This is a genomic window from Pantoea dispersa (genome assembly GCF_014155765.1).
GTDB lineage: Bacteria > Pseudomonadota > Gammaproteobacteria > Enterobacterales > Enterobacteriaceae > Pantoea > Pantoea dispersa.
The window spans coordinates 1140058-1253754 of the sequence record NZ_SCKT01000001.1; the positions used below are offsets into that span (position 1 = coordinate 1140058).

At 58.2% G+C, this 113697-nt stretch carries 110 protein-coding genes, 1 other RNA gene and 1 other annotated feature (2 of these 112 cut by a window edge); of the genes, 53 read left to right on the forward strand and 58 right to left on the reverse strand.

All coding sequences use genetic code 11. From position 1 onward, the window contains the following. Positions 1-1057 carry the 5' portion of a cysteine--tRNA ligase gene (gene cysS / locus H7K56_RS05520; protein WP_104092672.1) on the reverse strand. 329 nt of this gene lie to the left of the window's left edge, so the window shows 1057 of its 1386 coding nt (coding positions 1-1057); its start codon is at positions 1055-1057; its stop codon lies off the left edge, out of view. A gap of 218 nt (positions 1058-1275) precedes the next feature. Between cysS and ppiB the strand changes: the two genes are divergently transcribed. The 4 genes from ppiB (at position 1276) to purK (ending at position 4190) form a co-directional block, all read left to right on the forward strand. Further along, a complete protein-coding gene (ppiB, locus tag H7K56_RS05525) occupies positions 1276-1770 on the forward strand; it encodes a peptidylprolyl isomerase B (protein ID WP_021508631.1) in 495 nt (164 codons plus the stop codon). Beyond that, on the forward strand, positions 1770-2486 hold the full coding sequence (locus tag H7K56_RS05530; RefSeq protein ID WP_150360904.1) for a UDP-2,3-diacylglucosamine diphosphatase: 717 nt from the start codon (positions 1770-1772) through the stop codon (positions 2484-2486). The genes ppiB and H7K56_RS05530 overlap by 1 nt, the downstream gene beginning before the upstream one ends. Before the next feature lie 133 nt (positions 2487-2619). Continuing rightward, positions 2620-3129 carry a 5-(carboxyamino)imidazole ribonucleotide mutase gene (gene purE / locus H7K56_RS05535; RefSeq protein WP_058769411.1) on the forward strand — a complete coding sequence of 170 codons (510 nt, stop codon included), beginning with the start codon at positions 2620-2622 and terminating at the stop codon, positions 3127-3129. Further along, entirely contained in the window at positions 3126-4190 is a 1065-nt protein-coding gene (gene purK / locus H7K56_RS05540) for a 5-(carboxyamino)imidazole ribonucleotide synthase (protein WP_150360903.1), read from the forward strand. Before purE ends, purK begins: the two co-directional genes overlap by 4 nt. Positions 4191-4451: 261 nt before the next feature. On the opposite strand, the gene ybbP is transcribed toward purK, so the two are convergent. Both ybbP and ybbA read right to left on the reverse strand, forming a co-directional pair. After that, positions 4452-6869 carry a putative ABC transporter permease subunit YbbP gene (gene ybbP / locus H7K56_RS05545; protein WP_150360902.1) on the reverse strand — a complete coding sequence of 806 codons (2418 nt, stop codon included), beginning with the start codon at positions 6867-6869 and terminating at the stop codon, positions 4452-4454. Then, positions 6866-7552 (reverse strand): putative ABC transporter ATP-binding protein YbbA, encoded by a 687-nt coding sequence (gene ybbA / locus H7K56_RS05550; protein ID WP_150360901.1) that lies wholly within the window; start codon positions 7550-7552, stop codon positions 6866-6868. Before ybbA ends, ybbP begins: the two co-directional genes overlap by 4 nt. On the opposite strand from ybbA, the gene tesA reads away from it, so the two are divergent. The 5 genes from tesA (at position 7520) to H7K56_RS05575 (ending at position 11322) form a co-directional block, all read left to right on the forward strand. Then, on the forward strand, positions 7520-8146 hold the full coding sequence (gene tesA / locus H7K56_RS05555; protein ID WP_021508637.1) for a multifunctional acyl-CoA thioesterase I/protease I/lysophospholipase L1: 627 nt from the start codon (positions 7520-7522) through the stop codon (positions 8144-8146). The genes ybbA and tesA overlap by 33 nt on opposite strands. 31 nt (positions 8147-8177) lie before the next feature. After that, positions 8178-8951 carry an SDR family oxidoreductase gene (locus H7K56_RS05560; RefSeq protein WP_021508638.1) on the forward strand — a complete coding sequence of 258 codons (774 nt, stop codon included), beginning with the start codon at positions 8178-8180 and terminating at the stop codon, positions 8949-8951. 79 nt (positions 8952-9030) lie between these two features. Next, a complete protein-coding gene (locus tag H7K56_RS05565; RefSeq protein ID WP_150360900.1) occupies positions 9031-9885 on the forward strand; it encodes a thioredoxin family protein in 855 nt (284 codons plus the stop codon). 64 nt (positions 9886-9949) lie between these two features. Then, entirely contained in the window at positions 9950-10864 is a 915-nt protein-coding gene (locus H7K56_RS05570; RefSeq protein ID WP_021508640.1) for an SPFH domain-containing protein, read from the forward strand. Next, a complete protein-coding gene (locus tag H7K56_RS05575) occupies positions 10864-11322 on the forward strand; it encodes an NfeD family protein (RefSeq protein ID WP_021508641.1) in 459 nt (152 codons plus the stop codon). The genes H7K56_RS05570 and H7K56_RS05575 overlap by 1 nt, the downstream gene beginning before the upstream one ends. Here the strand turns inward: H7K56_RS05575 and cueR are convergent. Next, a complete protein-coding gene (gene cueR, locus H7K56_RS05580) occupies positions 11298-11714 on the reverse strand; it encodes a Cu(I)-responsive transcriptional regulator (protein ID WP_021508642.1) in 417 nt (138 codons plus the stop codon). The genes H7K56_RS05575 and cueR overlap by 25 nt on opposite strands. A gap of 95 nt (positions 11715-11809) precedes the next feature. Here cueR and copA point away from each other — a divergent pair, with 95 nt between their 5' ends. The 3 genes from copA to ybaK all read left to right on the forward strand — a co-directional run bounded on the left by copA (position 11810) and on the right by ybaK (position 15832). Beyond that, a complete protein-coding gene (gene copA / locus H7K56_RS05585; RefSeq protein ID WP_150360931.1) occupies positions 11810-14320 on the forward strand; it encodes a copper-exporting P-type ATPase CopA in 2511 nt (836 codons plus the stop codon). A 68-nt stretch (positions 14321-14388) separates the two neighbouring features. Continuing rightward, positions 14389-15189, forward strand: a complete 801-nt coding sequence (locus H7K56_RS05590; RefSeq protein ID WP_021508644.1) for a TraB/GumN family protein — start codon at positions 14389-14391, stop codon at positions 15187-15189. Positions 15190-15352: 163 nt separating this feature from the next. Further along, complete coding sequence (ybaK, locus tag H7K56_RS05595; RefSeq protein WP_150360899.1) at positions 15353-15832, forward strand: Cys-tRNA(Pro)/Cys-tRNA(Cys) deacylase YbaK; 480 nt, start codon at positions 15353-15355, stop codon at positions 15830-15832. Here the strand turns inward: ybaK and H7K56_RS05600 are convergent. Continuing rightward, positions 15829-16698 (reverse strand): LysR family transcriptional regulator, encoded by an 870-nt coding sequence (locus H7K56_RS05600; RefSeq protein ID WP_021508646.1) that lies wholly within the window; start codon positions 16696-16698, stop codon positions 15829-15831. The two genes, ybaK and H7K56_RS05600, sit on opposite strands and share 4 nt — an antisense overlap. Before the next feature lie 90 nt (positions 16699-16788). Between H7K56_RS05600 and H7K56_RS05605 the strand changes: the two genes are divergently transcribed. Then, positions 16789-17220, forward strand: a complete 432-nt coding sequence (locus H7K56_RS05605) for a multidrug/biocide efflux PACE transporter (RefSeq protein ID WP_021508647.1) — start codon at positions 16789-16791, stop codon at positions 17218-17220. A gap of 34 nt (positions 17221-17254) precedes the next feature. Here H7K56_RS05605 and ushA read toward each other — a convergent pair whose 3' ends face one another. Next, complete coding sequence (gene ushA / locus H7K56_RS05610; RefSeq protein WP_150360898.1) at positions 17255-19006, reverse strand: bifunctional UDP-sugar hydrolase/5'-nucleotidase UshA; 1752 nt, start codon at positions 19004-19006, stop codon at positions 17255-17257. Positions 19007-19169: 163 nt separating this feature from the next. On the opposite strand from ushA, the gene H7K56_RS05615 reads away from it, so the two are divergent. After that, complete coding sequence (locus H7K56_RS05615) at positions 19170-20369, forward strand: MFS transporter (RefSeq protein ID WP_058769404.1); 1200 nt, start codon at positions 19170-19172, stop codon at positions 20367-20369. A 219-nt stretch (positions 20370-20588) separates the two neighbouring features. Continuing rightward, positions 20589-22277: a YbaL family putative K(+) efflux transporter gene (gene ybaL / locus H7K56_RS05620; protein ID WP_021508650.1), complete on the forward strand. Its 1689-nt coding sequence runs from the start codon at positions 20589-20591 to the stop codon at positions 22275-22277. Between the two features lie 145 nt (positions 22278-22422). Here ybaL and H7K56_RS05625 read toward each other — a convergent pair whose 3' ends face one another. From H7K56_RS05625 to H7K56_RS05640, 4 genes are all read right to left on the reverse strand, one after another. Then, a complete protein-coding gene (locus H7K56_RS05625; protein ID WP_021507224.1) occupies positions 22423-23724 on the reverse strand; it encodes an inosine/guanosine kinase in 1302 nt (433 codons plus the stop codon). A gap of 58 nt (positions 23725-23782) precedes the next feature. Then, the gene (gene hemH / locus H7K56_RS05630) at positions 23783-24742 is read right to left on the reverse strand and encodes a ferrochelatase (RefSeq protein ID WP_021507223.1); all 960 of its coding nucleotides are present in this window, start codon (positions 24740-24742) and stop codon (positions 23783-23785) included. A 115-nt stretch (positions 24743-24857) separates the two neighbouring features. Continuing rightward, complete coding sequence (gene adk, locus H7K56_RS05635; protein WP_021507222.1) at positions 24858-25502, reverse strand: adenylate kinase; 645 nt, start codon at positions 25500-25502, stop codon at positions 24858-24860. Between the two features lie 151 nt (positions 25503-25653). Next, entirely contained in the window at positions 25654-26481 is an 828-nt protein-coding gene (locus H7K56_RS05640) for a DUF6024 family protein (RefSeq protein WP_150360930.1), read from the reverse strand. A 189-nt stretch (positions 26482-26670) separates the two neighbouring features. Here H7K56_RS05640 and H7K56_RS05645 point away from each other — a divergent pair, with 189 nt between their 5' ends. Then, entirely contained in the window at positions 26671-27540 is an 870-nt protein-coding gene (locus H7K56_RS05645) for a LysR substrate-binding domain-containing protein (RefSeq protein WP_150360897.1), read from the forward strand. Positions 27541-27669: 129 nt separating this feature from the next. On the opposite strand, the gene htpG is transcribed toward H7K56_RS05645, so the two are convergent. The 6 genes from htpG to H7K56_RS05675 all read right to left on the reverse strand — a co-directional run bounded on the left by htpG (position 27670) and on the right by H7K56_RS05675 (position 33941). Further along, complete coding sequence (gene htpG / locus H7K56_RS05650) at positions 27670-29544, reverse strand: molecular chaperone HtpG (RefSeq protein ID WP_059012363.1); 1875 nt, start codon at positions 29542-29544, stop codon at positions 27670-27672. A gap of 100 nt (positions 29545-29644) precedes the next feature. Further along, entirely contained in the window at positions 29645-30250 is a 606-nt protein-coding gene (recR, locus tag H7K56_RS05655) for a recombination mediator RecR (RefSeq protein WP_031279660.1), read from the reverse strand. Continuing rightward, the gene (locus H7K56_RS05660) at positions 30250-30579 is read right to left on the reverse strand and encodes a YbaB/EbfC family nucleoid-associated protein (protein WP_010616869.1); all 330 of its coding nucleotides are present in this window, start codon (positions 30577-30579) and stop codon (positions 30250-30252) included. The genes recR and H7K56_RS05660 overlap by 1 nt, the downstream gene beginning before the upstream one ends. A gap of 49 nt (positions 30580-30628) precedes the next feature. Beyond that, a complete protein-coding gene (dnaX, locus tag H7K56_RS05665) occupies positions 30629-32608 on the reverse strand; it encodes a DNA polymerase III subunit gamma/tau (protein WP_182688963.1) in 1980 nt (659 codons plus the stop codon). Further along, positions 31226-31287: a sequence feature (DnaX frameshifting element), on the reverse strand. (Overlaps the previous gene by 62 nt.) Positions 32609-32855: 247 nt before the next feature. Then, entirely contained in the window at positions 32856-33407 is a 552-nt protein-coding gene (gene apt, locus H7K56_RS05670) for an adenine phosphoribosyltransferase (protein WP_031279659.1), read from the reverse strand. 150 nt (positions 33408-33557) lie between these two features. Continuing rightward, on the reverse strand, positions 33558-33941 hold the full coding sequence (locus tag H7K56_RS05675; RefSeq protein WP_058775241.1) for a DUF454 family protein: 384 nt from the start codon (positions 33939-33941) through the stop codon (positions 33558-33560). A gap of 58 nt (positions 33942-33999) precedes the next feature. Between H7K56_RS05675 and priC the strand changes: the two genes are divergently transcribed. From priC to rsmS, 3 genes are read left to right on the forward strand one after another with little or no spacing between them, the layout of a single operon-like run. Next, positions 34000-34509: a primosomal replication protein PriC gene (gene priC / locus H7K56_RS05680; RefSeq protein ID WP_058769399.1), complete on the forward strand. Its 510-nt coding sequence runs from the start codon at positions 34000-34002 to the stop codon at positions 34507-34509. Positions 34510-34558: 49 nt separating this feature from the next. Then, positions 34559-34804 carry a GlsB/YeaQ/YmgE family stress response membrane protein gene (locus H7K56_RS05685; protein WP_010616865.1) on the forward strand — a complete coding sequence of 82 codons (246 nt, stop codon included), beginning with the start codon at positions 34559-34561 and terminating at the stop codon, positions 34802-34804. Between the two features lie 8 nt (positions 34805-34812). Beyond that, positions 34813-34968 carry a pleiotropic regulatory protein RsmS gene (gene rsmS / locus H7K56_RS05690; protein WP_021507212.1) on the forward strand — a complete coding sequence of 52 codons (156 nt, stop codon included), beginning with the start codon at positions 34813-34815 and terminating at the stop codon, positions 34966-34968. Here rsmS and acrR read toward each other — a convergent pair. Next, complete coding sequence (gene acrR / locus H7K56_RS05695) at positions 34965-35603, reverse strand: multidrug efflux transporter transcriptional repressor AcrR (protein ID WP_031279658.1); 639 nt, start codon at positions 35601-35603, stop codon at positions 34965-34967. The two genes, rsmS and acrR, sit on opposite strands and share 4 nt — an antisense overlap. 142 nt (positions 35604-35745) lie before the next feature. Between acrR and H7K56_RS05700 the strand changes: the two genes are divergently transcribed. The 4 genes from H7K56_RS05700 (at position 35746) to ykgO (ending at position 40676) form a co-directional block, all read left to right on the forward strand. Continuing rightward, the gene (locus H7K56_RS05700; protein WP_058757947.1) at positions 35746-36936 is read left to right on the forward strand and encodes an efflux RND transporter periplasmic adaptor subunit; all 1191 of its coding nucleotides are present in this window, start codon (positions 35746-35748) and stop codon (positions 36934-36936) included. A gap of 17 nt (positions 36937-36953) precedes the next feature. After that, positions 36954-40103: a multidrug efflux RND transporter permease subunit AcrB gene (locus H7K56_RS05705; RefSeq protein WP_021507209.1), complete on the forward strand. Its 3150-nt coding sequence runs from the start codon at positions 36954-36956 to the stop codon at positions 40101-40103. 159 nt (positions 40104-40262) lie between these two features. After that, on the forward strand, positions 40263-40520 hold the full coding sequence (locus H7K56_RS05710) for a type B 50S ribosomal protein L31 (RefSeq protein ID WP_021507208.1): 258 nt from the start codon (positions 40263-40265) through the stop codon (positions 40518-40520). Between the two features lie 15 nt (positions 40521-40535). Further along, positions 40536-40676: a type B 50S ribosomal protein L36 gene (gene ykgO, locus H7K56_RS05715; RefSeq protein ID WP_010616859.1), complete on the forward strand. Its 141-nt coding sequence runs from the start codon at positions 40536-40538 to the stop codon at positions 40674-40676. Between the two features lie 44 nt (positions 40677-40720). Here the strand turns inward: ykgO and H7K56_RS05720 are convergent, their stop codons facing one another. From H7K56_RS05720 to H7K56_RS05730, 3 genes are read right to left on the reverse strand one after another with little or no spacing between them, the layout of a single operon-like run. Further along, positions 40721-41599: a metal ABC transporter substrate-binding protein gene (locus tag H7K56_RS05720; RefSeq protein WP_058769397.1), complete on the reverse strand. Its 879-nt coding sequence runs from the start codon at positions 41597-41599 to the stop codon at positions 40721-40723. 21 nt (positions 41600-41620) lie between these two features. Next, the gene (locus tag H7K56_RS05725) at positions 41621-42460 is read right to left on the reverse strand and encodes a metal ABC transporter permease (protein ID WP_021507206.1); all 840 of its coding nucleotides are present in this window, start codon (positions 42458-42460) and stop codon (positions 41621-41623) included. After that, entirely contained in the window at positions 42457-43113 is a 657-nt protein-coding gene (locus tag H7K56_RS05730; RefSeq protein ID WP_141496706.1) for a metal ABC transporter ATP-binding protein, read from the reverse strand. The genes H7K56_RS05725 and H7K56_RS05730 overlap by 4 nt, the downstream gene beginning before the upstream one ends. Positions 43114-43440: 327 nt before the next feature. On the opposite strand from H7K56_RS05730, the gene H7K56_RS05735 reads away from it, so the two are divergent. From H7K56_RS05735 to H7K56_RS05745, 3 genes are all read left to right on the forward strand, one after another. Beyond that, positions 43441-43794: a hypothetical protein gene (locus tag H7K56_RS05735; protein ID WP_031279656.1), complete on the forward strand. Its 354-nt coding sequence runs from the start codon at positions 43441-43443 to the stop codon at positions 43792-43794. Between the two features lie 145 nt (positions 43795-43939). Beyond that, positions 43940-44317, forward strand: a complete 378-nt coding sequence (tomB, locus tag H7K56_RS05740; protein WP_021313568.1) for an Hha toxicity modulator TomB — start codon at positions 43940-43942, stop codon at positions 44315-44317. Positions 44318-44341: 24 nt separating this feature from the next. Continuing rightward, positions 44342-44560 (forward strand): HHA domain-containing protein, encoded by a 219-nt coding sequence (locus H7K56_RS05745; protein ID WP_021507203.1) that lies wholly within the window; start codon positions 44342-44344, stop codon positions 44558-44560. Positions 44561-44688: 128 nt separating this feature from the next. Here H7K56_RS05745 and ffs read toward each other — a convergent pair. Beyond that, positions 44689-44785: signal recognition particle sRNA small type (gene ffs, locus H7K56_RS05750), an RNA gene on the reverse strand. Between the two features lie 176 nt (positions 44786-44961). On the opposite strand from ffs, the gene H7K56_RS05755 reads away from it, so the two are divergent. Continuing rightward, the gene (locus H7K56_RS05755; protein ID WP_021507202.1) at positions 44962-45273 is read left to right on the forward strand and encodes an MGMT family protein; all 312 of its coding nucleotides are present in this window, start codon (positions 44962-44964) and stop codon (positions 45271-45273) included. A 167-nt stretch (positions 45274-45440) separates the two neighbouring features. Here the strand turns inward: H7K56_RS05755 and H7K56_RS05760 are convergent, their stop codons facing one another. Then, on the reverse strand, positions 45441-45998 hold the full coding sequence (locus H7K56_RS05760; RefSeq protein ID WP_021507201.1) for a YbaY family lipoprotein: 558 nt from the start codon (positions 45996-45998) through the stop codon (positions 45441-45443). A 15-nt stretch (positions 45999-46013) separates the two neighbouring features. On the opposite strand from H7K56_RS05760, the gene H7K56_RS05765 reads away from it, so the two are divergent. Together H7K56_RS05765 and tesB are read left to right on the forward strand one after the other, a co-directional pair. Further along, positions 46014-46205 carry a hypothetical protein gene (locus tag H7K56_RS05765; RefSeq protein ID WP_150361514.1) on the forward strand — a complete coding sequence of 64 codons (192 nt, stop codon included), beginning with the start codon at positions 46014-46016 and terminating at the stop codon, positions 46203-46205. Continuing rightward, on the forward strand, positions 46202-47065 hold the full coding sequence (gene tesB, locus H7K56_RS05770; protein WP_088516247.1) for an acyl-CoA thioesterase II: 864 nt from the start codon (positions 46202-46204) through the stop codon (positions 47063-47065). The genes H7K56_RS05765 and tesB overlap by 4 nt, the downstream gene beginning before the upstream one ends. 72 nt (positions 47066-47137) lie before the next feature. On the opposite strand, the gene amtB is transcribed toward tesB, so the two are convergent. The 5 genes from amtB to H7K56_RS05795 form a co-directional block, all read right to left on the reverse strand. Continuing rightward, the gene (gene amtB / locus H7K56_RS05775) at positions 47138-48427 is read right to left on the reverse strand and encodes an ammonium transporter AmtB (RefSeq protein ID WP_058757951.1); all 1290 of its coding nucleotides are present in this window, start codon (positions 48425-48427) and stop codon (positions 47138-47140) included. A 33-nt stretch (positions 48428-48460) separates the two neighbouring features. Then, positions 48461-48799 carry a P-II family nitrogen regulator gene (gene glnK / locus H7K56_RS05780; RefSeq protein WP_007886947.1) on the reverse strand — a complete coding sequence of 113 codons (339 nt, stop codon included), beginning with the start codon at positions 48797-48799 and terminating at the stop codon, positions 48461-48463. Positions 48800-49058: 259 nt separating this feature from the next. Then, complete coding sequence (locus tag H7K56_RS05785; protein ID WP_150361512.1) at positions 49059-50834, reverse strand: SmdB family multidrug efflux ABC transporter permease/ATP-binding protein; 1776 nt, start codon at positions 50832-50834, stop codon at positions 49059-49061. Next, on the reverse strand, positions 50827-52596 hold the full coding sequence (locus H7K56_RS05790; protein ID WP_031279655.1) for a SmdA family multidrug ABC transporter permease/ATP-binding protein: 1770 nt from the start codon (positions 52594-52596) through the stop codon (positions 50827-50829). The genes H7K56_RS05785 and H7K56_RS05790 overlap by 8 nt, the downstream gene beginning before the upstream one ends. Positions 52597-52620: 24 nt before the next feature. Next, on the reverse strand, positions 52621-53082 hold the full coding sequence (locus H7K56_RS05795) for an Lrp/AsnC family transcriptional regulator (RefSeq protein WP_021507196.1): 462 nt from the start codon (positions 53080-53082) through the stop codon (positions 52621-52623). 115 nt (positions 53083-53197) lie between these two features. On the opposite strand from H7K56_RS05795, the gene H7K56_RS05800 reads away from it, so the two are divergent. After that, positions 53198-54232, forward strand: a complete 1035-nt coding sequence (locus tag H7K56_RS05800; RefSeq protein ID WP_021507195.1) for a PLP-dependent cysteine synthase family protein — start codon at positions 53198-53200, stop codon at positions 54230-54232. A gap of 34 nt (positions 54233-54266) precedes the next feature. Here H7K56_RS05800 and cof read toward each other — a convergent pair whose 3' ends face one another. After that, entirely contained in the window at positions 54267-55088 is an 822-nt protein-coding gene (cof, locus tag H7K56_RS05805) for an HMP-PP phosphatase (RefSeq protein WP_021507194.1), read from the reverse strand. A gap of 93 nt (positions 55089-55181) precedes the next feature. Here cof and H7K56_RS05810 point away from each other — a divergent pair, with 93 nt between their 5' ends. Together H7K56_RS05810 and queC are read left to right on the forward strand one after the other, a co-directional pair. Further along, positions 55182-56897, forward strand: a complete 1716-nt coding sequence (locus H7K56_RS05810) for an SgrR family transcriptional regulator (protein ID WP_150361511.1) — start codon at positions 55182-55184, stop codon at positions 56895-56897. Positions 56898-56923: 26 nt separating this feature from the next. Continuing rightward, positions 56924-57619 (forward strand): 7-cyano-7-deazaguanine synthase QueC, encoded by a 696-nt coding sequence (gene queC / locus H7K56_RS05815; RefSeq protein WP_150361509.1) that lies wholly within the window; start codon positions 56924-56926, stop codon positions 57617-57619. Positions 57620-57663: 44 nt separating this feature from the next. Here queC and H7K56_RS05820 read toward each other — a convergent pair whose 3' ends face one another. The 10 genes from H7K56_RS05820 to H7K56_RS05865 form a co-directional block, all read right to left on the reverse strand. Then, the gene (locus H7K56_RS05820) at positions 57664-58071 is read right to left on the reverse strand and encodes an acyl-CoA thioesterase (protein ID WP_150361508.1); all 408 of its coding nucleotides are present in this window, start codon (positions 58069-58071) and stop codon (positions 57664-57666) included. 101 nt (positions 58072-58172) lie between these two features. Next, positions 58173-58496 carry a ComEA family DNA-binding protein gene (locus H7K56_RS05825; RefSeq protein ID WP_021507189.1) on the reverse strand — a complete coding sequence of 108 codons (324 nt, stop codon included), beginning with the start codon at positions 58494-58496 and terminating at the stop codon, positions 58173-58175. Positions 58497-58635: 139 nt separating this feature from the next. Continuing rightward, positions 58636-60504, reverse strand: a complete 1869-nt coding sequence (gene ppiD / locus H7K56_RS05830) for a peptidylprolyl isomerase (protein WP_150361506.1) — start codon at positions 60502-60504, stop codon at positions 58636-58638. 237 nt (positions 60505-60741) lie between these two features. Beyond that, on the reverse strand, positions 60742-61014 hold the full coding sequence (gene hupB, locus H7K56_RS05835) for a nucleoid-associated protein HU-beta (RefSeq protein WP_014606441.1): 273 nt from the start codon (positions 61012-61014) through the stop codon (positions 60742-60744). A gap of 212 nt (positions 61015-61226) precedes the next feature. Further along, the gene (lon, locus tag H7K56_RS05840; protein WP_150361505.1) at positions 61227-63581 is read right to left on the reverse strand and encodes an endopeptidase La; all 2355 of its coding nucleotides are present in this window, start codon (positions 63579-63581) and stop codon (positions 61227-61229) included. 189 nt (positions 63582-63770) lie between these two features. After that, entirely contained in the window at positions 63771-65042 is a 1272-nt protein-coding gene (gene clpX, locus H7K56_RS05845; RefSeq protein WP_021507186.1) for an ATP-dependent protease ATP-binding subunit ClpX, read from the reverse strand. 127 nt (positions 65043-65169) lie between these two features. Continuing rightward, on the reverse strand, positions 65170-65793 hold the full coding sequence (gene clpP, locus H7K56_RS05850) for an ATP-dependent Clp endopeptidase proteolytic subunit ClpP (RefSeq protein ID WP_010616837.1): 624 nt from the start codon (positions 65791-65793) through the stop codon (positions 65170-65172). 336 nt (positions 65794-66129) lie between these two features. Next, on the reverse strand, positions 66130-67434 hold the full coding sequence (tig, locus tag H7K56_RS05855) for a trigger factor (protein WP_021507185.1): 1305 nt from the start codon (positions 67432-67434) through the stop codon (positions 66130-66132). Between the two features lie 302 nt (positions 67435-67736). Then, complete coding sequence (gene bolA / locus H7K56_RS05860; protein ID WP_058757958.1) at positions 67737-68051, reverse strand: transcriptional regulator BolA; 315 nt, start codon at positions 68049-68051, stop codon at positions 67737-67739. Positions 68052-68732: 681 nt separating this feature from the next. Next, entirely contained in the window at positions 68733-69833 is a 1101-nt protein-coding gene (locus H7K56_RS05865) for an acyltransferase family protein (RefSeq protein ID WP_150361503.1), read from the reverse strand. Between the two features lie 265 nt (positions 69834-70098). Between H7K56_RS05865 and H7K56_RS05870 the strand changes: the two genes are divergently transcribed. From H7K56_RS05870 to H7K56_RS05905, 8 genes are all read left to right on the forward strand, one after another. Next, positions 70099-70677 (forward strand): lipoprotein, encoded by a 579-nt coding sequence (locus H7K56_RS05870; RefSeq protein WP_021507183.1) that lies wholly within the window; start codon positions 70099-70101, stop codon positions 70675-70677. A gap of 55 nt (positions 70678-70732) precedes the next feature. Next, complete coding sequence (ampG, locus tag H7K56_RS05875; RefSeq protein ID WP_150361502.1) at positions 70733-72220, forward strand: muropeptide MFS transporter AmpG; 1488 nt, start codon at positions 70733-70735, stop codon at positions 72218-72220. Positions 72221-72658: 438 nt separating this feature from the next. Next, positions 72659-73582: a cytochrome o ubiquinol oxidase subunit II gene (gene cyoA, locus H7K56_RS05880; protein ID WP_031279652.1), complete on the forward strand. Its 924-nt coding sequence runs from the start codon at positions 72659-72661 to the stop codon at positions 73580-73582. A 4-nt stretch (positions 73583-73586) separates the two neighbouring features. Beyond that, positions 73587-75569, forward strand: a complete 1983-nt coding sequence (cyoB, locus tag H7K56_RS05885) for a cytochrome o ubiquinol oxidase subunit I (RefSeq protein WP_021507180.1) — start codon at positions 73587-73589, stop codon at positions 75567-75569. After that, the gene (locus H7K56_RS05890) at positions 75569-76183 is read left to right on the forward strand and encodes a cytochrome o ubiquinol oxidase subunit III (RefSeq protein WP_021507179.1); all 615 of its coding nucleotides are present in this window, start codon (positions 75569-75571) and stop codon (positions 76181-76183) included. The genes cyoB and H7K56_RS05890 overlap by 1 nt, the downstream gene beginning before the upstream one ends. Continuing rightward, positions 76183-76512 carry a cytochrome o ubiquinol oxidase subunit IV gene (locus H7K56_RS05895; RefSeq protein WP_022549333.1) on the forward strand — a complete coding sequence of 110 codons (330 nt, stop codon included), beginning with the start codon at positions 76183-76185 and terminating at the stop codon, positions 76510-76512. The genes H7K56_RS05890 and H7K56_RS05895 overlap by 1 nt, the downstream gene beginning before the upstream one ends. Before the next feature lie 13 nt (positions 76513-76525). Next, positions 76526-77413 (forward strand): heme o synthase, encoded by an 888-nt coding sequence (gene cyoE / locus H7K56_RS05900; RefSeq protein WP_021507178.1) that lies wholly within the window; start codon positions 76526-76528, stop codon positions 77411-77413. A gap of 203 nt (positions 77414-77616) precedes the next feature. Continuing rightward, positions 77617-78981, forward strand: coding sequence for an MFS transporter (locus tag H7K56_RS05905; protein ID WP_031279651.1), 1365 nt, complete (start codon positions 77617-77619; stop codon positions 78979-78981). Positions 78982-79037: 56 nt separating this feature from the next. Here the strand turns inward: H7K56_RS05905 and adhP are convergent, their stop codons facing one another. Further along, positions 79038-80072: an alcohol dehydrogenase AdhP gene (gene adhP, locus H7K56_RS05910; RefSeq protein WP_182688979.1), complete on the reverse strand. Its 1035-nt coding sequence runs from the start codon at positions 80070-80072 to the stop codon at positions 79038-79040. A 36-nt stretch (positions 80073-80108) separates the two neighbouring features. Next, positions 80109-81629, reverse strand: a complete 1521-nt coding sequence (gene exaC, locus H7K56_RS05915) for an acetaldehyde dehydrogenase ExaC (protein WP_021507175.1) — start codon at positions 81627-81629, stop codon at positions 80109-80111. 261 nt (positions 81630-81890) lie between these two features. Here exaC and H7K56_RS05920 point away from each other — a divergent pair, with 261 nt between their 5' ends. Further along, positions 81891-83657: a sigma-54-dependent Fis family transcriptional regulator gene (locus H7K56_RS05920; RefSeq protein ID WP_150361501.1), complete on the forward strand. Its 1767-nt coding sequence runs from the start codon at positions 81891-81893 to the stop codon at positions 83655-83657. On the opposite strand, the gene H7K56_RS05925 is transcribed toward H7K56_RS05920, so the two are convergent. Further along, positions 83654-84145 (reverse strand): YajQ family cyclic di-GMP-binding protein, encoded by a 492-nt coding sequence (locus H7K56_RS05925; RefSeq protein WP_021507173.1) that lies wholly within the window; start codon positions 84143-84145, stop codon positions 83654-83656. The genes H7K56_RS05920 and H7K56_RS05925 overlap by 4 nt on opposite strands. Positions 84146-84272: 127 nt before the next feature. On the opposite strand from H7K56_RS05925, the gene panE reads away from it, so the two are divergent. Together panE and yajL are read left to right on the forward strand one after the other, a co-directional pair. Continuing rightward, the gene (gene panE / locus H7K56_RS05930) at positions 84273-85193 is read left to right on the forward strand and encodes a 2-dehydropantoate 2-reductase (RefSeq protein ID WP_058757963.1); all 921 of its coding nucleotides are present in this window, start codon (positions 84273-84275) and stop codon (positions 85191-85193) included. Further along, the gene (yajL, locus tag H7K56_RS05935; RefSeq protein WP_150361500.1) at positions 85147-85758 is read left to right on the forward strand and encodes a protein deglycase YajL; all 612 of its coding nucleotides are present in this window, start codon (positions 85147-85149) and stop codon (positions 85756-85758) included. The genes panE and yajL overlap by 47 nt, the downstream gene beginning before the upstream one ends. Positions 85759-85898: 140 nt before the next feature. Here yajL and thiI read toward each other — a convergent pair whose 3' ends face one another. Further along, positions 85899-87347 (reverse strand): tRNA uracil 4-sulfurtransferase ThiI, encoded by a 1449-nt coding sequence (gene thiI, locus H7K56_RS05940; protein ID WP_021507170.1) that lies wholly within the window; start codon positions 87345-87347, stop codon positions 85899-85901. Positions 87348-87581: 234 nt separating this feature from the next. Here thiI and xseB point away from each other — a divergent pair, with 234 nt between their 5' ends. The 4 genes from xseB (at position 87582) to H7K56_RS05960 (ending at position 91650) form a co-directional block, all read left to right on the forward strand. Continuing rightward, positions 87582-87824 (forward strand): exodeoxyribonuclease VII small subunit, encoded by a 243-nt coding sequence (gene xseB, locus H7K56_RS05945; protein WP_021507169.1) that lies wholly within the window; start codon positions 87582-87584, stop codon positions 87822-87824. Continuing rightward, positions 87824-88723 carry a (2E,6E)-farnesyl diphosphate synthase gene (gene ispA, locus H7K56_RS05950; RefSeq protein ID WP_021507168.1) on the forward strand — a complete coding sequence of 300 codons (900 nt, stop codon included), beginning with the start codon at positions 87824-87826 and terminating at the stop codon, positions 88721-88723. The genes xseB and ispA overlap by 1 nt, the downstream gene beginning before the upstream one ends. 19 nt (positions 88724-88742) lie before the next feature. Further along, positions 88743-90608: a 1-deoxy-D-xylulose-5-phosphate synthase gene (dxs, locus tag H7K56_RS05955; RefSeq protein ID WP_058775224.1), complete on the forward strand. Its 1866-nt coding sequence runs from the start codon at positions 88743-88745 to the stop codon at positions 90606-90608. Between the two features lie 67 nt (positions 90609-90675). Continuing rightward, positions 90676-91650, forward strand: coding sequence for an aldo/keto reductase (locus H7K56_RS05960; protein ID WP_150361499.1), 975 nt, complete (start codon positions 90676-90678; stop codon positions 91648-91650). A gap of 155 nt (positions 91651-91805) precedes the next feature. On the opposite strand, the gene pgpA is transcribed toward H7K56_RS05960, so the two are convergent. The 6 genes from pgpA to nrdR form a co-directional block, all read right to left on the reverse strand. Then, positions 91806-92297 carry a phosphatidylglycerophosphatase A gene (gene pgpA / locus H7K56_RS05965; protein WP_021507165.1) on the reverse strand — a complete coding sequence of 164 codons (492 nt, stop codon included), beginning with the start codon at positions 92295-92297 and terminating at the stop codon, positions 91806-91808. Next, positions 92284-93261, reverse strand: coding sequence for a thiamine-phosphate kinase (thiL, locus tag H7K56_RS05970; protein ID WP_021507164.1), 978 nt, complete (start codon positions 93259-93261; stop codon positions 92284-92286). Before thiL ends, pgpA begins: the two co-directional genes overlap by 14 nt. Before the next feature lie 46 nt (positions 93262-93307). Beyond that, complete coding sequence (nusB, locus tag H7K56_RS05975; protein WP_031279648.1) at positions 93308-93727, reverse strand: transcription antitermination factor NusB; 420 nt, start codon at positions 93725-93727, stop codon at positions 93308-93310. A gap of 19 nt (positions 93728-93746) precedes the next feature. Next, positions 93747-94217: a 6,7-dimethyl-8-ribityllumazine synthase gene (gene ribH / locus H7K56_RS05980; protein WP_058769383.1), complete on the reverse strand. Its 471-nt coding sequence runs from the start codon at positions 94215-94217 to the stop codon at positions 93747-93749. A gap of 93 nt (positions 94218-94310) precedes the next feature. After that, positions 94311-95414 (reverse strand): bifunctional diaminohydroxyphosphoribosylaminopyrimidine deaminase/5-amino-6-(5-phosphoribosylamino)uracil reductase RibD, encoded by a 1104-nt coding sequence (ribD, locus tag H7K56_RS05985; RefSeq protein ID WP_150361497.1) that lies wholly within the window; start codon positions 95412-95414, stop codon positions 94311-94313. A 3-nt stretch (positions 95415-95417) separates the two neighbouring features. Beyond that, entirely contained in the window at positions 95418-95867 is a 450-nt protein-coding gene (gene nrdR / locus H7K56_RS05990; RefSeq protein ID WP_031279647.1) for a transcriptional regulator NrdR, read from the reverse strand. 171 nt (positions 95868-96038) lie between these two features. Between nrdR and lysM the strand changes: the two genes are divergently transcribed. Beyond that, positions 96039-96476: a peptidoglycan-binding protein LysM gene (gene lysM, locus H7K56_RS05995; protein WP_058769381.1), complete on the forward strand. Its 438-nt coding sequence runs from the start codon at positions 96039-96041 to the stop codon at positions 96474-96476. Between the two features lie 15 nt (positions 96477-96491). Continuing rightward, positions 96492-97064 (forward strand): SadB/YajI family lipoprotein, encoded by a 573-nt coding sequence (locus H7K56_RS06000; RefSeq protein ID WP_150361496.1) that lies wholly within the window; start codon positions 96492-96494, stop codon positions 97062-97064. 64 nt (positions 97065-97128) lie between these two features. On the opposite strand, the gene secF is transcribed toward H7K56_RS06000, so the two are convergent. Genes secF through queA form a run of 5 tightly spaced genes read right to left on the reverse strand, consistent with a single transcriptional unit; the run spans position 97129 to position 102573 of the window. Continuing rightward, entirely contained in the window at positions 97129-98097 is a 969-nt protein-coding gene (gene secF / locus H7K56_RS06005; protein ID WP_150361494.1) for a protein translocase subunit SecF, read from the reverse strand. A 10-nt stretch (positions 98098-98107) separates the two neighbouring features. Beyond that, positions 98108-99955 carry a protein translocase subunit SecD gene (gene secD / locus H7K56_RS06010; RefSeq protein ID WP_071813591.1) on the reverse strand — a complete coding sequence of 616 codons (1848 nt, stop codon included), beginning with the start codon at positions 99953-99955 and terminating at the stop codon, positions 98108-98110. 25 nt (positions 99956-99980) lie between these two features. Continuing rightward, the gene (gene yajC, locus H7K56_RS06015; RefSeq protein ID WP_021507155.1) at positions 99981-100313 is read right to left on the reverse strand and encodes a preprotein translocase subunit YajC; all 333 of its coding nucleotides are present in this window, start codon (positions 100311-100313) and stop codon (positions 99981-99983) included. A 25-nt stretch (positions 100314-100338) separates the two neighbouring features. Then, positions 100339-101463 (reverse strand): tRNA guanosine(34) transglycosylase Tgt, encoded by a 1125-nt coding sequence (gene tgt, locus H7K56_RS06020; RefSeq protein ID WP_021507154.1) that lies wholly within the window; start codon positions 101461-101463, stop codon positions 100339-100341. A 39-nt stretch (positions 101464-101502) separates the two neighbouring features. Next, complete coding sequence (queA, locus tag H7K56_RS06025) at positions 101503-102573, reverse strand: tRNA preQ1(34) S-adenosylmethionine ribosyltransferase-isomerase QueA (RefSeq protein WP_058769378.1); 1071 nt, start codon at positions 102571-102573, stop codon at positions 101503-101505. A 104-nt stretch (positions 102574-102677) separates the two neighbouring features. Between queA and H7K56_RS06030 the strand changes: the two genes are divergently transcribed. The 4 genes from H7K56_RS06030 to H7K56_RS06045 all read left to right on the forward strand — a co-directional run bounded on the left by H7K56_RS06030 (position 102678) and on the right by H7K56_RS06045 (position 107692). Beyond that, complete coding sequence (locus tag H7K56_RS06030) at positions 102678-103259, forward strand: ACP phosphodiesterase (RefSeq protein WP_058781210.1); 582 nt, start codon at positions 102678-102680, stop codon at positions 103257-103259. A gap of 162 nt (positions 103260-103421) precedes the next feature. Further along, positions 103422-104231, forward strand: coding sequence for an inositol monophosphatase family protein (locus tag H7K56_RS06035; protein ID WP_150361493.1), 810 nt, complete (start codon positions 103422-103424; stop codon positions 104229-104231). Next, a complete protein-coding gene (locus tag H7K56_RS06040) occupies positions 104228-105463 on the forward strand; it encodes a histidine-type phosphatase (RefSeq protein WP_150361491.1) in 1236 nt (411 codons plus the stop codon). The genes H7K56_RS06035 and H7K56_RS06040 overlap by 4 nt, the downstream gene beginning before the upstream one ends. A gap of 276 nt (positions 105464-105739) precedes the next feature. Beyond that, entirely contained in the window at positions 105740-107692 is a 1953-nt protein-coding gene (locus H7K56_RS06045; protein WP_150361489.1) for an acyltransferase family protein, read from the forward strand. Between the two features lie 42 nt (positions 107693-107734). Here H7K56_RS06045 and proY read toward each other — a convergent pair whose 3' ends face one another. The 5 genes from proY to phoR form a co-directional block, all read right to left on the reverse strand. Beyond that, positions 107735-109090, reverse strand: a complete 1356-nt coding sequence (gene proY / locus H7K56_RS06050) for a proline-specific permease ProY (RefSeq protein WP_058775216.1) — start codon at positions 109088-109090, stop codon at positions 107735-107737. A gap of 69 nt (positions 109091-109159) precedes the next feature. After that, positions 109160-110479, reverse strand: coding sequence for a branched-chain amino acid transporter carrier protein BrnQ (gene brnQ, locus H7K56_RS06055; protein WP_021507147.1), 1320 nt, complete (start codon positions 110477-110479; stop codon positions 109160-109162). A 402-nt stretch (positions 110480-110881) separates the two neighbouring features. Next, a complete protein-coding gene (locus tag H7K56_RS06060) occupies positions 110882-111988 on the reverse strand; it encodes a cobalamin-independent methionine synthase II family protein (RefSeq protein WP_150361488.1) in 1107 nt (368 codons plus the stop codon). Positions 111989-112153: 165 nt separating this feature from the next. Beyond that, entirely contained in the window at positions 112154-113080 is a 927-nt protein-coding gene (locus H7K56_RS06065) for a PstS family phosphate ABC transporter substrate-binding protein (protein WP_058781206.1), read from the reverse strand. Positions 113081-113098: 18 nt separating this feature from the next. After that, on the reverse strand, positions 113099-113697 hold the end of the coding sequence (gene phoR / locus H7K56_RS06070) for a phosphate regulon sensor histidine kinase PhoR (RefSeq protein WP_059010574.1). It continues 715 nt past the right edge of the window; only the last 599 of its 1314 coding nucleotides appear in the window; the start codon falls outside the window, past its right edge — the gene reads right to left on this strand; the stop codon is at positions 113099-113101.

The following is a 113697-nucleotide window of genomic DNA, read 5'->3' on the forward strand; positions in this document are numbered from 1 at the left end:
GCGTGTTGAAATCATCGTCCATGGCGCTACGGAAGCGGGCTTCAAACGCCTCACCGCCAGCCGGCGTCGCGCTGGCATCGGTATGGCGCAGCGCGGTGTAAAGGCGCTCCAGCGCCGCGCGTGCCTGATTCAGGTTATCTTCGCCATAGTTAAGCTGGCTGCGATAGTGGCCGGACATCAGGAAGTAGCGCACGGTTTCCGCATCGTAGTGCTGCAGCACATCGCGCACGGTAAAGAAGTTGCCGAGCGATTTCGACATCTTTTCCCGGTCAACCATCACCATGCCGGAGTGCATCCAGTAGTTCACGTAAGGGCCATCATGTGCACAGGTCGACTGCGCCACTTCGTTTTCATGGTGCGGGAACATCAGGTCCGAACCACCGCCGTGGATGTCGAAATGGGTGCCAAGCTGTTTGCAGTTCATCGCCGAGCACTCAATGTGCCAGCCCGGGCGGCCGTTGCCCCACGGTGAGTTCCACGCCGGCTCATCAGCCTTGGACATTTTCCACAGCACAAAGTCCATCGGGTTGCGCTTCACTTCCGCCACTTCCACGCGCGCGCCGGCCTGCAGCTGTTCGAGATCCTGACGCGACAGCGCGCCGTAATCTTTATCGCTCAGCACATCAAACATCACGTCGCCGTTATCCGCCACGTAGGCATGGCCGCGATCGATCAGCTTGCCGACCAGTTCGATGATCTCCGCGATGTGGCGCGTGGCGCGCGGCTCGAGATCCGGCGGCAAAATACCCAGCGCGGCAAAATCTTTGTGCATTTCGGCGATCATCCGGTTGGTCAGCGTTTCGATGCTTTCCCCGTTTTCGTTGGCACGTTTAATGATCTTGTCATCGATATCAGTGATATTACGCACATATTTCAGCTTATAGCCCACGTAACGCAGGTAACGCGCGACCACGTCGAATGCCACAAAGGTACGCCCATGGCCGATATGACAGAGGTCGTAAACCGTGATTCCACACACGTACATACCGATTTCACCGGCATGAATGGGTTTAAATTCCTCTTTCTGGCGACTCAGGGTGTTATAGATCTTTAGCATTGAACGATTCCGTTGTTTACGTGTGCGGGATACGCCTTCTTGATGTAGCCGGTTATTGTGCCGTATTTTTCCGACTTGTGCATCGCTCGCTTCGCAACTGCCGTTGCCTTACTGACGCGTTATTGGAAATTGTGATATAAGAGGCGTCTACAAAAATGCCCCGCCGCCTTGCCGGTGCGGCAGTTGATACTGACGACAACCTCCACAGGACGAATATAATGGTCACTTTCCAGACGAACCATGGCGATATCGTAATCAAAACCTTCGATGACAAAGCGCCGGCTACCGTACAGAACTTCCTGGACTACTGCCGTGAAGGTTTCTACGACAACACCATTTTTCACCGCGTGATCAACGGTTTCATGATTCAGGGCGGCGGTTTCGAGCCGGGCATGAAGCAGAAAGCCACCAAAGCAGACATCCGCAACGAAGCCAATAACGGCCTGAAAAACACCAAAGGCACGCTGGCGATGGCGCGTACCCAGGCACCTCACTCGGCTACCGCACAGTTCTTCATCAACGTTGCCGATAACGACTTCCTGAACTTCCGTGACGAAAGCCTGCAGGGCTGGGGTTACTGCGTGTTTGCTGAAGTGGTTGAAGGCATGGACGTGGTCGAAAAAATCAAAGCAGTGAAAACCGGCCGCAGCGGCATGCACCAGGACGTGCCGGTTGATGACGTGATCATCCAGAAAGTGACCGTCAGCGAGTAATGTCGCGCACGCTGTTTATCGCAGATTTACATCTGTGTCAGGAAGAACCGGCAATCACTGCCGGTTTTCTGCATTTTTTGCAGGGGGAAGCGCAGCAGTGTGATGCGCTTTACATCCTTGGCGATCTGTTTGAAGCCTGGATTGGCGATGACGATCCTAATCCGCTGCATCAGCAGATCGCCGACGCCCTGCGTGCCCTGCCGGTGCCAAAATTCTTTATTCACGGCAATCGCGACTTCCTGTTAGGTCAACAGTTCGCCCGCGCCAGCGGCATGACGCTGCTGCCCGAAGAGCAGGTGCTGGAGCGCTATGGTCAGCGCGTGCTGATGATGCACGGCGACACGCTGTGTACGGACGATCACGGTTATCAGCGTTTTCGCGCCAAAGTCCATCAGCGCTGGCTGCAGCGGCTGTTTCTCGCGCTGCCGTTGCGTCTGCGCATGCGCATTGCTGCGCGGATGCGGGCCGACAGCAAGCAGGCCAACCAGCACAAGTCACTGAGCATCATGGACGTCAATCCGCAGGCGGTAGCCGCGGCGCTGACGCGCCAGCAGGTGCCGATCCTGATTCACGGCCACACCCATCGTCCGGCGATTCATAAGTTCGAGCTCGCCGGCACGCCAGCGCAACGCGCGGTGCTGGGCGCGTGGCATGAGCGCGGATCAATGATTCAGCTGGACGCACAGGGCGTGCAGTTAATCGAATTTCCTTTCTGATTGTTTGCGGCGGAAATGCCGGTTTTCCGCCTACGCAACCGTTTTCCTTGCCGCTGTCTCGTGCTATTCTCTGTGCCCTTCTTTACCTGCCCGCCCGGCCAGGTTCGTTTGATTATTCACAGGAGTTGACCGCATGTCATCCAACGCCGCCCCGGCCCGTATCGCCATCGTCATGGGTTCCAAAAGTGACTGGGCTACCATGCAGTTCGCCGAGGAAATCCTTAACAGCCTGGATGTCCCGTTCCACGTTGAAGTGGTCTCTGCGCACCGCACGCCAGATAAGCTGTTCAGCTTCGCAGAGCGCGCAGCCGACAACGGTTTTCAGGTGATCATCGCCGGTGCCGGCGGTGCGGCGCACCTGCCAGGCATGCTGGCGGCGAAAACCCTGCTGCCGGTGCTGGGCGTACCGGTACAGAGCGCAGCACTGAGCGGCGTGGACAGCCTCTACTCCATCGTACAGATGCCGCGCGGGATTCCGGTCGGTACGCTGGCCATCGGTAAAGCCGGTGCCGCCAACGCCGCACTGCTGGCGGCGCAGATCCTGGCGATTCACGATCGCGAGCTGGCTGCACGCCTGGCCGCCTGGCGTCAGAGCCAGACCGATGAGGTGCTGAATAATCCGGATCCGCGGGAGGACGCATGAAGCCAGTTTGCGTACTCGACAACGGTCAGCTGGGCCGCATGCTGCGCCAGGCCGGCGAGCCGCTGGGCATTGCCGTGTATCCGGTCGGGCTGGACGCGGAGCCATCGGCACTGCCGATCGCGCAAAGCGTAATCACCGCGGAAATCGAGCGCTGGCCGGAAACCGCGCTGACGCGCGAGCTGGCTAACCATCCGGCGTTCGTCAACCGCGATATTTTTCCGCGCCTCGCCGATCGCCTGACGCAAAAGCAGCTGCTCGACCAGCTCAACCTGGCAACCGCGCCGTGGCAGTTGCTGGCTGATAAAAGCGAATGGCCGGCGGTATTCAGCACGCTGGGCGAGCTGGCGATTGTCAAGCGCCGCACCGGCGGCTACGACGGCCGCGGCCAGTGGCGCCTGCGCGCCGACGAAACCGCAACGCTGCCGGATGAGTGCTACGGCGAGTGCATCGTTGAGCAGGGTATTAACTTCAGCGGTGAAGTCTCGCTGGTGGGCGCGCGCGGGCACGATGGCCGCACGGTGTTTTATCCGCTGACGCACAACCTGCATCAGGACGGCATTCTGCGTACCAGCGTTGCCTTCCCGCAGGCTGATGCCGCGCAACAGCAGCAGGCAGAAGCGATGCTGAGCGCGATCATGCATGAGTTGAAGTACGTGGGCGTGATGGCGATGGAGTGTTTCGTCACGCCGCAGGGCTTGCTGATCAATGAGCTGGCACCGCGCGTGCACAACAGCGGCCACTGGACGCAGAATGGCGCCTCTATCAGCCAGTTTGAACTGCACCTGCGTGCGGTGCTCGGTCTGCCGCTGCCGCAGCCGGTGGTGTTTGCGCCGTCGGTGATGGTCAACCTGATTGGCACCGACCTCAATACCGACTGGCTGCAGCAGCCGCTGGTGCATCTGCACTGGTACGACAAAGAAGTCCGCGCCGGACGTAAGGTCGGCCATCTGAATCTGACCGACAGCGATCCGGCACGCCTCACCGCCGCACTCAATGCGCTGGTACCGCTGCTGCCTGACGCCTATGCGAGCGGCATTGCGTGGGCCGTGGCGAAGCTGTAGTTCCGCGGTATTCCCCTCACCCTTGCCCTCTCCCACAGGGAGAGGGGATTATACGGTGCGATCTATAAGTTTGACGCTCACCTGAACGTTCTGAAGTGCAGAATCACTCATACGGGCTCGATCGGCCCCCTCTCCCGTGGGAGAGGGAATCATGCGCTGCGATTTTCTGTTTAACGCTCACCTTAACGTCCTGAAGTGCAAAATCACGCATACGGGCTCGATCGGCTCCCTCTCCCGTGGGAGAGGGCTGGGGTGAGGGCATCAGGCAGCATCAAACCGCCTGAACAGCGCTTTCCCCTTCAGTAAGCGGACACCCAGCCAGCCGCCGCACAGCGACAGCAATGCCGCGCCACACAGCGGCAGCGCCAGCCACAGCGTCCAGTCCGGCTGCCACGGGAAATCAAAAATCTTACGCTGAAGTCCCCACAGTGCCGCTTCCGCCCCCAGCGCCGCCGCGATTCCCGCGACCACGCCAAGCAGCGCAAACTCACACCACAGCGTACCGCGCAGCAGGCGCTGGCTGGCACCGAGCGTGCGATACACCACCAGCTCCTGCCGGCGCTGGCGCATGCCGACCTGGATCTGCGCCAGCAGCAGCAACACACCGCAAACCGTCACCAGGATCACCATGATCTCCAGCGCCTGACTCACCTGCGCCAGCACCTGTCCAATCTGCTTCAGCATGCTGCCGACATCCAGCAGGCTCAGCGTCGGGAACGCGCGGTTAAGCTGCGCCAGAAGCGCGGGATCGTTCGCCATGCGGAAGCTGGTCAGCCAGGTTTGTGGCTGCTGATCGAGCGCGCCCGGCGGGAAGATAAAGAAGAAGTTTGGCCGCAGGCTCTCCCAGTCGACCTTGCGCAGACTGGTGATCGTCGCACTGAACTGCTGCGTATCGCCGCTAAATGTCAGCCTGTCGCCGAGCCTGACGCCCAGACGATCGGCCAGCTCGACCTCCATCGAGACTTCACCGGCTTTCGGCGGCCAGCTGCCGGCCACCAGCGGATTGTGATCCGGACGCTCCGCCTGCCACGTCAGATTAAGCTCGCGGTTCAGCGCGTTATCCAGCCTGGGATCGGCCGGCTTGCCGTTCAGCTCAGTGAGCCTTGCCCGCACGATCGGATAGAAGGTTCCGGCGTTAACCTGATGCTGCCGCAGGAACTCGTCTACCTGCGGCACCTGCTGCTGGGTCAGATTGAGCAGAAAATAGTTAGGCGCATCCGCCGGTAATTGCTGCTGCCAGCGATCAAGCAGATCGCCGCGCATCACCAGCAATAACGCCAGCAGCATAAAGGAGAGCGAAAACGCCGCCAGCTGGCTGAGCGTCATGGCTGGCTGACGCAGCAGACGGTTGATCGCCAGGCGCAGCGCCAGATTACGCACCACCAGTCTGCGCAGCAGCAGGAGCGTGCCCCAGCCGAGCAGCGCCAGCAGCAGTGCCAGCATCACCACGCCAGCCAGCAGCGCCCACAGCATTTTGCTGCCGCCCATCAGCAGCGCAAGGAGCGCTACCACCACCAGCGCCATCACCGGCAGATAAATACGCAGCGGCCACAGCGTGGCTACCGCATCACGACGCAGCACGCGCAGCGGCTGTGTGGCCATCAGCAGACGGTACGGACGCAACCCGACCAGCAGCGAGATCACCACCAGCGCGCCAATCGCCCACAGCCACGGCCAGACGCTGGCAGCCGGTAAAGCGGCGGGCAGCACCGGTTTGAGCATCTGCAGCAGCGCGACTTCAATGCCCTGCCCCAGCGCACTGCCGGCGATAGCCGCCAGCAGCAGCACGGCCAGCCACTGACCGATAATCAGCCGCTGTAGCGATTTACGCGTGGCGCCCAGCGTTTTCAGCACCGCCACCAGATCGTAACGGCTGCGGCAGTAATGACTCATGGCGACCGCCACTGCGGTAATTGCCAGCAGCAGGGTTAATAGCGCCGAGAGCAACAGAAACTGCTGCGCACGCTGCATTGAGCGGCCCAGCGCATCCTCGGAATTCTCCACGCTGATCCAGCGCTCGCCGGCCTGCAACTGCGGCTGAATCCAGCGATCATAGCGCGCCAGCGGTGCCGCCTCGCCGGAAAACTTATAGCGCCAGCTCAGCCGGCTACCGGGCTGGATCGCGCCGGTTTTCTCCACGTCAGCAAGGTTCATCAGCAAACGCGGTGCCGTCTGAAACGGATTGAATCCGCCGTCCGGCTCCTGAATCACTTCGCCGGCAATGCGCAGCGTGGTATCGCCCACGTCAATGCGGTCACCGACCTTCAGGTTAAGCAGCGCCAGCAGACGCGGCGCGGCCAGCACCGTTCCGGCCACCGGACGCAGGCCGGGCGGATCCGTCTGCAGGGTGCCGAACATCGGGTACGCATCATCGACCGCTTTGACATCGGCCAGCTGCGGTGTCTCCTGCGCAAAGGTCATGGTCATAAAGCTGAGCTGCCGGCTGACCGCCAGCCCCTCTTCGCGCGCTTTGTCCAGCCACGCATCCGGTGCCGGTTTACTGCTGCGCAGCGTGCGGTCGCCGGCCATAAAGTCACGGCTCTGCTGGCTCAGCCCTTTCTCCATGCGATCGCTGATGGAGCCCAGCGCCAGCACGCAGGCCACCGCCAGCGTTAGCGCCAGCCAGACAATCAACAGCGAGGGCGAACGCCACTCGCGCCAGAACCAGCGCCAGATCATGCTTCCTCCCACAACTTGCCGTCGCGCAGCCGCAGGCGACGATCGCAGCGTGCAGCCAGCTGCTCATCGTGCGTCACCAGAATCAGCGTGGTGGCGAAGTCGCGGTTAAGGGAAAACAGCAGATCGGCGATGCGATCGCCGGTTTTGCAATCGAGGTTACCGGTCGGCTCATCGGCAAACAGCAGGCCGGGACGGCCGCTGAAGGCGCGTGCCAGCGCCACGCGCTGCTGTTCGCCGCCGGAGAGCTGGGCCGGCAGATGGTGCAGACGATCTTTCAGTCCGAGCTGCGTCAGTAATTCAGTGGCCTGCGCGCGACTGTCGCGATCGCTGTCTCCGCGCAGCAGTGCAGGAAGCTGCACGTTCTCCAGCGCGTTGAGCGTGGGCACCAGCATAAAGGACTGAAACACAAAGCCGACCTCACGCGCGCGCAGCGCGGCGCGCTGCTCTTCGTTCATCTGGTGCAGCGGCTGGCCCAGCAGATGCACTTCGCCGCTGCTGCCATCATCCAGTCCGGCGAGAATCCCCAGCAGGGTGGATTTCCCGGATCCCGACTCGCCGATCAGCGCCAGCGTCTCGGCTGGTTTGACAACCAGCTCAACTCCGGTAAGGATGGTCAGCTGATGCTCTCCCTGACCGACGGACTTAGTAAGATGATGAACTGCAACAATGTTTTCCGCTGGCATTATTCCTTCCTGTTGTTATTGCTGCTGCTGGTGTCGCGCATCGCCGCCGCCGATACCCTGCTGATTCTCGGCGATAGCCTGAGTGCCGGCTATCGCATGTCCGCCACCGCCGCCTGGCCGAGCCTGCTCGACAAAACCTGGCAACAGCAGCCCAAAGTGGTTAACGCCAGCATCAGCGGTGATACCGCCGGTCAGGGGCTGGCGCGGTTGCCGGGCCTATTAAAACAGCATCAGCCGCAGTGGGTGTTAATCGAATTGGGCGGTAACGATGGGCTGCGCGGCTTCCCGCCGCAAAACATCGCGCAGGATCTGAGTAAAATTATCGATCAGGTCAAAGCCGCTAACGCCCAGCCGCTGCTGATGCAAATTCGTCTGCCGGCTAATTATGGCCGACGCTACACCGACGCGTTCAGCGCGCTCTATCCGCGCCTCGCGCAGCAGTATCATATTCCGCTGGTACCGTTCTTTATGGAGCAGGTTTATCTGAAGCCGGAGTGGATGCAGCAGGACGGTATTCACCCCAATCCGGATGCGCAGCCGTTCATCGCCAACCTGATGGCTGAGCAACTGGCTCCGCTAGTTAAGCATGATTAACGCCGCGACGTGCCCAATGACAGGTAAAGATATGCAAAAGTCCGTATTAATTACCGGCTGCTCCAGCGGCATCGGTCTGGTGGCGGCCAACGATCTGCTGGCGCGCGGCTATCGCGTGCTGGCCGCCTGTCGCCGCGCCGACGATGTGGCGCGCATGGATGAGCTCGGCTTCACCGGCATCCTGCTGGATCTTGACGATCCGGCCAGCGTGGATGCCGCCGCCGATCGCGTGCTGGCCCTCACCGATCACTGCCTGCACGGGCTGTTCAATAACGGCGGCTTCGGCCAGTACGGTCCGCTGACCAGCGTGTCGCGTCAGCAGCTGGAGCAGCAATTCTCCACCAACTTTTTCGGCACCCACCAGCTGACGCTGCGCCTGTTGCCGGCGCTGCAAAATAGCGGCGACGGGCGGATTATCAACACCAGCTCGGTGCTCGGCCTGATTTCCACGCCGGGCCGCGGCGCTTATGCCGCCAGTAAATGGGCGCTGGAGGCGTGGAGCGATGCGCTGCGCATGGAAGTGCGCCACAGCGGCGTGCGCGTCAGCCTGATTGAGCCAGGCCCGATTACCACCCGCTTTACCGAAAACGTGCAGCAGGGCGAACGCGACAAGCCCGTGCGCAACCCCGGTATCGCCGCGCGCTTTAGCCTGCCGCCGGAGGCGATTCTGCCGAAACTGCGGCATGCGCTGGAGAGTAAACATCCGCGCCTGCGCTATCCGGTGACGCTGGTCGCCTGGGCGATGAGTCTGCTTAAACGACTGCTGCCGGGCTGGATGCTGGATCGCATTTTACGCAGTAACTAAACTGCAAGCCGGAATTGAACTTGAAGCCGGGGCGTTTGCCCCCATATCCTCAACACACTTTCTGCCAAGAGACGTATTCATGTCACACGCTTTGATTATCGACATCAACGAATCCAACCTGCAGCAGACGCTGGAGCAATCGATGCAGCTGCCGGTACTGTTCTACTTCTGGTCGGAGCGCAGCCAGCACTGCCAGCAGCTGACGCCGGTGCTGGAGCGTCTGGCACAGGAGTACGCCGGCCAGTTTATTCTGGCGAAGCTGGATTGCGATAAAGAGCAGCTGGTGGCATCGCAGTTTGGTCTGCGCTCTCTGCCGACCGTCTACCTGTTCCAGAACGGCCAGCCGGTCGATGGCTTCCAGGGCCCGCAGCCGGAAGAGGCGATTCGCGCGCTGCTGGAGAAAGTCCTGCCGCGTGAAGATGAGTTAAAGGCGCAGCAGGCGATGCAGCTGATGCAGGAAGGCAAGCCGCTGGATGCGCTACCGCTGCTGAAAGACGCCTGGCAGCTGAGCAATCAGAACAGTGAAATTGGTTTTCTGCTGGCAGAAGTCCTGATCACCCTGAACCGCAGCGAAGAAGCCGAAGCGGTGCTGGCTGTGGTGCCGTTGCAGGATCAGGATACGCGCTATCAGAGCCTGATTTCGCAAATCGACCTGCTGAAACAGGCCGCCGACACGCCGGAGATCCAGCAATTGCAGGAGCAGATGGCAAGCGAACCGGACAACGCCGGTCTGGCTGCTAAACTTGCGTTACAGCTGCATCAGGTAGGCCGCAATGAAGAAGCGCTGGAGCTGTTGTTAGATTTTCTGAAGCGCGATCTCAGCGCCGGTGACGGCGAAGTGCGCAAAATGTTCCAGGAGATTCTGGCGGCCCTCGGCACCGGCGATGCCCTCGCCTCGCGCTATCGTCGCCAGCTCTACTCGCTGCTGTACTGACCGGTACCGCGCGGTAAACGGGCCGAAGCGACTCGGCCCGACAATCTGACAGCCAGGAGGTTATATGTTAACAGTGATTCCCGTCATCATCGTGCTCGCGCTGGTTACCGTGTGGGCCGGTGTCAAAATTGTGCCACAGGGCTACCAGTGGACGGTGGAGCGCTTTGGCCGCTACACCAAAACCTTACCGCCCGGTCTGAATTTAGTCGTGCCGTTCATGGATCGTATTGGTCGCCGGATCAATATGATGGAGCAGGTCCTCGATATTCCGTCACAGGAGATCATCTCCAAAGATAACGCCAACGTCACCATTGATGCAGTGTGCTTTATTCAGGTGGTGGATTCGGCGCGCGCCGCTTATGAAGTCAGCAATCTTGAGCTGGCCATCATCAACCTCACCATGACCAATATCCGCACCGTGCTCGGCGGCATGGAGCTGGATGAGATGCTGTCACAGCGCGATAACATTAATACCCGCCTGCTGCACATTGTGGATGAAGCGACCAATCCGTGGGGGGTAAAAATCACCCGTATTGAAATCCGCGACGTGCGCCCGCCGCAGGAACTGATAGCGGCCATGAACGCGCAGATGAAGGCTGAGCGTACCAAACGCGCCGATATCCTCGCCGCCGAAGGCGTACGCCAGGCGGCCATCCTGCGCGCCGAGGGCGATAAGCAGTCGCAAATCCTTAAAGCGGAAGGCGAACGTACCTCCGCCTTTTTGCAGGCGGAAGCGCGCGAGCGTCAGGCCGAAGCCGAGGCCAACGCCACGCGGATGGTGTCAGAAGCTATCTCTGCCGGAGATATCCAGGCGATTAATTACTTTGTGGCGCAGAAATACACCGATGCCCTGCAAAAAATTGGCGAAGCGAATAACAGCAAAGTGGTGATGATGCCGCTCGACGCCAGTAGCCTGCTCGGCTCGGTGGCCGGTATCAGCGAGCTGCTGAAAGAGAGCCGTCAGGAGCGCAAACCGTGATGCTGATGGAGCTGATTGCGCATCCGCACTGGTTCTGGCTCACGCTGGGCGGTTTACTGCTGGCTGCGGAGATGCTCGGCACCAGCGGTTACCTGCTGTGGAGCGGCGTGGCGGCGGTGCTGGTCGGGATCATTGAGTGGCTATTTCCGTTCTCGTGGACCAGCCAGGGCATGTTGTTCGCCGCCCTGACGCTGCTGTGCGTGTTTTTCTGGTATCGCTGGATGCGCTTTCGCGAAAGTGCGCAGCAGCCCAATACACTCAATCAGCGCGGCAGCCAGTTGATTGGCCAGCACCTGACGTTAGACAGTGCGTTAAAAGACGGCGTCGGTCATGTGCGCATTGGTGACAGCAGCTGGCGCGTGCAGGCGCAGGAAGATTTGCCGGCGGGCACGCCGGTGATCGTGACCGGCGTGTCAGGCATCACGCTGCTGATTCAGCCGCGTTTGCCGCCCTCCTGATGACCGCAGCCCGCCAGGTGATTGATGATGGGACATTCGGCACCGTCATCGCCCGGGCAGGCTGCAGCCAGTTCCAGCAGACGCGCGCGCATCGCGTGCAGCTCTTCAATATGCGCCGCGATCTCATCCGCCTTCTGCAGGGTGCGCGCTTTAACATCGGCACTGTGGCGCGCCGGGTTATTAAACAGCGCGACCAGTTCGCGACACTCCTCGAGCGTGAAGCCCACCTGACGCGCCTGGCGCAGAAAATTGAGCTCATCCAGGTGGTGCGCGCCATAACTGCGATAGCCGTTGTCACTGCGTAACGGCGGCGTAACCACCCCTTTCTGTTCGTAAAAACGAATCGCTTTGCTGGTCAGCCCGGTTTTTTTTGCTACATCGCTGATGTTCATCTCTGCCCCTTGACCTTCCCCTGAATGGAAGGTTTAGGCTTTATAACTAATGCAAACCTTGCAGCGAGTCAAACCTGATAAACGAGGAGTTGATGATGTCACACACACAATTACTGGCTCTGGACGGCTTGTCCTGTGGCCACTGTGTTAAACGCGTTAAAGAGGCGCTGGAACAGCGCAGCGATGTGGAACAGGCCGAGGTAACGCAGCAGGAAGCGCGCGTCACCGGCGCAGCCAGCGCCAGCGATCTGATTGCCACCGTTGAGCAGGCTGGTTATCACGCCACGCTGAAAAATGAGGCGTCCAGCCCAAAGCCTGATCCGTTGCCAGCTCAGGAGCCGCAGCCGGAGGCGCTGACAACGGAGTCGCAGCCGGCAGAAGAGAATCTTGCGGTGCACCATCTGCTGATAGGCGGGATGAGCTGCGCCAGCTGTGTCAGCCGCGTCGAGCAGGCGTTACAGAAAGTGCCCGGCGTGAGCCAGGCGCGCGTCAATCTGGGTGAGCGCAGCGCGCTGGTGCTGGGCGATGCCGTACCCTCAGCGCTGGTCAGCGCCGTAGACGAGGCAGGTTATTCTGCGGAAGTGATCGAAGATGAACAAACCCGGCGCGAGCGCCAGCAGGTCAGCGCACAGCAGGCGATGCGCCGCTTTAGCTGGCAGGCGGCGCTGGCGCTGATCGTCGGCGTGCCGATGATGGTCTGGGGCATGCTCGGCGATCACATGATGCTTAACGACAGCAATCAGACGCTCTGGCGCGTGCTCGGTGCCGTCACGCTGGCGGTGATGGTGCTTGCCGGCGGCCACTTCTATCGCAGCGCGTGGCGCAGCCTGCGTCATGCTACCGCCACCATGGACACGCTGGTGGCGCTCGGTACTGGTGCGGCCTGGATCTACTCGATGAGCGTCGCACTGTGGCCGGCATTTTTCCCGCCGCAGGCGCGCCACCTTTATTTTGAAGCCAGCGTGATGATCATCGGCCTGATTAACCTCGGCCATGCGCTGGAACAGCGCGCACGCCAGCGCGCCTCACAGGCGCTGGAGCGGCTGCTGGATTTAACCCCGGCGCAGGCCTGCGTGATCACCGCCGAAGGGGAAAAGCCGCTGCCGCTCAGTGAAATCACACCGGGCATGACGCTGAAGCTGGTCACCGGCGATCGCGTACCGGTGGACGGCGAAGTCAGCCGCGGCGAAGCCTGGCTTGACGAAGCAATGCTCACCGGCGAAGCGCTGCCGCAGTCGCGCCGTCCTGGCGATAAGATTTATGCCGGGACGCTGGTGCAGGACGGATCGCTACAGTTCACCGCCCGCGCCACCGGCAGCCATACCACGCTGGCCCGTATTATCAATCTGGTGCGTCAGGCGCAGAGCAGCAAGCCGGAAATGGGCCGGCTGGCCGATCGCATCTCGGCGGTGTTTGTGCCGGTGGTGGTGGCGATTGCCCTGCTCAGCGGAGCGGTCTGGTATGTTGTCGGACCGCAGCCGCAGCTGGCCTATACGCTGGTGATTGTCACCACGGTGCTGATTATCGCCTGTCCGTGTGCGCTGGGCTTAGCCACGCCGATGTCGGTGATCGCGGGCGTCGGCCGCGCTGCCGAGCTGGGCGTGCTGGTGCGCGATGCCGATGCGCTGCAGCGGGCCAGTGAAGTCGACACCATTGTTTTTGATAAAACCGGCACCCTGACCCGGGGCACGCCGCAGGTCAGCGAGGTGCTGCTGTACAGCGACTGGGATCGTCAGCAGGTATTGCAGGCCGCCGCCCAGCTGGAGCTGGGATCGGGGCATCCGCTGGCGAAGGCCATCGTCGCCGCCGCACCGACCGTCAGTGACGCCCGCGTTGCGCAATTTCGTACAATACGTGGCAAAGGCGTGAGTGCTACTGTCGCTGACAGAACGCTGCTGCTGGGCAATGCGGCGCTGCTGGAAGAGCAGCACATTGACCTGCGCGCCGCACAGCAGGATATCGCGCGACTTGCTGCGCAGGGCGCCACGCCGGTGCTGCTGGCGGATCAGCAGCAGCTGCTGGGCCTGATCGCCCTGCGTGACCAGCTGCGTCCGGAGAGCCGTGCGGCGCTACAGCGGCTGCATCAACTGGGCTACCGTCTGATCATGCTGACCGGTGACCATCAGACCACTGCCGAAGCCATCGCTGCCGAAGCGGGTATCGATGAGGTGATCGCCGGCGTGCTGCCGGACGGTAAAGCGCAGGCGATTGCGCAGCTGCAACAGCAGGGGCGCAGCGTGGTGATGGTGGGCGACGGCATCAACGACGCCCCGGCGCTGGCGCAGGCGGATGTGGGAATCGCCATGGGCGGCGGCAGCGATGTGGCGGTTGAAACCGCGGCGATGGCGCTAATGCGCAACGATCTGCACTGCGTGGCCGACGCGCTGGCGATGGCCAACGCCACGCTGCGCAATATGCGGCAGAATCTGCTGGGTGCCTTTGTCTATAACAGTCTGGGCATTCCGATTGCTGCCGGCATACTCTATCCGTTTACCGGTGTGCTGCTCAGCCCCATCGTCGCCGGTGCCGCCATGGCGCTGTCGTCGATCACCGTGGTGAGCAATGCTAACCGTTTGCTGCGCTTTAAACCGGCGCAGCGGCAATAGCAACCTCTGCCCTGTCTTTCGCTGAGCGAAATCGCTAGCATGGATTTTTGACTTAAAAAGGACACGGCATGAGACGCAGTGTGTGGCACCGCCTGCAACAGCTGGCCAGCAGCCTGTTCCCCGCCAGCTACAGCTGGCCCGCCATGGATATCAGACTCGGAGACCGCCGTCTGCATCTGGCTGGCAGTATTCATATGGGCACGCGCGATATGCAACCGCTGCCGGCCGGCTTGCTGCGCCAGCTGCAGAAAGCCGATGCGCTGGTGGTGGAAGCGGATATTACCCGCGGCAGTTCACCGTTTAGTGAGGGTGAAGCGTATCCGCCGCTGGCAACGCGGCTGACGCCAGAGACGCTGCAACAGCTGACGGCGCTGTGCGATGAGCTGTCACTGAACATCGCGCTGTTTGATAGCCTGCCGTTCTGGCAAATTGCGCTGATGCTGCAGGCGCAGCAGGCGCAGCGGCTGGGGCTGCGACCGCAGTACGGTATTGACTATCAGCTGCTGCAGGCAGCGCAGGCGGCAGGAAAACGCATCATTGAGCTGGAAGGGCCGGAAACGCAGATCGCGTTGCTGAAATCACTACCGCAGGATGGCCTGGCGCTGCTGCTGGATACGCTGGAACACTGGCACACCAACGCGCGACTGCTGCAAACCATGATCAGCTGGTGGCTGGATGCGCCGCCCGCCAGCCAGCCGGTGGCGCTGCCGACTACGTTCAGCAGTGAACTGAACGATACCCTGATGCGCAACCGTAATCAGCACTGGCGCGAGCTGCTGCTGGCGTTGCCGCGCGGGCGCTATGTGGTGGCGGTCGGTGCACTGCATCTGTACGGCGAAGACAATTTGCCGCAGCTGCTGAAGGCATAAAAAAAGAAGGCCAATATTGCTATCGGCCCGTCAAAGAGGAATTTGTTTATGATTTTGGTTATCGCCAGGGTGACTGGCGCCGGCCAATTTTCGCGCAAAGTTCAGATTTTCGCCAGTACTTTCACGCAAACCGAGATAAGAATTTACGTAGCAAGGATTGAATATGACACCCGCCGTAAAACTGCTGGAAAAACAACAGATCGCTTTTACCCTGCATCCCTACGAGCATGACAGCCATGAAACCCACTTCGGTGACGAGGCGGTGCGCAAGCTCAAGCTGGATGCGCGCCAGGTGTTTAAAACCCTGCTGGTGGCGCTTAACGGTGATGGCAAAGCGCTGGCAGTGGCGGTGACGCCGGTCTCCTCACAGCTGGATTTGAAAAAAGTCGCCAAAGCGCTCGGGGCAAAAAAAGCCGACATGGCCGATCCACAACTGGCGCAGCGCGTCACCGGCTATCTGGTGGGTGGCATCAGTCCGCTGGGGCAGAAAAAACGGCTGCCGACGGTGATCGATCAGCAGGCCAGCGAATTCCCGACCATCTTTATTTCCGGCGGCAAGCGCGGGCTGGATATCGAACTGGCCGCGCAGGATCTGGCACGGCTGCTGGATGCCACGCTGGCTGACGTGGCGCGCCGCGATTAATCAGGCTGCTGCGCGCACAGCTGGTCGATCATCCAGCGCCCGGCCGGGCCCGGCGGATTGCGCCGCGACCAGATAACATCCACCGCGATATGCTGCGGCCAGCCCGGCACCGGCAGCTCGCGCAAGACCTGATGACCAAACTGCTGCACCAGCCAGCGCGGCAGTACGCTCCAGCCAAACCCCTGCTCCGCCATCTCCAGCAACAACAGATAAGTTGGGGCCGACCAGGTGCGGCCCGCCGGCAGCGGCTGGCGGGTTTCCACCCAGGTATTGAGCCGCAGCTGACGCAATTCGCCCAGCTGCGCCTCGCTCACCTGCGAACGGGCTGCCAGCGGGTGATCCTGATGCAGGAAAATCGCCATTTGCGCTTCAACCTGCAGTCGCGCCACCGCCAGATCCGGCGGCAAACGCGGCTGGGCGCGCACCACGCCAAGATGCACGCGCCCGGCCTGCAGTAAATCCAGCACATCCTCATCTTCCGCAATCATGCATTCAAACTCGATATCCGGATAGCGTGCCTCAAAGCGCGTCAGCAGATTTTCATGGTGATCAGCCTGCCAGAAGTCGGAAATGGCCAGGCTGAGACGCGGCTCAACGCCCTGCGACAGCCGCACCGCCAGTTCATCCAGCCGCTGGCTGGCAGCAAGAATTTGCTGCACCTGCGCCAGAGCGCGCTGGCCCTGAGCGGTCAGCACCGGCTGGCGACCGCTGCGATCAAACAGCGCAAAGCCTAAGTCATCTTCGAGATTGGCCACCGCGCTACTGATGGTGGACTGACTTTTTGCAAGCGCACGCGCCGCTGCGGAAAACGAGCCGCTGGCGACGGTCTGGACAAATGCCTCAAGGGATTCTGGTGAGTACTTCATGCTGAACCATCGCTTTTATCGATAGGTAATCATTTTATCTTAGCATTGTGCAGTGAGAAAATGCGTGGCGTTACTCAAAAGGAGGTTTATATGCGTACCCGTTCACTGAAAGAACGTTTTTGTCATGCCGCAGGCTTTGAAGGGTTAGCGATCGTCACGGTTGCGCCGCTGGCCGCCTGGGTCATGGATAAACCGCTGTTTCAGATGGGCGCGCTGGCGATTATGCTGTCGACTGTCGCCATGCTGTGGAACATCATTTATAACAGCGGTTTTGACCGCCTCTGTCCGCCGCAGCGCCAGCGCGGTCTCGGCCTGCGCGCGCTGCATGCGCTCGGCTTTGAGGGCGGCTTTATCCTCATCGGCCTGCCGATTGCCGCGTGGATGTTGCACATTTCGCTGCTGGACGCTTTCCTGCTGGAAGTGGCGTTCTTTCTGTTCTTTCTGCCCTACACCATGGCTTACAACTGGGCATGGGATAAGCTGCGCCAGCGCTGGGTGAGCCAGAAATCCTGCCGCGCCTGAAAAACCACGGGCGGCTGAAGTGCCGCCCGTTTTGTCACTCGTGCGCCGCGCGTGGCCAGATCCACGCCAGGATCATCTGCGGATAGCTGCGCTTCTTTTGCTTCTCCAGCGCTTTGTCGCGCTCCTCAACCTGCTGCGGTGTCAGATGCACAATCTGCGGTGGCGCATAATCGGCGACGCGCAGCGGTGAGTGCTGACTGACATAGTTGCGCAGCACCTCGGCATCACGCAGGCCGCTGTTGCGGAAACCAGCATGGCCATCAATCACCGGGTAGCCGTCGCCGCCGCTGGCGTTAAAGCTGTTGGTGGCCATGCGATAGGTTTTATCCAGCTGCAGCGGCTCGCCATTGATTTTCACTGCGCTGACGCTTTTGCCATCGGCCACCAGGCTGATGTTGCTGAACTGCGCGAAACCGCCGGAATCGGCTTTGATATTCGCCACCATCGCCAGGTAGTTCAGCAGCTCTTTGCCCGTCAGCGTCACGGACACTACCTGATTGCCAAACGGCTGGATCTGCAACAGATCGCGCCAGCTGATCTCTCCTTGCGCCAGCGAGGTGCGAATACCGCCGCCGCTGATAACGGCAAAGTCGGCCTGAGTAGCCGCCATCTGCGCGCGCAGGATCAGCTGAGCCAGTGGCATTTGTTCAAAGCGCACCTTGCTGCGGTCGCCATCAAACACGCTGTCGCTGCGACCCACGTTGACCGCCAGCTGTTTGCCGGCGCGCAGCTGATACGGCGTCAGCAGCTTCATCATTGCGCCGTTCTGCGCTATCGCTTCCTGATACGGCAGCCAGGTTTCGCTGCCATCAAGGTTTTTCACCTTGTGCTTAAGGTTGACCGGAATCAGCTGATAGTTATCCAGCGTCAGCTCACCGTTGCGGAAGGTGAAATCGCCGCGACCGACAAATTTCCCCCACTCTTTTGCCTGCACGATCCACACGCCGTTCTGGCGATCCGGCTGGCACGGCTGTCCGGGCTGATAATCCGCTACGCTGACGTTCTCTTTTGCCATGCACACTGCATCGTGCGAATGGCCGCCGACGATCACGTTAACCGTGCCCGGCGGCAGGCTGCGCGCCAGCTCCACATCGCCCGGTGCGTTGCTGCCATGCTGCCCGTCGTCGTAGTGGCCCATGTGCGTCAGCGCGATAATTACATCCGGCTTGTCGCTGGCGCGCAGTTCCGCCACCGCTTTTTCCGTCTCTTTCACCGGATCGCGAATCTCTATCTGCGCTACGTTCTGCGGATTGGCGATGCGCAGCGTATCAGTGGTGGTCAGGCCGATCACCGCAATTTTCAGCCCCATACGATTGAATATCGCCCACGGCTTAAACAGGCGCTTATCGCTGCCTTTGGCATAAATGTTGGCGGCAAGAAACGGAAACTTCGCCCATTTCTGCTGCTTTTGCAGCACGCTGAGCGGTTTGTCGAATTCGTGGTTACCGAGCGCCATCGCATCATAGCCGATAAGGTTCATGCCACGAATGTCCGGCTCGGCGTTCAGCACATCCGATTCCGGCACGCCGGTGTTAACGTCGCCCGCCGACAGAATCAGCGCACCGCCGCCTTTGGCCTGTACATCATACCGCTGCTGATCCATCAGCGTTTTTTGCGCGGCCAGACCATATTCGCCCTGCGCGTTGGCCCAGAAATGGCCGTGATGATCGTTGGTGTGCAAAATGCTGAAGCGATAGCTGCGGTCCGGCTGCCACGCCTGCGCCAGCAGCGGCAACAGCAGCATAATCAGCGCCAGCCAGCGCCCTCTGTGCGGTGATAACAACAAAGCCGATCTCCTTATTCTGCGTTTTTTACCGGGCGGTGCGCCTGATGTGCTTTTTCGCCCTTCTGTGTCGCACAGTTCGCCCTTTAACTCAAGGCCAAAGGCGAATACAGTCATGCATGACGTAACAATCTGATAACGAAATTCCCACCCCTTCAGGATCTTTATGGCAAGTGAACAGACGTTAACCCCGACGCGGCGCACCGGGCGTACCGCTTTTGGCATTCTTGGTGCCATCAGTCTCGCGCATCTGCTGAACGATATGCTGCAATCGCTATTACTGGCGATCTATCCGCTGCTGCAGAAAGATTTCAGCCTCAGCTTTGTGCAAATTGGTTTGATTACGCTGACATATCAGGTTACGGCCTCATTATTACAACCGCTAATTGGCTATTACACCGACAAATATCCGAAACCCTGGTCACTGCCGGTCGGGATGGGGTTTACCCTGTTCGGTCTGGTGCTGCTGACCTTTGCCAGCACTTATCCGCAGGTGCTGCTGGCCGCAGCGCTGGTTGGCTGCGGCTCATCGGTGTTCCATCCGGAATCGTCGCGCGTGGCGCGTATGGCCTCCGGCGGCCGCCACGGGCTGGCTCAGTCGCTGTTTCAGGTCGGTGGTAATTTTGGCAGCGCGCTCGGGCCGCTGCTGGCCGCCATCATCGTCGCGCCCTATGGCAAAGGCCATCTCAGCTGGTTCATGCTGGCCGCGCTGCTCGGCATCATTGTGCTGCTGCAGGTGAGCCGCTGGTACAGCCACCAGCAGCGCGCCACGCAGGCCAGCGCTGCCAGCAGGCCGCGTAACCCCCTGCCGCGCAATAAAGTGGCGCTGGCCATCGGCATTCTGCTGCTGCTGATATTCTCCAAGTACTTTTATCTCACCAGCCTGAGCAGCTATTACACCTTCTATCTGATGCACAAATTCGGGCTGTCCGTGCAGGCCTCGCAGTTCCATCTGTTTGCCTTTCTCGGCGCGGTCGCCGCCGGCACCATTATCGGTGGGCCGATAGGCGATAAAATCGGGCGCAAATATGTCATCTGGGGATCGATTCTCGGCGTGGCGCCGTTTACCCTGCTGTTACCGCACGCCAGCCTGATGTGGACCAGCGTGCTGAGCGTCATTATTGGTCTGATCCTTGCCTCGGCGTTTTCCGCCATTCTGGTCTATGCCCAGGAGCTGCTGCCTGGGCGCATCGGCATGGTTTCCGGGCTGTTTTTCGGTTTTGCTTTTGGCATGGGCGGCCTCGGCGCGGCGGTCCTGGGCGTGGTCGCCGATCACACCAGTATCGAATGGGTGTATCAAATCTGCGCCTGGCTGCCACTTATTGGCCTGTTGACCGCTTTCTTACCTGATCAGCAGCAGCGCTGAGCCCTTTCGGGGGGCAACTATTTTTCTCTGCCCCCCTCCATTCTGCATAAATCCTGCCGATATGCTGAGATAACTGAGGAAAATAGCGCTTCGGCTGCGTTTTTGTCTCATTTTTTCAATTTTTTCGTCTTTCACCGCTCAAATGTTTAAACGCGGCGAACGATTGTGCATTACACTAGGTTGTTACAAGCGGATACATTTGCACACAAGGAGACAGGCATGCATCACACTACCCCGTTGATCACCACCATTGTCGGAGGTCTGGTCCTCGCATTTCTCCTTGGTATGCTGGCGAATCGCCTGCGCATCTCGCCGCTGGTCGGCTATCTGCTGGCCGGCGTGCTGGCGGGTCCTTTTACCCCGGGCTTCGTCGCGGATACCAATCTGGCCCCCGAACTGGCTGAACTCGGCGTCATTCTGCTGATGTTCGGCGTCGGTCTGCACTTCTCGCTTAAGGATTTGATGTCGGTAAAGTCGATCGCCATTCCCGGTGCCATCGCGCAGATCGCGGTCGCCACGCTGCTGGGAATGGGTCTGTCATGGGCGATGGGCTGGTCATGGATGACCGGCCTGGTGTTTGGCCTGTGTCTCTCTACCGCCAGTACCGTGGTGCTGCTGCGCGCGCTGGAAGAGCGTCAACTGATTGATAGCCAGCGCGGGCAAATCGCCATCGGCTGGCTGATCGTCGAAGACCTGGTGATGGTGCTGACGCTGGTACTGCTGCCGGCCATCGCCGGCATGCTGGAGCAGGGAAATGCCAGCCCGACACTGCTGGCGTGGGACCTGTTACTGACCATCGGCAAAGTCGCTGCCTTTATGGTGCTGATGATGGTGGTCGGCCGCCGCGTGGTGCCGTGGATTCTGGCCAAAAGCGCCGCCACCGGTTCACGCGAGCTGTTTACGCTGTCGGTACTGGCGCTGGCGCTGGGTATCGCGTTTGGCGCGGTGGAATTCTTTGATGTTTCCTTTGCCCTCGGCGCCTTTTTTGCCGGCATGGTGCTGAATGAATCAGAGCTCAGCCACCGGGCGGCACACGACACACTGCCGCTGCGCGATGCGTTTGCCGTGCTGTTTTTTGTCTCGGTCGGCATGCTGTTCGACCCGATGATCCTGCTGGAGCAGCCGCTGGCGGTGCTGGGTGCGCTGGCCATTATCGTGCTGGGTAAATCGATTGCCGCCTGGCTGCTGGTCACGCTGCTCGGCCACTCGCGGCGCACCGCGCTGACCATCTCCGTCAGCCTGGCGCAGATTGGCGAATTCGCTTTTATCCTCGCCGGACTGGGGATTTCGCTCGGCATGCTGAGCGACGAAGGCCGCAACCTGGTGCTGGCGGCGGCGATTCTCTCCATCATGCTTAACCCGATTCTGTTTACCGTGCTGGAGCGTTATCTCGACAAAACCGAGACCATGGAAGAGCAGACGCTGGAAGAGGCAATTGAAGAAGAGAAGCAGATTCCGGTGGATATCTGCAATCATGCGGTGATTGTGGGTTACGGCCGCGTCGGCAGCCTGCTGGGACAGCAGCTGATGGAAGCTGATGTGCCGCTGGTGGTGGTGGAGAATTCGCGCCCGCGCGTCGAAGCGCTGCGCGAACAGGGCATCAAAGCCGTGCTGGGTAACGCGGCGCGAGTCGATACCATGGATTTAGCGCGTCTTGACTGCGCGCGCTGGCTGCTGCTGACCATCCCCAACGGCTATGAAGCCGGGGAAATTGTTACCGCCGCGCGCGAAAAGCGGGCAGATATTGAGATTATCGCCCGGGCGCATTATGACGACGAAGTGGCCTATATCATGGAGCGTGGCGCCAATCGCGTGGTGATGGGCGAGCGGGAGATTGCCAACAGTATGTTGCATGTATTGCAGGAAGAGATCGCGCAAAACCCGATTGTGCGCGAGTGCCCGATTTAAGACGTTATTAATTTGCCAGGTCGCCATGAATGGCGCCCCTACCATAGGGTGCGCCGCCATGGAGACCCATGTAGGGTGCGCATTCATGCGCACCGTTTCACACAGCGCAGTCATCCATGACGGATCGCTGGTCAACCCGCCGTTATTACCTGTCCCAGTAAGACTCTTCTAAACTGTCTTCCCGCTCCGGCAGCCCGCGCGTCAGACGCGGTGAGTGCTGGTTCAGCACCTGATAACTGACGCGGTTGGCATATTTGCACACCTGCGCCAGCGACGAGTAGGTCAGGTATTCGCGGGCGTGTTTGCTGGAGTTTGGCACTTTCTGACGGTGGAAATTGTTGGCGGTAATATCGTGCAGCAGCGCCGCCAGCGCGCCATCACCGGCACCGTTGGTGTTCATGATCTTCTCCGGACCACCCATGTAAGGCGCAATGTGCGAGAAGATCCGCAGCGGCTGCTGGCAATCCTGATGACGCATGGCGCGGCTGAACTCAAACTGGTTGAACTCGGCAATCGCCCCCGGCAACAGCGGATGATTGGTTTTGCGCTTGAACGCCTCTTCGGTGAATCCGGCCATATACAACCCGGTCGGTCCGGCGGTGCACAGCACCAGATCGACCCAGTCCAGCGCCATGTTGGAGGCCAGCAGCGGATCCGCTTCGCCGGTCAGCGCGAACGCTTCCTCTTCATTCATCGCCACAATCGAGACGTGTTCGCGCAGGAAATCGCGCCAGAACTGCGGGTTATCCTGAATCACATATTTGGTACCGAGCGTCAGCACCACCGGTACATTGTGCTTTTTGGCGAACTCAATGGCCCGCAGCGTCGCTTCCGGCATCGGTTCACCCGGCTGACAGCGCACCAGGTAGGACGTCAGCACCAGCGCCGACGCACCGGCAATCACCTCTTCCGGAATACTGGCAGCCTGCAGCTGGTTCATCAGGCCAGGGCTGATAGCAAAGGTGCGCTCGCCCTGCTCGCCGATCAGGGTAAAGCAGCGGCCAATGGCGCCATCGACGCCCTGCAGGAAGTTAAGGTCCATGCGGCTGGAGGTATTGCACAGGTAGCGATAGGCGTAACCGCCAATCTGGATGTTGTTACACATCACGCCGAGCAGCACCGAACGGTCATCAGCCAGCACCGAGTAATTGTGCAGCGTATTACCGATGGTACCGCCGGCAAACTGGTGGCTGATCAGCTGCTCGCGCATCAGCTCGTTGTACAGCGCTTCGGCGGTCGCATCGTCGATCACCAGCGAATGACCGGCGCTCAGGCCATAGCGCTGCAGGAAGTCGTCATCGACTTTGGCTTCGATATCCACCAGCGTCTGGTCGATACCCACCACCCAGCTGCCCTCTTCCTGCTCCTGCTGGGAAGCCTGCAGCAGCGGATCGCGCGCGTTGACGGGGAAATAGTGTTTGGATTTGCGTTTGCCGGGAAATTTCATGAAAGCTGCCGTCAGGGAAAATCAGGCAGAGAATGATATCACATTCTCTGCCGCACCCTTAGCGGCGCGCTTGTACCAGCTGCACCATCATCTCGATGTGCTCATCATCCGCATTAAGCGCCGGAATGTATTCAAATTTCTCGCCGCCAGCGTGCAGGAAGATTTCGCAGTTTTCGCCGCTGATCTCCTCCAGCGTCTCGAGGCAGTCCGCCGCAAAGCCCGGACTCATCACCTGCACATGTTTAATCCCTTTAGCCGGCAGGCTTTTCATGGTCTCATCCGTGTACGGCATCAGCCATGGCTCGCGGCCAAAGCGCGACTGGAAGGTCATCATGATTTTATGCGGCGCAATGCCGAGCGCGGCGGCCAGGGCATCGGTGGTGTCTTTACAGCGCAGCGGATAATCGTCGCCTTCATTGGCGAAGCGCTGCGGAATGCCGTGGTAAGAGAGCACCAGCAGATCCGGCTCGCCGTGTTGGGCAAACGAGCGCTCTACCGAGGCCTTCAGCGCGGCGATATAGGCCGGATGTTCGGCGTAATCGCGGATAAACGCCACTTCCGGCAGGGAACGCAGCGGTTTAAAGCTGGCCGCCAGGCCATCCCACACTGCCGCCACGGTGGAGCAGGAGAACTGCGGATAGAGCGGCAGCACGATGAATTTGGTCACGCCCTGCGCCAGCAGACGCTCCACCGCACCGTTGAGGCTCGGCTGGCCGTAACTCATGCCCAGCTCTACCGGCATATCCAGCCGCTGCGCCAGCGCAGCACGCTGCCGCTTGCTGAACACCATCAGCGGGGAACCTTCGTCCATCCACACCGATGCGTACAGCTTCGAAACACGCGGCGAGCGGAACGGCAGAATGATGAAATTGAGAATCGGCCACCACAGCCAGCGCGGCGTATCCACCACGCGCGGATCGCCGAGGAACTGTTTCAGATAGCGTTTCACCGCCGCGGTGGTCGGTGCGTCTGGTGTACCTAAGTTAACCAGTAAAACCCCAGGCTTATCTTGCCTCATTGTATTTCCTTGATGTCGCAGACAATGGTTCTGAATCGGGGGAAATTGTAGCGGAAAAAGCGGAGGGGGAAAGCAATTGCTGCAAAAGGGCCGGACAACCGGCCCTGGTCACCACTTAGCCGAGGATATCGGCCAGCTGTGCACTCACTTCGGTCACCTGGCGGGTGCCGTCGATTTTGTGGTATTCGGTGTTACCGGCTTCGGCTTCTTTGCTGTAGTAAGCAATCAGCGGCGCGGTCAGCTGATGGTATTCCACCAGACGCTTACGCACGGTCTCTTCCTGGTCGTCTTTACGCGTGGTCAGCTCTTCGCCGGTCACGTCATCTTTACCTTCCACTTTTGGCGGATTGTATTTGATGTGGTAAACGCGGCCTGACGGCGCATGCACGCGGCGGCCGACAATGCGATCGACAATCAGCTCGTCCGGTACGGCGAACTCGAGCACGTAATCCACCTTGATGCCCGCCTCTTTCATGGCGTCAGCCTGCGGAATGGTGCGTGGGAAACCATCGAGCAGGAAGCCGTTTTTGCAGTCTTCCTGCGCGATACGCTCTTTAACCAGCGCAATCACCAGTTCGTCCGTTACCAGTTTACCGGCATCCATGATGGCTTTCGCCTGCTGGCCCAATTCGGTGCCGGCTTTGACAGCCGCACGCAACATGTCGCCCGTGGAGATCTGCGGAATACCGTATTTCTCCATGATGAATTGAGCCTGAGTGCCCTTACCTGCGCCCGGTGCCCCGAGCAGAATAATACGCATTGCGTAATTCCCCTTGCGAATCGCATTGATCAATCTGAGAAGGCCAAGAACATACCATTATGACCCGCACACCACAAGGCAACGGGCCCCCGGGCGCTGAAAGGCCTACTTTGACCTGCTTTAGCGCGGTGCGCCAGTAGCACGCACGTTTTTAAGAATTTCGGCTGTCTCTGAGCACCTCGCGCAGCCTTTTTTTTAGCGCAGCGGTGACGTTCTGCGGCTTATTGCCGTTGCCGCGTACGCTGACCGGCAAAAACAGGCGATGCGGCGCGGGCAGCAGCTGCATATCCGCGGGCAACGCTGGCAGCGCACTGCCGGGCGGCAAGGGCAGCAGCGCAAACGGCAGGCCGGGCTGGTGAATCGACTGCAGCGTGAAGGGCGTATCCAGCGTCAGGCTATCGACACTGGCAACGTTGAAGGGTTGCCATTCGTCCTGCGCCATGCACTCCAGCGCGCGTTCCGGCGCGTCACCCAGCGCCAGTCCCTGTTCGAACAGCCGCAGTTCGCTGCGCACCAGCGTACTAAAATCATGGGTACGCAGCGCAATCAGCACCAGATCGTCGCTCAGCATCGCATGCTGATTCAGCTGGGTGACAAACAGTCGTGCCTCGCTGATGAGTCGTTTATGCAACACGCTGGCGAAGGAGCCGGACGCGTGCGTCACGCCCTGGCTCTGGCAGGCGTTCAGATTGCGCACCCGGCCCTGCTGCATATCGACGTGATCGACCAGCGCGATATTGCCCGCCATCATCGGCAGGGCCGGCAGCACGCTGAGTTCGCTGACCGGATATTGCGCGGCGTAGCGCGTCTGATTGCGCGCCTGCTCCTGGCGCAGAAACAGTTGCGAGAGCAGCACGCGCGCGATGTGCAGTGAAGGGGCAAAAAACAGATCGTAATTTTCCAGCCGATAGTGACGGGACAGCAAGCCGCGCAGCCGATCGCGCGCCGCCGCCCTGGCAGTAGCCTGTTGTGAAGTCATCACGTGACATTTCTCTTGGTTATTCTGCTGTGTGAAGCTGGCGCTGGCAGCGGACATCGCCGCTGCTGTACACAGCGAAGCCGGTCCGTCAACCCGCCAGATTAAGCAGGAAAGGTTAGGTTAATGCGGCTGGACATTAAAATGATATAAACTGACAATCCCTGTTAGGTTTTTACACAGGGGATGAGTATGACCGCGCTTCCGTCGTTACGTGCACTGCACTATTTTCATCAGGCGGCGCTGCATTGCAGCTTTAGCGTCGCGGCCGAATGTCTCCATGTCACCCACAGCGCCATCAGCCATCAGATTCGCCAGCTGGAGAGCTGGATGGGCAAACCCCTGTTCATCCGCACTAACGGGCGCGTGCGCTTAACCTCTCACGGCGAACGTCTGCTGGTGAGCTGCCAGAAAGCCTTTAGCGAACTCTCTACCACCTGCGTAAGTATTCGCACCGGGATGCGCAATCACCTGAGCGTTGCCTGTACCCCAAGTTTTTTATCCCAGTGGCTGATTCCGCGCATCAGCAGCTTTTACCAGTGCTATCCCGATATTGAAGTGCAATTTCAGCCGCAGGGCGAGATTGCTCAGCTGCGCAGCGAACACACCGATGTGCTGATCCTCAGTTATGAACAGGCGCCGGACGACGACATAGATGCCTCGCTCATCAGCGATGATTACGTTGGCCCGCTGTGCGCCCCACAGTACGCGGCGCGTTTTCACAGCGAGCAGGATCTGGCGTCGCTGCCGCTTTTGCACGCCGATACCCGCCTGCAGGCCTGGGCCGAATGGGCGAAGATCAGCGGCGTGCGCGGTAATTTTTGGCTGGGCAAACATTTCGATAATCTGACGCTGGCGATTCAGGCCGCGAGAAACGGGCTGGGCGTGATTGTGGCGCCGCGCCTGCTGGTGCGTCAGGAGCTGAACGACGGCACGCTGATTGCGCCGCTGGGGTTTGTGCGCGCCGACCGTGCCACCTGGATGATGACCAAGCGGTCACGCCAGCACGATGCGGAGATTACGTTGTTCCGGGATTGGCTGCGGGATGAAGCGCTGAAGTAAGCAAGGGCGGCATAAATAAAAAAGGTCGTCATTAATGACGACCCTACAGAGAGTGGACAGTTGTCGAATCGGTGCCAGGTAACCTGTAGGGTCGGCATTCATGCCGACCGTTCCGATTACCGCACTGCGTTACGCCGTCAGCAACTGATTCATGCGGCGGATAAACTGGTTAGGATCGTCCAGCGTGCCGCGCTCGGCCAGCAGCGCCTGATCCAGCAGCAGTTCAACCCACTCCGCAAAGCGCGCTTCATCCTGCGTATCAGCCACGCGTTTCACCAGCGTATGCTCCGGGTTGATCTCAAAGATGTACTTCACTTCCGGCACATCCTGACCGGCCGCGGCGAACAGCTTCGCCATCTGCGTGGTCATTTCGTTGGCGTCGGTGGTGACAATCGCTGGCGTGTCGGTGAGGCGATGGGTCAGGCGCACCTCTTTGACACGCTCGCCCAGCAGGGTTTTCACGCGATCGACGAACGGCTCCAGCGCTTTTTCCGCTTCCTTCTGCGCTTCCGTCTCTTCGTCCGCCAGCTTGCTCAGCGACTCATCCGCTTTGCTCACCGACTGGAATGCTTTGCCATCGAACTCCGTCAGGTAGCTCATCATCCACTCGTCGATACGATCGGACAGCAGCAGGACCTCGATGCCTTTCTTACGGAACAGTTCCAGATGCGGGCTGCTTTTCGCGGCGGCATAGCTGTCGGCAGTGATGTAGTAAATCTTCTCCTGCCCTTCAACCATGCGGCTAACGTAATCGTCCAGCGAAACGGTCTGCGCCGCACCTTCGCTCTGGGTGGTGGCGAAACGCAGCAGTTTAGCAATCGCCTCCTGGTTGGCATGATCTTCCGCCGGGCCCTCTTTCAGCACCAGACCGAACTCTTTCCAGAACTGCTGATATTTCTCTGCGTCGTCTTTGGCCAGTTTTTCCAGCATCTGCAGGCTGCGTTTGGTCAGCGCGGCGCGCAGGCTCTGCGTGACGCGGCTGTCCTGCAGGATCTCACGGGAAACGTTGAGCGGCAGATCGCTGGAATCTATCAGGCCACGCACAAAGCGCAGGTAGTTGGGCATGAACTGTTCCGCGTCATCCATGATGAAGACGCGCTGCACGTACAGTTTCAGACCGTGCTTGCTGTCGCGGTTCCACATGTCGAACGGCGCACGCGACGGGATGTACAGCAGGCTGGTGTACTCCTGCTTACCTTCGACGCGGTTGTGACTCCAGATGGCCGGATCGCTGAAATCATGGGCGATGTGTTTGTAGAACTCGTTGTACTCTTCGTCGCTGATTTCGCCTTTGTTGCGCGTCCACAGCGCCTGGGCTTTGTTGATCTTCTCCCAGGTGACGGTATCGTTCTCTTCGTCTTTGGTCTCGATCTCCACCGGCAGCGCGATGTGATCGGAATATTTGCTGATCACGTTGCGCACGCGCCACGCGTCGAGGAAGTCATCTTCGCCTTCACGGAAGTGCAGCGTAATTTCGGTGCCGCGATCGGCTTTCTCAATCTCCGCCAGCGTATACTCGCCTTCGCCGGCGGATTCCCAGAACACGCCTTCGTCGGCTTTGGCGCCCGCAGCACGGGTGCGTACCGTCACTTTGTCAGCCACGATAAACGCCGAGTAGAAACCGACGCCGAACTGGCCGATAAGCTGGCTGTCTTTTGCCTGATCGGAACCCATCGATTCCAGAAACGCTTTGGTACCGGATTTCGCGATGGTGCCGAGGTTTTCAATCACCTCATCACGGCGCATACCGATGCCGTTATCGCTCAGCGTCAGCGTGCGTTTTTCCTTGTCGACCGAGATACGCACGCGCAGGTCGCCATCGCCTTCGTACAGATCCGGCGTCGACAGTGCGCGGAAGCGCAGCTTGTCAGCCGCATCGGAGGCATTGGAGATCAGTTCACGCAGGAAAATCTCTTTGTTTGAATAGAGGGAATGGATCATCAGGTGCAGAAGTTGTTTTACCTCTGACTGGAAGCCACGCGTCTCTTGTCCTTTCATGGTCATTGCTACCTCAACAGAATCGGGGTTGATCAATTGTTGAGAGTGAAATGGGGATGGTGGGAAGAATTTCAAGCCGGTATCGCAGCAGGATACCGGCAAGTGGTCAGAATTTAATCTTGTGCCGTCCGGCAAGCGAGTGTGACAGCGTTGTGCCGTCGACCATTTCCAGTTCACCGCCGACCGGAACCCCGTGCGCAATGCGGCTGGCGTCAACGCCATACTGGCCGCACAGCTCGGCGATATAGTTAGCCGTGGCTTCGCCTTCCACCGTTGGGTTGGTGGCGAGGATCACCTCCTGCAGCGTCTCACGTTCAAGGCGCTGCTCCAGCCGATCCAGGCCAATATCCTGCGGGCCGATGCCGTCCAGCGGCGACAGATGGCCCATCAGCACAAAGTAGCGACCGCCAAACTGGCCGGTCTGCTCGATGGCGTGGATATCCGCCGGGCTCTCCACCACGCAAATCTGGCCGTTTTGCTGACGGCGGGGATTGGCGCAGATGGTGCAGATCTCCTGCTCGGTGAAGGTGCGGCAGTCGGAACAGTGGCCGATCTCTGCCATGGCGCGGGTCAGCGCCTGCGCCAGACGCATGCCACCGCTGCGATCGCGCTGCAACAGATGAAACGCCATGCGCTGCGCCGATTTCGGGCCAACGCCCGGCAAACAGCGCAGCGACTCCATCAAAGCTTCAAGCAGTGGACTGGTTTGCATCAGAACGGCATCTTGAAGCCAGGCGGCAGCTGCATACCGGCAGAGACGGACGCCATCTTCTCTTTCTGCGTTTCATCAATACGGCGCGCCGCATCGTTGAACGCCGCAGCGATCAGATCTTCCAGCATCTCTTTGTCATCTTCCAGCAGGCTGGGATCGACTTCCACGCGGCGGCAGTTGTGCGCACCGTTGATGGTCACTTTGACCAGGCCAGCCCCTGATTCGCCGGTGACTTCCAGTGCGGCGATCTCTTCCTGAACTTTGGCCATTTTATCCTGCATCTGCTGGGCCTGTTTCATCAGGTTGCCCAATCCGCCTTTACCAAACATAGTTTTCTCTCTCTGCTGGGGCTGCGCGCAACGCTGCGCGACAGCGTGATCATACGGGTCGGATACTCTCTTCATCCAGGTCCGCATCAAAGAAGCGACGCAGCGTCTGAATGTGGGTATCGCTTTCGATCGACTGACGCGCCTGCGCCAGCTTCTCTTCATAAATGGCCTGACGCCACTCCAGCGGCGTCAATACCGCCGGATTATCGTCTTCCACGATGGTCAGTTCAACCGTCTGGCCGGCCGCCTGGCTCAGCGCCTCCTGAATCGCCTGGCGCGCCGGGGCAGAGTTGAGATGACGCTGGCTGCTGCGCAAATGCAGCGTCACGCCCTGCTCATTCACCTCTTTCCACGCGTTCAGCGCGACCTGCTGGACCAGCTTCGGCAGCGTCAGCGTGGCGATTTCCGCCGCCCAGGCGTCGCGCTGCAGGGCCTCTTCCGCCAGTTTGAGCGCCAGCTCTGGCGTTTTCTCATGCTCCAGCGCAGAACGCAAGGCTTTTGGCGTCGCCACCGGCTCCGGCTTGATCTCCTCCTGCTGCTGGGCTTTCCAGCGATACGCTTCCGGTTTCGCCGGCGCTTTTACCGCCGGTTCAGACGCGCGCTGTTGCACGCGCTCGGTGACGCTTGCCAGACGTTCCAGCGCCGGGTTTGCCGGCCGCGCGGAACGCGCTGCCGGCTCACTCTTTTTTGCTTTGCCGGCTCCCTGACGCAGCAATTGCGTCCGCGCCTGTAACAGCTGACTGGTGGCGTCGGGCAAGTGCTCCGGGGCCGGTGCCATGTCGGGATAATCATCGGCCGGCGGCGGCGACTCATCCATCGGCGGTGCCATCTGCGGCTGCGCGGCCACAGCGGGTGCGGCTTTGGTCTGAGGCGCTGGCGCGGCAACGGCCGGTGCGGCCTGCGGCGTCAGCGACGGGCGCGCCACCGGTTCAGCGATGGTGGCCTGCGGATGAAACGCCAGTGCACGCAACAGCGTCATTTCCACGCCGAGCCGGCGATCCGGCGCCAGCGGCAAATCTTTGCGCCCCATCAGCAGCGTCTGATAATAGAGCTGAACGTCAGCAGGCGGCAGCACGCGCGCCAGTTCGCGCAGGCGCTGCGCCTGGCTGGCATCATCTTCGCCAAGCGAGCTGGGCAGCAGCTGGACCATCGCGATACGGTGCAGCAGACGCAGCATCTCCACCAGCAGCGCCTCCCACTCCACGCCGCGCGATGCGGCCTGATTCAGTAGCGCCATCACCTGTTCGCCGTTGCCTTCCACCAGCGCTTCAATCAGCGACAGCGGCTGTTCATCATCCAGCGTGCCCAGCATTTGCGCCACGCTGTCGCGCGTGACGCTGCCCTGCCCCATGGCAATCGCCTGATCGGTGAGGCTGAGCGCATCGCGCATACTGCCGTCGGCGGCGCGCGCCAGCAGATGCAGCGCGCGCGGCTCGGCGTCAATCTGCTCCTGCTGCAGCACGTGCGCCAGCTGCTGCTGAATTTGTTCGACGTCGAGGGCTTTCAGGTGGAACTGCAGGCAGCGCGACAGAATGGTTACCGGCAGCTTCTGCGGATCGGTGGTCGCCAGCAGGAATTTCACATGCGACGGCGGCTCTTCCAGCGTTTTCAGCAGCGCATTAAAGCTGTGGCGCGACAGCATGTGCACTTCATCGATCAGATAGACCTTAAAGCGCCCGCGCGCGGGTGCATACTGCACGTTATCCAGCAGGTCGCGCGTGTCTTCCACTTTGGTGCGCGAGGCGGCATCGATTTCGATCAGATCGACAAAGCGCCCCTGTTCAATCTCGCGACAGTTATCGCACTGTCCACAGGGCGTGGCCGTGATACCGGTTTCGCAGTTGAGGCCTTTAGCCAGCAGACGCGCAATCGAGGTTTTCCCCACGCCGCGCGTGCCGGAAAACAGATAGGCATGATGGATGCGTCCCAGTGACAACCCGTTGGCCAGCGCCGTCAGCACATGTTCCTGACCGACTACGTCGGCGAAAGCCTGGGGACGCCATTTTCGCGCAAGTACCTGATAGCTCATGTGGATTCAATCACTGGAGTTGTTTAACCTGGCACAGCAGCACGCTCAGTTGCGCCGATTCTGCCGTGGGACTTAGGGGAAAAATGCGGTGACGCAAACCCTGTTTATTTTGACAGGAGTGTAACAGCCACAGCCGGATATGCCTATACCCGTGATACGTTGCGCGCTGCGCTTCAGGGCGGAATACGCCTGTCAGGGAGTGCGAAGAGTGGCGCCGCCGGACATGAAGGCTGGCGGCGCGATGGCCTTAGTGGCCGGGGAAGTTGACCAGGCTGTAGCAGTCGATACCCAGCGCGTTCAGGCGCGCTTCGCCGCTTAAATCAAACAGGTTGATCACGAACGCGGCATCTTTAACTTCACCGCCCGCACGACGAATCAGTTTCACCGTGGCTTCAAGGGTGCCGCCGGTAGCCAGCAGATCGTCCACCACCAGCACCACATCGCCGGGTTTGATGGCGTCTTTGTGCAATTCCAGCGCGTCTGAACCGTACTCCAGTTCATAGCTTTCGCTGAAAGTTTCACGCGGCAGTTTGCCCGGCTTGCGCACCGGCACAAATCCCACGCCCAGACCCAGCGCAACCGGCGCCCCGAACAGGAAGCCACGCGCTTCGGTGCCCACCACTTTGGTGATGCCTTTATTACGATAACGCTCCACCAGAATGGCGATCGCTGCGGCATACGCCTGCGGATCTTCCATCAGACTGGTGACGTCACGGAACAGGATGCCCGGCTTCGGATAGTCAGGAATGCTTTTGATGCTGTTTTTGATCAGTTCAAGCTGCTGCGCAGTTGCGGTCATAAAGGTTACGCCTGGAAAAATATCTAAAACGCGCAGCTCCCACAGCGCCAATACCCGGAAACCGGGTTAAGCGAAGTCGTTTCTCAAAGGGAAGCCACGCACGAAGATGCCCAAATCTAAGCAAACAGCCGGCTAAATGCAACCCTGATGCTACGGTTCGTGCGGGTTCGCACTTTCTGCTACAACCGGGATGCGCCACAGCATGAGCAACAATAGCGCCAGCATCACACCGAGCAGAATGCGCAGCCACAGCAGCTTCACCAGCCAGATTGAAACCGCAAAGGTGATGACAATCAGCAACATGGCGCGGCTTTTGGCACCGGGCGGCATGGCGCGATGCTGCTGCCAGTGGCGCAGATAGCGGCCAAACGGCGAGCGCCACAGCAGCCAGTGGTGAAAGCGTGGCGACGAGCGGGCAAAACACCAGGCGGCCAGCAACACGAATGGCGTGGTCGGTAGTAAAGGTAATACAATGCCCAGCGTGCCCAGCACAATAGCCAGCCAGCCAAGGCTTAACAGTAAAATGCGCTGCATGCCAGATGCCTGAAAAATGTCACAACAGCGCTACGTTAACACAGACGGAATCGAAGTGATGCCTCAACTGCCCGCCCAACAGCGTCTGCACGCAATGATTGACACGCTGCGCCAGCAGATTGCGCAGCAGCCGGACGGTAGCTGCCGTCAGCCGCGCTTTGACGCGCAGCTGTTTCGCTGTAAAGGCACGCGGCTGGCTGACTATCTGCAAGAGCTGCAGCACAATGCGGCGCAGCTCGCGGCGTCCAACAGTGATGCGTCGCGCCGCCAGTGGCTGGCGCAGAAGGTGCTGGACCAGATTGCCGCGCTGCAGCGCGAGTGCAGTAGCCAGCAACTGCGCGTGGTGCGTGAACGGCCGCGGCGCGATCCGCTGCAGCCGAAGCGTGATGAGTACCGCGGCTACGAAACGCGACTGCTGGCCATGCTGCAGCAGCGCGAACAGCACCTGGCGCGCGCTGAAACGCTGAGCGTGCAGCAGCAGCTGATGCGCGAGGTGGAGATTCTGCAGGAGCGGCTGGCGCGCTGCCGCGCCGCGCTGCATAAACTGGAGATCGCGGCGCAGCCGTAAGCCGTTCGCTTTCCTCTATACTGGAAACAGCGCTGACGGGAGGAGAAGCATGACCCTTATCATCTGGATTATTATTGGCCTGGCTGCCGGCTGGCTGAAGCGGAGGGTGTTTCCCGGCCGTCCCGGCGGACTGGTGCCGACGCTGGTGCTGGCGGTGATCGGCGCGCTGATTGGCGGCTACATCGCCACGTATTTCACCACGGGCGACCTCGGTACGCTGCATCCGACGGGCTTTGCCGTGGCGCTGGCCGGTGCCCTGCTGATGCTGTTGGTCGCCGCTAAACTACGTATTTAGGAGACACTATGACGCTGGATACCGCGCCGGACGACATCAAGCTGGCGGTCGATTTAATTCAGCTGCTGGAGGAAAACCAGGTGCCCACGGCCACGGTGCTGGCTGCGCTGGCGATTGTCCAGCGCGATTATGAGCAGAAGCTGGCGGCCGAACGCACCGCTTAGCGCGTGCCGGCGAGCGTCGGGCTCAGGCGCAGCATATCTATAAAGGCCTCGACCACCTGCGGCGCTTCACTCACCAGATCAAAACTTTGCGGATTGAACAACCAGCTTTCCATCATGCCGCTGATGTAGCCGCGCATCAGCAGCGCCGCCTGGCGGGTGTTGAGGCTGGCCGGAAGCTGCCCGGCCTCGATACAGCTGCGCAGCACCTCTTCGATGCGGTCATAACACGCCTGCAGCAGCCCCTGCTGCATCGCCATTAACGTCGACATTTCGCCAACGAACTCACATTTATGGAAGATAATCTCCATTAATGCGCGTCTTTGTGGATCCTTTGCTGTGGCTTCAAGGATATAGATCAGCATCGAACGCATTACAGAAAGTGGATCGCCAGGGTATTTTGTCTGATACTCAAGTTCCACATCGTCGAGCCCGGCGTCGCAGCGCAGCCAGATCTCCTGTAACAGATCGGCTTTATTTTTAAAATGCCAGTAGATAGCACCGCGCGTGACGCCAGCGGCCGCGGCGATATCCGCCAGTGAGGTGGCGGCCACACCGTGTTCAGAAAAGTGAGCTAAAGCGGCATCCAGAATTTGATGTCGCGTTTCAAGTGCTTGCGCTTTGGTTTTTCGTGCCATAGAGGACTGTTTTTACAAACTGGCAAGTTTACATACATTTGTGAATGTATGTACCATAGCACGACCCGTGTTTTAACGCAGCAATGGGTTTAACGGTTTGTGATCCATTGATCATTTGATATCGGACACTAGAGGTTTATTTATGAATAAAAACAGAGGATTAGCGCCTCTGGCGGCCGCCGTGATGCTTACAGGCAGCTTTTTGTTAACAGGATGTGATGATAATAAATCCCAGCAAGCCGCCCAGCAGCAGCCCCCGGAAGTGGGTGTTGTCACGTTAAAAAACGAGCCCCTGAAAATCACCACCGAACTGCCAGGCCGTACTTCGGCGTTCCGCGTGGCTGAAGTGCGTCCGCAGGTGTCAGGTATCATTCTCAAGCGTAATTTTGTTGAAGGCAGTGATGTTAAAGCCGGCGATTCGCTGTACCAGATCGATCCCGCCACCTATCAGGCCGCGTACGACAGCGCAAAAGGCGATTTAGCCCAGGCTCAGGCCAACGCGCGCGTTGCCCAGCTGACGGTGAATCGTTACAAGCCGCTGCTGGGTACCAAATATATCAGCCAGCAGGACTACGATAACGCCGCGGCCACCGCCGCGCAGACCGCCGCAGCCGTACAGGCGGCGCAGGCCAATGTGGAAACCGCCCGCATTAACCTGGCGTACACCAAAGTGACCTCGCCAATCAGCGGCCGCATTGGTAAATCCTCGGTGACGGAAGGTGCGCTGGTGTCGAACGGCCAGACCACCGCGCTGGCGACCGTGCAGCAACTCGACCCGATGTACGTCGATGTGACCCAGTCCAGCGATGATTTCCTGCGCCTGCGCGGCGAGCTGGAGTCTGGTCAGCTGAAGCAGAACGACGGCAAAGCTAACGTTACCCTGCTGATGCAGAACGGTAGCGCATACAGCCAGCCGGGCACACTGGAATTTTCTGATGTTACCGTGGATGAAACCACCGGCTCGATTACCCTGCGCGCGATTTTCCCGAATCCGGATCATCGTTTGCTGCCGGGCATGTTCGTGCGTGCACGTCTGGATGAGGGCACTAACCCGACGGCGCTGCTGGTACCGCAGACCGGCGTAACCCGCACGCCAACCGGTGAAGCCACCGCGATGGTAGTGGGCGCGGATAATAAAGTCGAAGTGCGTAAGATTACCGCTAACCAGGCGTTTGGCGACAAATGGCTGGTGACCGATGGCCTGAAAGAGGGCGATCGCGTGATTACCGTCGGTATTCAGCGTGCTAAACCGGGTGCTCAGGTGACGCCGCAGGAAGTCAAAGATGATGCCAAAGCCGCACCGGAATCTCAGTCTGCTAAATCATCGTCATAAACAGGAGCCGTTGATACATGGCTAAGTTCTTTATCGATCGCCCCATTTTTGCCTGGGTGCTTGCCATCATTATTATGCTGGCGGGTGCGCTATCGATTATCAAACTGCCGATCGAGCAATATCCCAACGTTGCGCCGCCGGCAGTTGAAATCCAGGCATCTTATCCGGGTGCAGATGCGAAAACGCTACAGGATTCGGTAACGCAGGTTATCGAACAGAATATGAACGGCATCGACGGGCTGATGTATATGTCCTCGAGCAGTGACTCTTCTGGTACGCTGACGCTGACGCTGACCTTCCAGTCTGGCACTGACGCCGACATTGCTCAGGTGCAGGTGCAGAACAAACTGCAGCTGGCGATGCCACTGCTGCCGCAGGAAGTACAGCAGCAGGGGATTCAGGTGAAAAAATCCTCCAGCAGCTTCCTGATGGTCGCCGGTTTCGTCAGCGAAGATGGCAGCATGACGCAGAACGACATCTCAGACTACGTAGCGTCGAACATCAAAGATCCGATCAGCCGTACGCCTGGCGTCGGTGACACTCAGGTATTTGGTGCGCAGTATGCGATGCGTATCTGGCTCGATCCGCACAAGCTTAACAACTACCAGCTGACGCCGGTGGATGTGATCAGCGCGCTGCAAACCCAGAACACCCAGGTGGCTGCCGGTCAGCTGGGCGGTACCCCACCGGTGCCAGGTCAGCAGCTTAACGCCTCGATCATTGCCCAGACGCGTCTGACCTCGACCGAAGAGTTCGGCAACATCATGCTGAAGGTCAATCAGGACGGCTCACAGGTGCGCCTGCGCGATGTCGCGAAGATTGAACTCGGCGGTGAAAACTACGAGATCATTGCCCGCTATAACGGCAAACCAGCCTCCGGTATCGGTGTCAAACTGGCGACCGGTGCCAACGCGCTGGATACCGCCGACGCGGTGAAAGCGGAACTGGCCAAGCTGGAACCGTTCTTCCCGGCTGGCATGAAAACCGTTTACCCGTACGACACCACGCCATTCGTTAAGATCTCTATTTTCGAAGTGGTGAAAACGCTGTTCGAAGCCATCGTGCTGGTGTTCCTGGTGATGTATCTGTTCCTGCAGAACTTCCGCGCGACGCTGATTCCTACCATCGCCGTGCCGGTAGTACTGCTGGGCACCTTTGCCATCATCAGTGCCTTTGGCTACTCGATAAACACCCTGACGATGTTCGGCATGGTGCTCGCCATCGGCCTGTTAGTTGATGACGCCATCGTGGTGGTGGAAAACGTTGAGCGCGTCATGGCGGAAGAAGGATTACCGCCGAAAGAAGCCACCAAACGCTCGATGGAACAGATCCAGGGCGCGCTGGTTGGCATCGCGCTGGTGCTGTCAGCGGTATTTATCCCAATGGCGTTCTTCGGCGGCTCAACCGGGGTGATTTATCGTCAGTTCTCGATCACCATCGTTTCGGCGATGGCGCTGTCGGTGCTGGTGGCGTTGATTCTGACGCCAGCGCTGTGTGCCACCATGCTGAAGCCCATCAAAAAAGGTGAACACGGCAAAACCACCGGTTTCTTCGGCTGGTTTAACCGCCTGTTTGATAAGAGCACCAACCATTACGTCGACAGCGTCGGCCACATTGTGCGCAGCACCGGCCGCTATCTGCTGATTTATCTGCTGATTGTGGTCGGCATGGCTTACCTGTTCCTGAAACTGCCTACCTCGTTCCTGCCGGAAGAGGATCAGGGGCTGTTACTGGCGCAGGCGCAGCTGCCTGCCGGTGCGACTCAGGAACGTACGCAGAAGGTGCTGGATCAGGTTACGGATTACTTCCTGACCAAAGAGAAAGACAGCGTGAATTCGGTGTTTACCGTTAACGGCTTTGGCTTCGCCGGTCGTGGACAGAACACCGGTATCGCCTTCGTCAGCCTGAAGCCATGGGATGAGCGTGGTGACGCCAGCCTGAAAGTGCCGGCGATTGCCGGACGTGCGATGCAGGCGCTGGGTCAGATCAAAGATGCCATGGTGTTCCCGTTCAACCTGCCGGCCATTATCGAACTGGGTAACGCCACCGGTTTCGACTTCCAGCTGATCGATCAGGGTAACCTCGGCCATGAGAAGCTGACCGCCGCGCGTAACCAGCTGTTTGGCATGATTGCCCAGCATCCGGATACGCTGGTGGGCGTGCGTCCGAACGGGCTGGAAGATACGCCGCAGTACAAACTGATTATCGATCAGGAAAAAGCGCAGGCGCTTGGTGTGTCGCTGTCCGACATCAACACCACGCTGGGTGCGGCCTGGGGTGGTTCTTACGTCAACGACTTCATCGACCGTGGTCGCGTGAAGAAAGTGTACGTGATGGGTCAGGCCGACTCGCGCATGCTGCCGGATGACATCAGCAAATGGTACGTGCGCAATAGCGCCGGGACCATGGTGCCATTCTCTGCCTTCTCTTCGGCGAAGTGGCAGTATGGTTCACCGCGTCTGGAGCGTTACAACGGTCTGCCATCAATGGAGATCCTGGGTCAGGCAGCGCCGGGCAAGAGCTCGGGTGATGCCATGAACCTGATGGAGAGCCTCGCCTCGAAGCTGCCTGCGGGTATCGGCTACGACTGGACCGGCATGTCCTATCAGGAACGCCTGTCCGGCAACCAGGCGCCTGCACTGTACGCCATTTCGCTGATTGTGGTGTTCCTGTGTCTGGCCGCGCTGTATGAGAGCTGGTCGATTCCGTTCGCGGTCATGCTGGTGGTGCCGCTGGGTGTGATTGGCGCCCTGCTCTTCACCACGCTGCGCGGTCTGAGTAACGACGTGTACTTTGTGGTGGGTCTGTTGACCACCATTGGTCTCTCGGCGAAGAACGCCATCCTGATCGTCGAATTCGCCAAGGATTTGATGGAGAAGGAAGGCAAAGGGCTGGTCGAGTCGACGCTGGAAGCCTCACGTATGCGTCTGCGTCCGATTCTGATGACGTCGCTGGCGTTCATCCTCGGCGTACTGCCGCTGGCGATCAGCAGCGGTGCCGGCTCCGGCGCACAGAACGCCGTCGGTACCGGCGTAATGGGCGGGATGGTGACGGCCACCGCGCTGGCGATCTTCTTCGTGCCGGTGTTCTTCGTGGTGGTGCGCCGCCGTTTCAGCAAGAATAAGTCTGAGCTGGAACAGGGCCATCCGGTCGATCACCCTCACTGATAGTTTCTCTCTGCTAAAAGGCCGCGCAAGCGGCCTTTTTTATTGCGCACTCCCCTGCCCGCACGTTCCATGACAAACCCGCACCGGACGCGTGGTTGCAATCCCGCGACGCGAGGTTCATAATATTGTTATATTATAACATTACATGAGAGCGCTATTATGAAACCAAACATTCATCCGCACTACCGTCCTGTGGTGTTCCACGACACCACCGTCGACGAATACTTCAAAGTCGGCTCAACGATTCAGACCGATCGTACCATCCAGTTTGAGGGCGAAGAGCTGCCGTACGTCACGCTTGATGTGTCGTCGAAGTCGCACGTTTACTACACCGGTAAACAGAAAGAGTTTGCCAAAGAGGGCAGCGCCGCACGCTTCAACAAGCGTTTTGGCAGCTTCCTGACGCGCAGCAAATAACCGGAGCTCAGCCACATGCAAGTTGTCAGTTCATTGCGGTCTGCCAAGACCCGTCACAAAGATTGCAAAGTCGTGCGGCGTAAAGGTCGTATTTATGTGATTTGCAAAACCAACCCGCGCTTTAAGGCGGTGCAGGGAAGAAAGAAAAAACGTTAGGAAAGTGTCGTGATAATTGGCCGGGATGCTCCCCGGCCTTTTTTTTACTTCATGCTGTGCAGCAGAGTTTCCACGTTGTGCTTAAACGCCGCCTCATAGGTGGGCGCCGGCCCGCTGGCCGCTGACAGCGCTTCCGGATAGAGCTCGCCACCGGGTTGCGCACCGGTTTCACTGGCGATCTGTTTCACCAGACGCGGATCGGTCTGATTCTCCATAAAGTAGGTGGTGATGTGCTCGGCCCGGAGCTGTTTGATGATAGCGGCGACATCGCTGGCGCTGGCTTCCGCTTCGGTTGAGAAGCCCACCGGCGCGAGGAATGTCACGCCGTAGCGCTGGCCGAAATAGCCAAAGGCATCATGGCTGGTGAGTACCTTGCGTTTACTTTGCGCCACGCCGGCAAATTCACTTTTGGCCCAGCTATCCAGCTTCTGCAACTGCTGAATATAGCGTTCACCGCTGTGACGGATGTCGGCGGCATCGTCCGGATCGGCTTTGATCAGCGCGTTCATCACGTTGGTGGCGTAGATCACGCCGTTGTGCATGCTGTTCCACGCGTGTGGATCGGTGATGGTTTTGCCATCCTCCTCCATTTTGCGCGTATTGACGCCGTTCGAGGCAACCACCACCGTGCCCTTATAGCCGGACGCGCTAATCAGCCGGTCCATCCAGCCTTCCATGCCCAGCCCGCTGACGAACACCACATCGGCCTGCGCCAGCGCCTGACTATCCTGCGGCGTCGGCTCAAAGGTGTGCGGATCGCCATCCGGCCCCACCAGCGATTTCACCTTAACGTGATCGCCGCCGACCTGTTTAACGATGTCAGCCAGCACGGTAAAACTGGCTACGGCATCAACGGTTTTTGCCAGCGTCAGCGGGCTAATCAGCATCGCGCCAATCGCCAGACTCAACGGTAATTTCTTCATACCTATCCCCTTGTCATCTTATTATCGACGGCGCAGCAGGCCGCCACATGGTCCTGTCAACACAGACAGCAAAAACAGTACGGCCGCACTCAGTACCACCGCCGGTCCGGCAGGCAGGGCATAGTGCCATGAGAGCAACAGGCCGATAAAGGCGGCGATCAGCGCCAGCAGCATGGCAATCGCCAGCATGCGCGTAAGGTGGCGGCTCCAGAAGCGCGCGCTGGTGGCGGGCAGCATCATCAGCCCAACGGACATCAGCGTGCCGAGCACCTGAAAACCCGCCACCAGATTCAGCACCACCAGCGTGAGGAAAATGCCGTGCACCAGCGGTGCGCTCCATTTTCCCTGCGCACGCAGAAAATCAGGATCAAAGGCATCAATGACCAGCGGCCGGAAGATCACGGCCAGCATCAGAAGGGTGAACGCGGCGATACTGCCAACCAGCACAATCGCGCCGTTGTCCACCGCCAGCAGCGAGCCGAACAACACGTGCAGCAGATCGACACTGGAACCGCGCAGTGATACCAGCGTGACGCCGAGCGCCAGCGAACCCAGATAGAAGCCGGAAAAGCTGGCATCCTCCTTCAGATGGGTGTAACGGCTGACCGCACCGGACAGCAGCGCCACCGCCAGCCCGGCAATCAGGCCGCCAATGCCCATCGCCACCAGCGACAGGCCGGACACCAGATAGCCGATGGCGGCGCCCGGCAGTACCGCATGGGACAGCGCATCGCCCACCAGGCTCATACGGCGCAGCGAGAGAAAGACGCCGAGCGGCGTCGCACTGATCGCCAGCGCCATGCAGGCCACCAGCGCCCGGCGCATAAAACCAAACTCAATAAACGGCTGGAGTAACGTCATGACGCCACCCGACACAGCCGCGGTTGCTGCGCACTGTCACGCTCATCCAGCGACAGCACGTCACGAAAATGGCGCGCCACCAGCAGCTTGTCGTGCAGCACCACCAGCAGCGTGGTGCCCGCTCGCTGCTGCTGTTCGAGAATCGACATCAGTAAGGTTATTGTCGGCGTATCAATGCCGTTAAAGGGTTCGTCCAGCAGCCAGAGCTGACTGCGCTGGAGCATCAGGCGCGCAAACAGCACGCGTTGCAACTGCCCGCCGGAAAGCATCGCGGGCTGCGCAGTGGCGAAATCGCGCATCTGCACCGCCTCCAGCGCGGCATCAATCTCCTGGCGCAGCGCACGCGTGATGCCCCCGAACCAGCCGCAGCGCGGCCAGCAGCCCATTGCCACCAGCTCATAGACGGTGAGCGGGAAGCGGGTGTCCAGCTCGCTGCGCTGCGGCAACCAGCCCAGCGCTTTTCGCGGCAGCTGCAGTTCACAGCGTCCCGCCACCGGCGGCAGCAGTCCGGCGATAGTTTTGAGCAAGGTTGATTTGCCCGTTCCGTTGGCCCCGATCAGTGCCGTCATACTGCCGGCCGCCAGTTCGCCATTCACCACCGGCGTCACCGCCCTGCCCTGATAGCCGCCCTGCAGACGATGAAAACGCATCATTGGTGCAGGCCCCAGACGATGGCTAAAGCCAGCAGGCTACTCAGTAGTAGCGCTACCAGCAGGCGCCCGCCGAGCGAGAGAAGTAATCCACTGTGATTCATGATAGGCAACCAAAATGTTATAACATAACAACATACTACCTGATGGCCTCATCGCGACGCGCGGAAGAAAGTGTTTCAAAAGTTGATCAGTGGCGATACGCCTGGGCGATTTGTGCCATCAAGCCAGCGCCCATCGCAGCAATCGCCCTTTCTGTTTACCAATGGCTTGCAATGTTAGGGCTGAAAGCCAATGATAGAACTCTCCTTGCTTTTTACGGGATGCAGAATGCAGTCTATTATTCATAGTGATATTGATGTGAATGAGGATGATTGCGGCAAGTTACGCCAGATTATCCAGGGGAATATTCTCAAAATAGCCCAGGACCTTGCCGGCGATTTACAGTGGTATTCTCAAAACGCGCAATTAGTTCCGGACAGTTTTACCATTATTTCCATTCAGCCCGTCGGCCACAAACGATTTAAAATGCTTTACGATTTCACGTGGGATTTATTTAATCCCTGCCTTGATTTAAATGAAACCTTTACCCAACGTGAAGAAGTTATGTTCCAGACAACGCCCGGTGCACTGGTGTTTGAGGTGATAGACAATACCCGCCCGTCACCGTGCGACGAATTGTAATATTTAGTAATTGGGTGAGCAAAACTAATGATTGTGGATTATATTTAAAAGGTCGCTGAATTCTTTTTATTCGTGATCGCTCCCTGGTAGCTTTTCCAAATCTCGCCGCGTCGCGGTAACTGTGCTCGCTATGGAGGGGAAAAAGATGGACGAATACTCACCGAAACGGCATGATATTGCCCAGCTTAAATTTCTGTGTGAGAACCTGTTTGACGAAAGTATGGCGACGCTAACCGACAGCCATCACGGCTGGGTTAATGATCCCACTTCGCCAGGCAATTTACAGCTCAACGATTTGATTGAGCATATCGCCTCTTTCACGATGAATTACAAAATTAAGCATGTTGAAGATGAAGCGCTGATTACGCAAATCGATGAATATCTTGATGATACCTTTATGCTGTTTAGCAGCTATGGAATCAATACCCAGGATCTTCAACGGTGGCAACGTTCAGCAAAACGCTTATTTAATCTGTTTGCCGAAGAGTGCGCTTATCTCCAGCAACCCAGCCATTCCTTTTAGCATCAGAGTGAGACCGGTTTATTTATGAGCAACCCAGCCTTAACCAAAACAGACTATTTGATGCGACTGCGTCGTTGTCGCTCAATTGACACCCTTGAACGGGTGATTGAAAAGAACAAGTATGAATTACCCGATGATGAGTTAGCGGTATTTTACTCCGCAGCCGATCACCGTCTGGCCGAGCTGACCATGAACAAGCTCTATGACAAAGTGCCCGGATCTGTCTGGAAGTACGTCCGCTAAGTTTTCTCCCCGCAGGTCGTTTCGTTACTCACCTTTATTTCCACGGATGACAGGCAGGCAAAGGAGTGCCGATACGGTGCTGTGCCGCATTGCGCGCAGGGTTTTTGCATGAGCAGAAATGGTGGAGGCCCTGCCAGCTACATCCCGGCACACGCGTCGCCTGCTGCGGCTGCTTCCTTCCGGACCTGACCGAGTTCACAAGTTAGCGTTGCGGGAGAACCAACAGGGCCCCCATTGACGAGCTCTCATGTTGAGAGCGCTGGCATTATCGGGGAAGCCCCTGGCAATTGCAAGCGCAGGCCGGGCAACCGTTGGTTTCTTGAACAGGCCGGCGGCAAAACCCTGCAGATAGCCGCAACCGCATGCTAAAGTGGCGCTTTTCCCGCAGACGAGGTGCGTCAGTGAGTGAACAGAGCAATTTTTCCGAGCGCGTCTGGCAAATTGTTGCCGCTATTCCTGCCGGTAAAGTGACGACCTACGGCGATGTCGCGCTGCTGGCCGGTTCACCGCGCGCCGCACGTCAGGTGGGCGGCGTGCTGCGGCGCCTGCCGCCAGGCAGTAAACTGCCGTGGTTCCGCGTGATTAATCGTCATGGTCGTATTTCGCTGCAGGGTGATGATCTTTTTCGTCAGCGCGATGCGCTGGAAGCCGAAGGTATTGAAGTGAGTGATGCGGGAGAAATTGAACTGGCGAAGTATCGCTGGGAGTATTAATGCTGACAGGCCGCACTCCCTTTAAGGCGCGGGAATGGCACTGCAGAAAGTAAAGCGTCACACGCCAGGGATGGCGTGTGCCGAGCGATCAGGGACGAGACAGCGCCTTTACTTTCTGCAGTGCCATTCTGGCGCAGCTTCCGTAACGCGCTGTCTCCCGTTTCAACTTACAGACTGGTTGGTGCCGGCACGGAGGCTGACGGCGTAACCTGAGTTGGCGACGTCGAAGGCACGGTGGTAGCAGCGCCCGGCTGGGTTGGCATCGCCATATTGGTCACCGGTACCAGCAGCAGTTCCGCTTTCGTTCCACCCTGATTAATCACCGGTTTCACCGTATCGGTGATAAACGCCAGCTTGCCGTCGATGGTGATCGCTGCGCTCAGCAAAATGCGCGCGTTCGGCTGGATATCAGCCGGGTTAAAGGGCAGCACAAACTGGAACGGTGCCTGTTTGCCCTCGGTGCGAACCACACGCTGTGACAGCACTTTAGACGGCGCGTCCGCCAGTGACGCATCGGCCAGCGTCACGGTCAGCACCGCATCCGGCGGCAGCGCAATACGCTGGCGAATATAGACGGAACCGCTTACGTTCGGCTGGGCAATCGCCGACGGCTGCCCGGCCACGCTGGCGCCTAAAGTTGGCGTCGGCACGGGTTTACTGTGATCGGCACAGCCTGTGATTGCCACCGCCAGTGTCATACCGCTAATTACATGCCAGAGTTTCATCGATGTCGTCTCCTTATGAACACTATGATTGTCGGCGGTAAATTTATTGGCTGGGTTTTCAACCGCCGATTGCTGTTAATTCTGGCACAAAAATCCGCTTTGCGCCTGAAGCCCCGCCATGCTGCTGAAAACCGGGTAAAAGCGTTGCGCAAACTGGTCGGATCTTTCACACTGACGCCATTGGCATCACTGAGGAATCCGTTATGAGCCAGGCACTGCACAACCTGCTTAATTTATTGAATCTGGAAAAACTGGAAGAAGGACTGTTTCGCGGCCAGAGTGAAGATCTCGGCCTGCGCCAGGTGTTTGGCGGCCAGGTGGTGGGACAGGCGCTGTATGCGGCAAAACAAACCGTGCCGGAAGCCCGTATCATCCACTCCTTCCACAGCTACTTTCTGCGCCCGGGCGACAGCCAGAAAGCCATTATTTACGATGTGGAAACCCTGCGCGACGGCAAAAGCTTCAGCGCCCGCCGCGTCAGCGCCGTACAAAACGGTCAGCCGATCTTCTACATGACCGCCTCCTTTCAGGCACCGGAAGATGGCTTCGAACATCAGAACAGCATGCCGCAGGTGCCGGGACCTGATAACCTGCCCTCCGAGCAGGATCTCGCCCACCGACTGGCTGCGCACCTGCCGCTCAAGCTGAAAGAAAAATTCCTCGCCGAGCGCCCGCTGGATATCCGTCCGGTGCAGATCCACAATCCGCTGAAAGGCCACGTTGATGAGCCGCTGCGCCAGGTCTGGGTGCGTGCCAATGGCCAGCTGCCGGACGATCGCCGCATTCATCAATATCTGCTGGGCTACGCTTCCGATCTCAACTTTCTGCCAGTCGCGCTGCAGCCGCATGGCAAAGGCTTCCTTGAGCCGGATATGCAGGTGGCGACGATTGACCACTCCATGTGGTTCCACCGTCCATTCGATCTCTCGGAGTGGCTCCTGTACAGCGTGGTAAGCACTTCAGCGTCCGGCGCGCGCGGCTTCGTGCGCGGTGAGTTCTTCAGCCAGGACGGCACGCTGGTGGCGACGACGGTGCAGGAAGGGGTGATGCGTCAGCGCGAAGCATAAAAAAAGGGGCGATTATCTCGCCCCTTTCTCATCATTATAGTTATAGCGCACTGCTCTTCTGCCAGCCGGCACTTACTGGTTGTAAGCGTTCTCGCCGTGGCTGTTCACATCCAGACCTTCACGTTCCTGTTCTTCCGGTACGCGCAGGCCAACAATCATATCTGCCAGCTTGAAGCCGATGAAGGCAACCACGCCAGACCAGACGATGGTCAGGCCACAGCTGAACAGCTGAACCCAAACCTGATGGCCCATAGTCACGCCTTCTGCGTAGCCCACGCCGCCCAGTGACGAGGAGGCAAACACGCCGGTCAGGACACAACCGAGGATGCCGCACACGCCGTGCACACCAAATACATCGCACGGGTCATCCACGCGCAGCCATTTCTTCAGCGTGGTCACACCCCAGATACCTGCCAGGCCACCGGCCAGACCGATAATCAGTGCGCCGCCGACGCCGACATAACCACAGGCTGGCGTGATGGCAACCAGACCGGCGATGAAGCCAGAAGACGCACCCAGCAGTGAAGGCTTACCGCGCAGCGCCCACTCACCGAACACCCACGACAGCACGGCACCCGCAGTGGCCACCACGGTATTCAGGAAGGCCAGCGCCGCGATTTCGTTAGCGGAAGACGCAGAGCCGGCGTTGAAACCGAACCAGCCAACGTACAGAATCGCGGTACCGGTAAACACCATCGGCAGGTTATGCGGCTTGAACGCTTCTTTACCGAAGCCAGCACGCTTGCCTACCAGGTAAGCACCAACCAGACCGGCAACGGCGGCGTTGATGTGCACCACGGTACCGCCAGCGAAGTCCAGCGCGCCATCCTGTGCCAGGAAGCCGCCAGCCCACACCATATGTGCGATAGGCAGATAGGCCAGCGTCAGCCACACCAGTACGAAAATCAGTACCGCCGAGAAGCGAATACGCTCAGCCAGCGAACCAACAATCAGCCCCACGGTAATACAGGCAAAGGAAGCCTGGAACGCCACGTGAATGTACTGATAGAAGCTGCCCATCACCGCTTTCAGCTCGATATTTTTCAGCATTGCCCACTGGAAGTTACCGAAGAAGGCGTTGCCTTCGCTGAACGCCAGCGAGTAGCCGTAGACGATCCACAGTACGCATACTAACGCGAACGTCACCGCGACCTGAGTCAGCATCGACAGCACGTTTTTGCCGCGAATCAGGCCGCCGTAAAACAGGGCAATGCCGGGAATTGTCATGAACAGTACCAGCGCGGTACAAATCATCATAAACGCGTTATCGGCTTTATCCGCTACGGCAGGCGCAGCTGCCATCGCAAGAGACGGTAACAGCGCCAGGCTGGTGAGGCCCAACTTAGTCATTACTTTATTCATTTCTTTCCATCCCATCACAATTCAGAGCCCCAGTTACAGTGCTGCTTCGTCGGTCTCGCCGGTACGAATACGAATCACGCGCTGCAGTTCCGCGACGAAAATTTTGCCGTCGCCAATTTTGCCGGTGTACGCGGCTTTGCTGATCACATCCACCACTTCATCCAGCTGATCGTCCGCAATCGCAATATCGATTTTTACTTTTGGCAGGAAGTTAACGCTGTACTCGGCACCGCGGTACAGTTCTGCATGGCCTTTCTGACGACCGAAGCCTTTCACTTCGGTCACGGTCAGGCCCTGAATGCCAATGGAGGATAAGGCTTCACGCACGTCCTCCAGCTTAAATGGTTTGATTACCACGGTAACCAGCTTCATACGTTCCCCTCCGGATATAAAAATAGGTGAGTCTTCGCGGACACGCAGAGAGTTAAGCAAAGGCTGTGCCACAAATGGCAAAAGTAGGCGCTAAGGCTGCCGGGCGCAGAGTATCGCGCTCCGGTATGGCGTAACGGGCAAGGTTTTCATGCGGAAAAACAGAAAGGTGGGACTTTACTGCACTCCTTTGGTGCTTGCGGCCTCAAAGGAGTGCATCAATACAGAACATTCCGATAAATCTGCGCAAAAAAGGTGCAAATCACCCCTCTGCCGTTGCGGGTATGCCCGCCGCGAGTTCATCGCCAGCCTGCTGCAGCTGGTACATCTGCCAGTAACGGCCCTGCTGCGCCAGCAGTTCGGTGTGTGTGCCGCGTTCGACTACCTGACCACGGTGCAGCACCAGAATCTGATCCGCTTCGGTGATGGTGGAAAGACGGTGAGCAATCACCACCAGCGTGCTGTGCTGGCGCAGCGTGCGCAGCGCCTGCTGAATCGCCTGCTCGGTGCCTGAGTCGATATTGGCAGTGGCCTCATCGAGGATCAGAATCTGCGGCAGCGACACCAGCACGCGTGCCAGCGCCAGCAGCTGCTTCTGCCCGACCGACAGCGTGTTCCCCTGCTCACCGAGCCGGGTATGAATACCGTCGCGCATCGCGCGGGCCAGCGGTGCCAGCTGCACCTTCTCCAGCGCGCGCCACACGTCCTCTTCGCTGATATCGCGTCCCAAACGCACGTTGGCCAGCAGCGTATCGGCCAGTACCACCGGATCCTGTTGCACCATCGCCACGCTGCTGCGCAGCGCATCGTGCGTCAGCTGGCGCAGCGGGCGGCCATCCAGTTCTATACTGCCGCGTGTCACCGGATAGTAGCCCATCAGCAGATTGGCTAAGGTGCTTTTGCCGCTGCCGGTATGGCCGACAAGTGCCACGAAGCCGCGCGCCGGCACTTCGAGGTTGATATGGCTGAGCACGTCGCGGTTGTCGCGGTAGGCAAAGCTGACATCGCGCAGGGTGATACGCCCGGAAGCCAGCGGCTGAGCGTCACTGCCGTAGCCCTGCTGCGCCGCATCCATCAGTTCAAAAATACGCTCGCCTGACACCACCGCCTGCTGCAGCATTGACTGCTGCGTGGTGAGCTCGATCAGTGGCTCGTTAAGGCGGCCAAGGTAAGTGATAAAAGCGTAAAGCACGCCAACCTCAAACACACCCGGCGTGGCAAAGCTGAACAGCATTAGCAGACCGCACAAAATCAGTGCAGAAAACAGGCTGAGCAGCGGACGCAGCAGAAAGCCGTCCAGCCGCAGCGTCTCCATCCGCGCCAGATAGTGTGAACGGCTGGCTTCGCCCATGCGCTCGCCAAAGCGCGCCTGCTGGCGAAACTGCTGGATCACACTCATGCCGTTAATCACTTCGTTGAAGCCATTATTGATTTCGGCCAGATAGCTACGTACGCGGCGCGCAATCGGCGTGCTGTAGCGCTGATAGATCAGCATCACCGTTAACACCAGCGGGAAAATCACCAGCGCCACCAGCGCCATACGCCAGTCGAGTGCAAACATCGCCACCAGCATCGCGCCAATCAGCGCAGCGCTGCGCAGCACAGTGGCCACCACCGTAACGTAAAGATCTTTGATCACTTCGGTGTCGTTGGTGACGCGCGAAATAATCTGCCCTACCGGCTGGGTATCGAAGGCACTGAGCGGCTGGCGCAGCGCCGCATTCATCACGTCGACGCGCAGCTGCTGCACAACGCCAATCGCCGCGCGGTTAAACAGCAGCGCCTGGAAATAGTGCAGACCCGCTGCCAGCAGCTGTAGCAGCACAAAGCCCACCAGCAGCCCGGCCACGATGCCCCACGGCATCTGGTGTTTTGCCACCAGGTTATCGATAAAATAGCTCACCAGCACCGGACCGGTGACTTCGGCAGCAGCAGCGATCCACAGCATGCCGACGGCCAGCCACAGCGATTTGCGCCACGGTTTACCGTAAGCCAGCAGGCGTTTCAGCGTTGGCCATAAGCGTTGCGATTTAGCCATGGTCGGCTCCCTGTTCTGACTCGTCCTCATCCAGCGCGGCTTCCAGCTGCTGATAGCGATACATATCGCGATACCAGCCCGGCTGCGCCGCCAGCGTATCGTGATCGCCGCGCTGTGCCACTGCGCCCTGCTGCAATACCAGAATCTCGCTGGCTTCGGTCAGCGCCGACAGCCGATGCGCGCTGATGATCAGCGTGCGCCCTTTGCCCCACAGGCGCAGATTATGCAGGATTTCATGTTCGGTACGGCCATCAACCGCCGACAGCGCATCGTCGAGGATCAGAATCTCCGCGTTGAGCAACAGCGCACGCGCAATGGCGATGCGCTGTTTCTGCCCGCCAGAGAGCATGACACCGCGCTCGCCCACTTCGGTCGCGTACCCCTGTGGCAGACGCAGAATGTCATCGTGCACGCAGGCCATCTGCGCCACGCGCTCAATCTCTTCCTGCGTTGCCTCCGGGCGGCCCAGCGCCAGGTTATTCGCAACGGTATCGGAAAACAGGAACGGCGTCTGACTGACCACCGCCAGCCGGCTGCGCCAGCTGTCCAGCCGCAGCTGCGGCAGCGGAATGGCGTGATAGCAAATCTCGCCCTGATCGATATCAAAATGGCGCTGAATCAGGCTCAGCAGCGTGCTTTTGCCGCAGCCGGTAGGCCCGCACAGCCCAAGCATCTGCCCGGGCTGTAGCTGGAAATGCACGTCGCTCAGCACCGGCGCGCTGCTCGCCGGATAGTGGAAGGCGCGGATCGCCACCTGCAGCACGCCCGCTTCCACCGGCAGTGGCTGCTGACCATCCTCAACCGCAGGCGCTTCCGCCAGCAGCGCGCCAATACGGCTCCACGCGGCGCTGCCGCGCTCGACGATGTTAATCATCCACGCCAGCGCCAGCATCGGCCAAATCATCAGCCCTAAATACATGACGAAGCTGGTGAGCTGCCCGAGCGTTAGTGAACCGTGCCACACCATCCAGCCGCCACCGCCAATCGCCAGCAGATTCGAAAAGCCCACGGCAATATAAATGATGGGATCGAAGCGCGCATCGACGCGCGCCACGTGCAGATTTTTGCGGCCGGTGTCGCTGGCGATATCGGCAAACTGGCTCGACTGATGATCTTCCAGGCCAAAGGCTTTGATCATGCGGATGCTGGTCAGACTCTCCTGCGTTTGATCGTTCAGGCTGGAGAACGCCGCCTGCGCCACTTTGAAGCGCTGGTGCAGGCGCGCGCCGTCTTTCTGGATCACCAGCGCCATAATCGGCATGGGAATCAGCGCCAGCAGCGTCAGCTCCCAGCTAATCTGCACGCTCATTACCGCCAGCACGACCAGCCCCATCACCAGCGAATCCACCAGCGTCAGCACCCCTTCACCCGCGGCAAACACCACGCGATCGACATCGTTGGTCGCGCGCGCGATCAGATCGCCGGTACGGTGGCGCAGGTAAAACGCCGGATGCTGGCGGCTAAGCTGGCGGTAAAAGTCTTCGCGCAGCTCTACCGCCAGCTGGTAAGAGGCGCCGAACAGCAGCACACGCCAGACGTAGCGCAGCAAATAGACAATCACTGCGGTCACCAGCATCACGCCGATCCACAGAAAAATTTCGCCGCGCGTCAGGCTGTGCTGGGTCACGCCGTCGACAATCACGCCGACCAGATGCGGAGGCAGCAGCTGCAGCAGCGCAATGATAATCAGCAAGCTGATGGCGCCCAGATAGCGCCGCCACTCGCGCAAAAAATACCAACTTAACTGGCTGAATAATCGCACAAAACAATCTCTTGTGATGCCCGTTCAGGGCGCTACCGGCAAGGCGGTGGTGTATTTAATCTCTTCCATAGCAAAGCTGGAGGTGACGTCAATCAGCCCCGGCACGCCGTTAACCAGACGCTTGTAAAACGCGTCGTAGCTCTTCATATCGGCCACCTGAATGCGCAGCAGGTAGTCGTACTCGCCCGCCATGCGGTAAAAGGCCATCACTTCCGGCATCTGCTGTACCACCGCGACAAATTGCTGAAACCAGTCGCTGCTGTGCTGCTGGGTTTTGATCAGCATAAAGGCGGTGAGCGACAGGCCGAGCTTTTCACCATCCAGCAACGCGACGCGCGCCCGAATAATGCCATCATCTTCCAGCTTTTTCAGGCGTTTCCAGCACGGCGTGGTGGTGAGATTCACCGCATCGGCCAGCGCCTGCAGCGACAGCGTGCAGTCTTTTTGCAGCAGCGCCAGCAGTGTGCGGTCAGTTTTATCTAGCATTCGCCACCTCAGGAGAAAAATTTTCTCTTATTTGCCAATTATAACCAACTTTTAGCAACCTCTTTTTCCTGCCAGTGCCTTACACTGAGCGCAATCTCGCTGCCGGAATCGCACCATGCAAACGCCCTGGGTTCGCCACGCTATCAATGAAATTAACGCCGACTTTCAGCGCTCCGCTGATACGCACCTGATCCGTTTTACGCTGGACGATTTCCCCGGCATTCGCTTTTATCTTAAGGATGAAAGCACCCATCCAAGCGGCAGCCTGAAACATCGCCTGGCGCGTTCGCTGTTTCTCTATGGTCTGGCCAATGGCTGGATTGGAGAAAACACGCCGATCATCGAAGCCTCCTCCGGCAGCACTGCGGTGTCGGAAGCCTATTTTGCCCGTCTGCTCGGCCTGCCGTTTATCGCCGTGATGCCAGCCAGTACCGCACGGCGCAAAATCGAGCTGATCCGCTTTTACGGCGGGGAGTGCCACTTCGTCGCCGATCCGTGCCAGCTGTACAGCGAATCCGAGCGTCTGGCGCGTGAACTCAACGGCCATTTTATGGATCAGTTTACCTACGCCGAACGCGCCACCGACTGGCGCGGCAACAATAATATTGCCGAAAGCATTTTCCGCCAGATGGCGCATGAACCCTTCCCGGTGCCGCACACCCTGATCATGAGCGCCGGCACCGGCGGCACCTCGGCTACGCTGGGGCGCTACATCCGCTATCAGGGCCACGACACGCGCCTGCTGGTGGTCGATCCGCAGCACTCGGTGTTTTTCGATTACTGGCACAGCCGCGATCGCACGCTGCGCAGCGAGCGCGGCAGCCTGATTGAGGGGATTGGTCGCCCGCGCGTTGAGCCGTCGTTTTTACCGGATGTGATTGACGAAATGATGAAAGTGCCCGATGGCGCCACCGTGGCGGCGATGTTAAGGCTGGAGCAGATTCTCGGCCGGCGTCCGGGTGCCTCTACCGGCACCAATTTCTGGGGCATGCTGCAGGTGGCAAAACGGCTGCGCGCGCAGGGGCAGTCCGCCGCGCTGGTCACGCTGCTGTGTGACAGCGGCGAGCGCTATCCGGATACCTATTACAATCCGCAGTGGGTCGCTGAGCAGATCGGCGATATTCAGGCGTGGCAGCGCGAGCTGCAATAAAAAACCGGACATCCTGTCCGGTTCACTGTAAGCCTCAGCATTCGGGGGAATAATCGAGGTGTGGTGTGTTCATCCAGTGATTTAAGTAGTGAGACACCGCCTGTGTCTCGCAATGGCCAATAATCGGTAAATGGGGCAGCGAGGTTTTGAGCTGATGCATGGCGTTGCCCATGATAAAACCACGCCCGACGCGCTCAAGCATTTCGCGGTCGTTCATCGCATCGCCAAATGCCATGCAATCCGCCAGCGACAGAGACAGATGCTGGCACAGCCGCGCCAGCGCGGCGCCTTTGTGGCAATCCAACGGTAAAACTTCCAGACACTCCCTGGCGGAGAAGCACAGGCTGGCGCGATCGCCGAGCGCCTGTTGCAGTTCAATCTTCAGCGCCAGCAGCATCTCATACGGCGCGATAAAGCAGATCTTGGTGACTTCATGTGCCGGCATGCGGCGTAAATCACGCAGCTGATAGTGAAACCCGCTCATCGCGTGCGCTTCCAGCAATCCCGGGAGCGGTTTATCGGTAAACCAGCCTTCGTCATTAAAGATGTGGATCGATGCGGGAGTTTGCCAGTGACTGTGCAATACCTCTTCCGCCACCGACGGCGCTAAATCACAGCCGTACAGCTGCCTGCCCTCGGCATCGTGAATGCGCGTGCCGTTACCGGTGATCAGCCAGGCGGGCAAGGTGATCTGCTGGCGTACTGCCTGCATATCCAGCAGGTGACGCCCCGTGGCAAACGCCAGTGTAACGCCACGCTGGTGTAGGGCGTTGAGGCTCTGCAGCGTCTCCGCACCTAAACGGTGGGTAGGCAGCAGCAGTGTACCGTCCATATCAAATGCCGCGAGGCGGGCCATAGCAACTCTCCGGTCTGAATGAGGGGTTTACTATCGCCTGGTAATTACGGAACTAATAGTGAATACTTTCAAAAAACTGTTCCGGGTTTAATCATGCGACAGCTTCATCGGGTTAATCAGTTTCAGCGCCTGTGGCAGCTTAGCCAGGGCGAAGCGCAGCGCATCAGCGTTGCGGCCATGGCGCAGCACTGCTATTGCAGCGAGCGCCACGTGCGTACCCTGCTGCGGCAGTGGCAGCAGGCGGGCTGGCTGCAGTGGCACGGTGCGGCGGGACGCGGTAAACAGGGCGAACTGCGCTTTCTGCTCTCTCCCGAACAGCTGCGTCAGCAATTGCTCAGCCAGCAGCTGGCAGCCGGTGAAGCGGTACAGGCACTGCAGGTACTGGATGTCGCGCCTGAACGGCTGGTGAAAATGCTGCGCCCACTGATGGGCGGCCAGTGGCAGAATCAGGCGCCGGTGCTGCGCATTCCCTATTATCGCGCGATGGAAGCGCTGGATCCGCTGCAGCTCACCGGACGCGCCGAGCAGCATCTGGTACGCCAGATTTTCTCCGGCCTGACGCGCTTTAACGCGGATGATGTCGAGGGCGATCTGGCACATCACTGGCAGCACGATGCGCAGGGCCGCGAATGGTATTTCTGGCTGCGGCCACTGCTCAGCTGGCATAACGACGAACCGGTGCAGGCGGCACAGCTGGTCCAGCAGCTGCAACGAATCATGCAGACGCCGCAGGGCGGCCGTCTGCTGGCGGCGGTGGAACACATCGATGCACCACATCCGCTGGCGCTGCGTATCCGGTTGCGCACCAGCGATTACTGGCTGCCGCAGCGGCTGGCGCATCAGTTTTGCCTGCTGCCGCATCCGGAGCATGCCGATATCGGCAGCGGACCATGGCGCCTGACGCACTTTACCCGCGAGCTGGTGCGGCTGGAGAGCCATGCACGCTGGCACCATCAGCGTCCGCTGATTCAGGTGGTTGAATACTGGATTACGCCGCAGCTGTTCGAGCGCGGGCTGGGCACCAGCTGTCGCCATCCGGTGCAGATCGCCATTGGCGATCCCGACGAGCTGGACACGCTGCGGCCGGTGGATCGCAGCATCAGTCTCGGTTTCTGTTACCTGGCGCCGCGTTTCTCGGCTCGCTTCAGCCAGGCGCAGGCCAAAACGCTGCTCGCGCTGATTCAGCACAGCGGCGTCATTCAGCAGCTGCCGCTGGATGAAGGCTTAATTACACCAACCGCAGAGCTGCTGCCCGGCTGGCCGCTGCCCGCCCCGCACCGCCCGGAGGGCACACTGCCCGCAACGCTGACGCTGCATTATCACCTGCCCATCGAACTGCACGTCATGGCCCAGGCGCTGGTGCCGCTGCTGGCGGCACAGGGCTGTACCCTCACCTGCGTATTTCACGACGTCAAAAGCTGGCGCGACGACATCGATCTGAGTGACGCCGACATCATCATGGGCGACCGTCTGATTGGTGATGCGCCGCAGTTTACCCTGGTGAACTGGCTGGAAAATGATGCGGCCTGGCAACCGCTGCGTCCGGCGGTGCTGCAGGCACCGCTGCACGCTATCGCCCGTCAGGCCAGTCCGGCACTGCGCAGCGCCGCGATTCATCAGCTGTTTCAGCGGTTAATGCGCGACGGCCATCTGCTGCCGCTGTTTAACTATCGCTACCAGGTGTTTGCTCCACCAGGCGTCGAAGGTATTCAGCTTAACAGCATGGGCTGGTTCGATTTCACCCGCGCCTGGATCCCGCCGCCTGCCGCAGGCGGTGCTGTTCAGCCCGCGCCAGAGCCAGTACCATAGGCGCACTGATTTATGGGGAAGAAAACATGAAACGAGCCGTTGTCGTATTCAGTGGCGGACAAGACTCCACCACCTGTCTGATTCAGGCGCTGCAGCAGTATGATGAAGTGCACTGCGTGACCTTTGATTATGGTCAGCGCCATCGCGAAGAGATCAGCGTCGCCGCAGAGCTGGCGCACCAGCTGGGCGCGCGGGCGCACAAAGTGCTGGACGTAACGCTGCTCAATGAACTGGCGGTCAGCAGCCTGACGCGCGATAACATTCCGGTGCCGGCCTACAATCCACAGGCCAGCGGCCTGCCCAGCACCTTCGTGCCGGGACGTAACATCCTGTTTCTGACGCTGGCCTCAATTTATGCCTATCAGGTGGAAGCCGAAGCGGTGATCACCGGCGTATGTGAAACCGATTTTTCCGGCTACCCGGATTGCCGCGACGAGTTTGTCAAAGCGCTGAACAACGCCGTCAGCCTGGGCATGGCGCGCGACGTGCGTTTTGAAACGCCGCTGATGTGGCTGAATAAAGCGGAAACCTGGGCGCTGGCGGACTACTGGCAGCAGCTGCCGCTGGTCCGTTCGGAGACGCTGACCTGCTACAACGGCGTTAAAGGCGACGGCTGTGGTGAGTGCGCGGCCTGCCACCTGCGCGCGCGCGGTCTGGCCGATTACCAGGCCAATGCGGCCAGCGTGATGACGGCGATGAAACAGAAAAGCGGCCTGCGCTAATTGCGGCCGCGCTGCGGGCTGGCGTGCTTTCGGGGCATGCCAGCTCAGGAAGGCGCGGTCATCAATGCCGCCAGGCGTTCACGTAACTCCCCTGCCAGCGGCACGGTTTTTTGCGTGCGCAAATCGATGCAGACGAAAGTCAGCGCCGCGTCCGCCACCAGCGTGTTGTCTCCTGCCAGCACCACCCGCTGTAAAATAATGCCGCTTTTGCCGTTGAGCTGCGAGACCTCGCTCTCAATGTGCAGCACGTCGCCCAGCACCGCCGGACGACGATAGTTAATGTTGATATTCACCACCACAAACGCCAGCTGTTGCTCCAGCAGCCAGTGAAAGGCATCGGCATCTTCCAGCCACTGCCAGCGCGCCTCTTCCAGAAATTCCAGGTAGCGCGCATTGTTCACATGCTGATAGACGTCAAGATGATAGCCGCGCACTTTGATGGTGGTTTGCATGATTGCTCCTGTTCAGGCTGTGAATGACAACTGGTTGGACCTGTTGAGCATAGCACAGCCTGATGGGCCGCTTTAGCAATCCTTCAGAGTCGCGAGCCGCTTCACAATTTCAGCCGCGCACTGTTCCGCTCCACCAGCGCACTGCCAATACCCGGCACTTCTTTCAGCTGCTCAATGGCGCTGAAGGGCCCGTACTGCTCACGATAGCTGACAATCGCCTGCGCTTTTTTCAGTCCAATACCGTTCATGGCGGCGGCCAGCTGCTCGGCCGTGGCCTGATTGATGCTGACCTGTTCCGGCTGCGGCGTGGACACCTGCGTCGCCTGCGTTTCACTGGGGCTTTCCGCCGCCGCGAGTCCGCTGGTCCAGAGCGCGCCGCCCAGCGCCAGCGTGATGCAAAAGGCACGAAATGTTGATTTAACCATGCTGTGTTTCTCCTTGTGTTTGACAGCCACTGCAGGGTGGCACAAGCGAGAAACGCACTCAAAAGGCGATGATCAGAAATGGAAAAGGCCGCAGAAGCGGCCTTTCGGTATTGCAGCAGTTTACCTTTTTTTGTGAGGCTTACTGGTTTTGTGCGGCGGCGCCGTACTTAATCTTCGCCTCTTTACGCAGGTTTTCCAGCAGCGCTTCAAAGGCAATCTGCGCGTTGTTTTGCGTCACGCCTTTCACCATTTCGTCGATCTGCGCCTGCGGCATGTTGCCCGCGCTGACCTTATCCAGCGCGACCAGTACCACGTTGCCCTGCATATCTTCGCTGACACCCCACGACGGCTGGTTATCCGCTGGCTGTGGCAGGTTGAATGCGGCCTGTGCCACCGGATCCTGCGCGTTGCGATCGACGGTTTTGCTGGCGCTCAGCGTCAGGCCAGCCGCCTGCAGCGCGTCCTGTTTGCCCGCTTTCAGCTCGGTCAGCAATTTGTCTGCCTGCGCTTTGGCCTGCTGCGTCGCTTTGTCATGCTTCAGGCTGTCGGCAATCTGCGCTTTGACCTGATCCAGCGGTTTAACCGCTTCCGGTTTGTGCTCGCTGATGCGCAACACAAACGCCCGATCGCCATCGACGCTGATGATGTCAGAGTTGTTGCCCGGCGCGCCGTTCTGACCGGTCAGGCCACCGTTGAAGATCGCCTGTTTAACCGCATCGAAATCGAGATCGGCCGGCACGTTATCGCGGGTGATCCAGCCCGTTTCCACCACTTTCAGGCCAGATGCCTGTGCGGCGCCCGCCAGAGATTCGTTGTCGTTGCTGGCGGCTTCGCTCACCTTCTGCTGCATCTTATAGAAGGCGTCGACGGCTTTTTCCTGCTTCACTTTATCCGCCACCGCGTCGTGCACCTCCGCCAGCGGTTTAACCTGCTCTGGCTGGATATCGTCCAGACGCACCACCAGGAAACCGACTGAGGACTTGATCACGCCAGACAGCTGGCCTTTCTGCGTCAGGTTGGCGTTTTTCAGCTCATCCGGCGTGGTGTTCGGCTCCAGCCAGCCCATGTCGCCGCCTTTACGCGCAGAGATTGGGTCGATGGATTTGCTCTTCGCCAGCGTGGCGAAATCCTCGCCCTTTTTCAGCGCATCCAGCACCGCGTTGGCATCGGCTTCGGTTTTGGTCTGAATGATGCTGTAACGGTTGCGCTGCGGCTGTGAATAGTCGGCTTTGTGCTGATCGTACCAGCTCTGAATATCCGCTTCGCTGGCGTTCTCCTGCAGGCTGGCCGCATCCATTTTGATGTAGCTGACGCGGAACTGCTCAGGTGCCATAAAGCTGCTCTGATGCTGCTGGTAGTACTGATTGATTTCGTCGTCGCTGGCGGTTTGTTTCGCGGCCAGCGCATTAACGTCAATCACCGCCTGACGAATCTCACGCTGCTGCGAGACCAGATCCACCAGCTTGCTGGTTTCACCCTTCAGCATGAAGTCGGTATTGGCGATGGCGTTGATCAACTGCTGCGTCGCCAGCTGCTTGCGCAGCGCTTCGGCGTACTGATCGGCACTGAAGCCCATGCTGGCGATCAGGCCGTTGTATTTCGCGTTGTCGAACTTACCGTTGGTCTGGAAAGCCTGCTGATTGAAAATAGCCTGCTTCACCTGATCGTCGCTGATGCCAATGTGCAGATCTTTGATGTACTGATCGAGCAGCGCCTGATCGATCAACTGTGACAGCGCCTGCTGGCGCATCTGCTGCATGTAGCCGTCGTTGCTGGCCAGCTGCGAGAACTGGTCGCCCAGCATCTGCTGCTGACGGTTGCGCTCGTTGTTAAACGCCTGTTCCAGCTCACCGCGGCTAATTTCATGGCCGTTCACTTTGGCAGCGTAATCGCTGTTACCGCCAATCAGGTAGTTGCCCACCCCGGTCAGTACGAATGACAGGATGATCAATCCCAGAATGATCTTGAGCACGACATGGTTCGACGCCGCGCGTAAATTGTCCATCATGGTATGACAACACTCCGCTGTAGTGTGGATGTAAAGCTCTGACACGATGTCATCATCGTGCAGCTGCGGTTCAGGCTGGCAGCTGGCAACCATGCGGAGACTGAAGCCAGCGGCTAAAGTCGCGCATCAAGATAAAAAAAGGCACATCAAAAATGATGTGCCCGTATGTTACATGAGAACGCCTTTTTCGTCCTCAATCCATGGAAGAAAATGCTTCGATGGACAGGTCAGCGGTCATTAATTGACGGCGTCTTTCAGTGCTTTACCTGCACGGAAGCCCGGTACTTTACCAGCCGGGATGGTGATTTCTTTACCGGTTTGTGGGTTACGGCCGGTGCGGGCAGCACGCTCGCGTACAGAGAAGGTACCGAAACCGACCAGTGCCACTTCGTCACCGCCTTTCAGCGCGTCAGAAACGGAGCCCATGAATGCATCTAACACACGTCCCGCTGCCGCTTTAGAAATGTCAGCGTCTGCAGCAATTTTGTCGATCAACTGTGACTTATTCACTCTCTTCATCCCCTCTTTTATTATTCACTCGCACCCGCGCTTCCCGCCCGGTGCGAACGCGCAGCCAGTTATATCAAGCCTGTAGAGCTGAAACAACGGTATTCATCTTAATCGTTGATCCAGCAGCCCCCTAAATTAGCGGCACAAAAAAAAGCTGGCAAGCCCGATTTGGCCTGCCAGCTTCGCTTTTTAGCGCTTTTTGTCGCTAATCACTATTTTGCCGTGGCAACCTGCATCCCGTACGGGGCATTTTCCAGCGCCAGGCTCAGCACTTCTTCAATACGCTTCACCGGATGGATCGACAGATCGGCAATCACGTTCTGTGGAATCTCTTCCAGATCGCGCTTGTTTTCGTCCGGGATCAGCACGGTTTTGATGCCGCCGCGATGTGCCGCCAGCAGTTTCTCTTTCAGGCCACCAATCGGCAGTACCTGACCGCGCAGCGTGATCTCGCCGGTCATCGCCACGTCCGAACGCACCGGGTTACCGGTCAGACAGGAGACCAGTGCGGTACACATCGCGATACCGGCGCTCGGACCATCTTTCGGCGTCGCCCCTTCCGGTACGTGCACGTGGATGTCACGCTTCTCGTAGAAGTCGCCGTTGATGCCGAGTTTCTCCGCACGGGCGCGGACTACCGTCAGCGCCGCCTGGATTGACTCCTGCATCACCTCACCGAGTGAACCGGTGTAGGTCAGCTTGCCTTTGCCCGGCACGCAGGCGGTTTCGATGGTAAGCAGATCGCCGCCCACTTCGGTCCACGCCAGGCCGGTGACCTGACCAACACGATTTTCGCTGTCGGCACGGCCGTAGTCAAAGCGCTGCACGCCCAGGAAATCCTTGAGGTTTTCGCCGTTGATTTTGATGCTCTTTTTCGCTTTGTCCATCAGCAGCGCTTTCACCGCTTTACGGCACAGCTTGGAGAGTTCACGCTCCAGGCTACGCACGCCCGCTTCACGGGTGTAATAGCGGATAATGCCGATAATGGCGCTGTCGTCAACGCTGATCTCTTTCTCTTTCAGCGCATTACGCTCGATCTGCTTCGGCAGCAGGTGCTGCTTAGCGATGTTGAGCTTCTCATCTTCGGTGTAGCCGGAGAGACGAATCACTTCCATACGATCCAGCAGCGGAGCCGGAATGTTCATGGAGTTAGAGGTAGCCACAAACATCACATCTGACAGATCGTAATCCACTTCCAGATAGTGATCGTTGAACGCAATGTTCTGCTCCGGATCCAGTACCTCCAGCAGCGCTGAAGCCGGATCGCCGCGCATGTCGGATGACATTTTGTCGATCTCATCCAGCAGGAACAGCGGGTTTTTCACACCGACTTTGGCCATTTTCTGGATCAGTTTGCCCGGCATCGACCCGATATAGGTACGACGGTGGCCGCGGATTTCCGCTTCGTCACGCACGCCGCCGAGCGCCATACGCACATATTTACGGCCAGTGGCTTTGGCGATTGACTGTCCCAGCGAGGTTTTACCCACGCCCGGCGGTCCGACCAGACACAGAATCGGCCCTTTAATTTTGCTGACGCGACTCTGCACCGCAAGATACTCAAGGATACGGTCTTTCACGCGCTCCAGACCGTAATGGTCGGTATCCAGCGTCTCCTGCGCTTTCCGCAGGTCTTTTTTCACCTTGCTGCGCGCGTTCCACGGTACCTGCACCATCCAGTCGATGTAGCCGCGCACCACGGTGGCTTCCGCTGACATCGGTGACATCATTTTCAGCTTCTGCAGTTCAGCTTCGGCCTTATCACGCGCCTCAGCCGGCATTTTCGCCGCGTCGATTTTGCGTTTCAGCGCTTCGTATTCATCCGGCGCATCATCCATCTCGCCCAGCTCTTTCTGAATCGCTTTCATTTGCTCATTCAGATAGTACTCGCGCTGGCTTTTCTCCATCTGCTTTTTAACGCGGTTGCGAATACGCTTCTCAACCTGCAGCAGATCGATTTCCGATTCCATCATCGCCATGAGATATTCCAGACGCTCATTGATGTCGGACATCTCCAGCACTGACTGTTTGTCAGCCAGCTTAAGCGGCATGTGCGCCGCCACGGTGTCGGCGAGACGCGCCGCGTCGTCGATGCTGTTGAGTGAAGTCAGCACCTCCGGCGGGATTTTTTTGTTCAGCTTGATGTAGCCTTCAAACTGATTGATGGCGGTACGCACCAGCACTTCCTGCTCGCGCTCTTCAATTTCCGGCGAGATCAGGTATTCGGCCTGGGCAACAAAGTGGTCGCCATTGTCCGCTAAAGTGGTGATGTGTGCGCGCTGAAGACCTTCCACCAGCACCTTAACGGTGCCGTCTGGCAGTTTCAGCATCTGCAGTACGGAAGCAACGGTCCCTACCGCGAAGAGATCGTTAATACCAGGTTCATCCGTTGAAGCCTCTTTCTGGGCAACCAGCATGATCTTCTTGTCATGATCCATCGCCGCTTCGAGGCAACGAATCGATTTTTCCCGACCAACAAACAACGGAATTACCATGTGCGGATAAACCACCACGTCGCGCAACGGCAACACGGGGATTTCAATGCGTTCAGAACGCTCAGGATTCATAGAGCTCTCTCTTAGTTTAATGTCCGCCAGGTGATGGGAACCGCGTGATACAGGCTGTATGCAGTTAGACCCACAGGATTATGAGTATATGGGGATGCTTGCACGACATTCAATGTCACAGAGGTGAGAAAAATAAAAGGGGAAACATTTTCCCCTTTTTTAAGATAACAACGCGGTGTAATTGATTATTTATTCGCCAGAAGCCTGGGCTTCATGCTTACCGTAAATCAGCATCGGGTCAGATTGCCCCTCGATTACTGACTCATCGATCACCACTTTCTCTACGCCTTCCATTGATGGCAGGTCGTACATGGTTTCGAGCAGCGCCGCTTCTACGATAGAACGCAGACCACGTGCCCCGGTTTTACGCGAGTTGGCTTTTTTCGCAATCGCCGTCAGCGCTTCGTCACGGAACTCCAGCTCCACGCCTTCCAGGTTAAACAGCGCCTGATACTGCTTGGTCAGCGCGTTTTTCGGTTCACGCAGGATCTGGATCAGCGCTTCTTCGCTCAGCTCGTTGAGCGTCGCCACCACCGGCAGACGACCAATGAACTCCGGAATCAGACCAAATTTGATCAGATCTTCCGGCTCAACCTGTGACAGCAACTCGCCTTCGCTGGCTTTCTGCGATTTACCTTTGACGGTCGCGCCAAAGCCAATACCGGAGCCGGTTTCAACACGCTGTGAAATCACTTTATCAAGGCCGGCAAACGCACCGCCACAGATAAACAGGATTTTCGAGGTGTCGACCTGCAGAAACTCCTGCTGCGGATGCTTACGTCCACCCTGCGGCGGCACGGCAGCCACTGTGCCTTCAATCAGTTTCAGCAGCGCCTGCTGCACGCCTTCACCTGACACATCACGGGTGATAGACGGGTTGTCTGATTTACGGGAAATCTTATCGATTTCATCGATGTACACGATGCCGCGCTGCGCTTTCTGTACGTCGTAGTCGCACTTCTGCAGCAGTTTCTGGATGATGTTTTCCACATCCTCGCCCACGTAACCGGCTTCGGTCAGCGTGGTGGCATCCGCCATGGTGAAAGGCACATCCAGCAGGCGCGCCAGCGTTTCCGCCAGCAGGGTCTTACCGCTACCGGTTGGACCGATCAGCAGAATGTTACTTTTGCCCAGTTCAATCCCGTTGCTGGTGTCGCCGTTACGCAGACGTTTGTAGTGGTTGTACACCGCCACCGCCAGCACTTTTTTCGCCTTCTCCTGACCGATAACATAATCGTCAAGGTGATGGCGGATCTCATGCGGCGTCGGGAGCGCGCTGCGCTCGCGGTGCGGGGCCACTTCTTTAATCTCTTCGCGAATGATGTCGTTACACAGATCGACACACTCGTCGCAAATATACACTGACGGCCCGGCAATCAGCTTACGGACTTCATGCTGGCTTTTGCCGCAGAAAGAGCAGTACAGCAACTTACCTGAACCGTCTTTGCGCTTATCTGTCATCAGCTAACCTCTTTTCGTTCTCAGACCTAATTGGTGTACGGCAATGGCCGCACAGCAACGGCCGATATGCATGCAACTCACCTGTCTGCACCCGTTAACTATAGCGTAAGGGGCAGACAGATGTGTCTTATTGGCGATGCGTCAGGATGGAGTCGACCAGGCCATACTCTACCGCTTCGCTGGCAGAGAGGAAACGATCGCGCTCGGTGTCGCGTTCAATCTGCTCCAGCGATTTGCCGGTATGTTCCGCCATAAGCTCATTCATACGCTGCTTCACTTTCAGGATTTCACGCGCATGGATCTCAATATCCGTCGCCTGGCCCTGATAGCCGCCCAGCGGCTGGTGAATCATCACGCGTGAGTTTGGCAGACAGAAGCGCTTGCCTTTGGTCCCCGCCGTCAGCAGGAATGCGCCCATCGAACAGGCCTGGCCCATACAGATGGTGCTCACGTCCGGCTTGATGAACTTCATTGTGTCATAAATCGACATACCGGCGGTAATCACACCACCTGGCGAGTTAATGTAGAGGTAAATGTCTTTTTCAGGATTCTCAGCTTCCAGAAACAGCATCTGCGCCACAATCAGGTTCGCCATGTGATCCTCAACCTGACCGGTCAGGAAGATCACGCGCTCTTTAAGCAGGCGGGAGTAGATGTCGTAAGAACGCTCGCCGCGCGAGGTTTGTTCGACCACCATTGGCACCAGCGCATTGGTTGGTGCAGTAAATTCACGATCGCCACTGTATGACATTACCGTCTCCTGATAAATTTCATTGGCAACATTCTGTACCGATTTTACGCGAGGCGCGCGGCGAAAACTATGCGCAGCGGTCTCGTTCCGACATAACAGGACGGTTAATCAGCCAGTCTTACTGTTTTCACGCATTCTCCCTGTATCTGGGGATGCAGCCCAGTTGTTTCAAGCATAACAACCTTTTCCCCATTCGCTAACACGGAAAAACAGCTTAGCGAAGAATTTGCCGATTAATTAGTCAAATAGCGCACAAATGTGGTTGGTTTCCACCAGAAACGAAAAAGCCCGCGACACAGCGGTCGCGGGCTTTAGCACTCAGGGTTAACTCACGAATCAGGCCGCAGAGGTCTGGTTCATCAGCTCCTGGAAGTTAGTGGCTTTGTCAGTCACTTTGGCTTTCGCCAGTACCGCTTCAACCGCCTGCTCTTCCAGCGCAACGTTGCGCATGTTGTTCATCAGCTCGCTGTTTTTGCTGTAGAACTCGATCACTTCCTGCGGATCTTCGTACGCAGAAGCCATCTCTTCGATCAGCGCTTTAACGCGATCTTCATCGGCTTTCAGCTCGTTGATGCGAATTACTTCGCCCAGCAGCAGACCGACCACAACGCGACGTTTTGCCTGCTCTTCGAACAGTTCACGTGGCAGTTCCAGCGCCTGCTTCTCGTTGCCGCCGAAACGCTGTGCAGCCTGACGACGCAGAACGTCGATTTCGCTGTCGATCAGTGCCACTGGCACGTCGATTTCGTTCGCGTTAACCAGACCGTCAATCGCCTGCGTCTTCACGCGGTTACGGATAGCGCCTTTCAGCTCGCGCTCCATGTTCTTACGCACTTCAGCGCGCAGGCCTTCGATGGAGCCATCCTCCACGCCGAAACGCTTGATGAATTCAGCGGTCAGCTCCGGCAGTTCGCGGGTTTCCACTTTCTTCAGCACGATGTCGAACTTCGCATCTTTGCCTTTCAGGTTTTCCGCGTGGTAGTCATCCGGGAATTTCACGTCGATGGTGAAGGTGTCGCCGGCTTTCTTGCCAGTGATGCCTTCTTCGAAGCCTGGGATCATACGACCCTGACCCATTGCCAGCACGAAGTCAGACGCTTTGCCGCCTTCGAACTCTTCGCCGTCTACAGAGCCGGTGAAATCGATGGTCGCGCGATCTTCTGCTGATGCCGCTGCATCGGTCTCTTTCCAGGTCGCCTGCTGCTTCTGCAGGGTTTCCAGCATGGTGTCGACGTCAGCGTCGGTCACTTCAACCACCGGTTTTTCGACTTCGATTGCATCCAGGCCTTTCAGCTCAACTTCCGGATACACTTCGAACTCAACCGCGTAGGTGAAATCTTCACCTTCTTTATACTCACCCGGCACGTAGTTCGGTGCGCCAGCTGGGTTGATCTTCTCTTTGATGATGGCGTCAACGAAGTTACGCGTCATCAGCTCGCTCAGGACGTCCTGACGAACAGAGGCACCGTAGCGCTGATTAATGATGGTAGCCGGCACTTTGCCTTTACGGAAACCGTCGATACGGACTTTCTTAGCCACTTCCACCAGTTCTTTCTTCACTGCGCTTTCGATGCTGTCCTTAGGAACAGTAATCGAAATGCGACGGCCCAGACCCTGAGTGGTTTCTACTGAAACTGTCATCTTGTTACCTCAAAAAATCACGTGCTCGGTCAACTTCAGACACCACACAATTAATGCGCCGTATCCAACAACCGGGACGGCCTCTGCAGGCAGAACCTAATCCCTGTCACCAGAAGCGTCCCGAAGACATTCCGGAAAAATAGACGCCGCATTATAGCGGCATCCCCGGAATGAGTCGAGGCTGCAAACTCACCACTTTTTAACGGTTTTGCTGCTTTTTGCGCCGCAGATCGCGTTTGTGCATCATTGAGGGAAGAAAAAACGGCCCGCAGGCCGTTTTGGAGGAAGCTGGAGAGGAAAACTCAGGCCAGCGTACCGGCACCGCGACAGTTCGGTGAGGCGAGTACGGTATCCTGCAGTCCATCCCACTCTTTGCGCGTGTAGGTATGCAGCGCCAGCGCATGGACGCTGCCTGCCAGCTCGGTCGCCAGCTCGCCATAAATGGCGCGGTGACGCTGCAGGAAGCGCTGTCCGGTGAAAAGGTCGCTGACGATCACCACTTTGAAGTGACTTTCAGAACCGGCAGGCACGTTATGACGATAGCTTTCGTCATGCACTTCGAGATGTGCAGGCTCAAAAGCGTTACGCAGCTTTTCTTCTATTTGTTCGCGAATCATTGTTAACACTCCTCTACGGCGAGCGCTGTGCCCCATCTGTTTAAATATTAGTAGGTTTTTTACCTTTCCCGCAGTCTGGCAGGAAATAAATCCTGCTGCGCTGCGCATCTTAGCCTGCTCAGGCTGCCGGTCAATCGGTTAGGCATGGCTGCAGCCTGCTATTTAAGCATTCAAAACTGCCGGGCTGGTGCCTTAACTTTCTGACGGTGCGGCCATATTTGTTGCTAAAGCTGTTCAACATACTGCTGTTCGCTTAGGCCCGCATCGCCAAGCTGACTCATAAAAATGATGATTTTAAATGTTCTGAAGACAGCTAGCCGATCTGGATACAGCAAAAAGCAGTATCAACAATGTTAACCCGACAGTCAGATTTGACACGTTAATCAAAAGTACCGGAAGCCGTCAGGATACCGAGAAGTGCAATAAAATAAGAGCCATGCTGCCCTGCCGCCGTAGTCACCGTACTTTACGAGAACATTTTACAGGCGCAGGCGGAGACATTGCCGACTCGCAAGTAATGACACTAGCGCCGGATACAAGCGGCACCAGTTCATTGGGTTAAGAATAAGAATGGTAACATTGATGAACACCTTATGACTGCACAGCAGAATGGTCATAAGGTGCAAAATTAGCGCAGCGTTGATGATGTTTAACACATCAGCGGTTCAAATATATTATCACTTAGTTTGAGAGTGAGCTGTTTTCCATCTTGGTTTGCTTATTAGAGGTCTTGCTTTTTTGAAAAGGCAATTCAATGAACCGCCATGATATTACAGCAAGACATACCGATATTGCAATGAAGACAACAAACATTACCCACCCTGGCTGAAGTCCTAAGTGCTGTAAACGATCTGCCATCCCAAAGTTTAGGATTGTATGAATTAGATATAAAGAGTAAGAAATATCCCCAAGCCGCATCAAAGCAACAGGAATATATTTACTCCAAAATTGTTCAGACAAAACCACGAATAACAGCAACAGTGTTAATAACCAGCCAGAGCTTATTAACCCATGACCAATGAATTTACCCTTACCAAAATAGTAAGCACATAAAAAAAATGAAACGCATGCAAGAAAGATCATTGGTTGATATGGTAGCCTCTGTAAGTAAGGTAGAGCCAGCCCTATAATGGCCCCAGTAATGAAGAGAAAAATCATAGGGTTAACAATCAACCCGATCAACGCCGAACCGGTTTTGTATGCGTAAGGATCAAGGGTAAAAGTGCCTGTAAGAAGCTTTGGCAATACAATTAGGGTTAATAGAAAATATGTACCTGCAACAAGCCACCTCCTACTAAAGGAAATGGCCAGACCAACAACCAGGTAAAAATAAACCTCATAATTAAGTGTCCATCGAATACCATAATTACCGCTATCATCAACAAAAAATGGTGCATGATCGGGGTATATTGGTGTAAAAAGAATAGCACTTATTAAATTTTCTGTTTTTTCGACATAGTGAAAGATACTCATTGCACCACATAATAAAAAGGTAATAAGCAGCCAAAAATAGTAAGCAGGAAGAATTCGCAATGCTCTTTTTTTCAAGAAGCTAACTGTTCCTGCAAGACTTTTTTCTATACGCAATATACTCAACGTAATCACAAAGCCACTTATCAAAAAGAAAAGGTCTACACCCACAGCCCCCCATCCCAAAAGCTTATCGCCCATGTTCGGCTGTACTGCATTAATGTTCCATCTGAAATGGAAAAGCATGACACTCAACGCAGCAAGTCCGCGTAGCGCCTGCACACCTTTGAAAGAATTACTATTAGTATTCATGTAATTACTATTTTTTTGTTTGTAAGTGACAATAATCTAACATTTTTTTGGCATAAATCTACGTATCTCACACGGCAAATACACGTAAAAAACCTTCAGAGTAGCCCGAAGGCTCAACTTCAAGAAGAGATGAGGATGCCTTGTCCGGCTGTCCGAAAAAATCCTTTACAATCAATTTCCCCTGGTGCGGGGCTTTTTTCGCCGTGCCGCAATGCTATGATGGCCGCAGTTTTGCAAACCAACCCATATGCTAACGAGAATGAGTATGTTGAAAAAACTGTTATTCCCTCTGCTGGCTGCCTTTATTTTGGCCGGCTGCGCCAGCAATAACACCACGCTGAACATCCAGCCAAAAATCCAGCTGCCACAGCAGGATCCGAGCCTGATGGGCGTTACCGTCAGCGTTAACGGTGCCGATCAGCGCAGCGATCAGGCGCTGGCCAAAGTGAACCGCGACGGCCAGCTGATCACCCTGACCCCGTCACGCGACCTGCGTTTCCTGCTGCAGGAAGTGCTGGAGAAGCAGATGACCTCGCGCGGCTACATGATTGGCCCGAACGGCGCGGTGGATCTGCAGATCGTGGTTAATGGTCTGTACGCCGATGTCACGCAGGGCAACGTGCGTTACAGCATCACTACCAAAGCGGATATCTCTATTATCGCTACCGCGAAAAACGGCAACAAGCAGGTGAAAAACTACCGTCAGACTTACAGCGTAGAGGGTGCCTTCAGCGCCACTAACGATAAGATCACCAACGCGGTTAACTCGACCCTGAGCGACGTGATTGCCGATATGGCGCAGGACACCAGCGTCAATAACTTCATCAAGCAAAACGCGCGTTAATTTTCCGCAGTAACCTGCCCGGTCCCCGCTGACCGGGCTTCATTTCAGGCTGGCTATGACATCTCACTATCTGCGTATTTTTACCCAACGTAACGCTGCGGTCCTGCTGCTGCTCGGTTTCGCTTCCGGTCTGCCGCTGGCGCTGACCGCCGGTACGCTCCAGGCGTGGATGACGGTAGAGAATGTCGACCTGAAAACCATTGGTTTCTTCTCCCTCGTCGGTCAGGCTTATGTGTTTAAGTTCCTGTGGTCGCCGATGATGGATCGCTATACCCCGCCCTTTCTTGGCCGGCGGCGCGGCTGGCTGCTGGTCACGCAGTTAGCGCTGATTGCCGGCATTGTGGCGATGGGCTTTATGCAGCCGTCACGCGACCTTACCCTGCTGGCGGCGCTGGCGGTGCTGGTGGCGTTCTGCTCAGCCTCGCAGGATATTGTGTTTGATGCGTGGAAAACCGATGTGCTGCCGCCGGAAGAGCGCGGCAGCGGCGCGGCGATTACCGTGCTCGGTTACCGGCTGGCGATGCTGATTTCCGGCGGCCTGGCGCTGTGGCTGGCGGATCGCTATCTCGGCTGGCAGGCCACTTACTGGCTGATGGCGCTGCTGATGGTGCCCGGACTGATCGCTACGCTGCTGGCGCGTGAACCTGAGGCGCCAGTGCGCGAGCCGCACTCGCTGCGTCAGGCCGTCGCGTTTCCGCTGAAGGATTTCTTTCAGCGCAACAACGCCTGGCTGCTGATCACCTTAATTATTCTCTACAAGCTGGGTGACGCGTTCGCCGCTTCGCTCACCACCACTTTCCTGATTCGCGGCGTGGGCTTCAGCGCCGGTGATGTCGGTCTGGTGAATAAAACGCTCGGCCTGCTGGCGACCATTATCGGTGCGCTGTACGGCGGCGTGCTGATGCAGCGCCTGAGCCTGTTCCGCGCGCTGATGATCTTCGGCGTGCTGCAGGCGGTATCTAATTTCGCTTACTGGCTGCTGGCGGTAACGCCACCGCATCTGTGGAGCATGGCCAGCGCGGTATTTATCGAAAACCTGTGCGGTGGCATGGGCACCGCCGCCTTTGTGGCGTTGCTGATGACGCTGTGCAACAAATCGTTCTCGGCCACGCAGTTCGCGCTGCTGTCAGCGCTGTCAGCGGTTGGACGCGTGTATGTCGGTCCGGCGGCTGGCTGGCTGGTCGAACTGTGGGGCTGGCCGGTATTTTATGCCTTTACCGTGGTGGCCGCCGTACCAGGCCTGCTGCTGCTGTGGGCGTGTCGCGGCACGCTACAGGCAATGCAGCACAGCGGTGAATTCATGAAGCGCAGCCTGTGGCCACAGGGTTATCGCTGGACGGTACGCCTGTTCGCGGCGGGCTGTACGCTGCTGGCGCTCTGGCTGCTGACGCTGGCACTGCGTGCGGCGGATATCTGGCACAGCGCGACGCTGCCAACCCATCTGTTTGAGGCAGGGATGGCGCTGGCGCTGCTGGCGGTGCTGCTCGGCATGATGCTGGACTGGCTGGCATTAAGAAAAACAGCGTCAAATCGTGCACATTAACGCTGCGCTATTTGCCAGACGGGGATAAATCGCTTAAAAATAGCCCCCGGCGAATTTTAAGCGATAGCATTTTTTTTAACGCGAAATAGAAACATTAAATTAACAAACCCGCGTAATATTTAAATCCGGTGAGCAATTAATTTGTAGAAATTTCATCGCTAAAATGATGCAGAATTGTTAAATAAATGAGTATTAAAACTCCGGTTTATGCTTTCCCTGTTTTCTCTGCGGTTAATGTCATTGGTTTTTGTTATATTGCCGCCAACTGCTTGTCGCAGTTAATAATTTGTCACCCTGCGCAACATCTGTGACACCCTTAGCAAAAGGTGTCAACAGCCTTCTGACACATCCTTAAGCTGGTTTACACTGCATAAACCTTCCCGTAAAATGCGCGCACACTTAAACGACAATAGAGCCCTTTGTCATTGAGGTCGTTAAATGAGACTCAGGAAATACAATAAAAGTTTGGGGATTTTGTCATTAATTGCAGGCGCTGTATTACTCAGCGGCTGCGATAGTGCGTTGTTAAATCCCAAGGGACAGATTGCACTGGAGCAACGTTCACTGATTCTGACAGCTTTCGGCTTGATGATGATCGTCGTTATTCCGGCAGTCTTAATGGCTGTTGTGTTCGCCTGGAAATATCGGGCAACCAATACCAACGCGAAGTATAGCCCTAACTGGTCACACTCTAACAAAGTGGAAGCCGTGGTCTGGACCATTCCGATCCTGATCATTCTCTTCCTCGGCGTGCTGACCTGGAAATCAACCCACGCGCTGGAGCCGAGCAAACCACTGGCCTCTGACGTGAAACCGGTTGAGATCGACGTAGTGGCACTGGACTGGAAATGGCTGTTCATCTACCCGGAACAGGGTATTGCAACCGTCAACCAGATTGCCTTCCCGGCAAATACTCCGGTGAACTTCAAGATCACCTCGAACTCCGTCATGAACTCCTTCTTTATTCCTACGCTCGGCAGCCAGATCTACGCCATGGCGGGTATGCAGACCAAACTGCACCTGATCGCCAACGAGCCAGGTACGTTCGACGGTATCTCTGCTAACTTCAGCGGTCGCGGTTTCTCTGGCATGAAGTTCAAAGCCATTGCCACCAAAGACGATGCGGAATTCCAGCAGTGGGTTGCCAAAGTTAAAGCGGCACCTAACACGCTGACCACTATGGATGATTTCGAAAAACTGGCTGCGCCAAGCGAAAATCACCCGGTGGAATATTTCTCAACTGCGAATCCGGAACTGTTCAAGCAGGTTATTGATAAGTTCATGATGAGCCACGGGAAAATGGACATGTCGCACGAAGGCATGGACATGAATCACGCCGCAGCTGCGGGAGCCGAGGAATAATACGATGTTCGGAAAATTAACACTGGATGCAGTGCCCTACCATGAACCCATTATCATGGTTACGGTCGCCGGTATCATCATTGGTGGTCTGGCGCTGATCGCTGCTATTACCTATTTCGGTAAATGGCAGTATCTGTGGTCTGAATGGTTAACCTCCATCGACCACAAAAAACTGGGTATCATGTACATCATCATGGCCTTTGTCATGCTGCTGCGCGGCTTTGCCGATGCGGTAATGATGCGTACCCAACAGGTGATGGCTTCCGCCGGGGAAGCAGGCATATTGCCACCGCACCACTACGACCAGATCTTCACCGCTCACGGCGTGATCATGATCTTCTTCGTGGCGATGCCTTTCGTGGTGGGTCTGATGAACATCGCGGTTCCGCTGCAAATCGGTGCCCGTGACGTTGCCTTCCCGTTCCTGAACAACCTGAGCTTCTGGTTCACCGCTATCGGTGTGATCCTGGTTAACCTGTCACTGGGTGTGGGCGAATTCGCACAGACCGGCTGGCTGGCTTATCCACCGCTCTCGGGGGCAGAATACAGTCCTGGCGTCGGGGTCGATTACTGGATCTGGAGTCTCCAGCTCTCCGGTATTGGTACCACGCTGACCGGTATCAACTTCTTCGTGACCATTCTGAAGATGCGTGCACCGGGCATGGACCTGTTCAAGATGCCGGTATTCACCTGGGCAGCACTGTGTACTAACGTCCTGATTATCGCTGCGTTCCCGGTTCTGACCGTGACGCTGGCACTGTTGACGCTTGATCGTTACCTCGACTTCCATTTCTTTACCAATGATATGGGCGGTAACATGATGATGTACGTCAACCTGATCTGGGTCTGGGGTCACCCGGAGGTGTACATCCTCGTTCTGCCGGTGTTTGGTGTCTTCTCTGAAGTCACGGCCACCTTCTCGAAAAAGCGTCTGTTTGGTTACACCTCGCTGGTGTGGGCAACCATCGCCATTACCGTTCTGTCGTTCATCGTTTGGCTGCACCACTTCTTCACCATGGGTGCCGGTGCGAACGTTAACGCCTTCTTCGGTATCATGACGATGATCATCGCGATTCCGACCGGGGTGAAAATCTTTAACTGGCTGTTCACCATGTATCAGGGTCGTATCGAGTTCAACTCGGCGATGCTGTGGACCATCGGCTTCCTGGTCACCTTCTCCGTTGGTGGGATGACCGGCGTACTGCTGGCGGTGCCAGGCGCAGACTTCGTGCTGCACAACAGCCTGTTCCTGATTGCACACTTCCACAACGTTATCATCGGTGGTGTGGTGTTCGGTTGTATGGCTGGCGTGACCTATTGGTTCCCGAAAGCCTTCGGCTTCACCCTGAATGAAACCTGGGGCAAACGTGCTTTCTGGTTCTGGATCATCGGCTTCTTCGTTGCCTTTATGCCGCTGTACGCGCTGGGCTTCATGGGGATGACCCGTCGTCTGAGCCAGGACATCGATCCGCAGTTCCACTCTCTGCTGGTGGTTGCAGCAGGCGGTGCGGCGCTGATCGCCTGCGGTATCCTGTGCCAGCTTATCCAGTTCTGGGTATCGGTGCGTGACCGTGAGCAGAACCGCGATCTGACCGGTGACCCGTGGGGCGGCCGTACGCTGGAGTGGGCAACCTCTTCACCTCCGCCGTTCTACAACTTTGCTGTGATCCCACATATCCACGAGCGTGATGCGTTCTGGGAAATGAAAGAGAAAGGCGAAGCGTACAAGCAGCCAGAAAAATATGAAGAAATTCATATGCCGAAAAACAGCGGCGCGGCCATTGTTATCGCTGCCTTCATGACAGTCTTCGGTTTTGCCCTGATCTGGCACATCTGGTGGCTGGCAGGTCTTACTTTCCTTGGCACCATCGTGACCTGGATTGTGAAGAGCTTCGATGAAGACGTGGATTACTACGTACCGGTTGCTGAAATCGAGCAGATCGAGAAGAAGCACTTTGATGACATCAGCAAAGCAGGTCTGAAATAATGTCAACTGAAACCGTTAAACACCACCACGACGCCCATGCGGAGCATGGGCATCACGATGCGGGAGCCAATAAAGTCTTTGGCTTCTGGATCTACCTGATGAGTGACTGCATTATCTTCGCAACCCTGTTTGCGACCTATGCGGTCATGGTTAACAACACTGCCGGTGGCCCGGCAGGTAAAGATATCTTCGAACTGCCGTTTGTGCTGGTTGAAACCGCGCTGCTGCTGCTGAGCTCCATCACGTATGGTATGGCAGTGATTGCGATGAACAACCAGAACAAAGGTTCGGTCATCAGCTGGCTGGCGTTGACCTTCCTGTTCGGTGCCGGATTTATCGGGATGGAAATCTATGAATTCCATCACCTGATCAAGGAAGGTTTCGGTCCTGACCGCAGCGGCTTCCTGTCTGGCTTCTTTACTCTGGTCGGTACGCACGGTCTGCACGTGACCTCTGGTCTGATCTGGATGGCCGTGCTGATGTTCCAGATCGCTAAACGCGGTCTGAGCGCCACCAACCGCACCCGTATCATGTGTCTGAGCCTGTTCTGGCACTTCCTGGATGTGGTGTGGATCTGCGTATTCACCGTTGTCTATCTGATGGGGGCCATGTAATGAGTCATTCTGTAAACGAACATGGTGCATCTCACGGTAGCGTGAAGTCTTACATGATCGGCTTCATCCTCTCGATCATCCTGACGGCGATCCCGTTCTGGATGGTGATGGATGGCAGTGCTTCTCACGGCACCATTCTGGGTGTGGTTCTGGTGTGTGCAGTGGTTCAGGTGCTGGTGCACCTGGTCTACTTCCTGCATCTGGACAGCAAATCCGAGGGTGGCTGGAACATGGTGGCCATTGTCTTCTCCGCAGTCATTATCCTGATTGTGGTGATTGGCTCACTGTGGATTATGTGGAACCTCAACTACAACATGATGGCCCACTAAAGAGTCACGCGTAATGATTAAGCAATACCTGCAAGTAACAAAACCAGGAATTATTTTCGGCAATTTAATTTCTGTGATCGGTGGATTCCTGCTGGCTTCAAAAGGCAGCATTGATTACCCCCTGTTTCTCGTCGCTTTGGTGGGCGTTTCGCTGGTGGTCGCATCCGGTTGTGTATTCAACAATGTGATTGACCGCGACATCGACATCAAAATGGAGAGAACGCGGAACCGTGTTCTGGTCAAAGGCCTGATCTCGGCGAAAGTAAGCCTGGTTTATGCAACCGCATTGGGTATTGCTGGCTTTGCGTTGCTGTATTTTGGCGCTAACCCGCTGGCCATGTGGCTGGCGGTGATGGGCTTCGTCGTCTATGTCGGCATTTACAGCCTCTACATGAAGCGTCATTCGGTCTATGGCACGCTGATTGGCAGCCTCTCTGGCGCTGCGCCGCCAGTGATTGGCTACTGCGCGGTGACCAACCAGTTTGATGCCGGCGCGTTAATCTTACTGGCTATCTTTAGCCTGTGGCAGATGCCGCACTCCTACGCGATTGCCATCTTCCGCTTCAAAGATTATCAGGCCGCCAATATTCCGGTTCTGCCGGTGGTGAAAGGCATCTCCGTGGCGAAAAATCATATTACGCTGTACATCCTGGCGTTCATGATTGCCACGCTGATGCTGTCGCTGGGCGGTTATGCTGGCTACAAATATCTGGTGGTGGCTGCCGCCGTCAGCGTGTGGTGGCTGGGTATGGCACTGTCAGGTTACAAAACCTCAAACGACAAAGTTTGGGCGCGTAAACTGTTCGTGTTCTCCATTGTCGCCATCACTGCGCTGAGCGTGATGATGTCGGTGGACTTTATGGCCCCGGCCTCTAAGGACCTGCTGACTTACGTCTGGTAAGTCAGACCGTTACTCCGGACAAGGGCGCGAATTTCGCGCCCTTTCTTTTTGTTACCACTGCTTAAAAACAATTGTTTTACCCGCCCTGCCCTGCTTCCTAAAATAAGCGCTGCATGTCCCGGTGAGCCGGGTCGCAGATAAGGGCGCGCAACCTGTGCCGCTGCAACCTGAAGTCCCAGGGGCATAAACTTACAGAGGTTGGAATGAACGATAATAGAATGACACCAGTTGAGCTTCGGGCAACATGGGGTTTAGGCACAGTTTTTTCCCTGCGCATGCTGGGAATGTTTATGGTCCTGCCGGTACTGACCACTTACGGTATGGCTTTACAGGGCGCCAGCGAAACGTTGATCGGTCTGGCAATTGGTATTTATGGTCTGGCGCAGGCCGTGTTTCAGATCCCCTTTGGTCTGCTGTCCGACCGTATCGGCCGCAAGCCGCTGATTGTCGGTGGCCTGCTGCTGTTTGTGCTTGGTAGCCTTATTGCCGCCACCAGCACCTCCATCTGGGGCATTATCCTTGGTCGTGCGCTGCAGGGCTCCGGTGCCATTGCCGCGGCGGTGATGGCGCTGCTGTCAGACCTGACCCGTGAACAGAACCGCACCAAAGCGATGGCGTTTATCGGCATCAGCTTCGGCGTTACCTTTGCGATTGCCATGGTGGTCGGCCCGATTGTCACGCATGCGCTGGGTCTGCACGCGCTGTTCTGGATGATTGCCCTGCTCGCCAGCCTGGGTATCGTGATCACCCTGCTGGTAGTGCCCAATGCGCCGGGCCACGTGCTGAACCGCGAATCCGGCATGGTCAAAGGCAGCATTCGCGCAGTGCTGGCCAATCCCAAATTGCTGAAGCTGAATATCGGCATTCTCTGTCTGCACATTTTACTGATGTCGAGCTTCGTCGCGCTGCCGGGCCAGTTTGAACAGGCGGGCTTCCCGGCGGCTGAACACTGGAAAGTGTATCTGGTGACCATGCTGGTGGCGTTTGTCGCCGTGGTGCCGTTTATTATCTATGCCGAGGTAAAGCGCCGCATGAAGCGGGTGTTTGTCGGTTGCGTGGCGCTGATCATCATCGCGGAAATTGTGCTGTGGGGCGCCGCAGGCCACTTCTGGACGCTGGTGATTGGCGTGCAGCTGTTTTTCCTCGCCTTTAACCTGATGGAAGCGATTCTGCCCTCGCTGATCAGCAAAGAGTCGCCGGCGGGCTACAAAGGCACGGCCATGGGGATTTATTCCACCAGCCAGTTTATTGGCGTCGCGATTGGTGGCAGCCTGGGCGGGTGGATTTTCGGCCACTTCGATGCGCAAACGGTGTTTCTGGTCGGCGCGATAGTGGCTGCGGCCTGGCTGTTTGTCGCCATGTCGATGCAGGAGCCGCCGTACGTCAGCAGCCTGCGCCTGGTGCTGAGTGATGCGGTGCTGGCAGTACCGAATCTGGAGAAGCGGCTGCGCGCGCAGCCCGGCGTGGCGTCAGTGTTTATCGTGCCGGAAGAGAAAAGCGCCTACATTAAAATTGACAGCAAAGTGACGAGCCGCGTGGAGCTGGAGGCGCTACTCGCCAGCAGTTAATGACTTAGCCACAGCGGACCGCGATGCTCTGGCTCCACGCGGTCCGCTCAGCGTCACTACAGCGACATATCCACCACAATACGCCCTTCAATTTTGCCGGCGTGCATGCGCGCAAAGATATCGTTGATGTTAGTCAGCGGCTCAACCGCGACATTCGCTTTCACCTTATGGCGACCGGCAAAATCCAGCGCCTCCTGCAGATCTTTACGCGTGCCGACAATTGAGCCGCGCACCGTAATGCCATCCAGCACCATGTCGAAGATCGAGAGATCGAATTTCCCCGGCGGCAGGCCGTTAAGCACCATGGTGCCGCCGCGACGCAGCGTGCCAATCGCCTGTTCAAACGCTTTTGGCGAGACCGCCGTCACCAGCACGCCGTGCGCACCACCAAAGCTCTCCTGAAACACCTTCGCCGGATCGACCTGCTTCGCATTGGCAACCACGCTGGCACCGAGCCGTTTGGCAAACGCCAGCTTATCATCGTCGATGTCGACCGCCGCCACGTTAAGCCCCATCGCCACCGCATACTGAATAGCCATGTGTCCCAGGCCGCCGATGCCGGAAACCACCACCCAGTCACCCGGTTTGGTATCCGTCATCTTCAGGCCTTTGTAGACCGTCACGCCGGCACACAGAATCGGTGCCACTTCATTAAACTCAACGTTATCCGGAATGATGCCGACGTAGTTGGCATCCGCCAGGCAGTACTCGGCAAAGCTGCCGTTGACCGAATAGCCGGCATTCTGCTGCGACAGACACAGCGTTTCCCAGCTGTCGAGGCAGTGCTCGCAGTGGCCACACGCCGAGTAGAGCCACGGTACCCCGACGCGATCGCCCAGTTTGAGATGTTTGACGCCCTCGCCGACGGCTACCACCTGCCCGACGCCTTCATGGCCGGGAATAAACGGCGGATTGGGCTTGATCGGCCAGTCGCCTTCGGCGGCGTGCAGGTCGGTGTGGCACACGCCGGTGGCGGCGATTTTCACCAGAATCTGTCCTGGCCCAACGGACGGCACTGGCACCTGCTCAATCACCAGTGGTTCACCAAACGCCTTCACAATCGCGGCTTTCATGGTGGTTTTGATTTGCATATTCATCTTTCACTCTCCATTTGAACGGATGCGGACTCAGAACAGCCCCAGTGGCGCTGTGCCATAGCTGACCAGCAGATTTTTGGTTTGCTGATAGGCGCTGAGCGCCATTTTGTGGGTTTCACGCCCGACGCCCGACTGCTTGTAGCCACCGAATGCCGCATGGGCGGGATAGATGTGATAGCAGTTGGTCCAGACGCGACCGGCTTTAATGCCGCGGCCCATGCGATACGCCAGATTGGTATCGCGCGTCCACACGCCCGCGCCCAGGCCAAACTGGGTTTCATTGGCGATCGCGAGCGCCTCTGCCTCATCGTGGAATGTGGTGACGCCAATCACTGGCCCAAAAATCTCCTCCTGGAAACAGCGCATCTGGTTGCTGCCCTTGATCAGGGTGGGCTGGATGTAGAATCCATTATCCAGCTCCGCGGCGATATGCGCACGCTCGCCCCCTGTCAGAATCTGACCGCCTTCTTCACGGGCGATGTTGATATAGGACAGGATTTTGTCGAATTGCTGGCGCGAAGCCTGAGCACCGATCATGGTGTCGGTATCGAGCGGATCGCCACGGCGAATGGTGGCAACCTTGGCCAGCACCCGCTCCATAAAGGGCTGGTAGATCGATTCATGAATCAACGCGCGCGATGGACAGGTACAGACTTCGCCCTGATTAAAGAAGCCCAGCACCAGCCCCTCGACCGCTTTCTCGATGAACGCCTCTTCGCCCGACATCACATCCGCGAAGTAGATGTTGGGTGATTTGCCGCCCAGCTCGACGGTGCATGGAATGATGTTCTCCGCCGCACAGGCCATGATATGCCGCCCGACCGGCGTGGATCCGGTAAAGGCAATTTTAGCGATGCGCTTGCTGGTGGCCAGCGCTTCGCCGGCTTCGCGGCCAAAGCCCTGCACCACATTCAGCACGCCCGGTGGGAACAGATCGCCAATCAGCTCCATCAGCAGCGTAATACCAAGCGGCGTCTGCTCAGCCGGTTTCAGCACCACGCAGTTACCGGCGGCCAGCGCCGGTGCCAGCTTCCACGCCGCCATGAGCAGCGGGAAATTCCACGGGATGATCTGTCCGACCACGCCGAGCGGCTCGTGGAAGTGATAGGCCACCGTGGTTTCGTCGATCTCAGCGGTGCTGCCCTCCTGCGCGCGCAGGCAGCCGGCAAAGTAGCGAAAATGGTCGACCGCCAGCGGCAGATCGGCGTTGAGCGTCTCGCGAATCGGTTTACCGTTATCCCAGCTCTCCGCTACCGCCAGCTTCTCAAGACTGGCTTCCATGCGATCGGCTACCTGCAGCAGCAGGTTGGCGCGCTGCTGTACGCTGGTTTTGCCCCACGCATCCGCAGCCTGATGCGCGGCATCCAGCGCCAGATCGATGTCGCGCGCGTCGGAGCGCGGGAACTGAGCGATATCGCTGCCGTCTACCGGTGAGGTGTTCATAAAGTACTGGCCGCTCAGCGGCTCGGTGAAGTTGCCGGCGATATAGTTGCCGTAGGTCGCCTGGAAAGAGACCAGCGCGCCGGGCGTGCCGGGATGTGCATAACGCATCGCAAACTCCTTATTATCAGGTCAGAGGGTCTGAACAGGCAGCGCAACTGCCTGTGTCGGTATTGCAGCGCGCGTGCCAGTTTTTTCTCATCAGGCGCAAAAGCGATAAATGCATTATTTATCAATCAAATAAATTCATGCCCCGCCAGCAAACCTGTCAGTCCTCCAGGACAAACGCGGTATCTGTGTTGCGTATCGCAACAGTGCAGAAACCCGAACGCTACAATGTTGCAACACTTACACGCCGTTCTGAGGTCATTCATGCAGGGAAATTCAGCCGCGTCTGCCGTGCACGCCAACCCGCTGTTAAGCGACTCCTGGTTCCGCAGCCAGCTGTATGGATTAGAGCGCAGCGCCGACGATTTCCCGCGCGTGCGTCAGGGCGAGCTGGCCGATGTGCTGGCCAGCAACGCCGGGCTGCAGCAGTTTGCGCAGCCGGTCATCCGCCAGCTGGCGCAGCAGATGGCGGAGACGCAGTCGGTGGTGATCCTGTCCGATGCCAGCGGGCTGGTGCTGAACACCTTTGGCGATATGCAGGCGCTGGAGAAAGCCCAGCGCTTTGCCCTGGCTCCCGGTAATCTGTGGAGTGAATGCGGACGCGGCACCAATGCGATTGGCACCGCGCTGGCGATTGATGACGGCTGTGAAATTGATGGCCAGCAGCATTTCCTGACGCGCAATCAGGGTCTGTACTGCGCCGCGATGCCGTTGCAGATGCCCAACGGCCAGATAGCCGGCGTGCTGGATATCTCGGGTCCGGCACACTTTCCGCATCCGCATACCCTGAACCGGGTGAAAGCAGCGGCAAAGCAGATCGAGTACCTGTGGGTGAAGCAGAGCCTGCATCCGCAGCAGTGGCTGCTCAGTCTGCATCCGCAGCCGCAGGGCATCGACACCAGTGATGAACTGCTGCTGGTATTCTCTGACAATGTGCTGACCGCAGCCAACCGGCTGGCGATGCGCGAACTGGCTCTCAGCGCCGACCGCTTTGCCAGCCTGACGTTTCAGCAGCTGTTTCCGCAACTGCAGCAGCAGGCCAACAGCGTTCCCGCCGCGGTCGACATTGGCACGCAGCGCTACTGGTTCCGCCTGCGCGCGCCGCAGCGCAGCCACGTCAGCGTGCCGGACAGTTGCACGCAAGATCTGCCGCGCGTGCTGGGAGCTGACGGCGCAAAAATGGTGCGGTTGCTGGATGCCGGCGTTTCGCTGTGCATTTATGGTGAAACCGGCAGCGGCAAGGAGTATGTCAGCCGCGCGCTGCACCAGCAAAGCCGGTGGCGCACGGGCAAGTTTGTCGCCATCAACTGTGCCGCCATCCCCGAAGCGCTGATTGAATCCGAACTGTTTGGCTACCAGCCCGGCGCATTTACCGGCGCCAGTAAAAATGGCTACATCGGCAAAATTCGCGAAGCAGATGGCGGCGTGCTGTTTCTGGATGAAATCGGTGATATGCCGCTGACGCTGCAGACCCGTTTGCTGCGCGTGCTGCAGGAAAAAGAGGTGGCGCCACTCGGCTCCAGTCGCAGCTGGCCGGTGAATTTTGCCGTGATTTGCGCCACGCATCGCGATCTGGCCCAGCGCGTGACCGCCGGCGAATTTCGTGAAGATTTGCTCTATCGTCTGCAGGAGTTCGCCCTGACCCTTCCGCCACTGCGCGCCTGGCCGAACGTCGCCGGGTTTATCCGCGATTTATGGCAGGAGCTGGGGGCCGCGCAGCGTGGCGTACAGCTGTCTCCGGCACTGCTGACGGCGCTGGCGCAGCAGCCGTGGCCGGGCAATGTGCGCCAGCTACGCAGTCTGCTGCGCGTGCTGCTGGCGCTCGCCGATGAGGGCGAAACGCTGACGGAAAGTCACTTGCCGGCAGAGTATCGCCGCCCGCCGGCACCGCCGCTGCGCGAACGCCACGATGAACAGCTGATCAGTGAAACGCTGCAGCGCTATGACGGCAATATCAGTAAAGCGGCGCAGGCGCTGGGGGTCGCGCGCAGCACGCTGTATCGTCGTGCGGCGCGCGACAGAGGGGATTAATCGCGGAAGTTTTTGAACTGGAACGGCTGACCCAGGTTGCCACCGCGCACCAGCGCCATCGCACCCTGCAGATCGTCGCGGGATTTACCGGTGACGCGCAGCTCTTCACCCTGAATCTGCGTCTGCACTTTCAGTTTGCTGTCTTTGATCAGCTTAACGATTTTCTTCGCGACATCGCTTTCGATGCCTTTTTTCAGCTTCGCTTCAACGCTCCAGCTTTTACCGCTGTGCACAATCTCTTCCGGTACTTCAATCGCCGCGCCTTCAATGCCGCGCTTCAGCAGCTTTTCACGCAGAATATCCACCAGCTGCTTCACCTGAAAATCCGATTCGCTGGTGACTTTGATGGTCTCATTCTTTTCGTTGAGCTCAAAGCTGGCGCTCACGTTGCGGAAATCGAAACGGGTTGAGATCTCACGGTTGGCATTCTCCACCGCATTACGCACTTCCGGCAGTTCGACTTCGGAAACGATATCGAAAGATGGCATCTTTTCTTCTCCTGATACTAAAGTGACATGCATAATACGCGTCTTGTCGCGCTAATAAAACACGCGACGCGGAAAGCTATAATTAAGGGTGTGACACCCATTCACCCACCCGCCAGCGGGAGGCATAATGAAAATTACCGTGTTGGGTTGCGGCGCCCTGGGGCAAATCTGGCTCGCGGCCCTTGCACGCCAGGGACATGACGTTCAGGGCTGGCTGCGCGTACCGCAGCCGTACTGTTCGGTCAACGTGGTCGATCCGCAGGGCCACGTCAGCAATCACACCTTCATCGCTAACGATCCGCTGTTTCTGGCTGAAAGCCAGCTGCTACTGGTGACCCTAAAAGCGCCACAGGTTTCACCTGCGGTGAAAAACCTGCAAAGCGTACTGCCGCGCCACGCGCCGATCCTGCTGCTGCACAACGGCATGGGTACGATCGAAGAGCTCAAAGAAGTGCAGCAGCCGCTGCTGCGCGGCATCACCACGCACGCGGCGATGCGCGACGGCACGGTGATTAAACATGTCGCGCAGGGCATCACCCACATCGGGCCTGCCAGCCGCGAAAGCGCGGCGCTGAGCGATATCGCCGATATTCTGCATCAGGCGCTGCCGGACGTGGCGTGGCACGATAACATCGCGTCCGCCAGCTGGCGCAAGCTGGCAGTTAACTGCGTGATCAACACGCTGACGGTTGAGCACGACTGCCAGAACGGCGCGCTGCGCGCCTGGCCGGAGCAGATTAACCGGTTGTGCGAGGAGCTGGCCTGGGTGATGGAGCGCGAGGGCCAGCACATTGCGCTGGATAACCTGCGCGACATTATTTACGACGTCATCGACAGCACCGCCGCCAACGTCTCCTCAATGCTGCAGGATGTGCGTGCGCAGCGTCAGACTGAAATTGATTACATTACCGGCTACCTGCTGCGCCGCGCCCGCGCGCAGGGGATTGCACTGCCGGAAAACACCCGCCTGTACGACCTGATTAAACGCAAGGAGTCCCAATATGAGCGCGAACGCATCAGTGCTGGTTTGCCTGGCCCATGGCAGTGAAGAGACCGAAGCGGTCACCACTATCGACCTGCTGGTCCGCGCCGGCCTGAAGGTGACCACCGCCAGCGTGGAGAGCGACGGCACGCGCGAGATTGTCTGCTCCCGCGGCGTACGCCTGCTGGCTGACGCACCGCTGGTTGAAGTGGCGGATAACGATTTTGCCGCCATCGTCCTGCCGGGCGGCCTCAAAGGCGCTGAAACCTTCCGCGACAGCCCGCTGCTGGTGGAGACGGTACGCCAGTGTCATCTGTCAGGCAAAATTGTGGCGGCGATCTGTGCCGCGCCGGGCACGGTACTGGTACCGCATGACCTGTTTCCGGTGGGCAATATGACCGGTTTTCCCGGCCTGAAGCACACCATTCCGGAGGTGAAATGGATGGAGCGCCGCGTGGTGTGGGATCCGCGCGTTAATCTGCTGACCAGCCAGGGGCCGGGCACGGCGATCGATTTTGCCCTGAAGCTGATTGATCTGCTGGTGGATAAAGAGCAAGCGCGTGAAGTCGCGTCACAGCTGGTGCTGGCGGCAGGGATTTATAATTATCAGGAATTTGAAGAACGCGCGTAAAAAAGGTCGCCATCAATGGCGACCCCACGAGATCAGCGCACAGTTTTATTCGTCGCGGTGATTACAGGGTGCGCATTCCTGCGCACCGGGTTTTGCCCATGCACCCGAAATCAGGCGCGCCAGGCTTAACTCCCCCGCGCTTACGGACGGTACACCTTCACGTTCTTAAAGCCCTGCTCGTGCAGATACAACGCCTGCAACCGGCTCATCACACCGCGATCGCAGTACAGCAACCAGGTTCTGCTCTGATCGAGATCGCCGAACTGGGTGCTCAGCTTATAAAACGGCAGCGATTTCACTTCCACGCCGGTCAGCGCCAGCGGCTTGTCGTCCTGTTCATCAATTGAACGGATATCCAGCACCACATCGTTGCCGCTGAATGACGCCACGGTTTCCACTTCCACCACTTCTTCTTCCGTCTGCTCCGCGATTTCACGGATATCGACGTTGCTGGCTTCCTGCACCACGCGCTGCAGAATGTCGAAATCGAAGTTCTGCTCTTCGGCTTCGATCTTCGCCTTCACCGCTTTCACCGTGGGGCTTTTCGAAATCACGCCGCAGTACTCCGGCATGGTGCGGGCAAAGTCTTCGGTGCCGATCTGACGTGCAATATTGATGATGTGCTCTTTATCGTGCGAGATCAGCGGGCGCAGAATCAGCGTGTCGGACGCATTATCAATCAAACGCAGGTTAGTCAGCGTCTGGCTGGAGACCTGGCCCAGCGCCTCACCGGTCACCAGCGCCTGCACGCCGTAACGCTCAGCCACCATTGACGCCGCACGCACCATCATGCGCTTCAGCACCACGCCCATCTGGCCGTCATCAACTTTTTCCAGAATCTCGCCCACCACCGGCTCAAAATTGATGGCGACAAAACGCACGCGATGTGAACGGCCAAAACGCTGCCACAGATAGTGCGCCACCTGACGCACGCCGATTTCATGCGCCGCACCGCCAAGGTTAAAGAAGCAGTAGTGCACACGACAGCCGCGGCGCATCAGCATATAGCTGGAGACGCCGGAGTCAAAGCCGCCGGAAATCAGCGACAGCACATCTTCCTGGGTGCCGATCGGGAAGCCGCCCAGGCCCTCATAGCGGCCGGTAATCAGCAGCAGGCGATCGTCTTCAATCTCCAGATTCACTGTTACATCCGGGTGATTAAGCTGCACGCGCGCGCTTTCAATGTGCTGATTGAGACCGCCGCCGACGTAGCGCTCCACATCCTGCGAGCTAAAGCTGTGCTTGCCGCGACGCTTTACGCGCACGCAGAAGCTCTTGCCTTCCAGCCGCTCGCGGTTGAGCGCCAGCGTCTGCTCGAAGATATCGTGCATGTCGGTATAGGCGCGGTCTTCGACCGCCAGCACATGGTGGATACCGGGAATGCGCGTCAGCTCTTCCGTGACGGTGGCACGCAGCGCTTCCTTCTTCGCGCGCACTTCGATGTGATCCCAGTGGCGCACCACGGCGATCTCTTCGTCGAGGGTGCGCAGGGTATTACGGATGTTACCGGTCAGAATTTTGATAAAGCGCAGGCGCACCGACTGACTTTTGATGGTGATTTCAGGGAAGAGCTTGATGATAAACTTCATGGCGACACAGCTTCGTTGGGCAAATAAGTGCTAAAATCATCAACACTTAGCTGGTAAAATCATATAATTGCGGGTTGGCATCAGCCACCGCATCCGAGGCGCGCAAGTATATCACCTTTGTCGGGTGACTGCTGTAAGCAACCTTCGCCGCATTGATTATTTTGCTAATCAATGCCCGTCGGCTACCATGACCGATTGCAACATAATGTCCCAACCTGTGAGTCGACACTGATTATGCCGAAAAAAGCCGAAGCGCCCGTGAGTTTTGAAAACGCACTGCAGCAGCTGGAACAAATTGTCAGCCGTCTGGAGAGTGGCGAACTGCCGCTGGAAGAGGCGCTGAATGAATTCGAGCGCGGCGTACAGCTGGCACGCAGCGGCCAGCAAACCCTGCAGGCGGCGGAACAGCGCGTGCAGATTCTGCTGAGCGACGACAAAGATGCCCCGCTCACCCCTTTCACGCCGGAAAATGAGTAATGGATTTCGTGCAACTGCAGCGCGCCTACCATGAGCGCGTGAACCAGGCGTTGACGCGCTTAATAGATCCACTTCCTTTTCAGAGTTCTCCTCTGGTGAACGCCATGCAATATGGGGCACTATTAGGCGGTAAGCGCCTGCGCCCGTTTCTGGTGTATGCCACTGGCGAGATGCTGCGCGCCGAGGCGGCCAGCCTGGATGCCCCCGCCGCAGCGGTGGAGTGCATTCACGCTTACTCATTGATTCATGATGACCTGCCGGCGATGGACGACGATGCGTTACGTCGCGGGCAGCCAACCTGCCATATCAAATATGGCGAAGACACGGCGATTCTGGCCGGCGATGCCCTGCAAACCCTGGCGTTTACCATTCTTGCGGACCAGCCGATGCCCGGCGTAAGCCCGCAGGATCGCATTGCCATGATTTCCGAACTGGCGCAGGCCAGCGGCGTGGCCGGCATGTGCGGTGGCCAGGCGCTGGATTTAGCCGCCGAAGGCCAATCCGTGGACCTGAACCAGCTGGAGCAGATCCATCGCCATAAAACCGGCGCGCTGATCCGCGCCGCCGTGCGTCTCGGCGCCCTCACTGCGGGTGCCGCGGGCCGCGATGCGCTGCCGCAGCTGGATATCTACGCCAACGCCATCGGACTGGCGTTTCAGGTGCAGGATGACATCCTTGATGTGGTCGGCGATACCGCCGTTCTGGGCAAAACCCAGGGAGCCGATCAGGCGCTGGGGAAAAGTACTTACCCGGCGCTGCTGGGACTGGATAACGCGCGGGCCAAAGCGCAGGATCTCTATCGCGAAGCACTGGGCGCGCTGGAGGTGCTGGCGGCACAGTCGTATGACACGTCCGCTCTGCAGGCGCTGGCCAGCTTTATAATTGAACGCGATAAATAACTTATATAATGAGTCTCTGATGAGTTTTGATATTGCAAAATACCCGACACTGGCGTTAGCAGGCACGGTTCAGGAATTACGTTTACTGCCTAAAGAAAAACTTCCGGACCTGTGCGACGAGCTGCGTCAGTATCTGCTGGACAGCGTGAGCCGCTCGTCCGGCCACTTTGCTTCGGGTCTGGGCGTCGTCGAGCTGACCGTCGCGTTGCATTATGTGTATAACACCCCGTTTGATCATCTGGTGTGGGACGTCGGCCATCAGGCCTATCCGCACAAGATTCTGACCGGCCGCCGCGACCGTATCGGCACTATCCGTCAGAAAAATGGCCTGCACCCGTTCCCGTGGCGCGGCGAAAGCGAATATGACGTGCTGAGCGTGGGCCACTCGTCGACGTCCATCAGCGCCGGTCTCGGCATGGCCGTGGCCGCCGAACGCGAAGGCAAAGGTCGCCGCACCGCCTGTATTATTGGCGACGGCGCGATTACCGCGGGCATGGCGTTTGAAGCCATGAACCACGCCGGTGATATCAAGCCGGACATGCTGGTGATCCTCAACGACAACGAGATGTCGATCTCTGAGAACGTGGGCGCGCTGAACAATCGCCTGGCGCAGATTCTCTCGGGGAAAACCTATTCACGCCTGCGCGAAGGCGGCAAGCGCGTGCTGGGCGGGCTGCCGCCGATCAAAGAGCTGGTGAAGCGCACCGAAGAGCACCTGAAAGGCATGGTGGTGCCGGGCACGCTGTTTGAGGAGCTGGGCTTTAACTATATCGGTCCGGTCGACGGTCACGATGTGCTGACGCTGGTCAGTACGCTGAAGAATATGCGCGATCTGAAAGGGCCGCAGTTCCTGCACATCATGACCAAAAAGGGCAAGGGCTACGCGCCGGCGGAAGAAGATCCGATCACCTGGCACGCGGTGCCAAAATTCGATCCGGCCAGCGGCTCGCTGCCGAAAAGCGCGCCGGGCCTGCCGAGCTACTCGAAAATTTTTGGTAACTGGCTGAGCGAGATGGCCGCCGACGATGCGCGGCTGATGGCGGTGACGCCGGCCATGCGCGAAGGCTCCGGCATGGTGAGCTACTCGCGTGATTATCCGCAGCAGTATTTTGACGTGGCGATCGCCGAGCAGCATGCGGTGACGTTCGCCGCAGGCATGGCCATCGGCGGTTACAAGCCGGTGGTGGCGATTTACTCCACCTTCCTGCAGCGCGCCTACGATCAGGTGATTCACGACGTGGCAATTCAGCAATTGCCGGTACTGTTTGCTATCGATCGCGGCGGTATCGTGGGTGCCGACGGCCAGACGCACCAGGGGGCGTTTGATATCGCCTATCTGCGCTGCGTGCCGGGCATGGTGATCATGACGCCAAGCGATGAAAACGAGTGCCGTCAGATGCTTTACACCGGCTACCACTATCAGGATGGCCCGAGCGCGGTGCGCTATCCGCGCGGCACCGGCACCGGCGCCACGCTGGAACCGCTGGCCAGCCTGCCGCTTGGCAAAGGGGTCATCCGGCGTCGCGGCGAGCAGCTGGCCATCCTCAACTTTGGTACTCTGCTGCCGGAAGCGCAGGCCGCCGCCGAGGCGCTCAACGCCACGCTGGTCGACATGCGCTTTGTTAAGCCGCTGGATGAAGCCCTGATTAGCGAACTGGCGGCCAGCCACGACGCGCTGATTACGCTGGAAGAAGGCGCGATCAAAGGCGGTGCCGGCAGCGGCGTCAATGAATACGTGATGGCGAAACGCCTGCGCGTGCCGGTGCTTAACCTCGGCCTGCCGGATGAGTTCATTCCGCAGGGGACGCAGGAAGAAGTGCGTCAGGATTATCAGCTGGACGCCGCAGGCATCCAGCAGCAAATCGCCGCCTGGCTGGCGCAGTAACCGCCCTTCCCCGCTCCTGCTGCTATGCTTGAGGGTAAAACCCCACGCATAAGAGCAGGAGCCCTTCATGAAAACCGTTCGTTTAGGCCAGACCGATCTGCAGGTTTCACGTCTCTGTTTAGGCTGTATGACCTATGGCGATCCGCTGCGCGGTAATCACGCCTGGACGCTGCCGGAAGAGAGCAGCCGACCGCTGATTAAGCAGGCGCTGGACGCGGGCATCAACTTCTTCGACACCGCTAACAGCTACTCCGACGGCAGCAGTGAGGAGATCCTCGGCCGCGCGCTCAAAGATTACGCGCAGCGCGATCGGGTGGTGGTGGCGACTAAAGTCTACTTTCCGCTGAGCAACCTGTCGCAGGGGCTGTCGCGCACCAATATTCTGCAGTCGATTGATGACAGCCTGACGCGGCTTGGCATGGAGTATGTCGATCTGCTGCAGATTCATCGCTGGGATTACGCCACGCCGATTGAAGAGACGCTGGAAGCGCTCGATCAGGTAGTGCGGTCAGGCAAAGCGCGTTACATCGGGGCTTCCTCGATGCATGCCACACAGTTTGCGCAGGCGCTGCAGTTACAGCAGCAGCATGGCTGGGCGCGTTTTGTCAGTATGCAGGATCAGTACAACCTGATTCAGCGCGAAGAAGAGAAAGAGATGCATCCGCTGTGCCAGCGCGAAGGCATCGCGGTGATGCCGTGGAGCCCGCTGGCGCGCGGTAAGCTGACGCGTCCGTGGGGAGAAACCACTGCGCGTTCGGTGTCGGATAACGTGATGGAAAAACTCTATACCGGCACCGAAGAGAATGACGCGGCGATTGCGCAACGGCTGGCAACGGTGGCTGCGGACAAAGGCGTAACGCGCGCGCAGGTGGCGCTGGCATGGCTGCTGCATAAGCCGGTGGTTACCGCGCCAATTATTGGTGCCTCGCGCGAGCAGCAGTTTGCCGAGCTGGTGAAAGCCGTAGACGTGGAGCTGAGTTCAACCGATATCGCCGAGCTGGAGAGCGTCTACCAACCGCATCCGGTGGTGGGATTCGAGTAACGGTCCAGTCAGGTCGCCTTCAGGGCGACCTGATGTCACAGGCAGCGCATGCATGGCGACCTGCCTGCGGGCTACGCATTCCTGGCGATCTGCCTGCGGCAACGCATTCATGGCAACGCTTTCTGTAGGGTGCGCATTCATGCGCACCTGGTGCATTAAAGCACCAGCCCCAGGCCATACAAAATCGCCGCTGAAATGACCCCGGCGATAATGTCATCGACCATAATGCCCATGCCGCCGTGCACGTTACGGTCGAACCAGCGAATCGGCCACGGCTTCCACATATCGAAAATACGGAAAATCACAAAGCCGGCGAGCACCCATTGCCAGCTCATCGCCGGTATCGCCATCAGCGTAATCCACATGCCGATGAATTCATCCCACACGATGCTGCCATGGTCGTGCACACCCATATCACGCGCGGTGCGGTGACACAGGTAGACACCCACGCTGATGCCAATCAGCACCAGCAGCGAATACAACTGCAGCGGCAGCAGCGTCATCAGCCACCAGAAGGGAATAGCGGCAATTGAACCGGCGGTGCCGGGCATAATCGGGCTCAGGCCGCTGCCAAAACCGGTCGCCAGCAGGTGCCACGGATTGGCCATGCGCAGACGGCTTTTGGCCACATCTTTATTTAGCGTCAAAGTGATCAAATCCCTTGTGATGGAAACTGCGCGGCTTGCCGTTCTCCAGCAGCGTCAACCCTTCTGCTTCCGGCGCGATCTGGCCGATGCAGGTATACGCCACGCCAAGATGCCCCAGCGCCACATCCAGCGCACCACGATTGACTTCCGGCACGGTAAAGCACAGCTCATAATCCTCACCCCCGCTCAGCGCCCAGCGCAACACCTGTTCCGGCTCGAAGTGATCGCGCAACGCAGCCGACAGCGGCAGCGCATCCAGATTGATGCGGGCACCGACGCGGCTGGCGGTGAGAATGTGGCCGAGATCGGAGATCAGGCCATCGGACAGATCGATGGCTGACGTCGCCAGATTACGCAGCGCCTGGCCCTGCAGCACGCGCGGCATCGGGCGCAGATGACGCTTGATTAGCACTTCATGCACCGCCGGATCGTTCAGGCGATGATGGTGCTGCAGCAGCGACAGGCCGGCAGCGCTGTCGCCCAGCGTGCCGGTGACAAAAATCCAGTCACCCGGTTTGGCCCCGGCGCGCTTCAGCGCACGGCCCGCCGGCACCAGGCCATGAATGCCCAGCGTCAGGCTGAGCGGCCCGCGCGTGGTATCGCCGCCGATCAGCTGCATATCGTAATAATCCAGCAGCTCAAACAGGCTGTCGCTGAACGCCGCCAGCCACGGCTCATCCACTTCGGGCAGGGTTAACGCCAGCGTTAACCATGCCGGATCGGCGCCCATCGCCGCCAAGTCGCTCAGGTTAACCGCCAGCGCTTTGTAACCGAGATCGGCCGGATGGATATCACGTAAGAAATGCACGCCCGCCACCAGCGTATCGGTGCTGATGGCCAGCGTCTGTTTTTCCGGCACGTTAAGTAACGCGCAGTCGTCACCAATTCCCTTCTCCACATCGCGGCGGGAGCTGGTGACGCGGTTAAAATAACGTGCGATCAGTTCGAATTCACCACAGGACATAAGTCAGGTCTCAATGAAAAAAGGCCGGTGAGCCGGCCTTTTGCACTTATTTTTTGTTCGGTCGAATTTGCGGAGCGGCTTTATCCAGCACGCCGTTAACAAATTTATGGCTGTCTTCAGCACCAAACACTTTAGCCAGTTCGATACCTTCGTTGATCGCCACTTTGTACGGCACATCGTCACGCTTGCTCAGTTCATAGAGCGAAATGCGCAGGATGGCTTTTTCTACCTGGCCCAGCTCTTCCAGCTGGCGCGACAGGTAAGGCTTCATCAGGCCGTCCAGGAACGCGCTGTTGGTCGCCACACCGGCCAGCAGTTCGCGGAAATAGCTAATATCGACGTCTTTGACGTCTTGTTCCGCCAGAAACTGGTATTCCACATCGGCAATGTCGTTGTTAGACAACTGCCAGGAGTAAAGCGCCTGGACAGCGCACTCACGGGCGCGACGACGAGCAGCAGGTTTCACAAAATTCCCCTTACAAAAATCAGGCTTTGATGGCTTTCAATACGTTAATCATTTCAAGTGCGGTCAGGGCCGCTTCGGCGCCTTTGTTACCCGCTTTGGTGCCGGCGCGTTCAATCGCCTGCTCGATGTTTTCGGTGGTCAGGACGCCGAAGGTCACCGGAATTTCGCTGTTCATCGCTACGTGAGCGATGCCGGAGCTGGCTTCACCCGCCACGTATTCGAAGTGTGCGGTACCGCCACGGATCACCGTGCCCAGTGCAACGATCGCGTCGTGCTTGCCGGTTTTCGCCAGGGCGCGTGCCGCCAGCGGCAGCTCGTAAGCGCCCGGTACCCAGACCACGGTGATGTTTTCCGCTTTGACCTGGCCAATACGCTTCAGCGCGTCAACTGCACCGTCCAGCAGGCTGTCATTGATGAAATTGTTAAAACGCGCGATTACGATGGCAATCTTGGCATCAGGCGTGGCAACAGCAGCTTCGATAACTTTCATACATATCCTTTGGGTGTTTGTTTTATGGCCCCGCAGAAGGGGGCGGATTCTATCATACTCTTCGGCAACGCGCTCAGGCTTTTCCGTGCATGCTCAGCGCGGTGTCAGGGTCAGCCGTAAATCGTCGCCAACCTGACGCACGTCGCTAAAATTCAGCGCTGGCGCATCGGCCAGCGTTTCCAGTCCCGGCAGCGCACACAGGCCGCGCGCGGCATTACCCAGCAGTTTCGGCGCCAGATAAACGATCAGTTCATCCACCAGGCCGGCCTGCAGCAGCGCACCGGCCAGACCGGCACCGGCCTCAACCCACACGCTGTTGATCTGACGCTGACCGAGCAGCATCATCATCGCCACCAGATCGAGCTGCTCACCGCGCGGCGGCACCTCTATCTGACTCACGCCCGGCGGCCAGCTTTGTGCATCAGCCTCCGTGCGCATCAGCCAGGTTTCGCCGGGCTGGGCGATCAAACGGTGCTGCGGCGTCACGCGCTGCTGGCTGTCGATCACCACCCGCACCGGCTGACGCAGCTGGCTCTCATCCAGCTGCTGGCGCACGGTCTCGCTCAGTTCATCCCAGCGCACCGTCAGCGACGGATTGTCCGCCAGCACGGTGGCACTGGTGGTAAGGATAGCTGAACTGCGGGCACGTAAACGTTGCACATCGCGCCTTGCCGCTGCGGAAGTGATCCACTGGCTTTCGCCGCTGGCCATGGCGGTACGGCCATCCAGCGAGGCACCCAGTTTGAGCTGAATCCACGGAAAACCGGTACGCATGCGTTTGAGAAAACCACGATTGAGCGCTTCCGCTTCGTTCATCATCAGGCCGTGACTCACGTCGATGCCGGCCTGCTGTAAACGATACAAGCCGCGCCCGGCCACCTGCGGATTAGGATCCTGCATCGCCGCGACCACCCGGCTGACGCCGGCAGCAATCAGCGCATCGCAGCACGGCGGCGTCCGACCGTGATGGCTGCAGGGTTCCAGCGTGACATATGCGGTCGCACCGCGTGCGTGGTCGCCCGCCATGCGCAGCGCGTGCACTTCCGCGTGCGGTTCACCGGCGCGCTGATGCCAGCCTTCGCCCATGATCGCGCCGTCACGCACGATAACGCAGCCGACGTTAGGATTCGGGGTGGTGGTATATTGTCCGCGCCGCGCCAGTTCCAGCGCGCGCGCCATGTAGTGCGCATCGGTCATGGATTAATCCTGTAAGCGGGCGATCTCTTCGCCAAAGTCACGAATATCTTCAAAACTGCGGTACACCGATGCGAAGCGAATATAAGCGACTTTATCCAGCTTCTTCAGCTCTTCCATCACCAGGTTACCAATCAGCTTGCTGGGAATTTCACGTTCGCCGGTGGCGCGCAGCTGGGTTTTGATGTGATTGACCGCGTTGTCGACGGCATCCGCGCTCACCGGACGCTTCTCCAGCGCCTTCATCATGCCGCTGGCCAGCTTATCTTCGTTAAAGGGTTCGCGCACGTCGTTGCTTTTCACCACGCGCGGCATTACCAGCTCGGCCACTTCAAAGGTGGTAAAACGCTCATGGCATACCAGGCACTGGCGGCGGCGGCGCACTGAGGAGCCCTCACTAACCAGACGTGAATCAATCACTTTGGTGTCCACAGCGGAGCAGAATGGGCAATGCATGACGTTTCCTGTCGCGAGAATTGGGGGCAGATAGTGTAGCGCGTTCCCGGTTGCAACAAAATACAGGGCGCAGAATCGCCACCTGGCTCACAGCGACGCCTGGCGGTTACAGCAAACCGTGAAAAGTTACTAAGCTTAGAGAGCCAATCCGGCTTAATGACAGGAGGATGTATGGGTTTATTCAATTTCGTCAAAGAAGCGGGTGAAAAACTGTGGGATGCGGTGTCAGGCGGCGATGACCAGAGCAAAAAGCTGCAGGAGCACATTAATCAACTCGGCCTGCCCGACAGCGATAAAGTGAAAGTCGATGTCCAGGGCGATACCGTGAAGGTCAGCGGTGACGGTATCTCGCAGGAGCTGAAAGAGAAGATTCTGGTGGCGGCGGGTAACGTGGCCGGCATCACCAAAGTGGAAGATAACGTGACCACCAGTGACAGTGCTGCGCAGGCCGAATTCTACACGGTGAAAAAAGGCGATACCCTGAGCGCTATCTCGAAGCAGGTGTACGGCACGCCGAACGAATACAACAAGATCTTTGAAGCGAACAAGCCAATGCTGACGCATCCTGATAAGATCTATCCCGGCCAGGTTTTACGTATCCCTAAATAACCGGAAGGACATTGCATGACGTTCAGGATGATTTGGGTGCCGGCAGCGCTTGCTGCGCTGGTGCTCAGTGGTTGCAGCTCCACCCCCGCTTCACCTCAGGTCAAAGCGCTGCATCAGGAAGTGAGCCAGCTCAACCAGCAGATGCGCAAACTGACCAGTCAGGCCAGCGCGCTGGAGATTCAGGGGCAGCTCAACAGCCAGTCGACGCAGGGCGCATGGTTACTCCCGCAGGCGAATACGCCGGTAGAGCTGCAGACGCAGCTGGGTAAACTGCGCCTGTCGCTGTCGCACGTTGAGGGGGAAGCCAGCGGCAGCCGCGCTAACCTGAATATCAGTTCAACCGATGATAAGCCAGTGCCGGCACTCAGCGCCCGCGTGGTATGGGGCGAAATGGATCCCGCCAGCGGCAAGCCGCTGAACGCCGACAGCCTGAGCCAGACCATTACCGTGCCCGCCAGTCTGATGCCGCGCAGTTCGGTCAGCGTACCGCTGCGACTCAGCGGGCTGGCACCGGGTCAGCCCGGCTACGTGCGCGTGCATGATGTGCAGGCGGTGACGGACGCCAGCACGGTCGTTGCAGGCCAGTAATTCTGGCGTCAGGCATAAAAAAACGGGCTGCACTCAGGCAGCCCGTTTCATTTCTCCGGCACAATTACGGCAGAATCGAAGGCTGATCGGCGCCCTCTTTCTCCACTTTCTGCACCAGCATGTGTTCACGCTTCATGCCCAGCTTCAGCGCCAGCGCGGACGACACGTAGATCGACGAAATGGTACCGATGGTGACACCGATCAGCATGGTCAGCGAGAAGCCTTTCAGCAGTGCGCCACCAAAAATGAACAGGATCAGGATCATCGCCAGCGTGGTGATCGAGGTGATCAACGTACGGCTCAGCGTCTGGGTCAGCGACACGTTAGTGATGTCGTAAGAAGAACCGCGACGGATTTTGCGGAAGTTCTCACGAATACGGTCGGAAACCACGATCTTATCGTTGAGCGAGTAACCAATCACCGACATCAGCGACGCCACAATCGTCAGATCGATCTCAATGTGGAACAGCGACAGAATGCCGCAGGTGATGATTACGTCGTGCGCCAGCGCCAGCACGGTGCCCAGCGCCAGACGCCACTCAAAGCGAAAGCCGATGTAGATCAGAATCGCAATCAGCGCCGACAGCAGCGCCATCGCCCCGGCCTGCGCCAGATCGCTGCCCACGCTCGGGCCCACGAACTCAATTCGCTTCACGGTCGCGTTCTGCTGCGTCGTCTGGTTGATCGAGGCAACCACTTTATTGCCCAGCTCCTGACCTGCATTGCCGGTGGTCGGTGGCATACGCACCATCACATCACGGCTGCTGCCAAAGTTCTGTACCAGCGGCTCCTCAAAGCCTGCCTTCACCAGCCCGTCACGCAGCGCATCCAGATCCGCCGGCTTCTCGAGGTTGATCTCAATCACCGTCCCGCCGGTGAAATCGAGCCCCCAGTTAAAGCCGCGCACACCGATAATGGCGATGGACGCCACAATCAGCAGGCCGGAGATGAGAAAGGCCAGCGTGTCCCAGCGCATAAAGTCGACGACTTTACGCCCATGGTTCAGCTGTTCAATACTATATTCCTGTGCCACAACGCACTCCTCAGATAGACAGCTTATTGATGCGTTTGCCGCCGTACACCAGGTTAACGATGGCACGGGTGCCGACGATAGCGGTGAACATGGAAGTCGCAATACCGATAGCCGTGGTAATCGCAAACCCTTTGATCGAGCCGGTACCGACCGCATAAAGAATGATAACTTTAATCAGCGTGGTGACGTTGGCGTCGACGATACTGGAGAAGGCGCCTTTATAGCCTTCATGAATCGCCTGCTGTACCGAGCGTCCGTTACGCAGTTCTTCTTTAATACGTTCGTTAATCAACACGTTAGCATCCACCGCCACCGCCAGCGTCAGCACGATACCGGCAATGCCCGGCATCGTGAGCGTTGCGCCCGGTAACAGTGACATGATGCCGACAATCAGCACCAGGTTGCACAGCAGTGCGCTGGTCGCAATCAGACCAAACTTCTTGTAGAACACCACCATAAAGATGATGGAGGCAATCAGACCCCACAGACAGGCTTCGAGACCCTGCGTGATGTTCTGCTGGCCCATGGTTGGACCGATGGTCCGCTCTTCCACAATCTGGATTGGCGCAATCAGCGCACCGGCACGCAGCAGCAGCGACAGCTGACGCGCTTCGTTCGGGTTGCTGATACCGGTAATTCGGAAGCTGTTGCCGAGGCGCGACTGAATGTTCGCCACGTTAATCACTTCTTCCTGCTTCACCAGAATCGCACGACCGTTCGCATCTTTCTTACCGCTGTCCTTGTACTCCACAAACAGGGTCGCCATCGGCTTGCCGATGTTGTCCTTGGTGAAGTTGGACATGATGTTACCGCCGGCGCCATCAAGCGAGATATTCACCTGCGGCTGGTTGTACTCATCCATGCTGGACGTCGAGTCGGTGATGTGGTCACCGGTGAGAATCACGCGCTTGTACAGCACCACCGGCTGACCTTCACGCGTCTTTTTCACTTCCGAGTCACCCGGCACGCGGCCGCTGGCGGCAGCGCTCGGATCCACCGAGGTGTTGACCAGGCGGAACTCCAGCGTTGCGGTAGCACCCAGAATCTCTTTAGCACGCGCGGTATCCTGGATACCCGGCAGCTCAACCACGATGCGGTCAGCACCCTGACGCTGTACCAGCGGCTCAGCTACACCCAGCTGGTTCACACGGTTACGCAGGATGTTGATGTTCTGCTGCACCGCATATTCGCGCGCTTCGCTCAGACGCGCATCGGTCATCACCGCACGCAGCGTGTCGCTGCCAGCGCTGGTGATCACCAGGTCGCGATGGCGCGGCGTCAGATAGCTGATGGCCGCATCACGGCTGGCGCCGTCGCGGAAGCGTATTTCGGTGCCGTAGTTAGCGATTTTGCTAACGTTGGTGTAAGGGATATTTTTTTCGCGCAGATCGCTGCGCAGGCCATCAGCATTCTGCTCCTGCAGCTTGCCGAGGGCAGTATCCATGTCGACTTCCATCAGGAAGTGCACGCCGCCGCGCAGATCGAGGCCGAGTTTCATCGGTTCAGCGGCCAGCATGGTCAGCCAGCGCGGTGTGGCAGGGGCCAGGTTGAGCGCCACGACGAAATCTTCGCCCAGCGCATTGGTGATGGCTTCACGCGCGCGCAGCTGAATATCCGTGTTAGCGAAACGGGCCAGAATGGCACCATTTTCCAGCGCGAGGGATTTGCTCTGGATATTGTCTTGTTTTAATACGGTCTGGATCTGATCCAACGTTTGCTCACTGGCGGCGCCACCGCGCGCACCAGTGATCTGAACGGCCGGATCCTCACCATAAAGGTTAGGAAGCGCATACAGCAGGCCGACGAGAATCACGACGACCAGCATGATGTACTTCCACAAAGGATAACGGTTTAACACGGCAGTTCCCTTCGGGAAGAATAAATTACAGCGCCTTCATTGTACCTTTCGGCAGAACGGCGGCCACGAAATCACGTTTAATCACTACTTCAGTGGTGTCGTTCAGGGCGATAGCGATGTAGCCGGTTTCAGCCACTTTCGTTACGCGGCCCACCAGGCCACCGTTGGTCAGCACTTCATCACCTTTGGAGATGGAATCCATCAGCTTTTTGTGATCTTTGGCGCGCTTCTGCTGTGGACGCAGGATCATGAAGTAGAAAATCAGACCAAAAACCACCAGCATGATCACCAGAGAATACGGACTTCCCTGAGACGGAGCGCCAGCTGCGGCCACGGCGTCAGAAATGAAAAAGCTCATTAAATTTCCCTCATTGATAGAATTATCAGACGTTTAACGGTGGAACCGCTTTGCCCGTCCGTTGGTAGAACTCGCTAACAAAGTGCTCTAATTTACCCTCTTCGATGGCCTGGCGTAAACCCGCCATCAGACGCTGGTAATAGCGCAGATTGTGGATGGTGTTCAGACGTGCGCCCAGTATTTCGTTACAGCGATCAAGATGATGCAAGTAGGCACGCGTGTAATTGCGACAGGTGTAACAATCACACTCCGCATCCAGCGGCGCGGTGTCATCTTTGTATTTCGCATTGCGGATTTTCACCACGCCATCGGTGACGAACAGATGGCCGTTGCGCGCGTTACGCGTTGGCATAACACAGTCAAACATATCGATACCGCGGCGAACGCCTTCCACCAGATCTTCCGGTTTGCCGACGCCCATCAAATAACGCGGTTTGTCTTGCGGAATTTGCGGACAGACGTGTTCCAGGATGCGGTGCATGTCCTCTTTCGGTTCACCCACCGCCAGGCCGCCCACAGCGTACCCATCAAAGCCAATCTCTACCAGACCTTTAACCGAGACATCACGTAAATCTTCGTAAACCCCGCCCTGAATAATGCCAAACAGCGCATTTTTGTTACCGAGCGCGTCAAAGCGGTCGCGGCTGCGCTGCGCCCAGCGCAGTGACATCTCCATCGAGCGTTTAGCGTAATCCCAGTCCGCCGGATACGGCGTACATTCGTCGAAGATCATCACAATGTCGGAGCCGAGATCGTACTGAATCTCCATCGATTTTTCCGGGTCGAGGAAAATCGGATCGCCGTTGATCGGGTTGCGGAAATGCACGCCGGCTTCGGTGATCTTACGGATATCGCCGAGGCTGAATACCTGGAAGCCGCCGGAGTCGGTCAGGATCGGTCCCTGCCAGTGCATGAAATCGTGCAGGTCGCCGTGCAGTTTCATGATCTCCTGCCCCGGACGCAGCCACAGGTGGAAGGTGTTACCCAGCAGGATCTGCGCGCCGGTCTCTTTCACTTCTTCCGGCGTCATGCCTTTGACCGTGCCGTAGGTGCCGACCGGCATAAACGCCGGGGTTTCCACGACGCCGCGATCAAAGACCAGACGGCCACGGCGCGCGCGCCCGTCGGTGGTATCTAATTCAAATTTCACATTGACCTCTTTCGATAATCAGAGAAACAGTCTGATTACTCAGCCACCAACGATTTCGTCGGGAGCCTGTGGATTACGGGTGATGTACATCGCATCCCCGTAGCTAAAGAAACGGTACTGCTCCGCCACCGCGCTCTGATAAGCCGCCATGGTGTGTTGATAACCGGCAAACGCCGAGACCAGCATAATCAGCGTCGATTCCGGCAGGTGGAAGTTGGTGATCAGCGCATCAATCACCTGATAGTGATAACCCGGATAGATAAAGATCTGCGTGTCATCGAAAAACGGCGCGATCAGCCCATCCTGGCAGGCCTGCGCTGCGCTCTCCAGCGATCGCACCGAGGTGGTGCCCACCGCCACCACTTTGTTACCGCGCGCTTTGCACGCCAGCACCGCGTCCACCACGTCCTGCGGCACTTCGGCATATTCAGAGTGCATGATGTGATCGTTGATGTTCTCCACGCGCACCGGCTGGAAGGTGCCAGCGCCGACGTGCAGCGTCACAAACGCCATCTCCACGCCTTTCGCCTTCAGCGCCGCCAGCAGTGGCTCATCAAAGTGCAGACCGGCGGTCGGTGCTGCCACCGCGCCGGGGCGCGCGCTGTAGACCGTCTGGTACAGCTCGCGGTCAGCTTCCTCATCCGGACGATCGATGTACGGCGGCAGTGGCATATGGCCGACGCTGTTCAGGATATCCAGCACCGCGCGATCGTCCGCAAACTCGATTTCGAACAGCGCATCGTGGCGCGCCACCATGGTGGCTTTGACGCTTTCGTCGTCGCCCAGCAGTAATTCGGCACCCGGCTTCGGCGCTTTGGAGGCGCGCACGTGCGCCAGCACGCGTTTGTCATCCAGCATGCGCTCAACCAGCATCTCAATTTTGCCGCCGCTGGCTTTACGGCCATAGACGCGCGCCGGAATCACCCGGGTATTATTGAACACCAGCAGATCGCCCGGATTGAGCTTATCCAGCACATCAGTAAACACGCCATGGTTCAGCGCCCCGCTCGGGCCATCCAGCGACAGCAGGCGGCAACCGCTGCGCTGCGCCTGCGGATAGTGGGCGATCAAAGATTCCGGTAATTCAAAGGCAAAATCGGCTACACGCATGCATCACTTCTTCAGGACTCAAAAAACAGGCGGCATAGTTTAGCGGAAAAGTGGGCAATTCTGAACAACTGGCTGCGCCGGTGTGATTCTGCCTATAATGCGCCATGAACTTTCTTGCTCACCTTCACCTTGCAACCCTGGCCGACAGCTCACTGCTGGGTAATCTGCTGGCCGACTTCGTGCGCGGCAACGTTGAGGCGCAGTGGCCGCAGCCGGTGGTGGCCGGTATTGCCCTGCACCGGCGCATTGATGTGCTGACCGATAACCTGCCGGAAGTGCGCAGCGCGCGTCAGCTGTTCCGCGCCGAAACGCGCCGCGTCGCGCCAATCACCCTCGACGTGATCTGGGACCACTTCCTGGCGCGCCACTGGGATCAGCTGCATCCGGCGCAGTCGCTGTCTGCTTTTAGTGCCGCCGCCGAGCGCGACATTGTGCCGCAGCTGCCCGGCACGCCGGGCGATTTTATCGAGCTCAACGCGGTAATGTGGCGCGAACGCTGGTTTGAACACTATGCTGACCCGGCGCGGCTGGCGCGCGTACTAAGCGGCATGGCGCATCGCCGGCCACGGCTGGCGGCGCTGCGCGACTCCTATCAGGATTTTGTCGACCACTACACCCAGCTCGAACCGCTGTTTTTCCAGTTCTATCCACGCCTGATGGCCGCCGCGCGCGCCCGGCAGCTGTGAAGCACAATTTGCCGCTGCCCCGCATTGCCTCCCCTTGCCAGCCGCAGCCATCTGCGGCTTAATGAAGCCTTGCTTAACTTTTGTTAAGCCAGTCACACAGCCATGGCGCTTTATCCGGCGTGGTTTGCCACGTCGATTGCCAGTGAATGATAAGAGGGAAAAATGTCATCAGCTACGCTAACCGAATTAGATGTCCGTTATCACTATGCCTGTGAGGTGGCGAAAACTGCTGCCAGCCGCGCGCTGGCGTGGTATCAGCAGCGCCATCAGCTGGTGGTGGAGCACAAGAAGGATTTGCAGGATGTGGTCAGCGAGGCGGATCGCAACGTTGAGCTGCTGGTAAAACACCTGATTCATGAGCGTTTTCCTGACGATGCGGTGCTGGGTGAAGAGAGCGGCGGTGACGTCAGCGGCGCGCGCTTTATCTGGGTCATCGATCCGATTGACGGCACCAGCAGCTTTCTTAACGGCCTGCACAACTGGTGCGTCTCGCTGGCGATTGTCTGTGACGATCAGCCGGTGATTGGCGTAGTCAGCGATCCTAATCATCAGGAAACCTTCCACGCCTGCCGCGGCAAAGGTGCCTGGGTGAATGACAAGCGCATTCAGGCACACAGCGCGCAGCGGCTCGATCAGGGGCTGCTGGGCCTCAGCAGCTCGAACAGCCAGCCGATTGAACCGCTGACCACTTTTATCAGCCAGCTGCTGGCGCAGGGCGGCATGTTTATCCGCAACGGTTCCGGTGCGCTGATGAGCGCCTGGGCGGCGGCCGGCCGGCTGATTGGCTATTACGAAGCGCATATGAATCCGTGGGATGGCCTGCCCGGCATTGTGCTGATGCGCGAAGCGGGCGGCGTCACCAACGATTATCTCAGCCACCATGGCCTGCAACAGGGGAATCCGGTGCTGCTGGCCAACGCGGTGCTCTATCCGCAGCTTAAAGCGCTGCTGCCGGCACAGCCAACGCTATGACACGTCTGCTGCTGAGCGCGCTGCTTGCTTTGCTGGCGCTCACCGCGCAGGCGCAGCCGCGCTACCAGCTGGAAAAAGTGGTAGAGATCAGCCGTCACGGCGTGCGTCCTCCCACCGCAGGTAACCGCACGGAAATCGAATCCGCCACCCAGCGCGCCTGGCCGCGCTGGCGCAGCGCCGACGGCGAACTCACCGCACACGGTTATGCAGCGGTCGTGAATAAAGGTCGCTGGCAGGGTGAACACTATCGCCAGCTCGGCCTGATGCTTGCCGGCTGTCCCGATGCCGGGCAAATTTACGTGCGCGCCAGTCCGCTGCAGCGCACCCGTGCCACGGCGCAGGCGCTGCTGCAGGGCGCCTTTCCCGGCTGCGATGTGGCAGTTCATCACGTCGCGGGGGCGGTCGATCCGCTGTTTCAGAGCGAAAAACTGCCGTTTGGCCAAACGGATGCTGCCATGGAGCGGGCAGCGGTCGCGGCGCGCGCCGGCGATCTCGCCGCACTGCAACAGCGTTTACAGCCCGCCGTGCAGCAGCTCAGGCAGGCGGTGTGCGCGGCAGATTGCCCGTTCTTCGATCGCCCCTGGCAGCTGAAGCAGAGTAAAAGCGGCCATACCTACGTGCAGGGTCTCAGCGTGCTGGCCAGCATGGCCGAAACCTTACGGCTCGGCTGGAGCGAAAATCTGCCGTTCAGCCAGCTGGCGTGGGGCAACATCACCCGGGCGCAGCAGATTAGCGCCCTGCTGCCGCTGCTGACCGCCAATTACGATCTGAGTAATGATGTGCCGTATATCGCGCAAAAGCGTGCGTCGATTCTGCTGGACGCGGTGGTGCGCAACCTGCAGGACGATGCGGCGACGCCCTCCACCCGCTGGCTGCTGCTGGTGGCACACGACACCAATATCGCCATGCTGCGCACGCTGATCGGCTTCAGCTGGCAACTGCCCGGCTACGCGCGCGGTAATATTCCGCCCGGCAGCAGTCTGGTGTTTGAGCGCTGGCGCGATAACCAGACGCAGACGCTGCTGCTGCGCGTCTATTTTCAGGCGCAAAGTCTGGATGCGCTGCGCCAGCTAACGCCGATCGATCGGCAGCACCCGCTGCTGCGCCAGGAGTGGCATCAGCAAAACTGTCGCCAGACGGCGGTGGGCACGCTGTGTCCTTATCAATCGACGCTTGAGCACTGGCGCACCGCCATTGATCAGCGCGCGGTAATCCCCGTGGACTATCCCTGACGCCAGCCACCGGGTTAAGCCAGACAGATTACGCCGGCTTATTCCTGCAGCGAAATTACAGCAATAAACTGCAAGCTGGTGGGCACAGTTATCTGAGACTTTTCTTTTTTTTCCCTTAAAAGCGTTAATGCTGAAAAACTGCGATATGCTGCACGGGTCAATCATCCCTTAGTAATACCTTTCTCTTTTTACATTTTTCGGCGACAGGATGCGCCGAGCTATTTTTACCCGCAGTAATAAAATCGCAAATTAACATTGAATAACTGGGATCCTGTTATGTCTGTACCTGTCTCGCTGCGCTATCGTCCGGATATCGATGGTCTGCGCGCTGTCGCCATTATATTGGTTGTGCTGTTCCACTGCGGCGTCAGCGCCGTGCCGGGCGGCTTTATTGGCGTCGATATATTTTTCGTTATTTCCGGCTTTTTAATTGGCGGTATTATCAGTAAAGAAATTACCGCCGGCACCTTCTCGTTTTATCAGTTTTATTTACGCCGCATCCGGCGTATTGCGCCCGCCCTGTTTTTTATGCTGATGATATTGCTGTTACTCGGTTATCTGCTGTTATCCCCGCTGGAATTAAGCCAGCTGGCAAAATACAGCATGGCGGTGTTCCTCTCGGTGCCCAATATGCTGTTACTGAAGAGTGGCGACTATTTCAGTGCGGATGCCGATCTCAATCCGCTGCTGATGACCTGGTCGCTGGGCATTGAGGAGCAGTTCTATATCGTGCTGCCGTTTGTTCTGCTGCTGGCCGTGCAGCTGCGGCGCACAATGACCGGCGTGGTGCTACTGCTCAGCCTGCTGTCGCTGGCCGGCTGCCTGTGGTTAACGCCCCTCTCCAGCACTCAGGCGTTTTATCTGCTGCCAACCCGCGCCTGGGAGCTGGGTGCCGGCGTGCTGCTGGCGCTGTGGCAACCCCGCCCCGTCACCGGCCGGCTGGCCAGCCTCTGTCATCTCGCTGGCTGGCTGCTGATCATCGGTGCCACGCTGTTACTCAGCCATAGCGATCGCTTTCCCGGCTGGCTGGCACTGCTGCCGGTGCTGGCGGCCTGTCTGATGATCGGTGCGCGCAGCCCGCTCAATCAGCGGCTGCTGGAGAACGCGCCGATGCGCTTCATCGGTAAAATTTCCTACTCGTGGTACTTGTGGCACTGGCCGCTGCTCAGTCTGGCACGCATCTGCAGCGATCGGCCGCTCAGCGTCTGGCAGGCGTTGAGCATCTGTGCCGTTGCGCTGGTCATCGCCTGGCTCTCCTGGCGCTTCATCGAACAGCCATTCCGTCGGGCGCGCAGCGGTACGCGCTGGCTGATCCCCGGCTACTGCGCCTCGTCGCTGCTGGCAGCCGGTGCCATGGTGCTGCTGTGGCAGAGCGGTGGCCTGAAATCGCGCGTCAGTGAAGCGGTGAAGCTCGGCGACGAATGGAAAGTCGCCGCCCAGCGCGATCCCTGCCTGCTGGATTACGGCGCCACGCGGCCCGCCCGCGATGCGCAGTGCCAGCCGCAGAGTGACACACCGGCGATAGCGCTGATTGGCGACAGCCATGCCGCCGCGCTGGCGGCCAACGTCGCCGATTACGCCCGGCGGCAGCAGAAACCGCTGTTTCAGCTGACCAAAGCCTCCTGCCCTTTCCTGCTTGAGGCCACGCGCGCGATGCCGCAAAAACCGCAGCATGCACAGCAGTGCCTCGATTTTAATCAGCGGGTTCTGCCGATCATCCTGAGCGATAAAATAGACGAAGTGGTGATCAGCGCGTTCTGGGCGGCGGGCCTCAGTGCGCAGACGGGCAGCGGATTCCGCAGTCTCCGCGATCCGGCGCAGGACAATCTGCAGGCGCTGAAAAGCGGGCTGGATACCGTGGTGGCGCAGCTGCTGGCGGCAGGGAAAAAGATCACCCTGATTGACGATGTGCCGACCATCACGCTCGATCCGCTGCGCTACAGCCATAACCGCAATATGCCGCTGCGCCGCAGCCTGAATAGCTGGCTCAGCGCGCAGGATGGCGCGGCGCTGGCGGCGGAACGCACGCAGCAGTTGCAGATGCCAAACGCATCGGTGGCAGAGCTGTTAAAGGACTATCAGCAGCACGGCGTGCGCGTGTTGTCACTGCAGGAGACGTTGTGTAATGCGCAGGGTTGTCTGGTCACTCATCAGGGCATGCCGCTCTGGTACGACAATAATCACCTGAATCCGTACGGCGGAGAGATGGCGCTGGGGAAAAACTGGTAATGCACCACGGGCGAAGTCTCGCTTCGCCCGCGGTAAAGCTTCTTACGCTTTACGTTTCTTCGCCAGCGGCCACGCCAGCAGCAGCAGAACAATCCACGCAAACCCGACGTACAGCGAGATACGCGTATCCGGGAAGTAGCCAATCAGCGCGATGATAAAGGCAAGGAACAGCACCCCCACCCACGCCGTAGCGCTGCCGCCCGGCAGAGCAAACTGCAGCTTACCGGCCTGCTCTTTGCCGATTTTGTGGCGGAACGCGATCTGCGACAGCAGAATCATAATCCACACCCACACGGTGGCAAACGTCGCCAGCGAGGCGATCACCAGGAACACTTTTTCCGGCATCAGATAGTTGAGGTACACCGCCACCAGCATGGCAAGCATCATCACCAGCACCGTAACCCATGGAATGCCGCGATTCGACACCTTCATAAACATCTTCGGCGCATGTCCCTGCTGCGCCATACCGTGCAGCATGCGGCCGACGCCAAACACATCGCTGTTAATCGCCGACAGCGAAGCAGTCAGCACCACAAAGTTCAGAATGGAGGCGGCGGCGGCGATGCCGAGGTGCTGGAAAGTCAGTACGAACGGGCTGCCTGCGGTACCGACCTGGTTCCAGGGATAAATCGACATGATCACAAACAGCGTGCCGACATAGAACACCAGAATGCGCAGCGGTACGGAGTTGATGGCACGCGGGATCGATTTCGCCGGATCTTTAGCTTCGCCGGCGGTGATACCAATGATCTCAATGCCGCCGTAGGCGAACATCACCATCTGCAGGGACAGCAGCATGCCGACGATACCGTGAGCAAAGAAGCCGCCGTTGGTCCACAGGTTATGGATGCCGGTCGGCTGACCGCCGTTGCCGATACCCCAGAAAATCATGCCGAAACCGGCCACGATCATGATGATGATGGTGGCAACTTTGAAGAAGGAGAACCAGAACTCCACTTCGCCAAACACCTTAACGCTCATCAGGTTGATGGCGCCAATGATCAGCACCACCGACAGCACCCAAATCCAGTGCGGCACCTCCGGGAACCACACGCCCATGTAGATACCAAAAGCCGTGACGTCGGCGATCGCCACAATCAGGATTTCAAAGCAGTACGTCCAGCCGGTGATATAGCCCGCCAGCGGTCCGAGGTAATCCTGCGCGTAGCGTGAAAACGAGCTGGCCTGCGGATTGTTAACCGACATCTCGCCTAGCGCGCGCATGATGATATACGCCACGGCGCCGCCGATGATGTAGGCCAGCAGTACGCTGGGGCCTGCCATTTTGATGGCATCTGCCGAGCCGTAAAACAGCCCGGTGCCGATCGCCGATCCCAGCGCCATAAAACGGATGTGGCGCGTGCTCAGTCCGCGTTTGAGCTTATTGGTTTCTTGCATAACAAACAGTACCTGTGGAAATGAAAAAACCACGGGCAAGCCCGTGGTCGGAATTAACAGCGATGTCGCTTACTGGTGAACGGCAACCTGCTCACGCCCTTTCACCCGGTCAACCACCGCAGCAATCACCAGCATCGCCAGCGACGGCGGCAGCCAGGAGAGTCCCTGATCGGCCAGCGGCAGATGCTGGCTAAACAGCGGCAGCGCATCTTTAAAGCTGGTGGTTTTGATGGCGTCGACGATACCAAACAGCAGGCTGATCAGCATGGTTGGCGCAATGATGCGCGTGCTGCGATTCCACCAGCTCAGGGTAAAGCTCAGCACCACCAGTACGATGCACGGCGGATAGATAGCCGTCAGCACCGGAATCGAAATCTGAATCAGGTGGCTGAGACCGAGGTTCGACACCAGCATGGCGAACAGGCCGAGAATAAACACCAGCGCTTTATACGACAACGGCAGGTATTGCGCAAAGAATTCTGCGCAGGCGCAGGTCAGGCCCACCGCCGTAACCATACAGGCGACGAAAATCAGCGCGGCGAGGAAGACACTGCCCATACCGCCGAAGGTCTGCTGCACGTAAGCATGCAGAATCGCCGCGCCGTTAGCGTTCTGATCGACAATCGCGCCGCTGCCGGAGCCCAGCTTGAACAGGCTGAGGTACACCAGCGTCAGGCCAACACCGGCGATCACGCCGGCCAGCATGGTATAGCGCGTCAGCAGTTTACTGTCTTCCACGCCACGTGAACGCGCCGCATTAACGATGACGATACCGAACACCAGCGCGCCGAGCGTATCCATGGTCAGATAGCCGTTCACGAAACCGCTGGAAAAGGCCGCACGCTGGTAGTCGGCGGTGGCCGGCGAAATGCCGCCAGCCGGCCACAGCAGCGCCGCGACGCCCAGAATGGTCAGCGCGACAATTTTCAGCGGTGCGAGGAAGTGACCGACGGTGTCCAGCAGCTTGCCCGGATAGAGCGAAATGCCAATCACCAGCGCGAAGTACACCAGGCTATAGATAAACAGCGGCAGCGGGCCGTCGCCGGTCAGCGGCGCAATCCCGACTTCAAATGAAACGGTCGCGGTGCGCGGCGTGGCAAACAGCGGGCCAACGGCGAGATAGCACACGGTGGCGAGCAGCAGACCGGCCGCTTTACCAATCGGTGAGCTGAGCGCATCAATACCGCCGCCAACGCGCGCCAGCGCGATCACGGTCATCACCGGTAAACCAACCGCGGTGATCAGGAAGCCGAAGGCGGCAATCCAGACATGTTCACCAGACTGAATACCGACCATAGGCGGGAAAATGATGTTTCCTGCGCCAACGAACAGGGCAAAGGTCATGAAGCCCAGCGCCAGGATATCCCTGGAGGTTAAACGATGTGTCATAAACTTCTGTACTGCCTGTAGCTGATGTTGCGGTGGAAGTTGGGTTTGTGTTGTCCCCTGGATGCGCGAAAACAATGGCTTAACTGGCTTGACCAGTGCGTTATGCGGGCCGAATCGGTACAGCGCAGGTGATTTAAACTGCTTTTCTTCTGTTCACAGAGGGATGAATCGACAACGGCGCAAATTAAAACGTTTATAGCGAAGAAAGGCAATACAGGATCGGAAAACCAGAAGGATATAACAGGAAAGCGTCAGAACGCAGTGGATAAGCAGGAAATAGTCGGAAAACACCTGAGATGATTTGCTTAAAGTTTCTGCAAAGCGAGCGATCTCCTTGCAGAAACCGCCGCAGAGATGCACAAAAGGCGCGCTTTACGCGCCTGTTTGCACAACTTTACAGCATCACCACACCTGTTGTGCGATGTCGACAACCAGACGAATCTTCTGCCACTGCTGCGCTTCGGTCAGGCTGTTGCCCTCTTCCGTTGACGCAAAGCCACACTGCGGGCTGAGGCAAATCTGGTCGAGGCTGACAAACTGCGCCGCTTCCTGCAGGCGCGCCTTCACCTGTGCAGCGTCTTCCAGCTCGCCGGTTTTGGTGGTGATCAGCCCTAATACCACCTGCTGATGACCCGGTTTGATGAAACGCAGCGGCTCAAAGCCACCGGAGCGCTCATTATCGTACTCGAGGAAAAACGCGTCGATGTTCACGCTGCCAAACAGAATTTCCGCCACCGGCTCGTAGCCGCCTTCCGAGATCCAGGTCGAGCGGAAGTTACCGCGGCACACGTGCAGGCCGACGGTGAGATCCGCCGGTTTATCTTCCAGCGCGCGATTCAGCACCTGCGCATAAATGCGCGCCAGCTGTTGCGGATCTTCACCGCGCTCGCGAATTTGCTGCTGCTGATCGCCTGAACACAGGTACGCCCAGACGGTGTCATCCAGCTGCAGATAGCGGCAGCCAGCGTCGTAAAATGCCTTGATCGCATCCTTGTAAGTCTGTGCCAGATCGGCGAAGTACTGCTCCAGATCCGGATACACCGTGGCATCAATCACTTTACGGCCGCCGCGGAAGTGCAGCACGCTCGGGCTGGGAATGGTCATTTTCGCCACCGCATCGCCAGCCACGCTTTGCAGGAAGCGGAAATGGTCCAGCATCGGATGCTGCGGGTTAAAAGCGACTTTGCCGGTGACCTTCACGCCGTGCGCTTTGGTCTGCACGCCGTTGAACTGAATGCCCTGATCGGCCTCAAACAGCTCAACGCCGTGCAGATCGCCAAAGAAATCAAAGTGCCACCAGGCGCGGCGGAATTCTCCGTCGGTCACTACCTGCAGACCGCTGGCGCGCTGCTGCTCCACCACCTGGCGAATCGCATCGTCTTCTACCTGACGCAGCTGGTCGGCGCTGAGGGTGCCATTGGCGAACTGCTCGCGTGCATGCTTAATGGCAGCGGGACGCAGAAAACTGCCGACGGTATCGGCGCGGAACGGGGCGGTGTTGCGTTGCATATTCACTCCTGCACTGACACATAATTGCGTCAGGGTATAATTGCGTACGGTTACTTTTGGCCATCTGGATGGCTATATGTCCATAAGAGTGACATGCCGCCCCACCGGCGGCAATGGAAGAAAATTCAGGGGACGTGAAAAAAATTCATGATCGGTCAGCGTGAATTAGTTTTGCGCAATCGCCGCGCGCGCCTGCGCGATCTGGCTATCGGACAGCGGCAGGTAGCCGGCCTCCGTTACACGGCGCTGGCCCTGCGCAGAGAGCACCTGCTGCAGAAAGGCGGCGACCAGCGGCGGCAGCGGTTTGCCGGGCGCCTTGTTAACGTAGATATACAGCGGGCGCGACCACGGATAGCGGCCGCTGCGGATCGATTCGGCATCCGGCATGACGCTGTCGCCGCTGGCGGTGACGATCGGCAGGGTTTTCACGCCGCTCAGGTGAAAGCCAAAGCTGGCATAGCCGATGCTGTTCGGCGTGCTGGCGACCGCCTGCACCACCGCCGCCGAGCCGGGAAACTCCGCGACGTCAGCGCGGAAATCGCCGCGACACAGCGCCTGCTGCTTGAAGAAGCCCCAGGTGCCGGAAGCGGAGTTACGGCCAAAGCGCTGAATACTGCGCGTTGCCCAGTTCGCCGTATGCAGGCCAACATCGCCCCAGCGCTGCGGCACCTGCTGTGCGCCGCACAGCCGCGTCACGGAGAACAATGCATCCAGCTGCGGCTGACTGATGGACGGCAGCGGATTGTCCTGATTAACCACCACCACCAGCGCATCCATCGCCACCGGCACCGCCAGCGGTGCATAACCATAGCGCGCGATAAACAGCTGACGCTCATCCACCTGCATCGGCCGGCTCATGGCGCCAAGCTGAGCGGCCCCGGCGGCCAGCGCGGTCGGCGCCGTCGACGATCCCGCCGCCTGCACCTGCACGTTGACGCCCGGCGACTGACGGCTGAAATCTTCGCCCCACAGCGTCATCAGATAGCCCAGCGTGTCCGAGCCCACGCTGCTCAGGTTGCCGGTCAGCATGCTTTGCTGAGCCGTCGCCAGCAGCGGGCACAGCAATAAAAGAGAGAGCAGCAGCGATTTCATCACAGAGTCCGGTGGCGTTTACTGCGCCACATTCTCGCGGATTCCGTTCGCCACAATCAAGCGCGGTGGCAGCACGAAGCGGAAGCAGGTTTCCTGATGCGGCACGCTGCTGATCTCCAGCCGCGTGGTGTGGTGGCCGAGCGCGTGCTTAACAATGGCCAGCCCCAGCCCACTGCCGCCAGTGGCGCGCGAGCGCGCTTTATCCACGCGGTAGAAGCGTTCGGTCAGGCGCGGCAGATGCTCCTCGCTGATGCCGGGCCCGTTGTCGCACACTTTAAATTCGGCGCCCTGTTTGGTGCGCAACCAGCTGATGTCGATGCGCGTGCCATCCGGCGTGTGGTTCACCGCGTTATACACCAGATTGGAAATCGCGCTGCGCAGCTGTTCATCATTGCCGAACACCTTCAGATGCGGGTCGGTGTGGAAATGGATGCTGTGACGGCCCTGGCTGAGGGTTTCCGCCTCGCGCTGTAACAGCAGCAGCATGGTCGGCACATCCACCGTCTCTTTCAGATCAATGGCGGGGGCCGCTTCGATGCGTGACAGCGTCAGCAGCTGCTTCACCAGGCTGTCCATGCGTCGTGTCTGCTCCTGCATGGTACTGAGCGCCTTGCTGC

Bases quoted from the DNA above. Each gene is read 5' to 3' on its own strand.
- panE (WP_058757963.1), top strand. From the start codon at position 84,273: ATGAAAATTACCGTGTTGGGTTGCGGCGCCCTGGGGCAAATCTGGCTC.
- H7K56_RS05660 (WP_010616869.1), bottom strand. From the start codon at position 30,579: ATGTTTGGTAAAGGCGGATTGGGCAACCTGATGAAACAGGCCCAGCAG.
- H7K56_RS05810 (WP_150361511.1), top strand. From the start codon at position 55,182: ATGCGACAGCTTCATCGGGTTAATCAGTTTCAGCGCCTGTGGCAGCTT.
- H7K56_RS05760 (WP_021507201.1), bottom strand. From the start codon at position 45,998: ATGAAACTCTGGCATGTAATTAGCGGTATGACACTGGCGGTGGCAATC.
- H7K56_RS05645 (WP_150360897.1), top strand. From the start codon at position 26,671: ATGACCGCGCTTCCGTCGTTACGTGCACTGCACTATTTTCATCAGGCG.
- H7K56_RS05730 (WP_141496706.1), bottom strand. From the start codon at position 43,113: ATGATGCGTTTTCATCGTCTGCAGGGCGGCTATCAGGGCAGGGCGGTG.
- amtB (WP_058757951.1), bottom strand. From the start codon at position 48,427: ATGAATAAAGTAATGACTAAGTTGGGCCTCACCAGCCTGGCGCTGTTA.
- H7K56_RS05625 (WP_021507224.1), bottom strand. From the start codon at position 23,724: ATGAAATTTCCCGGCAAACGCAAATCCAAACACTATTTCCCCGTCAAC.
- H7K56_RS05710 (WP_021507208.1), top strand. From the start codon at position 40,263: ATGAAACCAAACATTCATCCGCACTACCGTCCTGTGGTGTTCCACGAC.
- H7K56_RS05600 (WP_021508646.1), bottom strand. From the start codon at position 16,698: ATGAAGTACTCACCAGAATCCCTTGAGGCATTTGTCCAGACCGTCGCC.
- tig (WP_021507185.1), bottom strand. From the start codon at position 67,434: ATGACAGTTTCAGTAGAAACCACTCAGGGTCTGGGCCGTCGCATTTCG.
- H7K56_RS05575 (WP_021508641.1), top strand. From the start codon at position 10,864: ATGCTGATGGAGCTGATTGCGCATCCGCACTGGTTCTGGCTCACGCTG.
- lysM (WP_058769381.1), top strand. From the start codon at position 96,039: ATGGGTTTATTCAATTTCGTCAAAGAAGCGGGTGAAAAACTGTGGGAT.
- ppiD (WP_150361506.1), bottom strand. From the start codon at position 60,504: ATGATGGACAATTTACGCGCGGCGTCGAACCATGTCGTGCTCAAGATC.
- H7K56_RS05565 (WP_150360900.1), top strand. From the start codon at position 9,031: ATGTCACACGCTTTGATTATCGACATCAACGAATCCAACCTGCAGCAG.
- H7K56_RS05800 (WP_021507195.1), top strand. From the start codon at position 53,198: ATGCAAACGCCCTGGGTTCGCCACGCTATCAATGAAATTAACGCCGAC.
- copA (WP_150360931.1), top strand. From the start codon at position 11,810: ATGTCACACACACAATTACTGGCTCTGGACGGCTTGTCCTGTGGCCAC.
- H7K56_RS05895 (WP_022549333.1), top strand. From the start codon at position 76,183: ATGAGTCATTCTGTAAACGAACATGGTGCATCTCACGGTAGCGTGAAG.
- H7K56_RS06030 (WP_058781210.1), top strand. From the start codon at position 102,678: ATGAACTTTCTTGCTCACCTTCACCTTGCAACCCTGGCCGACAGCTCA.
- hemH (WP_021507223.1), bottom strand. From the start codon at position 24,742: ATGAGGCAAGATAAGCCTGGGGTTTTACTGGTTAACTTAGGTACACCA.
- queA (WP_058769378.1), bottom strand. From the start codon at position 102,573: ATGCGTGTAGCCGATTTTGCCTTTGAATTACCGGAATCTTTGATCGCC.
- H7K56_RS06045 (WP_150361489.1), top strand. From the start codon at position 105,740: ATGTCTGTACCTGTCTCGCTGCGCTATCGTCCGGATATCGATGGTCTG.
- ispA (WP_021507168.1), top strand. From the start codon at position 87,824: ATGGATTTCGTGCAACTGCAGCGCGCCTACCATGAGCGCGTGAACCAG.
- proY (WP_058775216.1), bottom strand. From the start codon at position 109,090: ATGCAAGAAACCAATAAGCTCAAACGCGGACTGAGCACGCGCCACATC.
- ppiB (WP_021508631.1), top strand. From the start codon at position 1,276: ATGGTCACTTTCCAGACGAACCATGGCGATATCGTAATCAAAACCTTC.
- ampG (WP_150361502.1), top strand. From the start codon at position 70,733: ATGACATCTCACTATCTGCGTATTTTTACCCAACGTAACGCTGCGGTC.
- xseB (WP_021507169.1), top strand. From the start codon at position 87,582: ATGCCGAAAAAAGCCGAAGCGCCCGTGAGTTTTGAAAACGCACTGCAG.
- ybaL (WP_021508650.1), top strand. From the start codon at position 20,589: ATGCATCACACTACCCCGTTGATCACCACCATTGTCGGAGGTCTGGTC.
- adk (WP_021507222.1), bottom strand. From the start codon at position 25,502: ATGCGTATTATTCTGCTCGGGGCACCGGGCGCAGGTAAGGGCACTCAG.
- rsmS (WP_021507212.1), top strand. From the start codon at position 34,813: ATGACGCTGGATACCGCGCCGGACGACATCAAGCTGGCGGTCGATTTA.
- clpX (WP_021507186.1), bottom strand. From the start codon at position 65,042: ATGACAGATAAGCGCAAAGACGGTTCAGGTAAGTTGCTGTACTGCTCT.
- nrdR (WP_031279647.1), bottom strand. From the start codon at position 95,867: ATGCATTGCCCATTCTGCTCCGCTGTGGACACCAAAGTGATTGATTCA.
- ybbA (WP_150360901.1), bottom strand. From the start codon at position 7,552: ATGCCAGCGGAAAACATTGTTGCAGTTCATCATCTTACTAAGTCCGTC.
- H7K56_RS05530 (WP_150360904.1), top strand. From the start codon at position 1,770: ATGTCGCGCACGCTGTTTATCGCAGATTTACATCTGTGTCAGGAAGAA.
- H7K56_RS05890 (WP_021507179.1), top strand. From the start codon at position 75,569: ATGTCAACTGAAACCGTTAAACACCACCACGACGCCCATGCGGAGCAT.
- cueR (WP_021508642.1), bottom strand. From the start codon at position 11,714: ATGAACATCAGCGATGTAGCAAAAAAAACCGGGCTGACCAGCAAAGCG.
- H7K56_RS05825 (WP_021507189.1), bottom strand. From the start codon at position 58,496: ATGGTTAAATCAACATTTCGTGCCTTTTGCATCACGCTGGCGCTGGGC.
- tomB (WP_021313568.1), top strand. From the start codon at position 43,940: ATGGACGAATACTCACCGAAACGGCATGATATTGCCCAGCTTAAATTT.
- tesB (WP_088516247.1), top strand. From the start codon at position 46,202: ATGAGCCAGGCACTGCACAACCTGCTTAATTTATTGAATCTGGAAAAA.
- htpG (WP_059012363.1), bottom strand. From the start codon at position 29,544: ATGACCATGAAAGGACAAGAGACGCGTGGCTTCCAGTCAGAGGTAAAA.
- H7K56_RS05705 (WP_021507209.1), top strand. From the start codon at position 36,954: ATGGCTAAGTTCTTTATCGATCGCCCCATTTTTGCCTGGGTGCTTGCC.
- tesA (WP_021508637.1), top strand. From the start codon at position 7,520: ATGATGAACTGCAACAATGTTTTCCGCTGGCATTATTCCTTCCTGTTG.
- thiL (WP_021507164.1), bottom strand. From the start codon at position 93,261: ATGTCCTGTGGTGAATTCGAACTGATCGCACGTTATTTTAACCGCGTC.
- H7K56_RS05735 (WP_031279656.1), top strand. From the start codon at position 43,441: ATGCAGTCTATTATTCATAGTGATATTGATGTGAATGAGGATGATTGC.
- H7K56_RS05765 (WP_150361514.1), top strand. From the start codon at position 46,014: ATGAACACTATGATTGTCGGCGGTAAATTTATTGGCTGGGTTTTCAAC.
- H7K56_RS05675 (WP_058775241.1), bottom strand. From the start codon at position 33,941: ATGCAGCGCATTTTACTGTTAAGCCTTGGCTGGCTGGCTATTGTGCTG.
- H7K56_RS05605 (WP_021508647.1), top strand. From the start codon at position 16,789: ATGCGTACCCGTTCACTGAAAGAACGTTTTTGTCATGCCGCAGGCTTT.
- H7K56_RS05590 (WP_021508644.1), top strand. From the start codon at position 14,389: ATGAGACGCAGTGTGTGGCACCGCCTGCAACAGCTGGCCAGCAGCCTG.
- dnaX (WP_182688963.1), bottom strand. From the start codon at position 32,608: ATGAGCTATCAGGTACTTGCGCGAAAATGGCGTCCCCAGGCTTTCGCC.
- H7K56_RS05720 (WP_058769397.1), bottom strand. From the start codon at position 41,599: ATGAAGAAATTACCGTTGAGTCTGGCGATTGGCGCGATGCTGATTAGC.
- H7K56_RS06035 (WP_150361493.1), top strand. From the start codon at position 103,422: ATGTCATCAGCTACGCTAACCGAATTAGATGTCCGTTATCACTATGCC.
- H7K56_RS05960 (WP_150361499.1), top strand. From the start codon at position 90,676: ATGAAAACCGTTCGTTTAGGCCAGACCGATCTGCAGGTTTCACGTCTC.
- ribD (WP_150361497.1), bottom strand. From the start codon at position 95,414: ATGACCGATGCGCACTACATGGCGCGCGCGCTGGAACTGGCGCGGCGC.
- H7K56_RS05615 (WP_058769404.1), top strand. From the start codon at position 19,170: ATGGCAAGTGAACAGACGTTAACCCCGACGCGGCGCACCGGGCGTACC.
- H7K56_RS05725 (WP_021507206.1), bottom strand. From the start codon at position 42,460: ATGACGTTACTCCAGCCGTTTATTGAGTTTGGTTTTATGCGCCGGGCG.
- exaC (WP_021507175.1), bottom strand. From the start codon at position 81,629: ATGCGTTATGCACATCCCGGCACGCCCGGCGCGCTGGTCTCTTTCCAG.
- H7K56_RS05745 (WP_021507203.1), top strand. From the start codon at position 44,342: ATGAGCAACCCAGCCTTAACCAAAACAGACTATTTGATGCGACTGCGT.
- thiI (WP_021507170.1), bottom strand. From the start codon at position 87,347: ATGAAGTTTATCATCAAGCTCTTCCCTGAAATCACCATCAAAAGTCAG.
- bolA (WP_058757958.1), bottom strand. From the start codon at position 68,051: ATGATTCGCGAACAAATAGAAGAAAAGCTGCGTAACGCTTTTGAGCCT.
- clpP (WP_010616837.1), bottom strand. From the start codon at position 65,793: ATGTCATACAGTGGCGATCGTGAATTTACTGCACCAACCAATGCGCTG.
- queC (WP_150361509.1), top strand. From the start codon at position 56,924: ATGAAACGAGCCGTTGTCGTATTCAGTGGCGGACAAGACTCCACCACC.
- H7K56_RS05640 (WP_150360930.1), bottom strand. From the start codon at position 26,481: ATGACTTCACAACAGGCTACTGCCAGGGCGGCGGCGCGCGATCGGCTG.
- H7K56_RS05905 (WP_031279651.1), top strand. From the start codon at position 77,617: ATGAACGATAATAGAATGACACCAGTTGAGCTTCGGGCAACATGGGGT.
- H7K56_RS05785 (WP_150361512.1), bottom strand. From the start codon at position 50,834: ATGGCTAAATCGCAACGCTTATGGCCAACGCTGAAACGCCTGCTGGCT.
- H7K56_RS05685 (WP_010616865.1), top strand. From the start codon at position 34,559: ATGACCCTTATCATCTGGATTATTATTGGCCTGGCTGCCGGCTGGCTG.
- H7K56_RS05870 (WP_021507183.1), top strand. From the start codon at position 70,099: ATGTTGAAAAAACTGTTATTCCCTCTGCTGGCTGCCTTTATTTTGGCC.
- H7K56_RS06065 (WP_058781206.1), bottom strand. From the start codon at position 113,080: ATGAAATCGCTGCTGCTCTCTCTTTTATTGCTGTGCCCGCTGCTGGCG.
- H7K56_RS05570 (WP_021508640.1), top strand. From the start codon at position 9,950: ATGTTAACAGTGATTCCCGTCATCATCGTGCTCGCGCTGGTTACCGTG.
- recR (WP_031279660.1), bottom strand. From the start codon at position 30,250: ATGCAAACCAGTCCACTGCTTGAAGCTTTGATGGAGTCGCTGCGCTGT.
- apt (WP_031279659.1), bottom strand. From the start codon at position 33,407: ATGACCGCAACTGCGCAGCAGCTTGAACTGATCAAAAACAGCATCAAA.
- acrR (WP_031279658.1), bottom strand. From the start codon at position 35,603: ATGGCACGAAAAACCAAAGCGCAAGCACTTGAAACGCGACATCAAATT.
- yajL (WP_150361500.1), top strand. From the start codon at position 85,147: ATGAGCGCGAACGCATCAGTGCTGGTTTGCCTGGCCCATGGCAGTGAA.
- H7K56_RS05795 (WP_021507196.1), bottom strand. From the start codon at position 53,082: ATGCTAGATAAAACTGACCGCACACTGCTGGCGCTGCTGCAAAAAGAC.
- H7K56_RS05820 (WP_150361508.1), bottom strand. From the start codon at position 58,071: ATGCAAACCACCATCAAAGTGCGCGGCTATCATCTTGACGTCTATCAG.
- ykgO (WP_010616859.1), top strand. From the start codon at position 40,536: ATGCAAGTTGTCAGTTCATTGCGGTCTGCCAAGACCCGTCACAAAGAT.
- glnK (WP_007886947.1), bottom strand. From the start codon at position 48,799: ATGAAGCTGGTTACCGTGGTAATCAAACCATTTAAGCTGGAGGACGTG.
- lon (WP_150361505.1), bottom strand. From the start codon at position 63,581: ATGAATCCTGAGCGTTCTGAACGCATTGAAATCCCCGTGTTGCCGTTG.
- dxs (WP_058775224.1), top strand. From the start codon at position 88,743: ATGAGTTTTGATATTGCAAAATACCCGACACTGGCGTTAGCAGGCACG.
- cyoE (WP_021507178.1), top strand. From the start codon at position 76,526: ATGATTAAGCAATACCTGCAAGTAACAAAACCAGGAATTATTTTCGGC.
- H7K56_RS05560 (WP_021508638.1), top strand. From the start codon at position 8,178: ATGCAAAAGTCCGTATTAATTACCGGCTGCTCCAGCGGCATCGGTCTG.
- H7K56_RS05920 (WP_150361501.1), top strand. From the start codon at position 81,891: ATGCAGGGAAATTCAGCCGCGTCTGCCGTGCACGCCAACCCGCTGTTA.
- ybbP (WP_150360902.1), bottom strand. From the start codon at position 6,869: ATGATCTGGCGCTGGTTCTGGCGCGAGTGGCGTTCGCCCTCGCTGTTG.
- purK (WP_150360903.1), top strand. From the start codon at position 3,126: ATGAAGCCAGTTTGCGTACTCGACAACGGTCAGCTGGGCCGCATGCTG.
- purE (WP_058769411.1), top strand. From the start codon at position 2,620: ATGTCATCCAACGCCGCCCCGGCCCGTATCGCCATCGTCATGGGTTCC.
- priC (WP_058769399.1), top strand. From the start codon at position 34,000: ATGCCTCAACTGCCCGCCCAACAGCGTCTGCACGCAATGATTGACACG.
- H7K56_RS06060 (WP_150361488.1), bottom strand. From the start codon at position 111,988: ATGCAACGCAACACCGCCCCGTTCCGCGCCGATACCGTCGGCAGTTTT.
- H7K56_RS06040 (WP_150361491.1), top strand. From the start codon at position 104,228: ATGACACGTCTGCTGCTGAGCGCGCTGCTTGCTTTGCTGGCGCTCACC.
- H7K56_RS06000 (WP_150361496.1), top strand. From the start codon at position 96,492: ATGACGTTCAGGATGATTTGGGTGCCGGCAGCGCTTGCTGCGCTGGTG.
- cyoB (WP_021507180.1), top strand. From the start codon at position 73,587: ATGTTCGGAAAATTAACACTGGATGCAGTGCCCTACCATGAACCCATT.
- brnQ (WP_021507147.1), bottom strand. From the start codon at position 110,479: ATGACACATCGTTTAACCTCCAGGGATATCCTGGCGCTGGGCTTCATG.
- adhP (WP_182688979.1), bottom strand. From the start codon at position 80,072: ATGCAAATCAAAACCACCATGAAAGCCGCGATTGTGAAGGCGTTTGGT.
- H7K56_RS05925 (WP_021507173.1), bottom strand. From the start codon at position 84,145: ATGCCATCTTTCGATATCGTTTCCGAAGTCGAACTGCCGGAAGTGCGT.
- cof (WP_021507194.1), bottom strand. From the start codon at position 55,088: ATGGCCCGCCTCGCGGCATTTGATATGGACGGTACACTGCTGCTGCCT.
- H7K56_RS05700 (WP_058757947.1), top strand. From the start codon at position 35,746: ATGAATAAAAACAGAGGATTAGCGCCTCTGGCGGCCGCCGTGATGCTT.
- cyoA (WP_031279652.1), top strand. From the start codon at position 72,659: ATGAGACTCAGGAAATACAATAAAAGTTTGGGGATTTTGTCATTAATT.
- H7K56_RS05865 (WP_150361503.1), bottom strand. From the start codon at position 69,833: ATGAATACTAATAGTAATTCTTTCAAAGGTGTGCAGGCGCTACGCGGA.
- yajC (WP_021507155.1), bottom strand. From the start codon at position 100,313: ATGAGCTTTTTCATTTCTGACGCCGTGGCCGCAGCTGGCGCTCCGTCT.
- ribH (WP_058769383.1), bottom strand. From the start codon at position 94,217: ATGAAAGTTATCGAAGCTGCTGTTGCCACGCCTGATGCCAAGATTGCC.
- ybaK (WP_150360899.1), top strand. From the start codon at position 15,353: ATGACACCCGCCGTAAAACTGCTGGAAAAACAACAGATCGCTTTTACC.